This window comes from Variovorax sp. dw_954 (assembly GCF_018449755.1).
GTDB lineage: Bacteria > Pseudomonadota > Gammaproteobacteria > Burkholderiales > Burkholderiaceae_C > Variovorax.
On record NZ_JAAVVD010000014.1, the window covers coordinates 1 to 113458 of the forward strand.

At 68.0% G+C, this 113458-nt stretch carries 104 protein-coding genes and 2 pseudogenes (1 of these 106 cut by a window edge); 64 read left to right on the forward strand and 42 right to left on the reverse strand.

All coding sequences use genetic code 11. The features are described 5' to 3' along the window. Positions 1 to 604: sugar kinase (locus HB681_RS21020; RefSeq protein ID WP_213956816.1), on the forward strand; the 604-nt coding region annotated here is incomplete at its 5' end. Between the two features lie 59 nt (positions 605 to 663). Beyond that, on the forward strand, positions 664 to 1749 hold the full coding sequence (locus HB681_RS21025) for a substrate-binding domain-containing protein (RefSeq protein WP_213956817.1): 1086 nt from the start codon (positions 664 to 666) through the stop codon (positions 1747 to 1749). On the opposite strand, the gene HB681_RS21030 is transcribed toward HB681_RS21025, so the two are convergent. Then, positions 1746 to 2003 (reverse strand): hypothetical protein, encoded by a 258-nt coding sequence (locus tag HB681_RS21030; RefSeq protein ID WP_213956818.1) that lies wholly within the window; start codon positions 2001 to 2003, stop codon positions 1746 to 1748. The genes HB681_RS21025 and HB681_RS21030 overlap by 4 nt on opposite strands. 41 nt (positions 2004 to 2044) lie before the next feature. Between HB681_RS21030 and HB681_RS21035 the strand changes: the two genes are divergently transcribed. Further along, entirely contained in the window at positions 2045 to 2398 is a 354-nt protein-coding gene (locus HB681_RS21035; protein WP_213956819.1) for a hypothetical protein, read from the forward strand. A gap of 232 nt (positions 2399 to 2630) precedes the next feature. After that, positions 2631 to 4421, forward strand: coding sequence for a twin-arginine translocation pathway signal protein (locus HB681_RS21040; RefSeq protein WP_213956820.1), 1791 nt, complete (start codon positions 2631 to 2633; stop codon positions 4419 to 4421). Between the two features lie 134 nt (positions 4422 to 4555). Here HB681_RS21040 and HB681_RS21045 read toward each other — a convergent pair. From HB681_RS21045 to HB681_RS21060, 5 genes and pseudogenes are all read right to left on the reverse strand, one after another. After that, a pseudogene (locus tag HB681_RS21045) lies at positions 4556 to 5940 on the reverse strand (LLM class flavin-dependent oxidoreductase). Positions 5941 to 5977: 37 nt separating this feature from the next. Continuing rightward, positions 5978 to 6178 (reverse strand): annotated as a pseudogene (locus HB681_RS38215) (ABC transporter ATP-binding protein); the annotation flags it as partial. 183 nt (positions 6179 to 6361) lie between these two features. Beyond that, on the reverse strand, positions 6362 to 6943 hold the full coding sequence (locus HB681_RS21050) for a hypothetical protein (RefSeq protein WP_213956821.1): 582 nt from the start codon (positions 6941 to 6943) through the stop codon (positions 6362 to 6364). Continuing rightward, positions 6855 to 7883, reverse strand: coding sequence for a hypothetical protein (locus tag HB681_RS21055; protein WP_213956822.1), 1029 nt, complete (start codon positions 7881 to 7883; stop codon positions 6855 to 6857). Before HB681_RS21055 ends, HB681_RS21050 begins: the two co-directional genes overlap by 89 nt. Beyond that, positions 7880 to 8485, reverse strand: coding sequence for a hypothetical protein (locus tag HB681_RS21060; RefSeq protein WP_213956823.1), 606 nt, complete (start codon positions 8483 to 8485; stop codon positions 7880 to 7882). The genes HB681_RS21055 and HB681_RS21060 overlap by 4 nt, the downstream gene beginning before the upstream one ends. Between HB681_RS21060 and HB681_RS21065 the strand changes: the two genes are divergently transcribed. Then, positions 8484 to 8888 carry a hypothetical protein gene (locus HB681_RS21065; protein ID WP_213956824.1) on the forward strand — a complete coding sequence of 135 codons (405 nt, stop codon included), beginning with the start codon at positions 8484 to 8486 and terminating at the stop codon, positions 8886 to 8888. The genes HB681_RS21060 and HB681_RS21065 overlap by 2 nt on opposite strands. 18 nt (positions 8889 to 8906) lie before the next feature. Here the strand turns inward: HB681_RS21065 and HB681_RS21070 are convergent, their stop codons facing one another. The 5 genes from HB681_RS21070 to HB681_RS21090 are packed head-to-tail and all read right to left on the reverse strand — an operon-like array spanning position 8907 to position 14591. Then, positions 8907 to 9926 (reverse strand): hypothetical protein, encoded by a 1020-nt coding sequence (locus HB681_RS21070; RefSeq protein WP_213956825.1) that lies wholly within the window; start codon positions 9924 to 9926, stop codon positions 8907 to 8909. 25 nt (positions 9927 to 9951) lie between these two features. After that, positions 9952 to 10956 carry a TRAP transporter substrate-binding protein gene (locus tag HB681_RS21075; protein WP_213956826.1) on the reverse strand — a complete coding sequence of 335 codons (1005 nt, stop codon included), beginning with the start codon at positions 10954 to 10956 and terminating at the stop codon, positions 9952 to 9954. A 28-nt stretch (positions 10957 to 10984) separates the two neighbouring features. After that, positions 10985 to 12841: a TRAP transporter large permease subunit gene (locus HB681_RS21080; RefSeq protein WP_213956827.1), complete on the reverse strand. Its 1857-nt coding sequence runs from the start codon at positions 12839 to 12841 to the stop codon at positions 10985 to 10987. Further along, a complete protein-coding gene (locus tag HB681_RS21085) occupies positions 12838 to 13374 on the reverse strand; it encodes a hypothetical protein (protein WP_213956828.1) in 537 nt (178 codons plus the stop codon). Before HB681_RS21085 ends, HB681_RS21080 begins: the two co-directional genes overlap by 4 nt. Further along, positions 13374 to 14591, reverse strand: a complete 1218-nt coding sequence (locus tag HB681_RS21090) for a phosphotransferase family protein (protein ID WP_213956829.1) — start codon at positions 14589 to 14591, stop codon at positions 13374 to 13376. The genes HB681_RS21085 and HB681_RS21090 overlap by 1 nt, the downstream gene beginning before the upstream one ends. Positions 14592 to 14997: 406 nt before the next feature. Between HB681_RS21090 and HB681_RS38790 the strand changes: the two genes are divergently transcribed. The 11 genes from HB681_RS38790 (at position 14998) to HB681_RS21145 (ending at position 30613) form a co-directional block, all read left to right on the forward strand. Continuing rightward, on the forward strand, positions 14998 to 17682 hold the full coding sequence (locus tag HB681_RS38790; protein WP_213956830.1) for a LuxR C-terminal-related transcriptional regulator: 2685 nt from the start codon (positions 14998 to 15000) through the stop codon (positions 17680 to 17682). A gap of 63 nt (positions 17683 to 17745) precedes the next feature. Next, positions 17746 to 19356 (forward strand): AMP-binding protein, encoded by a 1611-nt coding sequence (locus HB681_RS21100; RefSeq protein ID WP_213956831.1) that lies wholly within the window; start codon positions 17746 to 17748, stop codon positions 19354 to 19356. Positions 19357 to 19488: 132 nt separating this feature from the next. Further along, positions 19489 to 21054, forward strand: a complete 1566-nt coding sequence (locus HB681_RS21105) for an acyl-CoA dehydrogenase family protein (RefSeq protein WP_256735041.1) — start codon at positions 19489 to 19491, stop codon at positions 21052 to 21054. 13 nt (positions 21055 to 21067) lie between these two features. Continuing rightward, the gene (locus HB681_RS21110) at positions 21068 to 22300 is read left to right on the forward strand and encodes an acyl-CoA dehydrogenase family protein (RefSeq protein ID WP_213956833.1); all 1233 of its coding nucleotides are present in this window, start codon (positions 21068 to 21070) and stop codon (positions 22298 to 22300) included. Further along, positions 22297 to 23082, forward strand: a complete 786-nt coding sequence (locus HB681_RS21115) for an SDR family NAD(P)-dependent oxidoreductase (protein WP_345944716.1) — start codon at positions 22297 to 22299, stop codon at positions 23080 to 23082. The genes HB681_RS21110 and HB681_RS21115 overlap by 4 nt, the downstream gene beginning before the upstream one ends. Before the next feature lie 29 nt (positions 23083 to 23111). Continuing rightward, the gene (locus tag HB681_RS21120) at positions 23112 to 25046 is read left to right on the forward strand and encodes an AMP-binding protein (protein ID WP_213956834.1); all 1935 of its coding nucleotides are present in this window, start codon (positions 23112 to 23114) and stop codon (positions 25044 to 25046) included. A gap of 35 nt (positions 25047 to 25081) precedes the next feature. Further along, positions 25082 to 26761: an MFS transporter gene (locus tag HB681_RS21125; RefSeq protein ID WP_213956835.1), complete on the forward strand. Its 1680-nt coding sequence runs from the start codon at positions 25082 to 25084 to the stop codon at positions 26759 to 26761. Positions 26762 to 26797: 36 nt separating this feature from the next. Next, positions 26798 to 27823, forward strand: a complete 1026-nt coding sequence (locus tag HB681_RS21130; protein WP_213956836.1) for a phosphotransferase family protein — start codon at positions 26798 to 26800, stop codon at positions 27821 to 27823. Then, a complete protein-coding gene (locus HB681_RS21135) occupies positions 27820 to 28320 on the forward strand; it encodes a hypothetical protein (protein ID WP_213956837.1) in 501 nt (166 codons plus the stop codon). The genes HB681_RS21130 and HB681_RS21135 overlap by 4 nt, the downstream gene beginning before the upstream one ends. Beyond that, positions 28317 to 29432: a hypothetical protein gene (locus HB681_RS21140; protein ID WP_213956838.1), complete on the forward strand. Its 1116-nt coding sequence runs from the start codon at positions 28317 to 28319 to the stop codon at positions 29430 to 29432. Before HB681_RS21135 ends, HB681_RS21140 begins: the two co-directional genes overlap by 4 nt. 14 nt (positions 29433 to 29446) lie before the next feature. Further along, a complete protein-coding gene (locus HB681_RS21145; RefSeq protein ID WP_213956839.1) occupies positions 29447 to 30613 on the forward strand; it encodes a CoA transferase in 1167 nt (388 codons plus the stop codon). Between the two features lie 15 nt (positions 30614 to 30628). Here HB681_RS21145 and HB681_RS21150 read toward each other — a convergent pair whose 3' ends face one another. Together HB681_RS21150 and HB681_RS21155 are read right to left on the reverse strand one after the other, a co-directional pair. Then, on the reverse strand, positions 30629 to 31837 hold the full coding sequence (locus HB681_RS21150; RefSeq protein WP_213956840.1) for a CoA transferase: 1209 nt from the start codon (positions 31835 to 31837) through the stop codon (positions 30629 to 30631). Positions 31838 to 31847: 10 nt separating this feature from the next. Then, positions 31848 to 32816, reverse strand: a complete 969-nt coding sequence (locus HB681_RS21155) for a tripartite tricarboxylate transporter substrate binding protein (RefSeq protein ID WP_213956841.1) — start codon at positions 32814 to 32816, stop codon at positions 31848 to 31850. A gap of 106 nt (positions 32817 to 32922) precedes the next feature. Between HB681_RS21155 and HB681_RS21160 the strand changes: the two genes are divergently transcribed. After that, a complete protein-coding gene (locus HB681_RS21160) occupies positions 32923 to 34089 on the forward strand; it encodes an acyl-CoA dehydrogenase family protein (protein WP_213956842.1) in 1167 nt (388 codons plus the stop codon). 4 nt (positions 34090 to 34093) lie between these two features. Continuing rightward, positions 34094 to 34609: a MarR family transcriptional regulator gene (locus HB681_RS21165; RefSeq protein ID WP_213956843.1), complete on the forward strand. Its 516-nt coding sequence runs from the start codon at positions 34094 to 34096 to the stop codon at positions 34607 to 34609. Here HB681_RS21165 and HB681_RS21170 read toward each other — a convergent pair. The 5 genes from HB681_RS21170 to HB681_RS21190 are packed head-to-tail and all read right to left on the reverse strand — an operon-like array spanning position 34600 to position 39713. Next, positions 34600 to 36156, reverse strand: a complete 1557-nt coding sequence (locus tag HB681_RS21170) for an AMP-binding protein (RefSeq protein WP_213956844.1) — start codon at positions 36154 to 36156, stop codon at positions 34600 to 34602. The genes HB681_RS21165 and HB681_RS21170 overlap by 10 nt on opposite strands. Positions 36157 to 36199: 43 nt before the next feature. Next, positions 36200 to 37111 carry an SDR family oxidoreductase gene (locus tag HB681_RS21175; protein ID WP_256735029.1) on the reverse strand — a complete coding sequence of 304 codons (912 nt, stop codon included), beginning with the start codon at positions 37109 to 37111 and terminating at the stop codon, positions 36200 to 36202. Between the two features lie 34 nt (positions 37112 to 37145). Continuing rightward, on the reverse strand, positions 37146 to 38342 hold the full coding sequence (locus HB681_RS21180; RefSeq protein ID WP_213956845.1) for an acyl-CoA dehydrogenase family protein: 1197 nt from the start codon (positions 38340 to 38342) through the stop codon (positions 37146 to 37148). 24 nt (positions 38343 to 38366) lie between these two features. Beyond that, positions 38367 to 39254, reverse strand: coding sequence for a CoA ester lyase (locus HB681_RS21185; RefSeq protein WP_213956846.1), 888 nt, complete (start codon positions 39252 to 39254; stop codon positions 38367 to 38369). Then, on the reverse strand, positions 39255 to 39713 hold the full coding sequence (locus HB681_RS21190; RefSeq protein WP_213956847.1) for a MaoC family dehydratase: 459 nt from the start codon (positions 39711 to 39713) through the stop codon (positions 39255 to 39257). It lies immediately after the preceding gene. A gap of 80 nt (positions 39714 to 39793) precedes the next feature. Here HB681_RS21190 and HB681_RS21195 point away from each other — a divergent pair, with 80 nt between their 5' ends. Continuing rightward, positions 39794 to 40804 (forward strand): NADP-dependent oxidoreductase, encoded by a 1011-nt coding sequence (locus tag HB681_RS21195; RefSeq protein ID WP_213956848.1) that lies wholly within the window; start codon positions 39794 to 39796, stop codon positions 40802 to 40804. A gap of 23 nt (positions 40805 to 40827) precedes the next feature. On the opposite strand, the gene HB681_RS21200 is transcribed toward HB681_RS21195, so the two are convergent. From HB681_RS21200 to HB681_RS21240, 9 genes are read right to left on the reverse strand one after another with little or no spacing between them, the layout of a single operon-like run. Beyond that, positions 40828 to 41322, reverse strand: coding sequence for a PaaI family thioesterase (locus HB681_RS21200; RefSeq protein ID WP_213956849.1), 495 nt, complete (start codon positions 41320 to 41322; stop codon positions 40828 to 40830). 22 nt (positions 41323 to 41344) lie between these two features. Continuing rightward, positions 41345 to 42589 carry an acetyl-CoA hydrolase/transferase C-terminal domain-containing protein gene (locus tag HB681_RS21205; RefSeq protein ID WP_213956850.1) on the reverse strand — a complete coding sequence of 415 codons (1245 nt, stop codon included), beginning with the start codon at positions 42587 to 42589 and terminating at the stop codon, positions 41345 to 41347. Next, the gene (locus HB681_RS21210; protein WP_213956851.1) at positions 42586 to 43002 is read right to left on the reverse strand and encodes a MaoC/PaaZ C-terminal domain-containing protein; all 417 of its coding nucleotides are present in this window, start codon (positions 43000 to 43002) and stop codon (positions 42586 to 42588) included. The genes HB681_RS21205 and HB681_RS21210 overlap by 4 nt, the downstream gene beginning before the upstream one ends. Next, positions 42999 to 43451: a MaoC family dehydratase N-terminal domain-containing protein gene (locus tag HB681_RS21215; protein ID WP_213956852.1), complete on the reverse strand. Its 453-nt coding sequence runs from the start codon at positions 43449 to 43451 to the stop codon at positions 42999 to 43001. The genes HB681_RS21210 and HB681_RS21215 overlap by 4 nt, the downstream gene beginning before the upstream one ends. Beyond that, the gene (locus HB681_RS21220; RefSeq protein WP_213956853.1) at positions 43448 to 45004 is read right to left on the reverse strand and encodes an enoyl-CoA hydratase-related protein; all 1557 of its coding nucleotides are present in this window, start codon (positions 45002 to 45004) and stop codon (positions 43448 to 43450) included. Before HB681_RS21220 ends, HB681_RS21215 begins: the two co-directional genes overlap by 4 nt. Before the next feature lie 26 nt (positions 45005 to 45030). Further along, on the reverse strand, positions 45031 to 45825 hold the full coding sequence (locus HB681_RS21225; RefSeq protein ID WP_213956854.1) for an enoyl-CoA hydratase-related protein: 795 nt from the start codon (positions 45823 to 45825) through the stop codon (positions 45031 to 45033). 29 nt (positions 45826 to 45854) lie between these two features. Next, positions 45855 to 46625, reverse strand: coding sequence for a glucose 1-dehydrogenase (locus tag HB681_RS21230; RefSeq protein WP_213956855.1), 771 nt, complete (start codon positions 46623 to 46625; stop codon positions 45855 to 45857). A gap of 48 nt (positions 46626 to 46673) precedes the next feature. Next, on the reverse strand, positions 46674 to 47879 hold the full coding sequence (locus tag HB681_RS21235; protein ID WP_213956856.1) for an acetyl-CoA acetyltransferase: 1206 nt from the start codon (positions 47877 to 47879) through the stop codon (positions 46674 to 46676). Further along, the gene (locus HB681_RS21240) at positions 47879 to 49351 is read right to left on the reverse strand and encodes a 3-oxoacyl-[acyl-carrier-protein] synthase III C-terminal domain-containing protein (protein WP_213956857.1); all 1473 of its coding nucleotides are present in this window, start codon (positions 49349 to 49351) and stop codon (positions 47879 to 47881) included. The genes HB681_RS21235 and HB681_RS21240 overlap by 1 nt, the downstream gene beginning before the upstream one ends. Positions 49352 to 49489: 138 nt before the next feature. On the opposite strand from HB681_RS21240, the gene HB681_RS21245 reads away from it, so the two are divergent. The 12 genes from HB681_RS21245 (at position 49490) to HB681_RS21295 (ending at position 62373) form a co-directional block, all read left to right on the forward strand. Further along, positions 49490 to 50404: an SDR family NAD(P)-dependent oxidoreductase gene (locus HB681_RS21245; protein WP_213956858.1), complete on the forward strand. Its 915-nt coding sequence runs from the start codon at positions 49490 to 49492 to the stop codon at positions 50402 to 50404. Between the two features lie 43 nt (positions 50405 to 50447). Continuing rightward, positions 50448 to 51380 carry a 3-keto-5-aminohexanoate cleavage protein gene (locus tag HB681_RS21250; RefSeq protein ID WP_213956859.1) on the forward strand — a complete coding sequence of 311 codons (933 nt, stop codon included), beginning with the start codon at positions 50448 to 50450 and terminating at the stop codon, positions 51378 to 51380. A gap of 93 nt (positions 51381 to 51473) precedes the next feature. Next, positions 51474 to 51947, forward strand: a complete 474-nt coding sequence (locus HB681_RS21255; protein WP_213956860.1) for a MarR family transcriptional regulator — start codon at positions 51474 to 51476, stop codon at positions 51945 to 51947. Between the two features lie 137 nt (positions 51948 to 52084). Further along, positions 52085 to 53728, forward strand: coding sequence for an AMP-binding protein (locus tag HB681_RS21260; protein WP_213956861.1), 1644 nt, complete (start codon positions 52085 to 52087; stop codon positions 53726 to 53728). A gap of 179 nt (positions 53729 to 53907) precedes the next feature. Continuing rightward, complete coding sequence (locus HB681_RS21265) at positions 53908 to 54729, forward strand: ABC transporter ATP-binding protein (RefSeq protein ID WP_256735030.1); 822 nt, start codon at positions 53908 to 53910, stop codon at positions 54727 to 54729. Next, positions 54729 to 55601 (forward strand): branched-chain amino acid ABC transporter permease, encoded by an 873-nt coding sequence (locus HB681_RS21270; protein WP_213956862.1) that lies wholly within the window; start codon positions 54729 to 54731, stop codon positions 55599 to 55601. The genes HB681_RS21265 and HB681_RS21270 overlap by 1 nt, the downstream gene beginning before the upstream one ends. Position 55602: 1 nt before the next feature. After that, positions 55603 to 56643 (forward strand): branched-chain amino acid ABC transporter permease, encoded by a 1041-nt coding sequence (locus HB681_RS21275; protein WP_345944717.1) that lies wholly within the window; start codon positions 55603 to 55605, stop codon positions 56641 to 56643. A 37-nt stretch (positions 56644 to 56680) separates the two neighbouring features. Then, entirely contained in the window at positions 56681 to 57886 is a 1206-nt protein-coding gene (locus HB681_RS21280; protein ID WP_213956863.1) for an ABC transporter substrate-binding protein, read from the forward strand. A gap of 151 nt (positions 57887 to 58037) precedes the next feature. Beyond that, on the forward strand, positions 58038 to 58844 hold the full coding sequence (locus tag HB681_RS21285) for an ABC transporter ATP-binding protein (protein ID WP_213956864.1): 807 nt from the start codon (positions 58038 to 58040) through the stop codon (positions 58842 to 58844). After that, entirely contained in the window at positions 58841 to 60676 is a 1836-nt protein-coding gene (locus HB681_RS21290) for an AMP-binding protein (RefSeq protein WP_213956865.1), read from the forward strand. Before HB681_RS21285 ends, HB681_RS21290 begins: the two co-directional genes overlap by 4 nt. Next, positions 60669 to 61478 (forward strand): enoyl-CoA hydratase-related protein, encoded by an 810-nt coding sequence (locus tag HB681_RS38225; protein WP_256735031.1) that lies wholly within the window; start codon positions 60669 to 60671, stop codon positions 61476 to 61478. Before HB681_RS21290 ends, HB681_RS38225 begins: the two co-directional genes overlap by 8 nt. Before the next feature lie 25 nt (positions 61479 to 61503). Then, complete coding sequence (locus tag HB681_RS21295) at positions 61504 to 62373, forward strand: SDR family oxidoreductase (RefSeq protein WP_256735032.1); 870 nt, start codon at positions 61504 to 61506, stop codon at positions 62371 to 62373. Positions 62374 to 62412: 39 nt separating this feature from the next. Here the strand turns inward: HB681_RS21295 and HB681_RS21300 are convergent, their stop codons facing one another. Genes HB681_RS21300 through HB681_RS21335 form a run of 8 tightly spaced genes read right to left on the reverse strand, consistent with a single transcriptional unit; the run spans position 62413 to position 71020 of the window. Continuing rightward, entirely contained in the window at positions 62413 to 63399 is a 987-nt protein-coding gene (locus HB681_RS21300) for a 2-dehydropantoate 2-reductase (RefSeq protein ID WP_213956867.1), read from the reverse strand. Positions 63400 to 63421: 22 nt separating this feature from the next. Further along, positions 63422 to 64225: an SDR family NAD(P)-dependent oxidoreductase gene (locus HB681_RS21305; RefSeq protein ID WP_213956868.1), complete on the reverse strand. Its 804-nt coding sequence runs from the start codon at positions 64223 to 64225 to the stop codon at positions 63422 to 63424. Beyond that, the gene (locus tag HB681_RS21310; RefSeq protein WP_213956869.1) at positions 64222 to 65046 is read right to left on the reverse strand and encodes an ABC transporter ATP-binding protein; all 825 of its coding nucleotides are present in this window, start codon (positions 65044 to 65046) and stop codon (positions 64222 to 64224) included. Before HB681_RS21310 ends, HB681_RS21305 begins: the two co-directional genes overlap by 4 nt. Next, positions 65043 to 66878 (reverse strand): branched-chain amino acid ABC transporter ATP-binding protein/permease, encoded by a 1836-nt coding sequence (locus HB681_RS21315; RefSeq protein WP_213956870.1) that lies wholly within the window; start codon positions 66876 to 66878, stop codon positions 65043 to 65045. Before HB681_RS21315 ends, HB681_RS21310 begins: the two co-directional genes overlap by 4 nt. 4 nt (positions 66879 to 66882) lie before the next feature. Further along, complete coding sequence (locus HB681_RS21320; RefSeq protein ID WP_213956871.1) at positions 66883 to 67761, reverse strand: branched-chain amino acid ABC transporter permease; 879 nt, start codon at positions 67759 to 67761, stop codon at positions 66883 to 66885. Positions 67762 to 67774: 13 nt separating this feature from the next. Further along, the gene (locus tag HB681_RS21325; protein ID WP_213956872.1) at positions 67775 to 68980 is read right to left on the reverse strand and encodes an ABC transporter substrate-binding protein; all 1206 of its coding nucleotides are present in this window, start codon (positions 68978 to 68980) and stop codon (positions 67775 to 67777) included. Positions 68981 to 69020: 40 nt separating this feature from the next. Beyond that, the gene (locus HB681_RS21330) at positions 69021 to 70235 is read right to left on the reverse strand and encodes an ABC transporter substrate-binding protein (RefSeq protein ID WP_213956873.1); all 1215 of its coding nucleotides are present in this window, start codon (positions 70233 to 70235) and stop codon (positions 69021 to 69023) included. Between the two features lie 23 nt (positions 70236 to 70258). Continuing rightward, entirely contained in the window at positions 70259 to 71020 is a 762-nt protein-coding gene (locus HB681_RS21335; RefSeq protein WP_213956874.1) for an SDR family NAD(P)-dependent oxidoreductase, read from the reverse strand. Between the two features lie 169 nt (positions 71021 to 71189). On the opposite strand from HB681_RS21335, the gene HB681_RS21340 reads away from it, so the two are divergent. The 9 genes from HB681_RS21340 (at position 71190) to HB681_RS21380 (ending at position 80587) form a co-directional block, all read left to right on the forward strand. Further along, positions 71190 to 72428 carry a 3-hydroxyacyl-CoA dehydrogenase family protein gene (locus HB681_RS21340; RefSeq protein ID WP_213956875.1) on the forward strand — a complete coding sequence of 413 codons (1239 nt, stop codon included), beginning with the start codon at positions 71190 to 71192 and terminating at the stop codon, positions 72426 to 72428. Next, complete coding sequence (locus HB681_RS21345; protein ID WP_213956876.1) at positions 72425 to 73429, forward strand: NADP-dependent oxidoreductase; 1005 nt, start codon at positions 72425 to 72427, stop codon at positions 73427 to 73429. The genes HB681_RS21340 and HB681_RS21345 overlap by 4 nt, the downstream gene beginning before the upstream one ends. An 82-nt stretch (positions 73430 to 73511) precedes the next feature. Then, positions 73512 to 75068: an AMP-binding protein gene (locus HB681_RS21350; RefSeq protein WP_213956877.1), complete on the forward strand. Its 1557-nt coding sequence runs from the start codon at positions 73512 to 73514 to the stop codon at positions 75066 to 75068. Between the two features lie 62 nt (positions 75069 to 75130). Further along, on the forward strand, positions 75131 to 76285 hold the full coding sequence (locus HB681_RS21355; RefSeq protein WP_213956878.1) for an acyl-CoA dehydrogenase family protein: 1155 nt from the start codon (positions 75131 to 75133) through the stop codon (positions 76283 to 76285). Positions 76286 to 76297: 12 nt separating this feature from the next. Continuing rightward, entirely contained in the window at positions 76298 to 76936 is a 639-nt protein-coding gene (locus tag HB681_RS21360; RefSeq protein ID WP_213956879.1) for a histidine phosphatase family protein, read from the forward strand. Continuing rightward, positions 76933 to 77964 carry a phosphotransferase family protein gene (locus tag HB681_RS21365; protein WP_213956880.1) on the forward strand — a complete coding sequence of 344 codons (1032 nt, stop codon included), beginning with the start codon at positions 76933 to 76935 and terminating at the stop codon, positions 77962 to 77964. Before HB681_RS21360 ends, HB681_RS21365 begins: the two co-directional genes overlap by 4 nt. Beyond that, positions 77964 to 78458 carry a hypothetical protein gene (locus tag HB681_RS21370; protein WP_213956881.1) on the forward strand — a complete coding sequence of 165 codons (495 nt, stop codon included), beginning with the start codon at positions 77964 to 77966 and terminating at the stop codon, positions 78456 to 78458. The genes HB681_RS21365 and HB681_RS21370 overlap by 1 nt, the downstream gene beginning before the upstream one ends. Before the next feature lie 109 nt (positions 78459 to 78567). After that, positions 78568 to 79779 (forward strand): ABC transporter substrate-binding protein, encoded by a 1212-nt coding sequence (locus HB681_RS21375; RefSeq protein WP_213956882.1) that lies wholly within the window; start codon positions 78568 to 78570, stop codon positions 79777 to 79779. A gap of 10 nt (positions 79780 to 79789) precedes the next feature. Next, entirely contained in the window at positions 79790 to 80587 is a 798-nt protein-coding gene (locus tag HB681_RS21380) for an enoyl-CoA hydratase (protein ID WP_213956883.1), read from the forward strand. A gap of 39 nt (positions 80588 to 80626) precedes the next feature. Here the strand turns inward: HB681_RS21380 and HB681_RS21385 are convergent, their stop codons facing one another. After that, positions 80627 to 81742 (reverse strand): hypothetical protein, encoded by a 1116-nt coding sequence (locus HB681_RS21385; RefSeq protein WP_213956884.1) that lies wholly within the window; start codon positions 81740 to 81742, stop codon positions 80627 to 80629. A 94-nt stretch (positions 81743 to 81836) separates the two neighbouring features. On the opposite strand from HB681_RS21385, the gene HB681_RS21390 reads away from it, so the two are divergent. From HB681_RS21390 to HB681_RS21460, 15 genes are all read left to right on the forward strand, one after another. Further along, entirely contained in the window at positions 81837 to 82628 is a 792-nt protein-coding gene (locus HB681_RS21390) for an enoyl-CoA hydratase-related protein (RefSeq protein WP_213956885.1), read from the forward strand. Positions 82629 to 82631: 3 nt separating this feature from the next. Continuing rightward, on the forward strand, positions 82632 to 83543 hold the full coding sequence (locus tag HB681_RS21395) for an acyl-CoA thioesterase domain-containing protein (protein ID WP_213956886.1): 912 nt from the start codon (positions 82632 to 82634) through the stop codon (positions 83541 to 83543). 108 nt (positions 83544 to 83651) lie between these two features. Then, positions 83652 to 85337 (forward strand): GMC family oxidoreductase N-terminal domain-containing protein, encoded by a 1686-nt coding sequence (locus HB681_RS21400; RefSeq protein WP_345944718.1) that lies wholly within the window; start codon positions 83652 to 83654, stop codon positions 85335 to 85337. A 37-nt stretch (positions 85338 to 85374) separates the two neighbouring features. After that, a complete protein-coding gene (locus HB681_RS21405) occupies positions 85375 to 86865 on the forward strand; it encodes an aldehyde dehydrogenase family protein (protein ID WP_213956888.1) in 1491 nt (496 codons plus the stop codon). A gap of 199 nt (positions 86866 to 87064) precedes the next feature. Then, entirely contained in the window at positions 87065 to 88312 is a 1248-nt protein-coding gene (locus HB681_RS21410) for an acyl-CoA dehydrogenase family protein (RefSeq protein WP_213956889.1), read from the forward strand. Further along, positions 88309 to 89370 (forward strand): phosphotransferase family protein, encoded by a 1062-nt coding sequence (locus HB681_RS21415; protein ID WP_213956890.1) that lies wholly within the window; start codon positions 88309 to 88311, stop codon positions 89368 to 89370. The genes HB681_RS21410 and HB681_RS21415 overlap by 4 nt, the downstream gene beginning before the upstream one ends. After that, on the forward strand, positions 89370 to 90053 hold the full coding sequence (locus HB681_RS21420) for a nitroreductase (RefSeq protein ID WP_213956891.1): 684 nt from the start codon (positions 89370 to 89372) through the stop codon (positions 90051 to 90053). The genes HB681_RS21415 and HB681_RS21420 overlap by 1 nt, the downstream gene beginning before the upstream one ends. A gap of 81 nt (positions 90054 to 90134) precedes the next feature. Continuing rightward, positions 90135 to 91004: a MaoC/PaaZ C-terminal domain-containing protein gene (locus HB681_RS21425; RefSeq protein ID WP_213956892.1), complete on the forward strand. Its 870-nt coding sequence runs from the start codon at positions 90135 to 90137 to the stop codon at positions 91002 to 91004. Positions 91005 to 91015: 11 nt separating this feature from the next. Then, positions 91016 to 91888 carry a branched-chain amino acid ABC transporter permease gene (locus HB681_RS21430; RefSeq protein WP_213956893.1) on the forward strand — a complete coding sequence of 291 codons (873 nt, stop codon included), beginning with the start codon at positions 91016 to 91018 and terminating at the stop codon, positions 91886 to 91888. After that, entirely contained in the window at positions 91888 to 92949 is a 1062-nt protein-coding gene (locus tag HB681_RS21435) for a branched-chain amino acid ABC transporter permease (RefSeq protein ID WP_213956894.1), read from the forward strand. The genes HB681_RS21430 and HB681_RS21435 overlap by 1 nt, the downstream gene beginning before the upstream one ends. Beyond that, positions 92936 to 93634 (forward strand): ATP-binding cassette domain-containing protein, encoded by a 699-nt coding sequence (locus HB681_RS21440; protein ID WP_213956895.1) that lies wholly within the window; start codon positions 92936 to 92938, stop codon positions 93632 to 93634. The genes HB681_RS21435 and HB681_RS21440 overlap by 14 nt, the downstream gene beginning before the upstream one ends. A gap of 61 nt (positions 93635 to 93695) precedes the next feature. Next, complete coding sequence (locus HB681_RS21445) at positions 93696 to 94391, forward strand: ABC transporter ATP-binding protein (protein ID WP_213956896.1); 696 nt, start codon at positions 93696 to 93698, stop codon at positions 94389 to 94391. 19 nt (positions 94392 to 94410) lie between these two features. Then, on the forward strand, positions 94411 to 95589 hold the full coding sequence (locus HB681_RS21450; protein ID WP_213956897.1) for an ABC transporter substrate-binding protein: 1179 nt from the start codon (positions 94411 to 94413) through the stop codon (positions 95587 to 95589). 21 nt (positions 95590 to 95610) lie between these two features. Then, a complete protein-coding gene (locus tag HB681_RS21455; protein WP_213956898.1) occupies positions 95611 to 97206 on the forward strand; it encodes a class I adenylate-forming enzyme family protein in 1596 nt (531 codons plus the stop codon). Beyond that, complete coding sequence (locus tag HB681_RS21460; RefSeq protein WP_213956899.1) at positions 97203 to 98357, forward strand: CaiB/BaiF CoA-transferase family protein; 1155 nt, start codon at positions 97203 to 97205, stop codon at positions 98355 to 98357. The genes HB681_RS21455 and HB681_RS21460 overlap by 4 nt, the downstream gene beginning before the upstream one ends. 41 nt (positions 98358 to 98398) lie before the next feature. Here HB681_RS21460 and HB681_RS21465 read toward each other — a convergent pair whose 3' ends face one another. Together HB681_RS21465 and HB681_RS21470 are read right to left on the reverse strand one after the other, a co-directional pair. Then, positions 98399 to 98986, reverse strand: a complete 588-nt coding sequence (locus HB681_RS21465; protein ID WP_213956900.1) for a histidine phosphatase family protein — start codon at positions 98984 to 98986, stop codon at positions 98399 to 98401. Positions 98987 to 99004: 18 nt separating this feature from the next. After that, entirely contained in the window at positions 99005 to 100030 is a 1026-nt protein-coding gene (locus HB681_RS21470; protein WP_213956901.1) for a zinc-binding dehydrogenase, read from the reverse strand. Positions 100031 to 100169: 139 nt separating this feature from the next. On the opposite strand from HB681_RS21470, the gene HB681_RS21475 reads away from it, so the two are divergent. The 5 genes from HB681_RS21475 to HB681_RS21495 are packed head-to-tail and all read left to right on the forward strand — an operon-like array spanning position 100170 to position 104896. After that, positions 100170 to 101345, forward strand: coding sequence for a CaiB/BaiF CoA-transferase family protein (locus tag HB681_RS21475; protein WP_218628273.1), 1176 nt, complete (start codon positions 100170 to 100172; stop codon positions 101343 to 101345). Beyond that, the gene (locus tag HB681_RS21480; RefSeq protein ID WP_213956902.1) at positions 101342 to 102127 is read left to right on the forward strand and encodes an SDR family NAD(P)-dependent oxidoreductase; all 786 of its coding nucleotides are present in this window, start codon (positions 101342 to 101344) and stop codon (positions 102125 to 102127) included. The genes HB681_RS21475 and HB681_RS21480 overlap by 4 nt, the downstream gene beginning before the upstream one ends. 31 nt (positions 102128 to 102158) lie before the next feature. Then, complete coding sequence (locus HB681_RS21485) at positions 102159 to 102947, forward strand: SDR family oxidoreductase (protein WP_213956903.1); 789 nt, start codon at positions 102159 to 102161, stop codon at positions 102945 to 102947. A gap of 42 nt (positions 102948 to 102989) precedes the next feature. Further along, positions 102990 to 103976 (forward strand): alpha/beta hydrolase, encoded by a 987-nt coding sequence (locus tag HB681_RS21490; RefSeq protein ID WP_213956904.1) that lies wholly within the window; start codon positions 102990 to 102992, stop codon positions 103974 to 103976. Positions 103977 to 103981: 5 nt separating this feature from the next. Next, positions 103982 to 104896 (forward strand): DMT family transporter, encoded by a 915-nt coding sequence (locus HB681_RS21495; protein ID WP_256735033.1) that lies wholly within the window; start codon positions 103982 to 103984, stop codon positions 104894 to 104896. Between the two features lie 15 nt (positions 104897 to 104911). Here the strand turns inward: HB681_RS21495 and HB681_RS21500 are convergent, their stop codons facing one another. Together HB681_RS21500 and HB681_RS21505 are read right to left on the reverse strand one after the other, a co-directional pair. Next, the gene (locus tag HB681_RS21500; RefSeq protein WP_213956905.1) at positions 104912 to 105799 is read right to left on the reverse strand and encodes a LysR family transcriptional regulator; all 888 of its coding nucleotides are present in this window, start codon (positions 105797 to 105799) and stop codon (positions 104912 to 104914) included. Positions 105800 to 105846: 47 nt separating this feature from the next. Next, on the reverse strand, positions 105847 to 107091 hold the full coding sequence (locus HB681_RS21505; protein WP_213956906.1) for an L-dopachrome tautomerase-related protein: 1245 nt from the start codon (positions 107089 to 107091) through the stop codon (positions 105847 to 105849). A 248-nt stretch (positions 107092 to 107339) separates the two neighbouring features. Here HB681_RS21505 and HB681_RS21510 point away from each other — a divergent pair, with 248 nt between their 5' ends. Beyond that, positions 107340 to 108551, forward strand: a complete 1212-nt coding sequence (locus HB681_RS21510; protein ID WP_213956907.1) for an ABC transporter substrate-binding protein — start codon at positions 107340 to 107342, stop codon at positions 108549 to 108551. Positions 108552 to 108611: 60 nt separating this feature from the next. Here the strand turns inward: HB681_RS21510 and HB681_RS21515 are convergent, their stop codons facing one another. Continuing rightward, the gene (locus HB681_RS21515; protein ID WP_213956908.1) at positions 108612 to 109598 is read right to left on the reverse strand and encodes a tripartite tricarboxylate transporter substrate binding protein; all 987 of its coding nucleotides are present in this window, start codon (positions 109596 to 109598) and stop codon (positions 108612 to 108614) included. Positions 109599 to 109766: 168 nt separating this feature from the next. Continuing rightward, a complete protein-coding gene (locus tag HB681_RS21520) occupies positions 109767 to 110573 on the reverse strand; it encodes an AraC family transcriptional regulator (RefSeq protein ID WP_256735044.1) in 807 nt (268 codons plus the stop codon). Positions 110574 to 110975: 402 nt separating this feature from the next. On the opposite strand from HB681_RS21520, the gene HB681_RS21525 reads away from it, so the two are divergent. The 3 genes in view from HB681_RS21525 to HB681_RS21535 are tightly spaced (at most 5 nt apart) and all read left to right on the forward strand, a layout consistent with a single transcriptional unit that may run on beyond the window. Beyond that, positions 110976 to 111719: an acetoacetate decarboxylase gene (locus tag HB681_RS21525; protein ID WP_213956910.1), complete on the forward strand. Its 744-nt coding sequence runs from the start codon at positions 110976 to 110978 to the stop codon at positions 111717 to 111719. Then, the gene (locus tag HB681_RS21530) at positions 111716 to 112705 is read left to right on the forward strand and encodes a 3-hydroxyacyl-CoA dehydrogenase NAD-binding domain-containing protein (RefSeq protein ID WP_213956911.1); all 990 of its coding nucleotides are present in this window, start codon (positions 111716 to 111718) and stop codon (positions 112703 to 112705) included. Before HB681_RS21525 ends, HB681_RS21530 begins: the two co-directional genes overlap by 4 nt. Before the next feature lie 5 nt (positions 112706 to 112710). After that, positions 112711 to 113458 carry the 5' portion of a CoA transferase gene (locus tag HB681_RS21535; RefSeq protein WP_213956912.1) on the forward strand. 755 nt of this gene lie beyond the right edge of the window, so only the first 748 of its 1503 coding nucleotides appear in the window; its start codon is at positions 112711 to 112713; its stop codon lies off the right edge, out of view.

The window sequence follows — 113458 nt, forward strand, 5'->3', positions numbered from 1 at the left end:
GAGCCAGATGGGGCCGGCGGATGTGGATGAAGCGTGGCTGCGTTCGGCGCGCCACTTGCATGCGACGGGCGTGTTCCCGGCGATCTCCGAGACCAGCCTTCAGGCTGCCATCAAGTCCATGGACGTGATGCGCGCGGCCGGCCGCACGATCTCCTTCGACACCAACCTGCGGCCCACGCTGTGGAAGTCGACCGAGGACATGCGCCACTGGATCAATCACCTGGCCTCGCTCGCCGACTGGGTGCTGCCCGGCATCGAGGAGGGCCTGCTGCTGACCGGCCACGACACGGCCGAGGGCATCGCGCGCTTCTACCGCGACCGGGGCGCAAAGCTCGTGGTGGTGAAGCTCGGTGCCGCAGGCGCCTACTACGACAGCATGGATGGCGGCAACGGCTATGTCGACGGCTTTCCGGTCGAGAAGGTGATCGACACCGTGGGAGCCGGCGACGGCTTTGCCGCAGGGGTCGTGAGCGCCTTGCTGGAAGGGCGCAGCGTGCCGGATGCGGTGCGCCGCGGCGCCTGGATCGGCGCACGCGCGGTTCAGGTCCTCGGCGACACCGAAGGCCTGCCGACGCGTGAAGAACTGGCACAGGGCGGCTTCTAGAATCGCGTGCTTCCCATGCCCGATCGGCTCTGTTCCATGAAATGCACCCTGAGCTACCGATGAACGACAGGCCGCAAGTTCGACGTCCCACCATCGCGGCCGTCGCGGCGTCCGCAGGTGTGTCCAAGGCCACGGTTTCGCGGTTCTTCAATCACGACAAGTTGCTCACGCCCGACATCGCGGCACGCGTCAAGAAGGCGATCACCGAACTCGACTACGCGCCCAGCCCGATGGCCCAGGCGCTGAGCCGTGGTCGCTCACGATTGATCGGCCTGGTCGTGGCGGACATCACCAATCCCTATTCCGTGGCAGTGCTGAGAGGCGCGGAAAAGGCATGCCAGGAGGCCGGCTACCTGGTCATGCTGTTCAACCTCGGGAATTCGGTCGGACGCGAGCGTGAAGCCATCGATGCGCTGGCTGGTTACCAGGTCGACGGCTTCATCCTTAATACGTTGGGCCGCGGGGCCGGCGTCGTGGAGGCTCTGGAGCGCAGCGGCAAGCCGGCTGTCCTGGTGGATCGGCGGCACAGCGGCATGACGCCCGATTTCGTGGCGCTGGACAGCGCCGACGCGATGGTGACCGCCTGCAACCATCTCATCGAGAACGGCTACCGTGAACTCATGTACGTCACTGAGCCGAAGAAGGGCGTGAGCAGTCGGCGCGAGCGTGCGACCGCGTTCACCAAATGCGTCGCATCGGAATCCAGGCGGGTCGCGGGGCAGGTGTTCGAGTATTCGGAGGACGACGGAAAGCTGCTCGAGGATGCGATGCGGGCGCTCCTTCTCCGCGCGAAAGGCGCAAAGGACGGTCGCCGCGCCGCCGTCATCTCCGGCAATGCAGTAGTCACGCTGCGCATTGCCGGCATCGCGGCGCAGTGCAACTGGAAGTTCGGCGCCGACCTGGGTTTCCTTGGGTTCGACGATCCCGAGTGGGCGCCACTCATCGGTCCCGGACTGAGCGCCATTGCCCAGCCTACCGACGCGATCGGGCGAACGGCGGCCACCTGCCTGATCGATCGATTGCATGGCGAGTCAGCGGCACCCCGACAGATCCTCTTGCCTGGGCAACTGGTCATGCGAGGATCGTCGGCCGCGCAGGGGGGACGCGCTTTCGGTAGGAAGCAGTCCCATGAATTCGATACCTAACTACACAGCACGCGCTCCGTCGGCAGGCGGTCTCCCTCGCGAAGGACGTTGGTCATGATCGTGAGGACCGGGTTCTTGGCGACGCGGATCGGGTTGATCCCGTCGATCCCGCCGTGCGCCTCGAACTCGATCAGGCAGCGTTGGCAAGGTTTCCGACGGGGTACCAGCATGTGGCATACATCCAGACGCTGATCGGATACACGGTCTAGCTGGATATGCCGCAACTGACAGGCCCCGAGGTCGAGCGCCTGCATGCGCGTGGAAAAACTTGGCTTGCTGGCGCATCACTGGAACGATGAAGGCCCCCAAGGCCCGACGATCTGTCCGGTGCCCCATTTCGGTCTCCTCGCTACAGCTAGCAGGCGATCAACGCCTGCGCCTCGCGCACCATGCGGTCAACAATCACGGCCGCCGGCAGGACATCGTGTATGAGGCCCACGGCCTCGCCAGTGAGAAGGCAGGCATTCTCGACGTCACCGGCTCCCAGCGCCTTCCAATTGCGAGCTTCCTCGCGCGCCAGATTGTCGGGCTGCGTCAACTCTTCCTCGCGTCCGTGCCAGTCGAGCGCAAAGCGCGTCTTGAACGTACGCGCCGTGAATGGCCGAGGCCAATCGATGCGCCGGGCAATGTCTGCGACCTGGAAACGTAGTCCGCATCGTCGTAGCTGTCCATCCCGTTCTGCTGAACTCCATGGAAGTCCAGAACTTCATCCGCTTCTTGTCGATGAGGAGCAACTCACGGTCGCATTCATAGGCACCTTCGTGGCGATGGTGGCCATTCGCAATGAGCATTCCGCGCTCGAGACTCGCCCGGCACACAGCAAATATGCAAGAACGAAATCGGTCCTTTGCCGCCGATGCACGGGGGCCTAAGTTCATGCCATGTCCAAACCAGACCACCCCATCGAGCCCTTCGGACAAGACGCTCCCGAAGGCCTTCCACACAGCACGCCACGCCGCCACTTCCTCGGCCTGGCCGGCCTCGCTGGCAGCGGACTGCTGACGGCGGGCACATCCGCAGCCGCGCAGTCCGCGGCCCCGGTGAGCGATGTCGCCTCTTCGGCCGACTACGACGAGAGCTTTCGCAGGCGCACGCTGCGCGTGCGCGTGGACCTCGCCAATGCCAACGCGGCGCTACCGCTCCCGCCTCATCCGACCAACGGCGACGAGCAACGCTATCCGAACAACATCGGCTCCGACAGCCGCGGCCTGCCGCACAACGAGCGCGGCGAGGTCGATCCGGCCGCCTGGAAGCTGGCCACCACCGCGTACATCACACGCGACCCGGTCGACTTCGAGAAGATTCCGCTCGGCGGGACACGCAAGCTGGTCAACCCCATCGGCACGCTCGCGGTCAACCTTGACGGCCTGGTGCCCGCCCAGTTCGCATTGCCGTCGGCGCCCGCGCTGGCCAGTGCGGCGCGTGCGAGCGAGGCCATTGAGATCTATTGGGTCTCGTTGCTGCGCGACGTGCCGTTCCACGAGTTCAGCGACTCGACGACGAACAAGGGCGTGATCGCGGCCGCCGAGGAGTTGAGCAAGGCGCCCGACTTCCATGGCCCCAAGCAGGGCGGCAAGGTCACGCCGCAGACACTGTTCCGCGGGGCGGCACTCTATGTCGACAGCAATGACCGCAGCGGCCGCACCGCGCGCTGGGTCACGCCGCCCGGTGTCACGGAAGGCCCGTACATCTCGCAGTTCCTCTACCGCGACGTGCCCTTCGGCCCGCGGACCTTGTCGGCGCGCATTCGCAGCTACGACCCCGGGAGCGAGTTCCTGACCAGCTACGACGAGTGGCTCAGCGTTCAGAACGGCAATGCGCCCAAGGGCCGGATCGCTTTCGACCCGACCCGCCGCTACATCGCCAACAGCCGCGACCTCGCGGCCTATGCGCATGCGGCAGCGGCGTTCAACTTCATCGGCAATCAGTTGCTGAGCACACCGTCGGCGTCGGACGCGGCGTTCGGCGGCATCTTTCCTGCGGCGCAGAACACCCTGGCCGCGAGCAACCCGTACCTGAAACTGAAGACCAGCGGTGGCGCCTCGGGCACCTTCGGCGCGGCCTATTTCCAGTCTATTCTGTCGCTCGCTTCGTCGCTGGGCATTCGCATCAACTACTACCAGAAGTGGTACCTGCAACGCGTGCTAAGGCCAGAGGCGTTCGGCGGGCTGGTCCATCACCGGCTGGCCAACAAGGTCAGCGAGTATCCGATCCACGAGGCGTTCCTCGGCTCGCAGGCGCTGGAGCGCAGCCGCGCGAAAAACGGTACACACCTGCTGTCGCACGTGTTCCCGGAAGGCGCGCCGATCCACTCTTCGTACCCCGGCGGGGCGGCCATCATTGCGTCCGTGACGGTCACGTTGCTGAAGGCCTTCTACGACGAGTCGCTGGTCATTCCGAACCCGGTGCAGCCTGATCCGGCCGACCCGACGCGGCTGGTTCCTTACCAAGGACCGCCGCTGACAGTGGGCGGCGAGTTGAACAAGCTGGCGCTGAACTATGGGTCCGGTCGCACGGCCGGTGGCATCCACTGGCGCTCCGATGCCGCGGCTTCCTACGCGCAAGGCGAGGCGCTGGTGATCAGCCTGCTGCGCGAGCAGAAGCAGACCTTTCGCGAGCCCTTCGAAGGCTTCTCGTTCACGCGCTTCGACGGCACCCGCGTGACCGTCTGAGGATCACGACGGGGCACTGGCAATGGGCGTCGGTGCCCCGCCCCGCGTGCGATTGCTCCGCGGACCCCGGACGTCTCAAGTTTGCGGAGCACGCGCGTCCGGATACCGAGGTTGGACACCGGGCCAAGACACGCTCAGTCCAGGAGGGCCACCCGTTCCTCAGCCTGTTGCACCTCGTCGGCCCGTACCTGCGATGCTCGATGCGCAGGCCGCTGCAACCCCAGGTGCTCACGCAGCGTTCGGCCCTCGTACTCGGTGCGGAACAGACCGCGGCGGCGCAGCTCGGGCAGCACCAGTTCGATGAAGTCATCCAGCCCGCCGGGAAACCAGGGCGACATGATGTTGAAGCCGTCCGCACCGCCTTCCTCGAACCATTGCTGCAACTGGTCGGCGATGCTGGCCGGCGTGCCGACCACCTGCTGGTGGCCGCGCGCGCCGGCGATTCGCAGGTAGAGGTCACGGATGCTGAGGTTTTCGCGCCGGGCCAGGTCCAGCAGCAGGCGCTGCCGGCTCTTGGGTCCATTGGTCTCGGGCAGCTCGGGCACAGGCCCGTCGACCGGTAAGCCGGAGAAATCGAAGCCACCGATCACGCTCGACAGCAACGACACGCCGACCACAGGATGCACCAGCGACTGCAACTGCTCGAACTTCTCTTCGGCCTCCGCCTGCGTGCGGCCGACCACCGGGAAGATGCCGGGCATGATCTTCACCTGGTCCGGATGCCGCCCATAGGTCGTCACCCGGTTCTTGATGTCGGTGTAGAAAGACTTGGCCTCGTCGAAGGTCTGGTGCGCCACAAAGATAACCTCGGCCGTGCGCGCCGCCAGGTCGCGGCCCGCTTCCGAAGCGCCGGCCTGCACCACCACCGGTCGGCCCTGCGGCGAGCGCGAGACGTTGAGCGGCCCGCGCACCGAGAAGTGCTTGCCCTTGTGATGCAGCACGTGCAGCTTGTCTTCGTCGAAATACTTGCCGCTTTCCTTGTCGCGCACGAAGCTGTCGTCTTCCCAGCTATCCCACAGGCCGGTCACGACGTCGTGGAACTCCGCCGCGCGCTCGTAGCGGAAGGCGTGATCGAAGTGGTCCTCGCGATTGAAGTTCTGCGCCTCGCCGGTGCCGCTCGAGGTGACGAGGTTCCAGCCCGAACGCCCGCCGCTGATCTGGTCGAGCGAGGCGAATTTGCGCGCTACGTTGAAGGGCTCGTTGAAGCTGGTCGACACGGTGGCGATGAGACCGACCCGCTCGGTCAATGCGGCGATGGCTGCGAGCAGCGTGAGGGGTTCGAAGTGATCGCTGCGCGCGGTGCGCGATATGGACGGCAGGTTGCTGCTGCGCACGCCGACCGAGTCGGCAAGGAAGATCGCATCGAACTTCGCGGCCTCGGCCTTCTGTGCGAGCGCAACGTAGTGCCGGAAGTTGCTTCCCGCATCGGCCTGTGCTCCTGGATGGCGCCATGCGGCGATGTGGTGGCCGGTCTGCATGAGAAGGCGCCGAGATTGAATTGGCGCGTGGATGAAGGCATGGGTTGGGTTCCTGAAAAGACAAGGGACGGGGCTGTGTCACCACGCGAGCTGAAGGCCCGGCGGCAAGCCGGTCACCGGCGTGCGATCTGGCACGGGTTGAGCAGTGGTTGCAACGGCGCCCGGCTCCACGTCAATGAAGTCGCTCAGCACGTCATCGCGCAGCCGGATGAAAGCCGGGTCGCTGCGGTTGCGCGGATGCGGCAGGTCGACCTCGACCGTGCGCCGGATTCGCCCCGGCGTAGAAGAAAATGAGTCCCTTCCAAACGTGAGGGTAAAAGTGTGACTCCGCGTCTGCCGGAGCCCGCCCTGCGGGGCCAAGCCCCGTCGCACAAGGGGATCGCCAGTTCGGAAAGCAAATGCGATACCGCTGCGCCGCGTCGTTCCGAAAGTCGCCGCGTCGTCTTCGCGGGCGATCGGATTTCAACCGATGGCCGCGCGCGTCACAGCCGCGCGCGCCTTTTGCCCGAGCTTCCTGTATCCCGTCGGCGGCGCGTAGCCGAGAGCGGAATAGCAACTGCGGCAGTGCTTGCAGCGGAAAGGCGCGTCCAGCAACTGTGCGTCGAGTTTGTATGCCGATCGGCGACCGCATCTTCGGCAGACATCGCGCAGGGCGTCACCGTGGATCGGACAACGCACATGTCGCTCGAGCTGGAATATTCGGCTGTGATAGGCAGTGCTGATGCAGCTCGGACAAAACCGGAGGAAGGGGCACGTGTCATTTGTCGGGCGAGAGATGCCCTCGCGCACGTTGCGCCGGGTGATGCCGAGCAACCGCGCAACCCGAGCGATGTCGACGTCGGCAGGCACGGTACCCTCATAGGGATCGATCGGATGGCCACACACCTGCGACATCACGAGATACCCTGGTAACCGGTTCATATGAGCGAATTTCCAGAGCATGCTGACCAACGACTCATAGGGCTGGAGCCAGGAGCGCTGAAACACGTATCCCAGGCGCGGGTCCAGCGCGTGTTCTTCGAGCGTCAGTATCAGCAGTGTCACGCGCCGTGCTTTCTTGCAGTACTGCAGGCAGCGTGAAATCGTGCGGGCGATGCGGTTCGAGGGCAGCCTCGATGGTGCGAATCACGTCGTAGCGAGAATATTCTCGGCTCAGACTGATGTGGAAGCCCAGTACCGCGCGGCTGTAGACGTCGATGATGACCAGCAACCACAGGCGCTCGATCTCGAACTGCTGCTCGAAACCCAGGGGGTCGCGCACCACGACCTTCAGTCGCACGTCAAGCCGGTGGCCGTCGAACTCCACGACATCGAATGCCTCCCGCGCGGCAGGAGCTGCGATGTCGCCGGGCATGCCCTTGAGGTGAGTCGCCCCAGCAAGCCGTGCGCCGCGGCCGAATGTACGCAGGCACTCGGTGCGTACCATCTTCGCCAGAGAACGGATGCCCATGCGCTGTGCGTTGAAGGGGTAGTCCGCAGCGGTGAGACCGGCCTGCCTGCACTGGAGCAGGAAGTCGATGTGCAGGTGCTTCAGGCCACGAAGCCGTATGCGCAGTCCCTCGGCGGTGGTGGTCTGCTCGACAGCGATGCGCTTGGCGCGGACTTGTTGGACGATCCAACCTGCGATGGCAGGATGGCGCTGCAACAGTTCGTCGAATGCTCCGGCGGCCCCGGAACCATCCGCTCGGAGTCGGACTTTAGCAATGCGCTGATAGGGCGCGACGCGCGCATACGGCACGAGTGCGCGCCACCCGAAAAGGCGACCGTCTTCGTGCGGCGCGAGACAGTGATCGAGGAGGCGATAGAGCTGCCCGCGCTTGACGCCAGTGCTGGCCTCTATTGCCTTGAGAGAAGTGCTCGCGAGGTAGAGTTCGATAGCCTGATGCCGAGCGAAGTAGATTGCCCGCTGCGGGCTGCGTAGAGCGGACGCGTCGAAGGCAGGCCATGACGACGGGTCGAGCTCAGGAGTTGGTCGGCGATTCATGGTGTCGGTCCGAAGATCGTTTGCGGTGTCAACGGCTGGCTGTACAACGAAGGCGCGCTCAGGCGGCCGCGGCGTAGGAGCTCGAACACGGCGCCACGCACGACGGGCGGATCGCCCGTCGCGAATGCCTGCTCAAGGCCGGACAGGGACACGGGGTCGTGAACGTACTGGTGTATTGAGGCGTCAGTTTGCTTAGCCAGGCTTGCGTGGAAACGATGGTCGGCAATCCGCTGCCAGTTGACGATCCACATCGCGGCCGCAGCAAGCTCAGCAGCTGCGACGCGTCTCAGCGGGATGTCGCTCGCGGTGGGGGACAGGGGTTCATCCTCATCGTCATTGACAAGCAGCAACTGTTCGCCGTCGTCACGCTGAACCCAGAAATCGACGAGACGAGCTCCTGGTGTAGGACTCAAGCGAAGAGGGCGTTCACAAAAGCACAGCACCGTCGGATCGCCTTCCAGGCGAATCCACTGATCGAATGTCGCACGATCGAACAGGCGAATCCGCCTGCTCAGCTTGGGACTGAAGCCCTCGAGCAGCCGGGCACCGCGTGGTCGAGGTGCGTCCAGCGGTGTCGAGAAGCGTGGAGCAAAACTCCTCATGATTCAACACCTTACGCGGCCTTCGAGCGACTGGATTCGCGAAGTATTGAATTTGCTTTGCGCGGTTGCGAAGTACCAGATTTACTTTCTTTCTGATGACGGTAAATCTGTGACTACGCAAGCAGGCGCCATAGGTAAACGGCGCGCACAGCCGGTACTAGATTTACTTTCTTCTACGAATGACCATTTCGCCCCCGGTGCGTATGGCCGCACCGTGGAGCGGCAATTTCGCGAGCTCATCCGCCGACGTGATGACAGGCGCGAGCGTTTCATTCGCGCCGTCTACCCGCTGTTTCGCGGACCGGCACGATTGAAGGGGGAACTGCGACTCGTCGCGCGAAACGCCGTTCTTGCCGGATTTCGGTTGCTCGGCATCAAGTTCCCCTATGACCTGAACGGATAGCGTGATCCTTGGCCGCCGTCAGGAAGCGGTGCGCCGCGACCTGCGCTCGGCCAGGTACTCCAGCCCGTAGATGTCGGCCATCTCGCTGTGGCCGATCCGATCGCCGCTGCGCCACTGCATCAGGGACTGGAAAGCCACGTGCGAGGGGTTGTAGTTGTACCAGGGGTGGATGGCGATGGCCGTGCCGGACACCTCGTGCTTCACGCCGCGCACGTCGGTCGCGACGATGCGGCAGTTCATCGGGCTGAGGTTCGCGTGGCGCCCCTCCATCTGCGCTGAGACCAGGCCGTAGACCTCGCCCTTGTCCATCACGTAGCCGTTGCGCAGGCTCTCGTAGATCGTCTTGCCGTCCTGCACGTCGATCAGCATGGCCATGTGGATTCCGTAGTCCTCGTCGAACACCGCGGAGATCCAGCTGACGGCCCGCTTGCTGGTCTCGGTGCGGCGGCTCCAGCTGTGGTCGACGCAGTCGTAGCAGTCGACCTCGTAGCGCACGCCACGCAGGTTCAGGTGGCCGGTGATGTGGCCCATGAGCTCGAAGTGCCCGCTCGGGTCGTCCGGGTCGGCCGAGGGGTTGCCCCATTGCGTGCCCAGGCGCTCGTCGAACTGGTGCCCGCCATCGGTCTTCAGCAACGGGTTCTGGTCCGGGTCGCCGGCGTCGAAGGGATCGTGCAGGCCACGGAACTTCAGGTCGAACGAGCAGCCGCCGCCCAGCTTGTACTCGTACTGGAAGTGCGATTCGCGCGGTGGCTTGGTGAAGTGGACCTTGAGGCCGCTTTCCAACTCGTAGTGGGTGAAGTTGTCGGGGCAGGGCAGGTGCATCTGGGCATCGCTGAAGTCCACCTCGTGCGGGTGGAACCGAAAGCCCTGGACGATGCCGACCGAAGAGAGCGCCACGCCGAGATTCGGCCGCGCCGCGATGTACAGGTTCCCCAAAATGCCGGCCTGCGGCACGGAAAAGCTGAGCGGCGTCGTCTCCGTCCAGCGCCAGTTGTCGCGCTTGACGGGGTGGAACTCGGAGTCCTTGCTGGTGATCATGCGTTTCCTCAGGCAGACAGTCAGATCAGGCGAGCGAGCCGGTGGACTTCTCGAGCGCAGCCCATGCCTCCTCGCCCATCTTGCCGCGCCATTCCTTGTAGTAGCCGGCCTGCTTGAGGCGCTCGCGGAAGGGAGCCGTGTCGATGTCGATGAACTTGACGCCGGCCGCCTCGAGCTTGGCCTTGACGTCCTCGTTGAGCTTGCGCATGTCCTCGCGCTCCTGCAGCGCGGCGGCGTTGAAGTTGCGCGAGATGATGTCCTGCACGTCCGCCGGCAGTGCCGTGAATTGAGTGCGATTGGAGACCACGAACATGCCTTCCCAGCAGTGGTTCGTGTTGGTGATGAACTTCTGGACCTCGTACAGCTTGGCCGTGTAGAGGTTGACAAGCGGGTTCTCCTGGCCTTCGACCAGCTTGGTCTGCAGCGAGGTGTAGAGCTCCGAGAAGTTCATGCTGACCGGCGCCGCGCCCAGCGCCTTGAACATGCCGAAGAACATCGGCAGCACCGGAACGCGGATCTTCATGCCCTGCATGTCGGCCAGGGAGTTGATGGGGCGACTGCTGCCGACCGTGCGGAAGCCGAGGTCCCAGTACTTCTCGAACACGTGGATGTCCACGCTGGCAGCCGCCTTGCGAGCGACCCGCCCGACCTCGCCGTCCACCGCGCTCCAGATGGCGGCATAGTCCTTGAACGCAAAGCCGAGCGCGCTGGCGCCGACGGCCGGGTTCAGGGTCGTCATGAAGGATGCCGACGTCGTATAGAAGTCGAGCGCACCCGAGCGCACCTGGGACAGCATGTCGGTGTCGCCGCCCAACTGGCTGGAGGGGAAGTACTTGATGACGACCCGGCCCTTGGACTCCGCGGCGATCTTTTCGGTTGCCTTGACCGCATTCACGCTCAGCGGGTGGTCCGGTGGCGCGAACGAGCCCCACTTCATGTCGAATTCGGCCGCGCGGGCCATTCGAGGAGCGATGGCGAGGAGCGGGGCCCCGACAGAGGCGGCCAGGAGGGAGCGGCGGGCGAAGGTCATGATGTCTCCAGGTTGAAGGGAACTGCTTCTAGAGGAAGCCGGTCGAGATCCAGGGAATGGCTGCCACGAGCAGCAGCCCGGCGGTCAGCGCGCCGAGGTAGGGCCACATGGCGCGCATGGCATCGTTGGGCGGCACCTTGCCGATGGCGCAGGCGATGAAGTAGCCGATGCCCAGGGGCGGCGCAAACACGCCGACGCCCATGGCGAGGATGACCACCATCGCGTATTGCACTTCGTGGATGCCGAAGCTGCGCGCGATGGGAAACACCAGCGGCGCGAAGACCACCAGGGCGGGGATGCCTTCCAGTGCCATGCCCAGCACCACGAAGGCCACGATGGTGATGCACAGGAAGCCGTACTTGCCCCCGGGCACGCCGGACATCATGAAGGAGAGCTGGGTCGAGAAGCCGGATTGGGTCAGGGCCCATCCCATGGCGCTGGCGGCGCCGATGATGAAGAGAATCGCGCCGGACATGGCGGCCGTGTCCACGAGCAGGCCGTACACGCGGCGCCATTCGAACTCGCGATAGACCAGTACACCGAGCAGCACGGTGTAGACGATGCCGATGGTCGACACCTCGGTCGCCGTCGCGACGCCTTCGGTCACCACGAAGCGGATCACGAAGGGCAGGGTCAACGCCGGCGCGGCAATCAGGAAGGCCTTCCAGACCTGGCTGCGCGATGCCCTGGCCACGCCGCTCATGTCGTCGCCGCGCGACCGGAAGAACGCCAGCAGGCCCAGCGCCAGGGCCAGTACCAGCGCGGGCAGCAGGCCGCCCGTGAACAGCGCCGAGATCGAGACGCTGGTCACCGACCCGATCGTGATCAGCACCAGGCTCGGCGGGATGGTCTCGGCCATCGCTCCGGAGGTGGCCAGCAGCGCCACCATCTCGCCCGGCTTCTGGCCGCGCTTCTTCATTTCGGGGAACAGCACTGGCGCCACGGCAGCCATGTCGGCGACCTTGGAGCCCGAGATGCCCGACACCAGGTACATGCCGCCCAGCAGCACGTAGTTCAGGCCGCCCCGCACATGCCCGAGCAGCGACGCGAGGAAGCCCACCATCGCGCGCGCCAGGCCCGCAACCTCCATCAGCGCACCGAGCAGAACGAAGAGGGGGACGGCCAGGAGGATCAGGTGCGAGGACCCTTCCTCGATCCGTCCGATGATCACGCTCGATGGCGCGCGGGTGGCGAAGAGCACGTAGGCCAGGGTCGCGATGCCGAACGCGAAGCCGATGGGCACGCCCAGCAGCAGGCACACCGTCACCGTGAGGGCGAAGAAGACCAGGAGGTTCCAGTTGCCGATCGCCTTCAGCGACGGGCCCAGGACATAGAAGGCGAGCGCGGCGCAGGCCACCGCCAGCAGCGACATCGCGAAGTCCCGCCAACCCGCCGTGCGCCACAGCCGCGTCAGGGCGATCACGATCATCAGCGCGAAGCCCACGGGCAGCGCGGCCACTCGCATGCTGTTGGGAATGCCCAGGGCGGGCGTGGTGATCATGTGTTCGTGCATGGCGAACTTCGCTGCCGGGCCGACCAGCGCACCCAGGAAAGTCAGTGCGACCACCAGCCCGAAGGCTTCCGCCAGTGCACGCGTCCTGGCGTTCAACCGGTCCAGCAGGAAGGTCAGGCGCATGTGCTCGCCGCGGTGGAAGGCAATCGCCGCGCCCAGCATCCCGATCCAGAGGAACAGCACCCCGGCGAGTTCATCGGTCCAGCCGATCGGACTGTGGAAGACATAGCGGGACACGACGCCCGTCAGCAGGATCACGACTTCCGCCAGGATCAGCGCCACTGCCGGGGCCTCCAGCACATGACGCAGCACGCGCCCCGGCGCCGCAGGAACGGCGGCGCCGAGCGGCATATCGGGCGCGCTGGCGTTCATCGCTGCTCGAAATGGAAGAACGATTCCAGCGGCGGCAACTCGCCCGGCCGGAGTTCGAAGCCTTGCGGCGCGAACCACGTGCGCTGCATGTCCACCCATCGCCTGGAGCCCGCCAGGATCGTGTGCTCGACGCGCTTGCGAAGCGGCGCGTCGGCGGTGGCGACCGCACGCGCGAGTGCGCTGATGGGCGCGCTGAGGGCAGCGGTGGCCGCGCGGATGTCGGCCAGCGGCGCAGCATCCTGGCGCTGGACGACGTGGGCCTGCTCGATGGCCGATGCCAGCTGCAGGAAGATGCCGTCCGAAGCCGATCGCGCGTCCGCGGCCAATTGCTCGGCCAGCGCCAGGTAGTGGTTCAGCTCGAACACCTGTCGCAGTTGCCAATGCGGCAACCGCGTGCGCAGGAACTTCAGGAAGCCGGCGACGAGCCGCAATTGCTCGCCCGCCAGCGGGTCGGCTGGATCGACGGCAGGGAGAATGACCTTCTCGAGCGCCTTGATGGACGCCAGCAGGGCGTTGTCGGTGTAGTCGGCCATCAGAGGTCTCCTTCCAGTTCGCGGCGGAGTTCTTCCATGGCGCCGAAGGCGGCCGCCTCGATCCATGCGATCAGCACGTCCTGGTGGGTCTTGCCCAGGCGCACCACGCGATAGGAGGACGCGAGCGCGGTGACGACGATCTGGTAGCAGTTGAAGATGCGGTAGTAGCGCAGGCGCACGGGGTCGACCCGCAGGCCGGAAGCTTCCTCATAGCGCTCGAGCAGTTCGTCGATCGGCGCGATGCCGGAGGCGAGGAAGGTCTTGCCGTCCTCGCTCCAGTGCCCGTACTGTTCCGCGGTGGTCCAGGCCAGGTCGCGATGGCGGTCGCCCAGGTAGCCACGCTCCCAGTCGAGCACGGCGGTGATGCGCGCCGTTTCCTCGTCGAACAGGAAGTTGCCGCTGCGGTAGTCGCCGTGCACGACGCTGACATTGTCCAGCGTCGGCAGGTTGCGTTCCAGCCAGTTGGACGCCACTTCCATCAGCGGCAGGTCCTCGCCCCGGTCTTCTTCCCAGATGCGGCGTGCGCGATTGAGCTGCCACAGCGCGCTTTGGGTGGTGCCGACCGAAGGGCGGTCGAACGCGGTGAAAGCGTGCTGGGAGGCGTCGAAGTTGTGGATCTTCGCGAGGCAGGCCACGAAATCGGGGACCAGCCGCTTGCGCAGTTCCGGCCCGTAGTTGGTGCCGATGCCGGCCACCTTTCCCTGTTGCGCCCTGGGCTTGGTGCTGCCCTCGGCAAAGGCGTAGACCAGGGCCGGCTCGGGGAACCAGCGGCCATCCGGATCGACCCAGTAGGTGCGCGGCACGGGAATCACGCCGGCAAATGCAGTGAGCAACTCGAACTCGCGCTGCCGGCTCGTCGAGTTCAGGGACTCCGCCGGCTCCATGCGCGCGACCAGGCGAATCGCGGTCGGACCCACCCCCGGCTCGTTCCAGTGCAGCGTGAACCCCATCTGGATCTTCGAGGCGCCGCCGGAGAACCAGCGCTGGTCCGCGAGCCGGAAAGCCCCGTCGATCTTGTCGCGCAGCAGTGCGCCGATGTAGCCATTCATCGCATCGAAGCTCGCACCGTCGAACGACGGGCCTGCCCGGTGCTGCATCTTGCGGGTCAGCATCAGGTCGTTCTCGCGCTCGGTGGGATATTGCGCGCGCATGCGTTCGATGAAGGCGCTCGACGGGTTGTCGCGATCGGCGTCGGTGATCGGAGGATGCTCGCTCATCGGATGTCTCTGTCAGATTCCATGCATATAGTGCTCTAGCGCAATAATAGGCAGCGAACCTTTCGCCGCCGGCTAGGGAATTCCCGCGGGCGGGCCGCGCTTTCGGGCTGCTGCCTCAGATGCCCCTTTGTGCGGACGCGGCGCGTTTTGACCGATTGCCGGCGCGCAAGCCCTGCGGGTCGGCACGATTGACCGGGTGTCGCAAAGCCGCCCACAATCCACGTCGTACGGTAGCGCACCATCGCCCTGGCGCTCGTGGCCGCCGCAGTTCGCGAACGACAGGCGCCAGGCTCGCGGGTCAAGGACACGACCCGGTGCGACTACGGTCCGGTTGCATACCCGTCAACCTTCCAGTGGGGCTTCAGGAATGCGCGATCAGTCTCCGCCCAGCTTCAGTTTTCAACCGGTGCGTACCCGCGCGTATGCCGAACTGCTGACACAAGCCAGGCGCCCGAAGGTGATCAACGTGGTCGCGCCCATCGGCTACGGCAAGACCGTGCTGATGGCTCAGCTCTATTCGCACCTGGCCGAGTCCGGCCACGACGCCCATTGGATCGGCCTCGACGAGCGGGATGCCAGCGCAGACCGTGTGCTTGCGGCGCTGCTGGATCAGCTGGCGACGCGGCGCAGCGTCGTCGATCCGACGCAAGCGCTGATGCGCGGCGACGAGCCACTCGAGCGCCGCATCGATGCCCTCGTCACTGTGCTGTCCGACCTGCCGGGCGAAGCCACGGTCTTCATCGACAACCTGAACAGCTGCACGGACGAAGCCCTGGGCCCCATGCTCAACGCGTTGGTGTTTCGCACGCCTGCAACGGTGACTTTCATCTGGTCCAGCACGAACGAAATTCCATTCGATGCCGCGCGCGCGAAGCTCGAAGAGCGCCTTCGCCAGATCGGGTATGGCGACTTGAGCCTGGATGCCAGGGAGACCGGCGATCTGCTGGGCGTGGACCTCGGGCGCGACCTTGGAAGTGCAGGCGTCAGCGCGGTGCAGGCTCGCACCGAGGGTTGGCCGGCGGCGGTCCGCATGGCCCAGATCGTGCTGTCGGCGTCGGAGCGGCCATTGGCGGCACTGGACGCCTTCTCGGGTTCCGACGAAGACATCTCGGCCTTGCTCCATCGGCAGGTGCTGGTGCGCATTTCGCCCGAGCTGCGCGACTTCCTGATGTGCCTGTCGTTGTTGCGCACCTTCGGGATTGCCATGTGCCGCTACGTCATGGGCACCGACGATGCGCGGGATCGCCTCGACTTCCTGCTCAAGCGGAACGTTTTCATCGTTCCCCTGGATCGCAACCGCAAGCGCTATCGCCTGCACTCCCTCTTTCGCGAGTATCTGGGTGGCGAAGCGGCCCTGCAGCTGAATGCCGGGCGTCGCAAGCAGGTGCTGGTGCGGGCCAGCGAGTGGTGCGAACAGGCGGCCGAGTGGCACGACGCCATCTCCTACGCCCTGGCCGCCGACGAACTCGCGACAGCGGCTCGCCTGATGGAGCGCAGCGCCCACGTCTTCGTGCGCGAGAACGGCGATATCCAGCAATTCATCGCGTGGGTGGATCGCCTGCGCGGGACCCGGACGCCGATCGGCTGGGAATCCCGATACTGGTATGTATGGGCCCTTGTCTTCCAGCGGCGATTCGAGAGCAGCCTGCAGCACCACCGCTTGCTCGTCGAGCAATTCGTCCGTCGCGGGCCGGAGGTGGTGGTCCCGGCCGACCTGGGCCAGCGCATCCAGCACCTGCGCATCTGCATCGACTACTTTGCCGACCGTCTGGACGACGCGCAGCGCGGTGTCGATGCATGGCTGGTCGAGCACGTGTCCAGCAGCGCCTATGGCGTGGGCTCCATTGGTTGCATCCTCAGCCTGTGCCAGGCCTTCTACTTCCGGTTCGAGCAGGCATGGAAGACGATGCGTGCAGCCCAGCCCGTGCTGCTCGGGATCGATGGCGCTGACATGGTGGGCTGGATCAGCCTCATCCACGCGGCGATCATGACCTACGAAGGCGACTACCAGCATGCCCTGGACGAGCTCGGCAGCGGCCTGGCCGAGGCGCGCAAACGCCTCGGCGACGACGCAGTCCTGTGCGGCACCATGGCCCTGGTCGCCTCGCATTGCGCCACCGAGATGGGCGAGATCGCGCAGGCGCGAGAACTGCTGGTCTTCGGCATGCGCACGGCGCGCAATACCGCGACGCTGGACCTGCTGGCCTGTGGCTTCGACGCTGCGTTGCAGCTATGGACGGGTCGCGACGATGAACTGGTGTCGGTGGCGCGGCTGCGCGAGCTTGCTGCCGCCTATCCGCCGCGCCTCGCGCTGATGTTGTCATGCCAGCTCATCCAGCGCCTTGGCCGCACTGGCGACGCGCTGGCCGAAGCCGAGCGCATCGGCCTGCTGGCCGACTGCGACGATGCGGCCGAGGTCCATCGCGACGAGCTCGTGGTGCCGCGCGCACGGGACCTGTGGTGGGCCACGGCCATCGACCTGCTGATCGCCGTGCGCAGGATGGTGCGTGCCGATGTCCTGATCACCCGCGAGTACCGCATCGCCAAGGAAGAAGGCCGCGCCAGCCGGTTGGTCGAGCTCGGCCTGGCACGCGCCAGGATCGCCTTGCATGCGGGTGACGAAACGGGCGCCAGCCGGGCGCTGGCCGGCTCGCTCCGGCGCGCGGCGCGTCGTCGCATCGTGCGTCCCTTCAAGGACCATTCGGAGCTGGTCGCAGCACTGACGCATGCAGGCAAGATTTCCACCTGGACCTTCGCGCTGGCGGAGGAACGCGCCTTTTTCGAGGAGATCGCGCGCGGGCCGGCGCCCGGCTCACCCGACAGCGGCAACCCGTCGAAGGAGCCCGATGCGTTCGTGGCGGTTTCGGCGCCCACTGCGCGCGAGGCAGAACTCCTGGTGCTGCTGGACCTGGGCCTGTCCAACCAGGAGATTGCAGACCGGACCCAGGTATCCATCACGACCATCAAGTGGCACCTGAAGAACCTGTATCGCAAGCTCGGCGTGTCGACGCGCACGGCAGCCCTGGCGCGCGCGCGTTCGTTGACGCCGGCGCTCGAAGCATCGCCGCCCGGTCCAGGGATTTCACGATGAGGTCAAACCCGCCCTTCCAAAGGAGGGGTTCGCAAGCCTCGGGCCGCTTCCTAGCATCGTTGCATGCTGCCTGCCATCACCCGCGATTCCTGCGTTCTGCGCAACATCCTCGACCGTTGGAGCGAGGAGACCCCGGACAGGCCGTGCGCGCGATTCGAAGACGGCCAGGAATACAGCTACAGCCAGTTCACCCGAATCGTGCGCCACACGGCGCGGGCATTGCAGGACCTGGGTGTGTCGCAGGGCGACCACGTATTCGTCTGGATGCCGAATGGCTTCGACATGATGCGGTTGTGGTTTGCCATCAACTACATCGGCGCCGTGTATGTGCCTGCCAACGTTGCCTACAAGGGCGCACTGCTGGAACACGTCTTGCACAACGCCGGCGCCAAACTGGCGGTGGTGCACTCGCAGCTGCTCGAGCGCCTGGCATCGGTCCAACGCGCCGGCCTCGAGACCGTGGTGGTCATCGGCGCAGCGCACCACGCACTGGACGGCGTGCGCGTGCTGCCGTCGGCGGCGCTCGTGTCCGATGGCGATCCATTGCCCCTGGCCCGGCCCATCGAGCCGTGGAGCACGCAAAGCATCATCTACACCTCGGGCACCACGGGTCCATCCAAGGGCGTGCTCTCGTCGTACGCCCACCTGTACTTCATGGGCCTGGGTGTCGTCTCCGACCGCGAGAACCAGCCCTTCCTGAACCGTGACGACCGATTCCTGATCACCTCGCCCCTGTTCCATGTGGGCGGTACGTCATGCGTCTACGGCACGTTGATCGTGGGCGGGGCCATCATCATGCTCGAGTCCTTCGATACGGCGAGCTTCTGGAAGAAGGTCGATGAGACCCGCGCCACGAATGTGGTGCTGCTGGGCGTGATGGCCAGCTTCCTGGTCAACCAGCCGCCCGCGTCGACCGATCGCGGGCACACGCTGCGCAACGCGACCATCGTGCCCATGTCCACCGAAGGCGTGGCTTTCGGCCCGCGCTTTGGCGTGACGACGCACACCATCTTCAGCATGACCGAGATCGCGGTCCCGCTGGTCGCCCCGCCCGATCCCACGGTGGCCGGCAGCTGCGGCATGGTGCGCGAAGGCGTCGAGGTACGCCTCGTCGATGCCAACGACCAGCAGGTGGCCGTCGGCGCCATTGGTGAATTCGTCATGCGGCCTTCGCTGGCATGGACGACCTCGCATGGCTACAACGGTGACAGCGCCGCCACCGCGGACGCCTGGCGCAATGGCTGGTTTCATTCCGGCGACGCCTTTCGCATGGACGAGAGCGGCTGCTTCTTCTTCGTCGATCGCTTCAAGGACTCGATCCGCCGCCGCGGCGAGAACATCTCCTCCTTCGAGGTGGAGCTGGAGATCACCCGCTACCCCGGCGTCACCGAGGTGGCTGCGGTCGCCGTGCCGAGCGAGCACACCGAAGACGAGATCCTGATCGCGGTGGCGATGGCCGAAGGACGGGCGCTCGACTGCATCGCGCTGATCGAGCACCTGCGCCCGCGCATGGCGCACTTCATGATCCCGCGCTACATCCGCGTGCTGCCCGAGCTGCCGAAGACTCCCACGCGCAAGGTCGAGAAATACCGCATTCGCAACGAAGGCATCACGCCCGACACCTGGGACCGCGAGGCTGCCGGCATCGTCGTGCGGCGCGACCGCCTGAGCTGATCCCGCCCCTTCATTCAAATCACCAACAGCGAACCACCATGAGCGACTTCGGGCCACAAACCATTCTGCGCACCCACACGGTCGAGAACCAGCCGCCGCCGCTGGAGGGCGTGAACGCCTTCACCGGCGACACTGCGCGAGGCGCTGGTGCGCGAAGGCGGTGCATGGGCAGCGGAGCGCCTGACCGCCCTGGGTGACGTGGTCAACGATCCCGTACACGTGGAGAACGCCTTCCTCGCCAACAAGCACACGCCGGAGTTGCGTCGGTTCGACCGCCACGGCCGCCGGGTGGACGTGATCGAATTCCATCCCTCCTATCACCACGTGATGCGGCTGGCCTATCAGCATGATCTGGGCGGCCTGGCCTGGAACAACCCGCGCCCCGGCGCGCACGTGGCGAAGGCTGCCGCTTCGATTCTGTTCAACCAGCTGGAAGGCGGGGTGATGTGTCCGTATGCGATCAGCTATGGCTCCATTCCGCTGATCCGGCAGCAGCCCGAACTGGCCGCGATCTGGGAAACCGGCCTGCGCTCGCGCGAGTACGACCCGCGAAACCGCCTGCCCGGCGAGAAGACCGGCCTGACCGCCGCCTTCTCCTCCACCGAGAAACAGGGCGGGTCGGACGTTCGCAGCAACAAGACCTTTGCCACGGCGGTGGGTCGGCGCGGCCCCGGCGAGGAATACCTGATCAATGGCCACAAGTGGTTCTGCTCGGCCGCCGCCGGCGATGTCTTCTTCATCGTGGCGCAGACCGAGAAGGGACCCAGTTGCTTCCTTGCGCCGAAGTGGTTTCCCGACGGAACGCGCAACCCCATTTCACTGGAGCGACTGAAGGACAAGCTCGGCAACAAGTCCAACGTGTCGTGCGAGATCGAGCTGGAGAACGCGCGCGGCTGGCTGATCGGCGAGGAGGGCCGGGGCATTCCCGTGATGATGGCCTTCATCCATTGCACACGGTTCGAAACCGTGCTGGCGCCAGCCGGCTTCATGCGCAAGGGACTCAGCGAGGCGATGCACTACGCCACCCACCGGGCGGCCTTCGGCAAGCAATTGATCGACCAGCCGGTGATGCGCAGCGTGCTGGCCGACCTTGCACTGGAGTCCGAGGCATCCACCGCATTCGCCATGCGCATCGGTCGCTCCTTCGATCTCAAGGACGAGAACGACGCCGAGCGGGCCTATGCCCGCACCGCGATCGCGATTGGCAAGTATTGGTTGAACAAGCGCTCCGTGCCCTTCCTGCACGAGGCGATGGAAGTCTTCGGCGGCCCCGGCTACATCGAGGAATGCGTGATGCCGCGCCTGTATCGCGAAGCCCCGGTCCACGGCCTGTGGGAAGGTCCCGGCAATGTGCAGGCACTGGATGTGCTGCGCACGCTGGGCAAGGAAGCGGATGCGTCCGAAGCCCTGTTCGCCGAGCTGGCACTCGCACGCGGCGGCAACCGCCTGCTCGATGCGCTGGTGGCCGAACTGCAGGACATGGCCGGCAACGGCCAGGTGGCGCCGGAGTTGGCGAGGTACTTCACCGAGAAGGTCGCCATCGCGCTGCAAGCCGCGCTCCTGTTGCAGCATTCGCCCGACTTCGTGGCCGATGCCTTCTGTGCCACCCGCATCGGCGGGGGCTCAGGCACCACGTACGGCGCGCTGCGCCACAAGATCGACTGCGGCGCGATCCTCGCGCGCGCAGCTGTTCATTGACAGGGCCGCACAGATGACAGCATTGCAGCGGCCAACCCCGGCGCCTGCCGCAGCGTCGGATGCGGCCTTGATCGCCGCCGTGCGCGACTTCGTCGAGCGCGAGATGCTCCCGGTGGCCCGGCTGGGCGATGCGTCGGCGCGCTTTCCGCACGAGATCGTCGACGGCATGCGCCGCCTGGGCCTGTTCGGCACCATCATTCCGAAGGAATACGGCGGCCTGGGCCTGGACATGGTGACGCACGTGGCCATCATGGAAGAAGTGGCACGCGGGTGGGTGTCGATGGCGGGCGTGCTCAATCCGCATGTGCTGTGCTGCGACCTGGTGCTGCGCTCGGGCAGCCCGGCGCAGCGAGCGCACTACCTGCCGCGCATGGCCGCGGGCCAGTTGCGTGCCGCCTTCTCGCTGTCGGAACCGCATGCGGGCTCCGATGCGCAGGCCATCACCACTTCCGCCCGGCGTGCCGCGGACGGCGACTGGCATCTGCATGGCCACAAGCGCTGGATCACCAACGGGCTCGGGGCCGGGGTGGTGTTCGTGCTGGCGCGCAGCGACCCCGATGCCGTGCCGCCCCACACCGGAATGACCTGCTTCCTGGTGGAGAAGACGCCTTGGGAGGACGTCGGCGAGGGTCAGCATGCCGGCGTTTCCGTCACCGAAAACATCGACAAGATGGGCGACAGGGGTGTGGAGACGACCGACCTGGTCCTCGACGGCTATTCGTGCCCAGGCTCGCGCATCCTTGGCGAGGAGAAGGCAGGCCTGGGTCGCGGCTTCGTGCAGATGATGGCATCGCTGGAATCGGGCCGCATCAGCGCGTCGGCCCTGTGCGTCGGCGTGGGCGTGCGCTGCTACGAGGTGGCCATGAAGTACGCGACGGAACGCCGCACCTTCGGCAAGCCCATCGCCGAACACCAGGCGATCCAGTTCAAGCTCGCCGACATGGCGACCCAGCTCCAGGCGGCGCGCCTGCTGACGCGCCATGCGGCGCAGGTGAAGGACCTCGGCCAGCGCGCGGACCTGGAGGCCGGCATGGCCAAGCTGTTCGCTTCCGAGGCCTCGCTGAAGATCGCCGAGGATGCCTTCCGCATCCACGGCTCGAACGGCTACTCCAAGTCCTGGGAGATCGAGCGGCTGTACCGCGACGCGTTGTCGCTGGTGTCGGCAGAAGGGCCGTCGGAGATCCAGCGCATGGTGATCGGCCGCACCCTCGTGCGCGAATTCGGGCAGCAGCGGGTGCGCACGTGAGCGACGCCGCAATGCGATTGCCGGGCAAGCTCGCCCTCATCACCGCCGCCGCATCCGGCATGGGGCAGGCCGGCTGCGAACTGTTCGCGCGCGAAGGCGCGAGCGTCGTCGCCGTCGACATCGACGCCGCGCGGCTCGACGAGGTCGTGCGCTCGGTGTTGCAGGCCGGCGGCCAGGCCCATGGCATCGTGGCCGACATGCTCGATGCCGAGGCATGCCAGCGGATCGTCGAGGAGGCGGCTGCACATCTGGGTGGGCTGGACATCGTATGGAACCACGCCGGGATGCCGAGCATGCGTGGTATCGAAGGGCTCGCGCTGTCCGACTACGCGCGCTGCATGGACCTCAATGTTCGCAGCGGGCTGCTCGTGACCGCTGCGGCGCTGCCGCACCTGCGGCGCCGGGGCGGCGGCTCGGTGGTGTTCACGGCGTCGATGGCCGGGCTGGTGGGCCTCGCGACGAGCCCGGTCTATACCGCGGCGAAGTCGGCGGTGGTCGGGCTCGTGAAGTCGCTGGCCGTGCGCCATGCGCGCGACAACATCCGCGTCAACGCGGTGTGCCCAGGGCCCATCGACACGCCGATGTACCGCCAGTTCCTCGACCCCGGGCCAGACCCTGCCGCCGCGGCCGATCTGCTCGCGCGTTCGCTGGCACCAGTGCCGATGCGGCGGCTCGGGCAGCCGATGGAGGTGGCGCACGCCGCACTCTGGCTGGCCTCGGACGATGCGTCGTTCGTGACCGGCGCGGCATTGCCGGTTGACGGCGGCTTCACGGCGCACTAGGACGAACGGCGTCCGCACAAGGAGACATGATGAACGAACAAGCGAACTCGAGGACTTGGCTGGCAGGCGGTCCCCCGGGCCACGGGCTGGCGCGTGCCTTCGTGCGCACGGATGCCGACCGCGCAGAGGTGGAGAAGCACCGGCCGCTGGATCTGCTGCCGGCGCACACGGTGCACGGCTGCATCGCCGCTGCGATGCGCGAGGACCCGGACAAGACCGCGGTCGTGCAACCGGCCACGGCCGATCCCTTGTCCACGCCGCGGACCTTGACCTATGCGCAGTTCCTGCGTGGCATCGAGCAGGCGGCCTGCCTTTTCGTGGAAGCTGCCGGCGCCGAGACGCCGGTGGTCTCGGTGATCTGTCCGCTGTTGCCCGAGGGCCTGATGGCGATCTGGGGCGCGGAGACCGTGGGCATCGCCAACCCGATCAACCCGTTCCTCGACCTCGCCTCGATCATCACGATCCTGAACCGGATCGGGACCCACGTGCTGGTGGCCGGCTCGTCCGAGTTCGGCCCCGGAGCCTGGGACAAGCTGCAGGAGATCGCCGCCGCAGTGCCGACCCTGAAGCGCGTCTATGTCGTCGGCGGGCAGGCGAGCGACGAGCAGAGCTTTGAGCGTGCGCTCGAGCGCGTCGACGTGTCGCGCTTCGCCTCGGTGCCGCGGCGCGATGGTGCGGACGACGCGGTCTACATGCCCACCGGCGGCACCACGGGTGCGCCCAAGCTCGTGCGCCAGACGCAGGAGCGACAGCTCATCGACGCCTGGCTGATGGGGGCGCTCAACGGTTCCGCGCCCGACGAGGTGGTCGCGCTGGGCATGCCGACCTTCCACGTCGGTGGGCTCGTTGCGATCGCGCTGCGCGCGATGCTGTTCGGCCAGACCCTGGTGATATTGACGGCCGACGGTTTCCGCAACCCCGCAGTGCTGCGCGATTTCTGGCGCATCGCCGAAGTGCATGGCGTCACCAACGTGATCGCGACGCCGACGACTGCCGCGGCGCTGCAGGCGGCACCGGCCGCGATGGTGGTGCAGCATCGCATCAGGAACTTCGGCTGCGGCGGCAGCACCATCCCGGTGGAGTTGCTGCATGCGTTCCACAAGCGCTTCGGGCTGTATCTGCGCGAGGTGTGGGGAATGACCGAGTTCCACGGCGTCACCACCGGCCATCCGAACGACGGAAACATGCCGGCGATCGGTTCAGTGGGCCGCGCATTCGCGTTCCACGAGGTGCGCGCCGCCGTGCTCGAGGGACGGCGCTTCGTGCGAGACGCCGCGCCCGGCGAGCGCGGCATCCTGATCGTGCGCGGCATCTGCGTCGGCGACGGCTACGTCGACGCGCGCCAGAACGACGACCTGTTCGTGGTCGATGGCCCCGATGGCGAAGCGTGGGCCAATACCGGAGACATCGGCGCCGTCGACGACGTGGGGCACGTGTGGGTCTACGGCCGCGACAAGGACCTGATCGTGCGCGGCGGAAACAAGATCGATCCACGTGTGATCGAGGAGGCATTGCAACAGCATCCCGCGGTACAGGTCTCCGCCGCGATCGGACAGCCCGATGCGCGCCGCGGCGAGATGCCGGTCGCATACATCCAGCTCAAGGCCGGCGCCGTCGCCAGCGAGGCCGAACTGCTCGCGTTCTGCGCCGAACGCATTGCCGAAAAGGCGGCGGTCCCGGTCGGGCTGACGCTGCTGCGCACGATGCCGATGACGGCCGTCGGCAAGATCGCCAAGCCCGCCCTGCGCGTCGACGCACTGAAGAAGGTCGCGACGGCGGTGGCGGCCGAAGTGGCAGGGCCCGATTCGGTCCTCGGCATCGATGTCGACGCGACAGCGGGCCGACCCACAGCGGTGCTGCGGATGCACGCGCCCCGAGCGCAGCACGACGAGCTTGCGGCGAGTCTGCGCGCGGCCTTCCTGTCTTTCGAGTTCAAGACGCAGTTCGACCTGGTCGATCGTTGAGCGTCGAACCAACACACCCCAAGAGAAGAGTCAACATGTCCAACACAACCATTTCCCAGCCGGTGGCCTACCGCGGCGTCTCGATGACGCCGGAGCAACGCAAGGTCGTCTTCGCGGCATCGCTCGGCACCGCGTTCGAGTGGTACGACTTCCTGCTGTTCGCGTCGCTGTCGCCGATCATCGCGGCCAAGTTCTTCGCGGCGCTGCCGTCGGACCTGGCATTCATCTTCGCGCTGCTGGCCTACTCCGCCGCGTACGCGCTGCGGCCCCTGGGCGCGATCGTGCTCGGTCGGCTGGGCGACATCGTCGGGCGGAAGTTCACCTTCCTGATCTCGGTCTCGCTCATGGGCGCCGCGACCTTCCTCGTCGGCATCCTGCCCGACTACAACACCTGGGGGCTTGCGGCACCGATCGCGCTGCTGACGCTGCGAATGGTTCAGGGGCTCTCGCTCGGCGGCGAGTTCGGCGGCGCGGCCACCTACGTGGCGGAACACGCCCCGGAAGGCCGGCGTGCCTACTTCACGTCGTGGATCAACTGCACCGCGGCCATCGGCTTCGTGCTCTCGCTGATCGCGGTCATCGGGGTGCGGTCGATCATGGGCGAGGCCGCGTTCGGCGACTGGGGCTGGCGGCTGCCGTTCATCTTCTCGCTGGCGCTTCTGGTCGTGTCGGTGTGGATCCGGCTCAGCCTTTCCGAGTCGCCGGTGTTCCTCGAACTCAAGCGGCAGGGCAAGACGAGCAAATCGCCGCTGATCGAATCGTTTGGCAACCTGCGCAACATCAGGCTGGCGCTTGCCGGGATGTTCGGCGTGATCGCCGGCTCGGCCGTCCTCTCGACGATGGGGCTCATCTATCCGCTGCTGTTCCTGTCGCAGACGCTGAAGGTCGCGCCGCTCACGACCAACGTCCTCGCCGGCCTGGCGATCCTGGTCTCGCTGCCGCTGTTCCCGTTCTCGGGCTGGCTGGCCGACCGCTTCGGGCGCAAGCCGGTCATCATCGTGAGTTGCCTGATCGGCGCCGTGAGCTACTTCCCGGTCGTGAAGGCGCTGACGCATTTCGCCAATCCGGCGTACGAGCAGGCGCTGGCGAGCGCGCCGGTGACGGTCGTGGCCGACCCGGCGCAGTGCTCGTTCATGTTCAATCCGACCGGCACCGCGAAGTACCTGTCGTCGTGCGACATCGCGCACGGAGCACTCGCTCGCGCGGGCGTCAACTACACCAACGTCGACGCTCCGGCCGGCACCGAGGCCTATGTCAAGGTGAACGAGGTGCGTGTCGACGGGTTCTCCGGTTTCGAGCTCGCCCCGGCCCAGCTCAAGGCCCGGACCGACGAGTTCAACAAGCGCCTGATCGGCGCGGTGCGTGGCGCGGGCTATCCCGAGAAGGCCGACCCGGCGCAAACCAACCTGGCGATGACCTGGCTGCTGATGCTCTACATGGCGGCGCTGGCGGCGATGTCCTATGCGCCGGTGAGCGCGGTCATGGTGGAACTGTTCCCCGCGCGCATTCGCTACACCGCGATGTCGGTGCCCTATCACCTGGCCAACGGCTGGGTCGCGGGCTTCCTGATCCCGGCGGTGTTCGCGCTGGTCGCGGCGAGCGGCAACATCTACTTCGGGCTGTGGTACCCCGTCGCCTGGGCGATCCTGGGTGCGGTGGTGACGCTGTTCTTCGTGCCCGAGACGAAGAACACCGATTTCCGCAACTGGCACTGACGCATCGCCACCGGCCGATCTTCGCGAATGAGTGGCATGAAGGACGACGCATTGTGCAAACGCATAGAGGCCTACCTGAGCGCACAGGTGCGTGCGCCGGTGCGCGCGAGCGGACTCAAGCGCTTCCCCGTGGGCTTCTCCTGGGCCACCTACGCGGTGGAGGTGGAGGCTGACCCGGTTGCGGCACTGCCCGCTGCCAGCATGATCCTGCGCATGGGGCCGGACGATGCGCTGTATTCGCCGTACAGCGCGGTCCCGCAACATCAGCTGCTCACCGCGCTTGCACGCAGCAGCGTGCCGACGCCGCGTGTCTACTGGCACAGCGACGACCGACGCATCCTGGGCGCGCCGTTCTTCTTCTGCGAGCGAGTCGGCGGTCGCGCGCCCTTGCCCTCGGTGGGCGCGCCGGACGACCCTGTGCCCGGCCACCGGGAGACGATGGCTGCGCAGTTCGTCGGCGCTCTCGCCGACCTGCATGGCTTCGGCTGGCAGTCGGCGCCGGAACTCGGCGAGTGGGGGCGTGGCCTGACACCGGAGAACACGGCGCTGCGGCAGGTCGAGGTTTGCGAGCAGGACTACGAGCGATGGGCCACGCGCCCGCAGCCGGCGATGCTGTGGGCCATGCACTGGTTGCGCCGCACTGCTCCGCGCGCGCAGCGCCTGGCGATCGTGCATGCCGACTACCGCATCGGCAACTTCCTGTTCGATGGCGGCCGCATCACCGCGGTGCTGGACTGGGAGTCTGCGCATCTCGGCGATCCGCATGAGGACCTGGCGTGGGCCACTCTGCCGCAGTTCGGTGGCGGCACGGGGCTGGTGTGCCGGCTCATGGACCTGAAATCATTTCTGGCGCTGTACGAGCGGCTGAGCGGCCACTGCGTGGACCTCGCCGCATTGCGGTACTACACGGTCATGTCGCTGCTGAAGCTGGCGCAGGTGTACCTGGCCTCGGCCCATACCTTCGAGCGTCCCGGCGCCAGCGACGTACGCATGGGTGCCATGGCGACGCAGGCTGCGCAGACGCTTCGCCAGATGCAGAAGAACATCGAGGCGACCGCATGAACAACTCCCTTGGACGCCTGTACGAAGGCATGGCCGCGACGATGTCCGAACGCATCCTGCCGCATATCGAGGATGACTTTGCCCGCGGGCAGGCCTACGGCGTGATCTACCTGCTGCAATGCCTGAAGCTGCGCACCGACTGGTCCGACGCTTACCTGTGGCCGCAATGGAATGCGCTGCAGCTCGCTGTCGAGCGCCTGGGCCCGCTCCTGCGTGGCGTGGACGGGGCCCCGGCCCTCGATGCCCCGCCGGCGAATGGCGCGTCGCTGCACCAGCGATGCGAGGCCGCGCGGGCCACCCTGTGCGCCGCCTACGACTGGGCCGAACGCCATTCGGCAGAGTTGCCGATCGATGTCGCGCAGGGCATTCGCGCCGCGTGGCAAGGCTTCATCGAGGCCGATCTCAAGCACGAACTGAACCAACGCGTCGCCTTGCCGTACTCGGAGATGTCGACGGGCCGGGCGACTGCGACCGCTGCGGCGAAGGGAACCCCATGATCAGCGCTCAGGACGACCTCATGGGCCACCAGCTGCCCACCACCTTCGACCACGTGGCCAGCAGTGATCCGGCCTGGGTGGAGCGCTACTGGTACAGCGGACACCGTGTGCCCGAGGGGGACATCGTGCTCGACCTGGGCATGGGCTACTACCCGAATCGCAACGTGATGGACTGCTTTGCCGGTGTCAGCTGCGAAGGCGTGCAGACCAATTTCCGTGCCTCGCGCCGGCTGCGCGGCAGCCCCCTGGCGACCGAAGTAGGGCCCATGAGGGTGGAAGTTCTCGAAGCCCTGCGCCGTCACCGCCTGGTGCTGGCGCAAAACGCATCCGGCCTGGCGTTCGACATACGCTTCGAGGCCACGACCCAGGTGCACGAGGAAGAGCCGCACTTTCGCCGCCGCGACGGGCGCGTCGTGGAGGACATGGTGCGAATGGGCCAGTTCGGACGCTACGCGGGCTGGCTGGAATTCCAGGGCCGCCGCGTCGACCTGACGCCCGACCGGTGGTGGGCCCAGCGCGATCACTCCTGGGGCATACGCGCCGGCATGCACACCGACGAGACGCGACCGCCCACGCTGGCGTACCCGCCGTTCTTCTATGTCTGGGGCCAGATCCAGTTCGAGGAAATCGGCGTGCACCTGTACGCCCAGGAGCGCGCGCCGGGCAGGATGTTCTATCTCTCCGGCGAGCTTGTCGGCCGCCTCGGCGAGGCGCCGCTGCGGCGAGCGCGAATGACCGGGTTTGCCCAACGCATCACTTGGGCCGACGATCCGCTGGGGCAGACGATCAGGAGCGGCACCTTCGAGTTCACGCTCCAGGATGGCGGTGTGCGCACGATGGAGATCACTGCCATGCCGGCGCGCTACTTCCTCAAGGGGGGGCTGTACGGCGGCATGGCGGGGTGGTCGCATGGCGACGACCGCGGGCCGCTGCACGTCGAGCACGACACATGGCGTCATGACGACCCCGAGGTGCGCCGCGTCGCCCGCACGCTCGGCGATCACGTCGTGCAGGCGCGCATGGACGGCAAGACCGGTTGGGGAATCCTCGAGTACGGCGTGGGCAAGGGCTATCCGCTGTACCAGGACATCCAGCATTTCCCCGCCATCTGAAGGACACCAGAACCGTGACGACCCCTCACGCCACCGGGCCGCTGCGCGGCGTACGTGTCATCGAACTGGGCGCGCTCGGCCCCGCGCCGTATTGCGGCGCCTTGTTGTCCGACCTGGGCGCCGACGTGGTACGCGTCGATCGCCTCGTCCTCGACGACGTGGGCGTGGACACGCCCGCGCGCTTCGACTTCTACAACCGCAACAAGCGATCCGTGGCGCTGGACCTCAAGCATCCCGAGGGCCTGGCCGCGGCACTCGATCTGGCGGCCAAGGCTGATGTGCTGATCGAGGGCTTCCGCCCTGGGGTGGCCGAGAAGCTGGGCATCGGGCCGCTGGACTGCCGCGCGCGCAATCCGCGCATGGTGTTCGGGCGCATGACCGGCTGGGGCCAGACCGGCCCCCTGGCGCAATACGCCGGGCACGACATCAACTACATCGCGCTGACCGGCGCGCTTCATGCGATGGGGCCTGGCGATGGCCGCCCCGCGGTCCCGCTCAACCTGGTAGGCGACCTTGGCGGCGGCGCCATGTACCTCGCAGTAGGCGTGCTGGCTGCCTACGTGGACGCGCAGCGCTCGGGGCAGGGGCAGGTCGTGGACGCGGCCATGATCGATGGCGTCTCCAACATGCTGTCTCTGATGTATGGCTTCATGCAGGGCGGCATGTGGAAGGACGCGCGCGAGAGCAATCTCACCGATGGCGGCGCGCATTTCTACGGCACCTACCTGACCCAGGACGACAAGTTCGTGGCGGTGGGCGCGATCGAGGCGCGCTTCTACGCGCAACTGCTGGCTGGCATGGGATTGAACGCAGGCGATCTGCCGCCCCAGAACGACCAGGCTGCCTGGCCGCGGATGCGCGTGCTGTTCTCCGAGGTGTTTGCACGACGCACGCGCGATGAATGGGTGCAGGCCATGCAGGGCCACGACGCCTGCTTCACGCCGGTGTTGAACCTGCAAGAGGCGCCGCAGCATCCGCAGCTGCGCGATCGCAGCAGCTTCATTCAGTTCGACGGCGTCCTGCACCCTGCACCCGCCCCGCGTTTCGAGCACACGCCGGTCAACTTGCGCCGACCTGCACCGCGCCCGGGGCAACATACCCTGGAAGTGCTGGGGGAGTGGGGCTTGCCGGTGGCGCAGGCGCAGAAGTTGGTCGCGCAGGGGGCTGCACGGCAGGATTGACGCCATGTGCTTGCGTTACAGCTTGACGGCGCCCGAAGTCGTCAGAGACGCGATCTCGGCCGCCTCATAGCCCGCGTCCCGCAGCACCTCCAGCCCATGCTGCCCATGCGTCGGAGGCGGCGAGCGCAACACGGGGCGCTGGCCATCGAAGCGCACCGGCTGTGCCACCGTCCTGAGCGCACCCAGATGAGGATGCTCGTAGTGCAAGACCATCTCGCTCGCGGCCGTATGCGCGTGCGCCGACAGTTCGCCCAGCGAATGCAGCGGCGAGCAGGGGATGCCGGCGCCGCCCAGCAGCTTCGTCCACTCGTCCCGCGTGCGCGTGGCCATCACCCGGCGCACCATCGCGACGGTCTCTTCGCGGTGCGCCACGCGATCGGCGTTGGTCCTGAAGCGCGGATCGTCGACGATGGCCTCCAGGCCCACGAGCGCGCAGAAAGAGCGCCAAAGCGAATCGTTGGCTACGCCGAGGATCAGCGGTCGGTCGGCGGTCTCGAAAGCCTCGTAGGGGCACAGCGATTCGTGCCCCGAGCCGGGCCTCTCGGGCTCGGTGCCACGCTCCCAGAACGCCTGCAGGAAATAGCCCAGGAAGCCGGTGGCCGTGTCGAACAGCGAGGCCTCGACCAGCGCGCCCTTGCCGGTGCGCGAGCGCTCGAACAAGGCGGCCAGCACGCCGATCAGCGCATGCAGGCCGGTGGCCTGGTCGACCGGCGAGAACGGGCTGCGCACCGGCGGCCCGTCGCGCTCGCCGGTGATCGCCAGCATGCCGCAGAAGGCCTGCAGGATCACGTCGTAGCCCTTGTCGTTGCGCAGCGGCCCGACCGAGCCGAAGCCCGAGATGTTGCAGTAGACCAGGCGCGGGTTGCGCTGGCGCAGCGCTTCCGCGCCGACGCCCAGGCGCTCCGCCACGCCGGGCCCGAAACTGCTGATGACCACGTCGGCGTCGTCCGCGAGGCGGTGCACCACGGCCAGTCCGTCGGGATGGCGCAGGTCGACGGCGATGCTGCGCTTGTTGCGATTGGCGCTGAGGAACACGGTGCCCGTGGGGTCGGAGCCATCGGCCGCGCTGCGGAACGGGGGCCAGCCGCGCGTCTCGTCGCCCTCGTGCGTTTCCACCTTGATGACATCGGCGCCCATGTCGCCCAGGTACTGCGCGCAGAGCGGTCCGGCCAGCACCTTCGACAGGTCGAGCACCTTGAGGCCCGCGACCGGGGTTGCACTCATCGTCGCGCTCCTATTCGGGCTGGATGCCCGCGTCCTGGACCTTGCGGCCCCACACTGCCAGTTGCTGCTTCATGTAGGCATCGAAGGCCGCGCCATCGGCCGGCGCGACCTCCGCGCCCATCGCGGTGAACTTGTCGACGACATCCTTGCGCGCCAGCATGGCGCCGATCTGCGCGCTGAGCCTGGCGCGGATGTCCTCGCTCAGGCCCGCCGGCGCCAGCACGCCGACCCACGCGGCCAGGTCGAAGCCCTTCAGGCCTGCCGCAGCCGCGACCGTGGGGAGTTCCGGTGCCAGTGCGCTGCGTTGCTCGGTCGACACCGCCAGCGCGCGGATGCGACCGGCCTTCAGCTGTGCCTGGCTCGATGCGAGGTCGCCGAAGGTGAAGCTGATCTGGCCGCCGATCAGGTCGGTCAGCACCTGCGGCGAGCTCTTGTAGGGCACGGCGGCGGCGTCCAGCTTCATCAACGAATTGAAGGCGGCGCTGGCGACCTGGCCGGTGCTGTTGCCATAGCCGTAGCTCACCTTGCCGGGATTGGCCCTGGCATAGCTCGCGAGCTCGGCCACCGACTTCACGGGCAAGGCGCCATTGACTTCGAGCACGAAGGGGAAGTAGCAGACGCGCGCGATGGCGGTGAAGTCCTTGATCGGGTCGTACGGCAACTTCTTGAACAGGTGCGGATTGCCCGAATGCACGGTGTTCGTCGTCAGGAACAGCGTGTAGCCGTCGGGTGGAGATTTGGCGACCGCTTCGGCGGCGATGATGCCCGACGCGCCCGGCTTGTTGTCGACCAGCACGGGCTGGCCGAAGGCGGCGCGAAGGTCCTCCGCGATCATGCGCGCGACGATGTCGCTCGCGCTGCCGGCACCGAAGGCGGTGACCAGGTGGATCGGCCTGGACGGCCAGGCCTGCGCCATGGCGCCATGGCATGCGGCGAGCAGCAGCAGGGCCGCAGCCCGTCTCAAGATCGATCTGCGCATGGTTGTCTCCTTGAGGTCGTGGCAAACCCGCCTTGACCCGATCTGTATTAATGCATATCGTAAGCTGGCATACGATACAGCAGATTTCGACAAACGAGGAAATTCCATGGACTTTGCCTTCACTGACGACCAGCTCGCGATCCGCTCGGCGGTGGAAGAGGTCTGCTCGCCCTTCGACGACGAGTACTGGCTGCGCAAGGACCGGGAAGGCGGCTTTCCGGAGGATTTCTACACCGCGATGGCCGCGGCCGGCTGGCTCGGCATCGCGATGCCGACCGAGTACGGCGGCGCGGGCCTGGGCATCAGCGAGGCGGCGCTCATGATGGAGACGGTGTCGGCCACCGGCGCCGGCATGGCGGGCGCGTCCAGCATCCACATGAACGTGTTCGGCCTGCACCCGGTGGTCGTGCACGCCAGCGATGCGCAGAAGCAGCGCTGGCTGCCGCCGATCATCGACGGCCGGAACAAGGCCTGCTTCGGCGTGACCGAGCCCAACACCGGCCTCAACACGCTCAAGCTGAAGACCATGGCGGTGCGCCAGGGCGACCGCTATGTCGTCAACGGCCAGAAGGTCTGGATCTCGACCGCGCAGGTCGCGCACAAGATCATGCTGCTGGCGCGCACCACGCCGATCGACCAGGTCAAGTCGCCGGCGCAGGGGCTAAGCCTTTTCTACACCGACCTCGACCGCAGCAAGATCGAAGTGCGCGAGATCGAGAAGATGGGCCGCAAGGCGGTCGACTCCAACCAGTTGTTCATCGATGGCCTGGAGATCCCGGTGGAGGACCGCATCGGCGAGGAAGGCCGCGGCTTCGAGTACATCCTGCATGGCCTGAACCCCGAGCGCGTGCTGCTGGCCGCCGAGGCCACCGGGCTCGGCCGCGCAGCACTGCGGCGCGCGGCCAGGTATGCCGGCGAGCGCATCGTCTTCGACCGGCCGATCGGCAAGAACCAGGGCATCCAGCATCCACTCGCGGAGCGCTGGGTCGACCTCGAGGCGGGCACGCTGCTCTACCAACGCGCCGGCTGGCTCTACGACCAGGGCAAGCCGTGCGGCGCGGAGGCCAATGCGGCCAAGTTCTTCTGCGCCGAGGCCGGCTTCCGGGCCTGCGAAACCGCGGTGCTCACGCACGGCGGTTTCGGCTATGCGAAGGAATACCACGTCGAGCGCTACCTGCGCGAGGCGATGCTGCCGCGCATCGCGCCGATCTCGCCGCAACTGATTCTCTGCTTCATCGCGGAGAAGGTGCTCGGCCTGCCCAAGTCCTACTGACGCGATGCCAGCCAGGTCACCCGCCCGTCCCGCGCCGCAGATCGACGACCAGGACAACTGGGACCAGCGGCTCGGCTTCCTGATGCACGACGTCTCGCGCCTGCGGCGCAGCGTGTTCAACGAGTTCATGAAGCCGCTGGGCGTGACGCGTTCCCAATGGTGGGTGCTGGCCCACCTGTCGCGCCACGACGGCATGATCCAGACCGACCTGGCCAACGTGCTCGAACTGGGCAAGGCCCCGCTCGGCGGCTTGCTCGACCGGCTGGAGCTGTCGGGGCTGGTCGAGCGCCGCTCCGACCCGGCCGACCGGCGGGCCAAGCGCATCTTCCTGTCGGCCAGGGGGCTCGAACTCATCGCCCACATGAGCCGCCAGAGCCATGCCATGAGCGAGCGGATGCTCGAGGGCCTCGGCCCCGCAGCGCGTGTCGCACTCGCCGACCTGCTGATGAAGGTGAAGCGCAACCTGGTTGCGCTGAAGGCCGAGGAAAGCCCCGGCGCCGCCGACGCCGCTCAGTCCTGAGGCACGGCGAGCGCACGCAGTTCGCGCCGAAGCAGCTTGCCCGTTGCCGAGCGCGGAAGGCTGTCGATGGCCCGGATACCGGCGGGCTGCTTGATGCGGCCGAGGCGCTCTTCGCAGCACGCACGCACGCGGGCGACCAGGTCTTCGGCATCCACGTCCATGGCCGCGTCGCGCGCCGGCACGACGAAGGCAAAGGGCCGCTCGCCGAAGCGCTCGTCGGCCACGCCGACCACCGCGCAGTCCCACACGCCGGCCACATCGCGGATCGCCGCTTCGATTTCCTGCGGGTAGACGTTGACGCCGCCCGAGATGATCATGTCGTCCTGCCGGTCGGTGAGGTAGAGCCAGCCCCCGGCGTCCACATGGCCCATGTCGCCGAAGGTCTGCCAGCCTTGCGGACTGGTTCTTGCAGCCGTCTTGTCGGGCGCCTTGTGGTACGCAAAGGGCTTGACGCCCGAGAAGTACACGATTCCCGTCTCGCCGGCCGGCAGCTCGCGGCCCTCGCTGTCGACGACATGCACCACGCCCTTGCGTGCGCGGCCGACCGAGCCGGGGTGTTGCAGCGCCTCGGCCGAATCGATCAGCGTGAGGCCGATGCCTTCGCTGCCCGAGTAGTACTCCAGCAGGATCGGTCCCCACCAGTCGATCATGGCGCGCTTGAGTTCGGCGGTGCAGGGCGCTGCGCCGTGCACCGCGACGCGATGGTGCGGCGCGCTGAAGGCGCTGCGTCGCGCGGCCGGCAGGCTCAGCAGGCGCTGGAACATGGTCGGCACCCACTGGCTGTGCGTGACCGCCTCGCGTTCGAGCAATTCCAGGGCGGCCTCGGCGTCGAAGCGGTCCATCACGTGCACCGTGCCGCCGCCCGAGGTCACCGCCAGCGCAAAGCGCAGCGGCGCCGCGTGGTAGAGCGGCGCTGTCGACAGGTATACGACGTCGGGCTCGCCGAGCCCGAACAGCGCATGCAGGTCGGCTGCGAAAGCGGGCGTGCCCGTGAAGCCGGCCGGCGGCAGGTCGCGCACGACGCCTTTCGGCGCGCCGGTGGTGCCCGAGGTGTAGACCATCAGCGCGCCGGGCGGCTCGACAGGATGCGGACCGTCATCGGCACCGGCCAGCAGCGCCTCGATCGGCTCGAAGCCCGGCACCGCGCCGAACGCCAGCCGATGCACGCCGCGCAGCGCCGCGGGCGGCAGCGATTGCGCCAGCCGCCCGAGCGCCGCTTCCGTGACGATGAGGCGCGCGTCGGCGTTCTCGACCAGGTAGGCCAGTTCGGGCGGTGCCAGCGTCGTCGCCACGGGCGTGAGGTAGAGCCCGCAACGGTAGGCGCCCCATGCCAGGGCCAGCGCCTCGGGACGGTTGCCGAGCAGCGACACGATGTGCTCGCCACGGGCCAACCCGAGCCCGCGCAGCACGTTGGCGATGCGGTTGGCCAGGGCTTCGAGCTCGGCATAGCTCAGCCGCGCACCCTGGCACACGATGGCCGGATGCGAGGGCCGCAGCGTTGCCTGCAGCCGCAGATCGCGGCGCGCCGTCGCTGGCTGCATGTTCATGCGGGCAGGGCAGCGTGCATGGCCGATCGGTTCGCAGGTTGTTTCAGACGGCGGTGCGCTGCGCCTTCTCCTGCTCGGCGCGGCCGCGCACGATGCGCTTGGCCTCGGCCCAGTCTTCCGGCGTCATGGCGCTCATCTCCGCGAAGGTGCTCGGCGCGGCAAGGTGATGGCCGCCGTCGATCGCGATGTTCTGCCCGGTCAGGTAGTCGCAGCCGTCGGACTGCAGGAACATCAGCAGGTTGCACAGCTCGTCCGTCTTGCCGAAGCGGCCCATCGGCACCTTCTCCGACGAGGCCGCGCCGACGTTGGCCTTCGGGATCGGCGCGAGCTTTTCCCAGGCGCTCTCGGTCGGGAACGGCCCGGGCGCGACCGCGTTCACGCGGATGTTGTGGCGGCCCCATTCGACCGCGAGCGACATCGTCATCGCATGCACCGCGGTCTTGGCCATCACCGACGGCAGTACATAGGGAGAGCCAGTCCAGACCCAGGTGACCAGCATGCTCACCACCGAGCCCGGCAGACCTTGCGCGATCCAGCGCCGGCCGCAGGCGAGGGTGGCATACAGCGCGCCGTCCATGACCGTGGAGCGCACCGCCTCGAAACCGCGCGGGCTGATCTCGACCGAAGGCGCGATGAAATTGGCCGCCGCGTTGTTGACCAGGCCGGTGAGCGGACCACCCCGCCAGATCTTCTCGACCATGGCTTCCATCATCTCGGCGTTGCGCACGTCGCAGACGTGGTGCTCGATGCTGCCGCCGTGTGCCGCCGCCGCGCGCAGCTCGTCGACCGTTCCCTGGAGCACCGCCTCGCGCCGCCCGCAGATGTGCACCGCGGCCCCATGCAACACGAAGCTGCGCGCCAGCTCCTTGCCCAGCCCGGTGCCGCCGCCGGTGATGAGGATGCGTTTGCCCTTCAGGGCGTCGTCGCGGATCGGGCCGCTGGCCATCGTCGTCATCGATATTTCCTTTGCTCGTGGAACCCCGGCGCGCTCAGGCCGGGTTGATGCCGGCGACACCGCTGTAGCGGTCGCCGCCCTTCTGGTACTGCGAGAACATCTGCCGGCCGATGATGTGCTTCATGACCTCGATCGAGCCGCCCGCGATCTTCACGATGCGCGCGTCGGCGTAGGCACGCGCGATCGGGTATTCCCACATGTAGCCCCAGCCGCCGAACAGCTGCAGGCACTCGTCGACGATCTTGCAATGCGTGTTCGACAGCCACATCTTGGCCATCGCCGCGTCGACCGGGTCGAGTTCGCCAGCGATGAAACTCTCGATGCACTTGTCGGTGAACTGGCGCCCGACCACCGCCTCGGTCTTGAGCTCGGCGAGCTTGAACTGCGTGTTCTGGAAGTCGCCGATGGTCTTGCCGAAGGCCTTGCGATTCGCAACGTAGTCGACCGTCCACTCCACCACCGTCTCGGCCACCGTGGCCGAGCGGATCGCCTGCGCCAGCCGTTCCTGCGCCAGCTTGGTCATCATCAGCTCGAAACCGCGGCCTTCCTCGCCGAGCATCGCGGAGGCCGGCACCCGCACCTCGTCGAAGAACAGCTCGGAGGTGTCCTGCCCCTTCATGCCCAGCTTCTCGAGGTTCTTGCCGCGCCGGAAGCCCGGCAGGCTGGTGTCGACCAGGAACAGCGTGACGCCCTTGGCACCTGCCGACGAATCGGTCTTGGTCGCGAGCACGATGACATCGCACAGCTGGCCGTTCGAGATGAACACCTTCTGGCCCGAGATCAGGAAGTCGTCGCCGTCGCGCACGGCCTTGGTACGGATCGCCTTGAGATCGGAGCCGGCGTGCGGCTCGGTCATGCCGAGCGAGCCGATCGCCTCGCCGCGCACCATCTTCGGCAGCCAGTGCTGCTTCTGCGCTTCCGAGCCGAACGACTTGACGTAGGTGGCGACCAGGTCGCAATGGATCATGAAGCCCGGGCCGGTGAAGCCCGAGCGCGCCATTTCCTCGAACACCACGACGTCGAACAGGTAGTCGGCCTCGGCGCCTCCGTATTGCTCCGGGATCGTGCAGCAGAGCATGCCGGCGGCACCGGCCTTGAGCCAGAGTTCGCGTGGCACGATGCCGTCGTGTTCCCACGACGCGTGGTGCGGCGCGATCTCGTTCTCGATGAACTTGCGCACCATGTCCCGGAAGGCGTCGTGGTCCTCGTTGAAGAGCCCGCGTTTGATCACATCGTTTCCTTCACAAACTGACTGTCAGGTCGCCAGGGGCGCGTCCGCCTCGATGCCGAGGGTGCGGCGCGCCTGCTTGAGATGCGGCATGTCGAGCATCGCGCCGTCCAGGCCCACCGTGCCCGCGCCCGGCTGCGCCGCGAAGGCCTCGACCACGCGCCGGGCGTGTGCGAGTTCGGCCTCGCTCGGCGAGAAGGCTTCGTTGATGATGGCCACCTGGTCCGGGTGGATGGCGATGCGGCCGCGAAAGCCGCGGCGCCGCGCGACGGCACACGATGCGGCGAGCCCGGTCGGATCTCGGAAGTCGCCATACAGCGTGTCGATCGCCGGCACGCTGGCGGCCGCCGCGATGCACAGGCACATCGAGTTGGCCAGCGTGTACAGCGGCGAAAGGCTGCCGTCTGCCTCGCGATTGGAGATGGCGCCGATGGCCGCCGACAGGTCTTCGGCGCCCCAGGTGATGCCCGCCAGCCGTGGCACGTCGGCGGTGTAGCTGGCCATGGTGAGCATCGATTGCGCCGTTTCGGTGGCCACCGGCACGATGCGCACGGTGCCCGGCGCGATGCCAGCCCGCGCTTCGAGTGCATCGAGGCAGAACGCGATGCGGCGGATGTCGTCGGCGCCGAGGGTCTTCGGCAGCATGATGCCGGCCAGGCCCGGCACCACGACGGCCGCCAGGTCGTCCATTGCCATGCCGGAGTCGAGCGGGTTGATGCGCACATAGAGCCGGGTCGCCAGGCGCGATGCGTGCGCGCCGATGAACTCGACCGCCATGCCGCGCGCCGTGACCTTGCGGGGCGGCGCCACGGCGTCTTCGAGGTCGAGGATCAGCGCATCGGCCGGGCTGTCGAGCCCTTTCGCCAGCTTGCGTTCGCTGTCGGCCGGCACGAAGAGCATGGAGCGCAAGGGCATCTAGCGGGCCTCCGGCTTGCGCAGCATCAGGGCCTGGCGCTTCAGCGTGGCGACTTCCTCGTCGCGCTGGTTGAAGCCCTGATGCAGGAAGGTGACGATGCCGGCATTGGGCCGCGACTTGCTGGCACGCACTTCGAGCACCGTCGTGCGCGAGCGCAGCGTGTCGCCGGCAAACACCGGGAACGGAAAGCGCACGTCGGTCATGCCGAGGTTCGCCACCGTCGTGCCGAGCGTCGTCTCCTGCACCGACAGGCCGATCACCAGGCCGAGCGTGAAGATGCTGTTCATCAGCGGCTTGCCGAACTCGGTACTTTTGCAGTACTCCGCATCGATGTGGATGGCTGCCGGATTGCAGGTGGCGTTGCTGAACCACATGTTGTCGGAGTCCAGCACGGTGCGCCGGATCTCGTGGTCGAACTGCTGGTCGACCACGAACTCTTCAAACCACTTTCCAGCCATCGGTAGATCTCCTGTTGCACCCAGCGTATAGATGTACATGATACGCATGTGTACGATAACAGAACCCCGGAGAAACCCACATGCCCGCACTCGTCAATCGCCAGATCCGCCTGAAGTCGCGTCCGCCCGGCATTCCCCAGGCCGAGCACTTCAAGCTGGCCAGCGTGCCGGTGCCCCCACTGCAGCCTGGACAGGTGCTGGTGCGCAATCTGTTCCTGTCGGTCGAGCCGGCCATGCGCGGCTGGGTCGCGGCGGTCGCCAACTATTCGCAGCCGGTGGCGATCGGCGCAGTGATGCGCTCGTTCGCGGCAGGTCGGGTCGAAGAATCGCACGACCCTGCGTTCCCGGTTGGCGCGCAGGTGACAGGCCTGTTCGGCTGGCAGGACTACGCCGTGGTCGATGCCACCGGCATCGAGCGCCGCGTCGAGGAAGACGACCTGCCGCTGTCCACTGCCCTGGGCGTGATGGGCATCAACGGCGTCACGGCGCACTACGGCTTGCTCGAACTGGGGCGGCCCAAGGCCGGGGAGACCGTGGTCGTGTCCACGGCCGCGGGCTCGGTCGGCTCCTGTGTCGGCCAGATCGCGAAGCTGCACGGGTGCCGCACGGTCGGCATCGCGGGCGGCGAGGCCAAGCGCGCGCTGTGCACCGACCGCTTCGGCTACGACGCCGCGGTGGACTACAAGGCCGGCGACTTCGAGGCGCAGCTGGCGCAGGCCTGCAGCGCGGGCGTCGATGTGTACTACGACAACACCGCCGGCCCCATCAGCGATGCGGTGATGTCGCACCTGAACGTCGGTGCGCGCGTCGTGATCTGCGGCACCGCGTCGGTCGCGAGCTGGAACCCTGCCCCGCAGGGCCCGCGCGTCGAGCGGCACCTGCTGGTCAAGCGGGCGCGCATGCAGGGCTTTGTGATCTTCGACCACGCGGACCACTACGCCGCCGCGCGCCATGACCTGGCGCAGTGGCTGCGCGAAGGCAGGCTCGTCTACCTCGAGGATGTGCTGGACGGCATCGAGCAGGCGCCCGATGCCATCGCCGGCCTGTACCGCGGCGAGAACCTGGGCAAGCGGCTGATCCGCCTCGCGTAGCCGCGCTGCGAGCCAAGCGTGCTTCAGGGCCCGGCACGTGGGCGAACCGGCATGCCTGGCAATTGCAGCAGCTGGTCGCCGCTCGAATCGGGCAGCAGGGGGCCGCGCCGGAACACGCCGCTCGCGCGCATCGCGAGCACCCCGTCGGCATGCACCAGCGCCTGCGAGAACACCAGGTTGCGCGTGACGCGAAGAATGTCGGCCTGACCCTGGACCCAGCTGCCGAGCGGTGCGCCGGCGATGAAGTCCATCTGCAGGCTGATGGTCGGCAGGAACACGCGCGGGATGTCGGTCTGGTACTGGGCCGCGGTCGACAGCAGGATGTCGACGAAGGTCGAGAGCATGCCGCCATGGCATTGCTGCCCCGGGTTGACCTGTTGCGGCCCGACGCGAAAGCCCAGTTGCAGGTGCTCGTCGTGCCAGCGGGCGTAGAGCGGGCCGTTGTGCGTGGCGAAGATGCCGCCGATGTCCGCGGCTTCGAATCCTGCCGCCGGGCCAGCCATGTGCGTGTCCGTCATGCGTGGTGAAGGCCTCGAGGTTTCAAAGGGTTCGCTGCATGCCGCGCCATTGAGTGGCCAGCGCGTCGCGGTGTTCCGGCGCCGCCACGCCGATCAGGGCTTGCGCGCGTGCATCGAGCGACAGGCCGCGCAGTTGCGCCGCGCCGTGTTCGGTGACGACGCAGTCGGCCAGTGCGCGCGGCAGCGTGCACAGCGCCTGATCGTTGAAGGCCGGCACGATGCGCGACAGCGTGCCGCCACGCGCCGTCGATGCGAGGCAGATCAGCAGCCGGCCGCCTTCGGACGCAAGCGCTCCTTGCGCGAAAGCGGGCAGGCCGCCGGCGCCTGCCTGGATGACACCGCCCGCGCGTTCCGAATTGACCTGCCCGAACAGGTCGACTTCCACGGCTGAATTGATGGCGATGAAGCGCGGGATCGCGCCGATCACTGCCGGGTCGTGTGTGAAGCGCACGTCGCGCAGTCGAAGCGGCTCGAGCCGCGCGACGAAGTCGTGCAGCGAGGCATCGCTCAGCACCACGCCGGTGTGCATCGGCGCATCGCGGTCGATCGCGCCGGCCTCCCACAGCGTGCGCAGGCCGGACGGCATCATGCCCCCGTGAAAGCGCAGGCGCCGATGCGAGGCCAGGGCGTCGGCCAGCGCCAGTGGCACCGCGCCGATGCCGAACTGAAGCGTGTCGCCGTCACGCACCAGGTTCGCGGCGTGGGTGCCGATGCGCTTCTCGGTCTCGCCGGCCGGTGCATCGGGAAAGGCCAGCAGCGGCGCATCGGCTTCGACGAAGCCGTCGAGTTCGGACAGGTGCACGCGAAAGCTTCCGCGCGTGCGCGGCATGCGCGGGTTCAGGTGCGCGACCCGCCGCTTCGCGCGCGACCACACCAGCGGCATGAAGTCGGCCACGAGTCCCGCGCTGCAGTAGCCGTCGGCATCGGGCATCGCGAGGTGGGCGATGGCGAGGTCGGGCGGCGGCAGCTCGCGCAGGTGGCGCGCGATGCCGAGGTAGTCGAGGCTGAACAGTTCCGCGCGGCCTTCGCGCATGCCGGCCCGCACCGGCCGGCTCATGAAGTAGGCAGCCTGCCGCGCTTGCGGATGCAGGCCGAGGTAGTCGGCGCGGTCGATGCCCGGGAACTGGACGCCGGTGAACGTCACGTCGCGCGCGCGCTCCGGGTCGGCGCGCAACTCGTCCATGAGCACGGTCGATTCGTTGCTCAGCGTCGGCACGAACACGCGCTGGCCTGGCTGCATCGTGTCGGTCAGGCATGTCGCCGTCATGTCAGGTGCTGTGCCTTCGCGAGCGTCTTGCGGGCGAGGCGTGCCGTGCCGGTCATGAGGCCGGTGCCGTCCTGCGTCCGTGCGGCCAGGTCGTAGACCGCGAGTGGCCCGTCGACCCGCGCCAGCGTGCCGTGCAGGACGATCGCGTCGCCGAGCTTCGCGATGCCGGTGAAGCGCGTCTGCAGGTGCGCGACGCAACCGGCCCCGAAGTGCGAAGTGCAAAGCCGAGCGGCGTAGGCCATGCTGAGCATGCCATGCACCACCGGCCTGTCGAAGCCTGCGGCCCGTGCGGTGGCGAGGTCCAGGTGCAGCAGGTTGTGATCGCCGGACGCAGCGGCGAAGAGCGCCAGGTCGAGCGCGGTGACGGGCTCGCATGGCAACTCGATGCGCGCGGGCCAGGCCGGCTCGGTCATGCGGGCTGCACCGCGTTGCGCACCAGGATCGTCTGCCGGCTGGTCGCAGCCGCCTGCGCGCCGAGCCGGTAGTGCGTGTCGACCACGATGAAGGTGAAAGCACCTTCCTTCTTGTCGTGGATGTCGGCCACCGTGCGGCTGATCTCGATCTCGTCGCCGACATGCATCGGCGCGTGGATGTCGAACGATTGTTCCGCATGCAGCACGCCGCGCAGCGGCACCTCGATCAGCGTCATCAACTGCGCGCTGCTGAAATGCTCCCCCTCGATGGCCTTGAGGAAGGTCGGCGGCACCGGGCAGGCGCGGTGGCCTGCCGCGCGGGCGAGCGCTTCATCCCAGTACACCGGATCGGTCTCGCGCGTCGCCTGGCAGAACAGCCTGACGCGCCAGCCATCGATGCGGACCCGCGTCGGCGTGGTCGTGAAGCCGACGCGGCTGCGGTCGGTCATGCGCAGGCTTGCTCGAGAGTCGGGCGCAGCCTGGACCAGGCCGCCAGCGTCTCGGGATCGGATGCCGCGGCCACGGCCTCGCGCTCTGACCATGCCCACATCAGCGGGCCGCCGGTCCACGCTGGCGTGACGCCCGCCAGGCAGGCCGCGACGTCGAAGAAGGCCAGCGTGCCGGTCTCGCGCCCGGCTGCGGCACGCATGACCGTGCGCGCCTGTTCATGCAGGTCGCCGCCCGCCTGCTGAAGGCGCTGCAACAGGCTGTCCGCCTCGTAGGTGCGCCATGGCAGGCACCAGAGCTTCGCCGCGAGCGCGGCCAAGAGTTCGGCGGCGGCGTCGTCCGCGCCCACGATCTCCAGCACGCGTCCATAGGGGCCGGGCGGCGCCAGCACCGCCGCCGGCAGCGTCGCGTCGCCGCTGGGCGCGGCGACTTGCACGCCATCGCCGAGCACGCGCAGCGCGACACGTTGCCGCTCGCCCTGCGCGTCGACCAGTTCGAGGGTGTCGGCCGGCAGGCTGGCATCGGCGGCCTGCGGCAGCTTGCTTCGGCCCAGCGCTTCCGCCCAGGCGCCGCGCGCCGGGCTGATTGCGCCGATGCCGATGCGCTCGATGTGCACGTCCTTCGGCGCCGCCAGCTCGCGTTCGGCACGCAGCCGTTCGAGGAACAGGGTGCGCACCATGTTGCCCGCCACCGGGTTGAACATGAGCCGCAGGAACTGGGTCATCTCGACATCGGTCGCCTCGGCAAGCGGAAGGTGGGCGCCCTTGAGCACGCTGTCGACGATGGCGCTGTAGGCTGGGTACAGGTCGAAGCTTTCCGGCGTCACGCCATGCCGCAGGGCGACCGCGCGCGCCGTGTCCTCGCTCCATGCGGGCACATCGTCCTGCGCGAGCCGGCCGAACTTGCGACTTGCATCGTAGGGCTGGCCGTGCAGGGAGCGCGCGACGGTCTTGGCCGCTTCCAGCAGCTGCGCCGCGGGAACGGTGCGCTCGAAGATGCCGAGGCGCACCGCCTCGGCGGGGTCGATCGAGCGGCCGGTCAGCAGCATGTCCATCGCGTCCTCGAATGGCGCCAGCCTGGGCACGCGCTGCGTGCCGCCGGCGCCAGGCAACAGGCCCCAGCGCACTTCCGGCACGCCGATCTGCGTGCGCGGCGCGTCGGTGACCAGGCGCACGCGGCAGGCCAGCGCGAGTTCGAGCCCACCGCCCAGCGCGATGCCGTTGACGGCGGCGACCCACGGCTTGCCGGACGCCTCCATGCGCACGAACTGGCGCCCCAGCCGCCCGCACATCGCGAACATCTCGTCGTGCGTCCCGCTCCTGGCGCGATCGGTGTAGCCGCGCACCATGGCCAGGTCGGCACCGGCCAGAAAGGTCGCCTTGCCCGAGGTGACGACCACGCTGTGGACGGCGGCGTCGCCGTCCACGCGGTCCATCAGTGCATCGATGGCGTTCATCAGGTCGGCCGAGAACACGTTCATCGTGCGGCCCGGCATGTCGATGGTCGCGACCAGCACGCCGTCGGCGTCCAGCGTGGTGTGGATCAGGGTTTCCAAGGCATCTCCTGCGGGCGTGGCGGCGTTCAGGCGTACTTCTTGAAGTCGGGCTTGCGGCGCTCGTTGAAGGCCTTGACGCCTTCCTTCGATTCGTCCGACTGGTAGTAGTGCTTGACGGTCTGGATGCCGAGGAAGCCGATGCCGCGGATGTTCTCGGTGTCGGCGTTGAACGAGCGCTTGGCGATGGTGAGCGCGGTCGGGCTCATCTCGTTGATCTCCTTGCACCACTGGGCGACCTCGGCGTCGAGCTGGTCGTGCGGGACCACCTTGTTCACCAGGCCCATCTTCTCGGCCTCGGCGGCGCTGTACTTGCGGCACAGGAACCAGATCTCGCGCGCCTTCTTCTCGCCGACGATGCGCGCCAGGTAGGCGGTGCCCCAGCCCGGATCGACCGAGCCGACCTTCGGGCCGACCTGGCCGAAGGTGGCCTTCTCGCTCGCGATGGTCAGGTCGCAGAGCGTGGCGAACACGTTGCCACCGCCGATGGCGAAGCCCTGCACCTTGGCGATCGACACCTTGCGCAGGTCGCGCAGCGCGGTCTGCATTTCCTCGATCGGCATGCCGACCGTGCCGCGCGGGCCGTACAGGCCGTCCTCCGACAGGTGAACCTTCTGGTCACCGCCGGTGCAGAAGGCCTTGTCGCCCGCGCCAGAGAGCACCATCACGTTGGCACTCTTCTCCTCGTCGGCGCGGCGCAGGCCGTCGATCAGCTCTTCCAGCGTCTGGTTGCGGAAGGCGTTGTAGACCTCCGGGCGGTTGATCGTGATGTGCACGGTGCCGTCGCGCACTTCGTACAGGATGTCCTTGTATGCCTTGCTCATGTCGTCGCTCCTATGGCTTGTTCGTGGGTTCAACCGTGCATGCTGAGGCCGCCCGAGACGCTGATGGTCTGGCCGGTGATGAAGGCGGCGTCGTCGCTGGCCAGGAAGGCCACGAGCCCGGGATAGTCGTCGGGCACGCCGATGCGCCCGAGCGGCACGCCGCGCACCATCGCGTCGCGAATCTTCTGGCCCTGCTCGCCGGTGCCGACGAAGGCGTCCATCGCGGGCGTGTCGGTCGGGCCGGGGCACACGGTGTTGACGGTGACGTTGCTGCGTGCCACTTCGCGCGCCAGTGCCTTCGCGAAGGCGATCGTCGCGCCCTTGCAGCCGGAGTAGACGACCTCGCCGGTCGAGCCGACGCGGCCCGCATCCGAGGCGATGTTGACGACCCGGCCGCTCTTGCGCGCGGCCATGCCCTTGGCGACCGCGTGCGTCATGTGCAGCGGGCCGAACCAGTTGATGGCGGTGACCTTCTTCCAGAACGCCTCCTCGGTCTTGAGGAAGGGCATGGGCGTGTCCCAGCCGGCGTTGTTGACCAGGATGTCGGTGCCGGCGCCGGTCTTCTCCTCGAAGCCCGCGACCGCGGCCGTGACCTGCGCATAGTCGGTGATGTCGCACGCCACCGCGATGGCCTTGCCGCCGGCGGCCTCGATCGCCGTGACGGTGTCGCCCGCGCCCGCCGGGTTGATGTCGAACACGCCGATGGTCGTGCCCTCGGCGGCCAGCCGCAGCGCGATGGCACGGCCGATGCCGCTGCCGGCACCGGTCACGATCGCGGTCTTGCCTTTCAGTCCTCGCATGAAGTCTCCTGTTGTCGAAAAAAAGAATGAGTGGGGATGGATCCGGGCTCAGGCGCCGTGGCGCCCGACGATCGAGACCGCACTGACGTTCTGGTGCGGATGGCCGCCGAGGTTCTGCGTCAGGCCGATGTCGACCTTCTTCAACTGGCGCTCGCCCGCGCGGCCGTGGATCTGCTGGTACACCTCGTACACCATGCGCAGCCCCGAGGCGCCGATCGGATGGCCGAAGCACTTGAGGCCGCCGTCGGGCACCACGGGCAGGGCGCCGTCGCGGTCGAACACGCCGTCGAGCACGTCGTGGATGGCGCGGCCGGGCGCGCTGAAGCGAAGGTCTTCCATCAGCACCGCTTCGGTCACCGAGAAGCAGTCGTGCACCTCGGCCATGTGCACCTGCGTGCGGGGGTCGGTGATGCCGGCGGCGGCATAGGCACGCTCGCCGGCGGTGCGGGCCGTGGCGATGTGCGCGCCGTCCCAGTTGTTGAAGCCGGCTTCCTCGCCATTGCTGACCGACACTTCGAGCGCCTTGATCGTGACGAGCTCGGCATCGGGGCGCAGGGCACGCGCGATCTCGGGCGTGGTGAGGATGGCGCAGGCCGCGCCGTCGCTCACGCCGCTGCAGTCGTACAGGCCGAGCGGCGCGGCAATCATCATGGCCTTGAGTACGTCTTCCTCGGTGATCTTGTTGCGCAGATGCGCCTTGGGATTGAGCGACGCGTTGTCGTGGCTCTTGACCGAGATGTGCGCCATCGCGCGCCGCAGGTCCGCGATCGACACGCCATGCTTCGCCGCATAGGCGGAGGCCAACTGCGCGAAGGCGCCGGGCGCGGTCGAGTTGGGCAGCCACAGGTCGTTGGTGATGCCGCGCGTGCGCACCGGCAGGCCGCCGTAGCCGGTGTCCTTGAGCTTCTCGACGCCGAGCGCGAGCACGATGTCGTAGGCGCCCGCCGCCACCGCGTAGGCGGCACCGCGCAGGGCTTCGGTGCCGGTGGCGCAGGCGTTCTCGACCCGCGTCGCGGCGATGCGCGGGAGGCGCAGCGCCTGCGCCAGCGGGCCGGCCGTCTTGCCCACGTTGTTCTCCTCGAGGCACACGCCGAACCAGGCGGCCTCGATCTGCCGGAAGTCGATGCCGGCGTCGGCGACCGCTTCGTTGAAGGCCTCGAGCATGAGGTCTTCCGGGCCACTGTCCCAGCGCTCGCCGAAGCGCGAGCAGCCCATGCCGAGGATGGCGACCTTGTCGCGAATGCCGGTGGCCATTACTTGATCTCCGTCGTTGCGCCGGCGCTCTCGGCACGGGTCGGCGTGGCTTTCCAGAAGTAGCGCCGGAAGCCGCGCTTTCGGTCGAATTCCTTCACGCGGTAGACCATGCGCAGGGGCAGGCCGACCGACAGCTCGCCGACGTCGGTGTCGGTGAACTCCATCAGCACGCGGCCGCCGCCCTCGAAGTCGATGTGGCCGAACTGGAACGGTGGGTCGGGCGTGTAGCCGAGGAAGTCGGTGGTGTGCGACATGACGCGCGCCGGCACGTCGGCAAGGGAGGTCGGTTCCTGCGTGTCCTGCGCGCGGCATTGTGGGTTCACGCACAGCCGCGAGCGCGGGAACTGCACGGTGCCGCAGGCGCTGCAACGCCCGCCCTCGAAGCGTGATGCAAGGGCGTGGTCGCGCCAGGCGGCGGTCAGCGCGGTCTTGTTGTCCATCTCGGCGCGCATGCCCCAGGCCAGCTCGATCTGCTGGGTGAACGACAGGTACTTCATGTAGCTGGTCTCCGGGCGGCCCGCGTCCGGTACCGGGCCGGGGCAGGGCACGGCGGTGCGGCGCAACAGCAGCGCATCGCAGCCACTGCCGAATGCGGCGACCAGGACCAGTTCGCCCGGCCTGGCGGCACGCAGCGCGATGTCGAGCATCGCCAGCGGTTGCGCACTGCCGAGGTCGCCGACGTTCTCGTGCTCCGCCGACACCAGCGCCGTCGCGGCGATGCCGACCTTCTTCGCGACCGCGTCGTTGATCCGGGCCATCGGCGCCGGCATCGCGAAGCGGGCCACGTCGGCGGCTGCCACGCCACCGTCCTTCAGGCATTGGCGGATGGTGGCGACGGCGATCTTCATGTAGCCCTCGTCGCGCACCCAGCGCTCTTCCCAGGCGTATTCATGCTCTTCGCCGGTCTGGCGAAAGTGGTCGACAAGGTCGGCGTGGGTGCTGGCGCTGGCGACCCACGTCGCGATGGCATCGCCCGTGCCGACCAGCGCGCCGGCGGCGCCGTCGCCGAAGATCATTTCCTGGGCGCTCGCCGGCCGCGCGACGCGGCGTTCGGCGGCGAGCAGCATCCGCGGGGCGCCGTCCTCGGGCCGCCGCAGCGTGGCCGAGAGTTCCGTGAGCGCAGCGCGTGCGCTGGAGGTCGCATCGCGCAGCGTCGCGCCGGAGTCGATGCCCAGCGCCGAGGCGACGATGCCGGCGTTCAGGCGCTCGGCAAAGGGCAGGGTGGTGGACACCAGCGTCAGCTCGACTGCAGCGGACGCGGGGAGCGCCTGCTGCAGCAGACGGCCGACCTCGACGGCCATCGTCACGCTGTCCTCGTCCCAGTTGGCGACGGCGCGCCGGCCCCTGGCCAGCGACTTGAGTCCCGGTGCCATCCAGCGATGTTGTGCGAGCATGTCGATGCGCTCCAGGCGCAGGCGCGGCACGTAACGCGTGGTGGCCAGCAGGCCGAAGCTTGTCTCTGTCTCGTCCATGGATTCAGGCGCCGTGCGGCCGCTGTCTGTACATCATCATGTTGCACATGGTACGCTAGCGCACGATAATTTCGCAAGCCGCAATGACGAGCGTGGACAGGGGTTTACCCTCGACGGCTGCACCGAAGGAGACAGAACTTGAGCAAGCTTCTCGAAGGAAAAGTGGCCCTGGTCACCGGTGGCGGACGCGGTCTTGGCCGCGGCATCGCGCTGGCGATGGCGGCGGCCGGCGCCCGCGTGGTGGTGAACGACCTGGGCGCGTCGCTCGACGGCCAGATCGGCGGCGAGCAACCCGCCGACGAAGTGGTCGCCGCGATCAGGGCGTCGGGCGGCGAGGCGATCGTCGACGGCGGTTCGGTCTCCGACTGGAACGCTGCAGCCAGGATGGTGGAGGCGGCGGTGGACACCTTCGGGCGCATCGACATCGTGGTCAACAACGCCGGCATCCTGCGCGACGTGATGTTCCACCGCATGAGCGAGGCGGAGTTCGACCAGGTGGTGGCGGTGCATCTCAAGGGCAGCTTCAACGTCAGCCGCGCCGCGGCGCCGCACTTCAAGGCACAGGCGAGCGGGAGCTATGTGCACATGACCTCCACCTCGGGGCTGATCGGCAACTTCGGCCAGGCCAACTACAGTGCGGCCAAGCTCGGCATCGCGGGGCTGTCGAAGTCGATCGCGCTCGACATGCAGAAGTTCGGCGTGCGCTCCAACGCGGTGGCGCCGTTCGCCTGGACCCGCATGATCGACTCGATCCCGAGCGAGACGCCCGAGCAGAAGAAGCGCGTCGAAGGCCTGAAGAAGCTGGTGCCCGAGCGCGTGGCACCTTTCGTGGTCGGCCTGTGCGCCGACGCGGCCAGCGACGTGAGCGGCCAGATCTTCGGCGTGCGCAACAACGAAATCTACCTGTTCAGCCAGCCGCGGCCGATCCGCAGTGCGCACAGCGGCGAGGGTTGGACGCCTGAAAGCGTGGTCGAGACCGCGCTGCCGATGCTGCGCGCCAGCTTCTTCGCGCTCGACCGGTCCGGTGATGTCTTCACCTGGGACCCGGTCTGAAGCCTCGCCCTTTCATTTCCAGCCGTTCACCCGAGGAGACCTCATGCCAGCCCAGAAGAAAGTCATCATCACCTGCGCCGTGACCGGCGCCATCCACACGCCCTCGATGTCGCCGCACCTCCCCGTGACGGCACAGGAGATCGCCGATGCCGCGGTCGGCGCGGTGGAGGCCGGCGCGGCCATCATCCACCTGCATGCGCGCGACCCGGTCACCGGCAAGCCGGACCAGCGCCCCGAGGCCTTCGTGCCCTTCCTGAAGGACATCAAGGCGCGCTCGGATGCGGTCATCAACCTCACCACCGGCGGCTCGCCCTACATGACGGTGCACGAGCGCATGCAGCCGGCCAAGGTGTTGAAGCCCGAGGTCGCCTCGATGAACATGGGCACGATGAACTTCGGCCTGTTTCCGATGCTGCAGCGCTTCAAGGAGTTCAAGTTCGACTGGGAAAGGCCATACCTCGAAGGCAGCAAGGACCTGATCTTCCGCAACACCTACGGCGACCTGGAAACCGTGCTCACGGAGCTGTCGGCCAACCAGACGCGCTACGAGTTCGAGTGCTACGACACCTCGCACCTCTACAACCTGGCGCATTTCGTCGACCGCGGGATGGTGCAGGCGCCGTTCTTCGTGCAGACGGTGTTCGGCATCCTGGGCGGCATCGGCAGCCATCCCGACGACGTGATGCACATGAAGCGCACGGCCGATCGCCTGTTCGGCAGCGACTACCGCTGGTCGGTGCTGGGCGCGGGCAAGAGCCAGATGCCGATCGCGGCGATGTCGGCCTCGATGGGCGGCAACGTGCGCGTCGGCCTGGAAGACAGCCTCTGGATCGGCGCCGGCCAGCTGGCCGAATCGAACGCGCAGCAGGTGCGAAAGGTGCGCGAGATCATCGAGGGGCTGGGCCTCGCGGTGGCAACGCCGGCGGAGGCGCGCGAGATCCTGGCGCTCAAGGGCAAGGACAACGTCGCCTTCTAGCCCTGGGTCGTCTGGCCGTGTGTAAGGTGCGCCGCTAGAATGTACGCATCATTACAGTAAAAGGTCGCTTGCCCCGGCGGCCGGAGAATCGACATGGCAACTGCAGCAACCGACCCGCATTCGACCGACTGGGAGCTTCGGCTCGGCTTTCTGATCCATGACGTGTCGCGATTGCGCCGCAGCGCCTTCGACCGCTGCCTGAAGCCCCTGAACGTGACGCGCTCGCAGTGGTGGGTGCTGGCCTACCTGTCGCGCGAAGACGGCATGACGCAGTCGCAACTGGCCGAGGAACTCGACCTCGGCAAGGTGGCGATCGGCGGGCTCATCGACCGGCTGGAGAAGTCCGGCCTGGTCCGGCGCGACGCCGACCCCGCCGACCGGCGCGTCAATCGCGTCTTCCTCGAGCCCAAGAGCAAGCAGCTGATCGCGAAGATGCGCAAGGTGAGCCACCAGCTCAACGAGCAGATCCTCGACGGGCTGGCCGACCCGAAGCTGGAAGTCGCCGCCACCACGCTCGATGCGATGAAGCGCAACCTGCTGACCTACCTGCAGACCAACGAGGCCTGAAGTTCGGCCGGGGGCCGGACAGGGCCGCCGCCGCGCCGGCGGGGTACCGGGTTTCCCGGGGGTCTGCACCCTTGCGACACGTCGTTGGTTTAGCGTATCGTACGGTAGTGAACTAAATCCACTATCGGAGACACAGGATGACGGTCAAGGCTTTCGATCCCGCGGCCCATGGGCTGGCGATGCGCAACGCTGGTTTCTGGCTCGACAAGACCATCGATGAATTTCTGGTCGAGGCGATCCGCCGAGCGCCCGACAAGGCGGCGCTGGTCGCCTACCGCAGCGACCGCGCCGAACCCACCCGCATGAGCTACCGCGAACTTGGCGACAAGGTCGCGCTCGCGGCAGGTGCGCTGCGCGGCCTTGGCGTCGGCCGCGGCGACGTCGTCGCGGTGCAGGTGCCGAACTGGTGGGAATTCGTCGTGACCTCGCTCGCGTGCGGGCGCATCGGCGCCGTCGTCAACCCGCTGATGCCGATCTTTCGCGAACGCGAACTCGAGTTCATGCTGGAATTTGCCGAAGCCAAGGTGTTCGTCGTGCCCGCGATGTTCCGCGGCTTCGATCACGCTGCGATGGCCGAGAGCCTGAAGCGCCGGCTGCCCAGCCTGCAGCAGATCCTGGTGGTCGACGGGCAGGGCGACAACGCATTCGATCGGATGCTGCTGCAGGGCAGTGCGCGCGTCGAGGCGCCTGCCGCAGCCGAGGCGCAGGGCCTGGATCCGGCGGGACTCGCGGTGATGATGTTCACGTCCGGCACGACCGGCTCGCCCAAGGGCGTCATGCACTCGTGCAACACGCTGCTGGCCTGCAACAAGGCGCTGTCGGGCCGCTTCGGGCTCGACACCGACGACGTGCTGCTCGCCTGTTCACCAGTGGGTCACATGACCGGCTATGCCGCGGTCATGGTGCTGGGCGTGTACCTCGGCTCGACCGTGGTGCTGCAGGACGTGTGGGAGGGCAAGCGCGGCGTCGCGATCATGGCCGCCGAGGGCGTGACCTACACGGCGGCATCGTCGCCATTCCTGGCCGACATCTGCAACGCGGTCGCCGAGGGCGGCCCGCGGCCGACCCGGCTGCGCTCCTTCCTGTGCGGTGGCGCGCAGATTCCCCCGGTGCTGATCGAGCGCGCGGCCACGGAACTCGACCTCAAGGTGTGCTCGCTCTGGGGCATGACCGAATCGCTGTCGAGCACGCTCACCGAGCCTTCGCGCGCCGCCGACAAGTCCTCCAGCACCGATGGCCGCGCGCTCGACGGCGTCGGCATCAAGGTGGTCGATTTCGACGGAAAGGAACTGCCGAGCGGCGAGACCGGCCGGCTCATGGTGCGCGGCGCGCAGATGTCGCTGGGCTACTACAAGCGGCCGGACATCCCGACCTACGACGCGGAAGGCTGGTTCGACACCGGCGACCTGGCCTACATGGACAGCGAAGGCTACATCCGCATCAACGGGCGAACCAAGGACGTGCTGATCCGCGGCGGCGAGAACGTGCCGGTGGTGGAGATCGAGGCGCTGCTCTACAAGCATCCCGCCGTGATGCTGGCCGCGATCGTCGGCTACCCGGACGAGCGGCTCGGCGAACGTGCCTGTGCCTTCGTCGAACTGCGGCCCGGCGCCTCGCTCGACCTGGCGGGCGTGCAGGCCTACATGGAGGCCTGCAAGGTCGCCAAGCAGTACTGGCCCGAGCGCGTGGAAGTGCTGGCGGCCGTGCCGCGCACGCCGGCCGGCAAGATCCAGAAGTTCCGCCTGCGGGAGCTGCTGAAGGAACCGGCGCAGTCGGCCTGACAGGGGTCGGGCGGCCGGCCAGCTGCTTGCTGCCTGTGCGCGCCGTGCCGCGCCGCGCCGCGGGAAAACACCAAGCTTCGTTGCCAGATGATGCGGTAGTGTACGGTATGGAACCGCACCGGTCATGGCACCGGCCGGCTCCGGCGCCCGTGTCCATCCACCTCCAGCAGGCAACGACCTTGAGCACTCCCGAGAATCCTGTCTCCGAAGGCGCCACAGCGGGCGGTCTCGAGCTTGCGGTCGAGGGCGTCGACCTGCGCTTCGGCGGCATCCACGCGCTGCGCGGCGTGTCGTTCAATGCGGCGCCGGGCCAGATCACGGCGGTGATCGGTCCCAACGGCGCCGGCAAGACCAGCGTCTTCAACACCATCTCGGGCTTCTATCGCCCCGCCGCGGGCCGCGTCCTGCTGGGCGGGCAGGACATCACGCGCACCCCGGTGCATGCACGCGCCGCACTCGGGCTGGCCCGCACTTTCCAGAACATCGCGCTGTTCCGCGGGCTGACGGTGCTGGAGAACGTCAAGCTCGGCGGCCACCACACGATGAAGGCGGGCGTGTTCTCGGCGCTGGCCTACAGCCGTGCCGCGCGCGAGGAAGAACTGGCGCTGCGTGCCGAGGTCGAGCGCAAGGTCATCGACTTCCTGGAGATCGACCACATCCGCCACCTGTCGGTCGACGCGCTGCCCTACGGCCTGCAGAAGCGCGTGGAGCTGGCGCGCGCGCTGGCGATGCGTCCGCGCGTGCTGCTGCTAGACGAACCGGTCGCCGGCATGAACCGCGAAGAGACCGAGGACATGGCCCGCTACATCCTCGACGTGCAGGAGGAGTGGGGCGTCACGGTGCTGCTGGTGGAGCACGACATGGGCATGGTCATGGACATCTCGTCGCACGTCGTCGTGCTCAATTTCGGCCAGGTGATCGCCAGCGGCTCTCCGGCCGAGGTGCGCAGCCACCCGCAGGTGGTCGAGGCCTACCTCGGTGCCGAGGCAGAGGCGGCGTGATGAGCGAGTTCCTGGAATACAGCCTGCTGGGCCTGCTGTCGGGCGGCGTGATGGCGCTGATCGCGCTGAGCTTCGTGCTGATCTACAAGGGCACGGGCGTGGTCAACTTCGCGGTCGGCGAGGTGATGATGCTGGGCGCCTACCTCTACTACGCCGCGTCGGTCACCTTCGGCCTGGCGCCGTGGCTGGCATTCGGGCTCGCCCTGGTCGCCATCGGTGCGCTGGCGATTGCGATCGAGCGCGTGGTGCTTCGGCCGCTGTCGGGGCAGCCGGCCGTCGCGGTGCTGATGGCCACCATCGGCATGGCCAGCATTGTGCACGGCGGTGTCGAGGCCATCTGGGGCGGCGACACCTTCTCGCCGCCGACCTTGCTGCCGCGCACGCCGCTGCTGCTCGGCGAAATCCTGATTCCCGGCACCGTGCTCGGCAACTTCGCCGTGGCGGCGGTGCTGATCGCGGGGTTCCTCGCGTTCTTCCGCTACTCGAAAACCGGCATCGCGCTGCGCGCCACCGCGAGCGACCCGGTCACGGCCGCGACGCTGGGCATCAACATCAACTATTCGCAGCGGCTCACCTGGATGCTCTCGGGCGTGGTCGGCACCATCGCGGGCGTGCTGATCGCGAGTTCGGCCGGCCTGTCGCCGCTGCTCGCGTCGGCCGCGCTCAGCGTGTTCGCCGCGATCATCCTCGGCGGCCTCGACAGCATTCTGGGCGCCATCGTGGCCAGCCTTCTGATCGGCTGGGTCGAGTCGATGTCGGCCGGCTATCTGGGCGGCAAGACGCGCGATGTCGTGCCGTATGTGGTGGTGCTGGCGATCCTGGTCGTCAAGCCCCACGGCATGTTCGGCACCCGCACGATCGAGAGGCTCTGAGGTGAGAACCGGCGTCTTCCACGAGAGCTTCGCGTCGGAGCAGCGCCTGTGGGATTCGCCCACGTCGCGCAGCTGGATGGGCGTGTTCGCGCTGGCGGTGTTCTCACTGCCGTTGTGGGGCAGCGACTACGTGCTGGCGATGGCTTGCATCGTCGGCATCCACGTCATCGCCGCGCTCGGGCTGAACCTCACGACCGGCAACGCGGGCCTGATCTCGCTGAGCCACGGCGCCTTCATCGGTGTCGGCTGCTACACGGTTGCCTGGCTGGCCCGGCATGGCGTGCCCTTCTATGTCGCGCTGCCCGCGGCCGGCTTCATGGCAGCCTTCCTGGGGATCATCGTCGGGCTGCCGAGCCTGCGGGTGAAGGGCCTGTACCTGGCTATCGCCACGCTGGCCGCCCACTTCATCCTCACCTTCATCTTCAGGGAATGGGACTCGGTGACGGGCGGCGTGTCGGGCGTGTCCATACCGCGCGCCAACCTGTTCGGCTTCGAACTGGTCGGCGATCGGCGCAACTACTACCTCATCTTCATCTGCGCCTTCCTGATGGCGGTGGCGGCGCGCAACCTGGCGCGCACGCACATCGGCCGTGCCTTCGTGGCCGTGCGCGATCGCGACATCTCCGCCGAGATCCTCGGCGTGCAGCTGCTGCGCACCAAGCTCACGGCGTTTGCGATCGGCGCGTTCTACGCCGGCGTGGCGGGCGGGCTGCTCGGATACTTCTATGGCTCGATCACGCCCGACTACTTCGTGCTCACGCTGTCGGTGTTCTACCTGGCCGCGGTGATCGTCGGCGGGCTCGGCACGGTGCTGGGCAGCGTGCTCGGCGCGGTCTTCATGACCTTCGTGCCCGAGGGCCTGCGCCTGCTCGCACAGGCCAGCTCGCATGCCTTCCCGGGCGTGGCCGGGCTGCTGCTGCCGATGGGGCAGGTGGTGTTCGGCCTGCTCATCATCGTCTTCCTCATCTTCGAGCCGCACGGGCTGGCGGCGATCTGGTCGCGCGTGCGTCGCAGCTTCCACCTGTGGCCGTTCCGGACCTGAGTTCCTTTTCTTCCATGCCAAACAGGAGACCGCAAACATGACCGATTCCATTCGACGCAAGCTCGTGCAGGGCATCGGCGCCGCCGCCGCCATCGGGCCGTTCGCGGCCGGTTCCGCGTTGGCGCAGGTGCACACGGGGGACGTGGTCATCGGCGCGGCTCAACCGATCACGGGCGTGTTCGCCTTCGCCGGGCTGGCCATGAACAACGGGCTGGCCGACTTCGTCGACTGGAAGAACGCCAACGGCGGTGTGGCCGGCCGCAAGCTGCGCTATGTCGCGGAAGACAGCGGCTTCAAGGTCGACCAGTCGGCCGCCATCTTCAAGAAGATCATGGCGAGCGAGAAGCCGTCCTTCTTCTATTGCGACGGCACGCCGTCGGTGAAGGCAGTGGCGCAGGACGCGATCGCCTCCGGCCACGTGATGACCTCCTCGACCTCGCTGGCCGTCGCGGTCGCCGACCCGGTCAAGATGCCGCAGCACTTCGTGCCGGGCCCGACCTATCCGCGCCTGCACGAGATCCTCATGGAACACATCGCCCGCACGTCGCAGGGCGCTGCCGCCAAGCCGCGCATCGCCTACGTCTATGCCGATACCGAGTTCGGCCGCGACGGCATTCCCGGCGGCAAGGCGCGCGCCGAGAAGCTGGGACTGCCGATCGTCGCGGAGATCGTGACCAAGCAGTCGGGCGTCGACGTGACGACCGAAGTCGCCCAGCTGCGCCGCGCCAAGCCCGACATCGTGATCTTCCAGGGCTACATCCTGGCGCCGATGCCCGAGTTCGTGCGCCAGATGCGCGAGGCCGGCCTCAACCCGCAGATCATGGGCACGGCGTGGGGCCTGGAGAAGCCGGCCTACGACGCGCTAGCCGCGCTCGGCGTGCGCCTGACCGGCGTCAGCATGTACCGCTACGGCCACGAGACCGACGCGCCGATGATCAAGGCGATGAACGTGTTCGCGGCCAAGAACCGGCCCGACATGAAGTCGATCTCGCCGTTCTACGTGTCGAGCTGGCTGTCGGGCATGATCTTCGCAGAGGTCGCCGAGCGCTGCCTGAAGGCGAACAAGCCGCTGACGCTGGCCAACATGAAGGCGGCCCTCGAATCGATGAAGGACTGGGACAGCGGCGGCGTGTCCGGCCTGCTGGTCGACGTCAGCACGCACCAGATCCCGGCCGGGCGCATGTACGCCTACGACCCCGACAAGAAGACGATGGAGCCCGCCGGTTCCTGGATCAAGGTCTGAAGGTGGCCCACCCCCGAAGCGCCTGCGGCGCCTCCCCCTCGAGGGGGCGATACCAGCGGCCCGGCGGAGCCGGTTCCGCGGTATCCCTGGCCTCTGGCCGCGCCGGTTCCAGGCGTCGCGGATGGCGTGACAGCTCGGTGGAAAAATTGAAATGACGGCAGCGCTGGGTATCGAGAACATCGAGGTCGTCTACAACCACAGCGTGCAGGCGCTGCGGGGCCTGTCGATCGATGTTCCCGACGGCAAGATCGTCGCGCTGCTCGGCTCCAACGGCGCGGGCAAGACGACGACGCTGAAGGCCGCATCGGGCATCCTGCCGTACGAGAAGGGGCGGCTCGCGGCCGGCCGCATCACCTTCTTCGGCGAGGACATCCGCGGTCGCGCGGCCTACCAGCTGGCGCGGCAGGGCATGGCGCACGTGCGCGAGGGGCGGCACATCTTCGGCGACCTCACGGTCGAGGAAAACCTGGTCGCCGCGGCCAACGCCCTGACCGGCCGCCAGCGCGGCGACGTCGACCCCGAACTGATCTTCGGCTACTTCCCGCGACTGCGCGAGCGCCGCAAGCAGGTGGCCGGCTATCTCTCGGGCGGCGAGCAGCAGATGCTGGCGATCGGGCGCGCCATCGTCGGCAAGCCGCGCCTGATCCTGCTCGACGAACCCTCGCTCGGCCTGGCGCCGCTGGTGGTGCAGGACATCTTCGGCATCATCGCGCGCATCAACCGCGAGCAGGGCGTCGCCATGCTGCTGGTCGAGCAGAACGCGCATGTCGCGCTGCGCGTGGCGCATGCGGGCTACATCATGGAAAGCGGGCGCATCGTCATCAGTGGCGAGACCGGCAAGCTGCTGAACGACCCCGATGTGCAGCGCTTCTACCTCGGCAGCGGCGATGCCGGCGAAGGCCATGTGAGCTTCCGCGAGGTCAAGCACTACAAGCGCCGCAAGCGCTGGCTCTCATGACGCACGCTGCCGGCTCGCTCGATGCGCTGAAAGACTTGCCGCTGCCGCAGCAACTGCTGCACTGGGCCGCACAGCGGCCCGGGCATGTCGCGCTGCGCCAGAAGGAGCACGGCGTATGGAAGCCGATCACCTGGGCGGCCTATGCGCAGCAGGCGCGCTGGTTGGGGCTGGGGCTGCTGCAGCTCGGGCTGAAGCCGGGCCAGGCGCTCGCCATCCTCAGCGAGAACCGCAAGGAATGGGTGTTCGCGCAGCTGGGTGCAGCCCTCGTGCGCGGGGTCACGGCCGGGGTCTATTCCACCTCGCCGGCCGACGAGATCGAGCATCTGCTGAAGCTGTCGGACGCGCCGATCATCGTGTGCGAGGACCAGGAGCAGCTCGACAAGGTGCTGTCGATCCGCGATCGCCTCCCGCATCTGCGCCGCATCGTCCTGATCGACTCGCGCGGGCTGCGCCGCTACGACCGCACGGGCATGGTCGACTTCGCCGACGTGGTCGCGCTCGGCCAGCGCTTCGAAGCAGACGACGCCGCGGCGGCTGCAGCCGCGACCGTCGGGCCGGCGCTCGACGACATCGGCCTGATCGTGTTCACCTCCGGGTCCACCGGCCGGCCGAAGGCCGCCATGATGAGCTGGCGCGGCCTCGGCACCGCGGCGCGCGGGCTCAACTCGATGCTGGAATGCGGCGAGGGCGACTCGCTGGTGTCCTACCTGCCGCTGTGCCACATGGGCGAGCAGATGTTCTCGGTGCACATTCCGGTGGCCTTCGGTGCCGTCGTCAACTTCGCCGAGAGCCTGCGCACGGTGCAGGAAGACCTGCGCGAGCTGTCGCCGCGCATCTTCTTCGGCGTGCCGCGGATCTGGGAGAAGTTCCACGCCTCGATCCAGAACAAGCTGCGCGAGGCCGGCGGCCTGCGCCTGTGGCTCTACCGGCGCGCGATGCATTCGCTCGCGCACAACGCGCAGGCGCCGCGTTCGCAGCGGAGCCTGGCCCAGCGCGCGCGCTGGGCCGTCTGGTACGTGCTGGTGCTGCGTTCGCTGCTCAACTTCCTGGGGCTGCGGCGCTGTCGCGTGGCGGTGTCCGCGGCGGCGCCGATCGCGCCGGAGGTGCTGCAGTTCTTCCGCGTGCTGGGCGTGCCGATCCGCGAGGCCTATGGCATGACCGAGGCATCGGGCGCGACCACCATGCAGCCGGGCGACCATTCGCCGATCGGCACGGTGGGCGTCCCCTACCAGGGCGTCGAGTTGCGGCTGGCGCACGACGGCGAGATCCTGATCCGCGGGGACGTCGTGTTCCGCGGCTATCTGAAGAACGACGAAGCCACGCGCGAGGCGATCGACGCCGAAGGCTGGCTGCACACGGGCGACGTCGGACGCTGGGACGACAGCCCGGGCGGCCGCGAGCTGCGCATTGTCGATCGCAAGAAGGACATCATGATCACGGCCGGCGGCAAGAACATCACGCCGTCGGAGATCGAGAACGCGATGCGCTTCTCGCCCTTCATCAAGGAGGCGGTGGCGATCGCCGACCGCAGGCACTTCGTGTCGGCCCTGATCCAGATCGACTTCGAGTCGGTCAGCAACTGGTCGGAGGAAAAGGGTCTGGTCTACACCACCTTTCGCAGCCTGGTCGAGCTGGCGCAGGTGCGCGAGCTGATCCAGCGCGAGGTCGACACGGCCAACGCGCGCATGCCGCAGGTTCAGCAGGTGCGCAAGTTCCACCTGCTGGTGAAGGAACTGGACCACGACGACGGCGAGGTCACCGCGACGATGAAGGTCCGGCGCAAGGCGGTGTTCGAGAAATACGCGGACGTGATCGAGGCGCTCTATGCCTGAGGCCGGCGTGCGGCTCGAGCAGCCGGAACCGGGCATCGCGTTGCTGCGCCTGTCGCGGCCGGAAAACCTGAACGCGCTGACCGACGCCACCGTGGCCGAGTTCGGGGCGCTGCTCGATCGCGTCAATGCCGACCCGGCGCTGCGCGTGCTGATCCTCACCGGCGAGGGCAAGGGCTTCTGCGCCGGCTTCGACCTGGCCGAGGCGGGCGATGCGCCGGGCAGTGCCGAGCTGGGCGAGACCACCGCGTGGATGCTGCGCCAGGAAGCGTTCGCGTCGCTGGTGACCCGCCTGCGCGCATTGCGCCAGCCGGTGATCGCGGCGGTCAACGGCCCGGCCAACGGCGCCGGACTGGGCCTGGCGCTGGCGTCCGAGATCCGCATCGCCGGGCGGTCGGCGAAGTTCAACGCGGCCTTCGTGCGCGTCGGCATGTCGAGCTGCGACATCGGCGTGAGCTGGCTGCTGCCGCGCTGCATCGGGCTGTCGCGTGCCTTCGAGATCATGCTGACCGGGCGCATGGTCGATGCGCTGGAGGCCGAGCGCATCGGCATCGTCTCTGAGACCGTGGACGACGCAGCGCTGTTGCCGCGTGCACTCGAGATCGCGCGTGCGATCCGTGCCAACAGCGCCTTCGGCGTCTGGATGACCAAGCGCGGCACCTGGGCCAATGCCGAGGCGGGCAGCCTGCAGGCTGCGATCGAGCTGGAGAACCGCACGCAGATCCTCACGCGCACCACGGGCGAGCTGGCACGTGCCGCACAAGACCTGCTGGCACGCCGCAAGCGTCGCGGCAAGGCCGGATGAATCACTGAAACGAGAAGGAGCCGCGTTGTCCTATCAATCCATCTATCGCGCCGGCCTGTTCGACGGCCAGACCATCATCGTGACTGGCGGCGGCAGCGGCATCGGCCGATGCACCGCCCACGAGCTGGCGTCGCTGGGCGCGCATGTCGTGCTGGTCGGCCGCTCGATCGCGAAGGTCGAGTCCGTCCAGGCCGAGATCGCGCAGGACGGCGGCAGCGCCAGCGCGCTGGCCTGCGACATCCGTGACGAGGCGGCGGTCGGCGCCACCGTCGATGCCGTGCTGCAGTCGCGCGGGCGCATCGACGGGCTCGTCAACAACGCCGGCGGCCAGTACCGTTCGCCGATGAAGTCGATCAGCACAAAGGGCTTCGAAGCCGTCGTGCGCAACAACCTGACCGGCGGCTTCATCTTCATGCGCGAGGTCTACAACCGCTGGATGGAAGGCCACGGCGGCGCCATCGTGAACATGATTGCCGACGTCTGGGGCGGCTGGCCCGACATGGCGCATTCCGGCGCGGCGCGCGGCGGCATGCTGACGCTGAGCGAGACGGCGGCCTGCGAATGGGCGGGCTCGGGCGTGCGCGTGAACACCGTGGCGCCGGGCGGCATCGCCTCCAGCGGCTTCGACACCTACACGCCCGAGGCCAAGGCCAAGATCCTCGAGTTCACCGACGTGGTGCCGCTGCGGCGCTTCGGCACGGAGTCGGAAGTGTCGGGCGCCATCGTCTACCTGCTGTCGCCGGCCGCCGCCTACATCACCGGCACCTGCATCCGCATCGACGGCGGCACGCCGAACTTGCGCAACAACTGGAAGCTGGAACCGACGAGCCGCAACCAGCCGTTCATGGGCTTCCACCGCGCGGTGGTGCCCGAGTTGCTGAAGAACAAGGCCTGAGCGACAGGGAAGGACCGACGCGGGCGGCTCCTGCTTTTGTCAAGCCGCCTGCAGGTGTTTGGTCGCCCGCAGGCGCAGCAATGCGTAGACGGTGTCGATGGTCGGCGTCGGCGTCTGCGCGATCTCGCGCATGGCCTCGATCGAATCGACCAGCACGTCGAGTTCCAGCGGCCGGCCGCGTTCCAGATCCTGCAGCATCGACATCTTGTGGTCGCCGGCATTGCGCGCGGCGGCGATGCGCTGGTCGATCGTGATCGGCGTCTTCTCGACGCCCAGGCGCTGGGCCAGCGCATCGGCCTCGACCATCATGGCGCGCACGATCGCGACCACCTCGGGGCGCGCGTTCATTTCGGACAAGGTGCCGAGCGTGAGCGTGGCCACCGGGTTCCAGCACAGGCTGCTGATCATCTTGGCCCAGATCCAGGCGCGGATGTCGGGCACCACGGGTGCCTCCAGGCCGGCGTCGCGCAATGCGCCGGCCAGTTTCAGCACGCGTTCGCTGCGGGTGCCGTCGGGTTCGCCGATCGGAAAGCGCGACAGCGCGCCGTCATGGTGGATCACGCCGGGCGCCACGACCTCGGAGGCGACCCAGTAGACGCAGCCGATGACGCGCTCGGGCGCCAGAGCCTCCCACTGCCGGCCTTGCGGATCGAGCCGCTCGATGCGGCGGTTGGCAAATGGGCCCGGCAGGTCGTGGAAGTACCAGTAGGGGATGCCGGTGGTGGGCGGCACGACGGCGGTGTGCGGCCCGAGCAGCGCCTTCACGCCGTCCAGTGCGGCCGTGACCTGGTGCGACTTCAGCGCCAGGATCACCACGTCCTGCACGCCGAGATCGGCGGGGTTGTCGGTGGCCTGCACGCGCGCGCGCAAGGTGCCACGCGGCGATTCGACGGCCAGCCCGTTCGCGCGGATGGCGGCCAGGTGTTCGCCGCGTGCGATCACGCTGACCGTGACGCCGTCGACCTGCGCGAGGTGCGTGGCAAGGTAGCCGCCGATGGCGCCGGCACCGAAGATGCAGATCTTCATCGTCGCTGCTCCAGCGCTTCGGTCAATTGGGTGTGAGCACGGCGCCGCCGCACACCGATACCACCTGTCCGGTCACGTATTGCGAGAGGTCGGTCGCCAGGAACTCGAGCACGCCGGCGCAGTCCTCGACCTGGCCCAGCCGGCGCAGTGGCACCTTGGCCGCCTCGGCATCGGTGCCGATGCCGCGCGCCTTGGCCTGCGCCGCGACCCGCGCGGTCAGCATGATGCCGGGCGCCAGGCAGTTGGCCCGGATGTTGTCGGGGCCGAGTTCCGCGGCCAGGTAGCGCGTGTAGTGCGTCACCGCGGCCTTGGACGCGGCATACACGGCGAGCAGGCCCTGGTTGTAGGTGGTGATGCCCGACTGCGACGAGATGTTCACGATCACGCCGCCGCCCTGCCTCTTCATGATCGGTGCGACCGCCTGGCAGCAGTGCACGGTGCTCATGAAGTTGACGTCCATCAGCGTGCGCGTGTCTTCCTCGGGCGTGAGCGAGGCGTAGCTGCGATCGGCTGGCGTGATGGCGCCGCCGGCGTTGTTGACCAGGATGTCGATGCGGCCCAGGGCCTGGAGCGCAGACTCGATCGCGCCGAACGCCTGCATGCGCTGGGTCAGGTCGGCCTGGATGCCGACGCCGCGGCAGCCCATCTGGTCGATTTCCGCGGCGACGCTGGGCGCGCCCAGCTGCTCGCCGAATTCGGCGGCACCGTCGAGATGCAGGTCGATGATTGCGACGTCGGCGCCGAGCGACGCCAGCCGCAGCGCATAGGCGCGGCCGAGCCCGCGCGCGCCGCCGGTGACGATGGCGGTCTTTCCCTTGAGCTTCATGCGGAGACTTTCGTGGAAGGGGTTGAAGGGGAGGGCGCGCGCGTCGCGCCGGCGCCCAGGTACGCCTGCCGGACGAGCTCGCTGTCGTGCAGCTCGCGCGCCGGGCCGTGCCCGATCACACGGCCGTTCTGCAGCACGTAGGCGGTGTCGGCGATCTGCAGCGCGCGCTCGACCATCTGCTCGACGAGCAGGATGGTCGTGCCTTCGGTGCGCAGCTGGACGACGGCATCGAGCAACTGGTCGATCACCGCGGGCGCCAGGCCGAGCGAGGGCTCGTCGAGCATCAGCAGGCGCGGTGCATGCATCAGCGCCTGCGCCACCGCCAGCATCTGTTGCTGCCCGCCGGAGAGGATGCCGGCACGCACACCCTGGCGTTCGTGCAGGACCGGGAACAGCGTGAACACGCGGTCGAAGCGTGCCGCGGCATCGGCCTTGCCCAGCTTCGCGCCCCAGAGCCCGAGCTGCAGGTTGTCGCGCACCGTCTGCGATCGAAACAGGCGCCGGCCTTCGGCCACGTGCAGCAAGCCCTGCGCGACGATCGCGCCCGGCGCCGCGCCGACCAGCGACTGCCCGCCGAACACGATCTCGCCGCTGCTGCTGCGCACCAGGCCCGACAGCGCACGCAGCAGCGTCGACTTGCCCGCGCCGTTGCTGCCGACGATGGCGACCAGGCCGCGCTCGGGCACTTCGATCGACACGCCTTCGAGCACGCTCACGCGGCCGTAGCCACCGTGCAGGTCGCGCACCTGGAGAAGCGGCGCGGCGGCGGGAACCGCGGCTGGATCGGCGACTGAATCGGCGACTGGAATGGCGGCGCTCATCGCGAGCCTCCGGTGCCTTCGCGGCCCATGTAGGCGCGCGCCACCTCGAGATGGCTGAAGACCTCTGCCGGCGTGCCGGCCGCGAGCACTTTGCCGCGATCGAGCACGGTGACCGAGCGGCTGATGCGCGCGATCAGCTCCAGGTGATGCTCGACGATCAGCACCGTGGTGCCCAGCGCTGCGATGGCCTCGATCAGCGCGCCGAGGCGGTCGAGCTCGTCCATCGAGAGTCCGGCGGCGGGCTCGTCCAGCAGCAGCAGGGAAGGGCGGCCGGCCAGGGCGCGCGCGATCTCGACCAGCCGCTGCTGGCCGTGCGGCAGGTCGCCGGCGAGGTCGTCGGCGCGCTCGGCCAGCCCGACGAACTGCAGCAGCGTCATCGCGGCCATCGAGCCTTCATGCCGATCGCGGCGTGCGCGCTGCAGGCCGAATGCGATCTCGACGGCGGTGGCGCGCTCGCTGACGAAGCCGCCCAGCCGCACGTTGTCGAGCACGCTCATGTCGTGCAGCAGCTTGGGTGTCTGGAAGGTGCGGCCGACGCCCAGCCGGGCGATCCGGTGCGGCGCGCGGCCGGACACGTCGACATCGCCGATCAGCACGCTGCCCTTGTCGCTGCGGATGAAGCCGCTGATGACGTTCAGCGTGGTCGTCTTGCCCGATCCGTTGGGCCCGACCAGCGCGTGCGTGCTGCCGGCTTCGGCGCTGAGAGCGCAGCCCTGCAGCGCGGCCACGCCGCCGAACTGCTTGTGCAGGTCGCGGATGACGATCCCGAGCCGGGCCACCGGCCGGCCGGTCGAAGCCGCCGCGCCCGCCAACCCCGCCGCTGCCGCACGCGCGCGCCAACGGCCCCAGAAGGCCATGCCCATGATCCCGTGCGGCGCAAAGACCATCAGCACCAGCAGCATCACGCCGTAGATCAGCAGCCGCCAGCTTTGCAGCGGGCCCAGCAACTCCGGCAGCAGGAAGAAGATCAGCGTGCCGATCATCGGCCCCCAGAGCTTGCCGAGGCCGCCCGTCACGATCATCAGGAGGAAGAAGATCGAGAAGTCGGCAGTGAAATCCTCCGGCGTGATCACCGTCTTTTGCACCGCGTAGAAGGCGCCGGCCAGCCCCGCGAGCGCCGCGCTGACTGCGAACGCGAACAGCTTGATGCGCAGCAGCGACACACCCGACGCAGTCGCGGCCAGCGGGTTGTCGCGCGCCGCCACCATGCCGCGGCCGTAGCGCGACAGCGTGAGGTTGCGGATCACGAGGAACGCCGCCACCACGCACGCGGCCACCACGAGGTACACGTGCACCGGGCCGAGCGCGTGGCCTGCGATGGCAGGCGCCGGAATGCCGACGATGCCCGAGAAGCCGCGCGTCAGGCTGCGCCATTCCACCAGCAGGTCGGTGACAACCTGCGCGAAGGTCAGGGTGACCAGCGCGAAATACCAGGTCGACAGGCGCAGCGCGGGCAGGGCCATGACCAGGCCGCCGGCCGTGGCGATCACCATGCCGGCCAGCGCCGCGGTCCAGAACGACCAGTGCGCATCGACCATCAGCAGCGATGTCGCGTAACTGCCCACCGCCACCAGCGCGCCGTGGCCGAGCGAGACCTGCCCGGCGTAGCCCGTGAGGAAGTTCAGGCCGATCGCCACCAGCATCATCACGCCGGCCTGCGTGGCGAGGAACAGGATGAACTGCCCGCGGAACCACAGCGGCACCGACAGCGCGGCGATGACCAGCACGGCGATGACGAGGCGGTTGCGCAAGGTACGCGCTGACATGGCGGCGCCGGTCGAAGGCGTCGTCGGCACTGCGCGAAGAACGGCCGAGGTGGATGCTGCTTCCATGCGTTCAGACCGTGCGCGCTTCGAGCGAGCTCAAGAGGCCGCCCGGGCGAACCAGCAGGATCGCCAGCACCAGCACCAGCATCACGGTGTTGTGATAGCCGGGCGAGAGCAGCAGCGCGCTCGCCGCCTCCGACAGCCCGATCGCATAGCCCGCGACCAGCGCGCCGCGGTTGCTGCCGAGCCCGCCGATGGCGGCCGCCGCGAAGCCTTTCAGCAGCAGCATGCCGCCGAGCGCGGTCGACGCGCTGAGCACCGGCGAGGCGAGCGCGCCGGTGAGGCCGGCGAAGGCGCCGCCGAGGGCGAAGGACCAGCGGCTGATCGAGACCGGATCGAAGCCGCGCAGCAGCGCCGCGTCGCGGTCCTCGGCCACCGCCATCGCGGCCTTGCCCCACAGGCTGCCATACAGGAGCTCCACCACCACGACCAGCAGGATCGTCAGCACGATCAATGCGATCTGGTAGCTGGAGATGTTGATGCCCTGCCACGACAGCAAGTCGTTCGACAGCGGCGCCGGCGCGTTCACGACGATCGGATCCGCGCCCCAGATCTTGCCGACGATGTTGCTCATGATCATCGCCACGGCCAGCGTGGTGATGATCCAGGCCGTGCCGTTGCTGCTGCGCCGGAGCACCGGCGCGACCGCGACGCGCTCCACCAGCAGCGACAGCGCCGCGACGGCGGCCATCGCTGCGGCGAAGGCCGGCAGCCATGACCACTTCAACTGCGTGATCAGCAGCGCGCTCGCCATCGAGCCGACCATCACGAAGTCGCCCTGCGCAAAGTTGAAGACCTTGGTCGGCCGGTACAGGATGTTGAAGCCGACCGCGACCAGGCAGTACAGGCTGCCGGAGGTGAGGCCGGCGACGATGACATCGAACCACATGGCGCGCCGGAGCTCAGGCCCGTTCGCGGAACACGCCCATCGAGCGCGGGTCCTTGCCTGACAGCAGCGTTGCCATCACCATCTGGTCGCCGGTCAGCGCGCAATGGTTCTCGGGGGTGAAGCTGATGCTGCCGATCATGCCGGGATAGTTGCGGGTGGCGTCGAAGGCCTTCTTGATGCGCTCGGTGTCGAAGCGCTTCTCGCTCTCGACCACCGCCTTCAGCAGGTGCAGGTAATCGTAGAACGGGCTGATCGCGGCGTTGATCTCCCAGAATTTCGACTCCGGGAAGGTGACCACGCGCCTGGCATAGGCGACCTGGCGCGCGCCGGGCGCCTCGGTGGCGCTGTAGGTCATGGTCTTGATCAGCGTGCCGTAGGCGTTCTTCAGCACTTCGGGGTCGGTGTTCTCGAGCACCGTGTTCGAGAACAGCGAGTTGCCGCCCAGCAGCGCCGGATACCACTTCATCGCCTGCAGCCCCGAGGCCGTAAGCAGCATGCCCTGGACCGGCGAGTTCCACAGCACGATGGCTTCGGTGCCCGCGGCACGCAGCTTGTTGAGGTAGACCTTGAGGTCGGTCGCGTTCGGCGGATAGACCTCGACCGCCACCGGGTCGAGCCCGCGCTTCTTCAGCGAACGCACCGTCGCGGCGCCCCCCGACTCGCCGAGCCCGCTGTTCTCCTGCAGGATGCCGACCTTCTTCAGCTTGAGCTTCTCGACGATGTGGCGCGCGATGGCCTCGCCCTGGTGCCCGGTGTTGTAGGTGAACTGGTAGTGGTAGGGATACTTGGTGCCGTCGGCCAGTTCCTCCGCCCAACCGCCGCCCGCGTGGATCATCTTCGCCGCCGTCGAGGTGGTCGCCGCGGCGATGGTGTGGGAGCTGCCCACGGGCCCGAGCAGCGCCTGCGCGCCCTCGTCGATCAGCTTGCGGATCACGGCCGGCTCCTTGGCCGGCGAGCTCTCGTCGTCGACCTCGATGATCTCGACCTTGCGGCCCAGGATGCCGCCCGCGCCATTGATCTCCTCGACCGCGATCTTCACCGACACGTAGAGCGGTGCGAAGGACGAGGCCACCAGCCCGGTCATCGCGCGTGCCGAGCCGATCTTCAGCGTGTCGCCGGTCTGCGCGAAGATGCTCTGGGCGCCGGAGAGCAGCGAGCCGCCGAGCAGCGCCGAACCGGCGGCAAGCATGGAGCGGCGCGAGGGATGCCTGGGTGTCATGGGAGTGCTCCTGTCGAAGTTCTGGAATGTGGCCGGCATGTCAGGCGCGCTCGCGGAACACGCGCATCGCCTGCGGGTCCTTGCCCGAAACCAGCGTCACCATCACGACCTGGCTGGCGTCGAGGGCGCAATGGTTCTCGGGCGTGAAGCTCATGCGGCCGTTCATGCCGTCGTAGTTCTTCGTCGCATCGAAGGCCTTCTTGATGCGCTCGCCGTCGAACTTCTTCTCGGTGTCGACCACCTGCCGCAGCAGATGCAGGAAGTCGTAGAACGGGCTGGTCGCCGCGTTGATCTCCCAGGTCCTGGCCTCGGGATAGGTCAGCACCTTCTTCGCATAGGCGACCTGGCGCGCGGCCGGCGGCTCGGTCGCGCTGTAGGTGAGGTTGCGCAGCAGCGTCGCGTAGGCGTTCTTGAGCACTTCCGGGTCGGCGCCGTCGAGCACCGCGTTCGAATACAGGCCGTTGCCGCCCAGCAGCGCCGGATACCACTTCATGGACTGCAGCGCCGCGGCGGTCATCACCATGCCTTGTGCGGCGGCGTTCCACAGCACCAGTGCATCGGCGCCGGCATTGCGCAGCTTGCCGACGTACACCTTCATGTCGGTGGCATTGAGCGGGTAGGTCTCGATCGCAACCGGATCGATGCCGCGCTTCTTCAGCGCGCGCACCGTGGCCGCGGAGGCCGACTCGCCGAATCCGGTGTTCTCCAGCAGGATGCCGACCTTCTTCAGCTTGAGGCTGTCGACGATATGGCGCGCCACGGCTTCGCCCTGCAGCCCGGTGTTGTAGGTGAACTGGTACTGGTAGGGGTACTTGTTGCCGTCGGCGAGTTCCTCGGCCCAGCCGCCACTGCCATGGATCACCTTGGCCGCCCCGGTGGTGGGTACAGCGGCCAGGCTGTGCGAGCTGCCGACCGGGCCCAGCACGGCCTGCGCGCCGCTGTCGAGCAGCTTGCGCATCACGATCGGCTCCTTGGCCGGCGAGCTTTCGTCGTCGACCTCGATGATCTCGACCTGCCGCCCCAGAATGCCGCCGGAGGCATTGATCTCGTCGACCGCGATCTTCATCGCCACGTAGAGCGGTGCGAAGGAGGCGGCCACCACGCCGGTCATGGCGCGCGCCGCGCCGATCCTGATGGTGTCGCTGCCTTGCGCGAACACGCTGCGCGCGCCGGCCAGCAACGAACCGCCGACCAGCACGGCTCCGGTTCCGAGTACGGTGCGGCGCGAGAGCGCGCTCGGGTGCGGGATGTTCATGGGCGCGTGTCCTCGGTGGTGGGTCAGTAGGTGGCGCGGCCGCCGGAGAGATCGAAGGTGAAGCCGGTGGTGAAGGAGCAGTCGTCCGAGGCCAGCCATGCCGCCATCGCCGCGGCCTCTTCGGCGCGGCCGATGCGGCGCATGGGGATCTTGTCGATCACGGCCTGCATGGCCGCGGGCGCATTGGCCATCGTCGCCATGGCCAGCGGCGTCTCGAACAGCGTTGGCGCCAGCGCGTTGACGGTCACGCCGCTGGTGGCCAGTTCCTTGCCGAGGCTCTTGGTGAAGGCAATCACGCCACCCTTGGCGGCGGAATAGGCGCTTTGCATCGCATTGCCATCCTTGCCCGCCATCGACGAGACGTTGATGATCCGGCCCCAGCCGCGCGCGATCATCTCGGGGGCCAGCGCGCTGCAGCAATAGAAGACGCCGTGCAGGTTGATGGCGATGTTCTGGTGCCAGGCCTCGAGCGACATGTCGATCATCGGGCACACCTCGAGCGCCACGCCGGCATTGTTGAAGAGGATGTCGACCCGGCCCATCGACGCCCGGGCGCCGGCCGACGCCTGCTGCACTGCCGTGTGGTCGGACACATCGACCGCGCGCCACGACACGGCACCGAACCCGGCCAGCGATTTCGCGGCGGCCTCGAGCTTGGCTGCATCGCGGCCCCACAGGTCGACCGCGGCGCCCGATTCGAGGAAGCGCTTCGCCGTGGCCAGGCCGATGCCGCTGCCGCCGCCGGTCACCACGGCGGTTCGCCCGCGCAGGTCGATCGAGTTCATCCGTTCTTGTCTCCATGTCGCCGCTTGCCGAAGTACCGAATTGACGCATCTGGTATGTGTGCGTATCGTACGCATGCGCACTAGAAATGCGAGCGCTTCGCTGTACGGGGTTTCCCTTGGTCCACCGGTCGCCGCTGGCGCAACCCTCCACCTGACCCGATCCAACGACATGTCATCTGCTGCCCCGCTTCGAATCGGCGTCGTCGGCCCCGGCCTGATGGGCCTCGGCCTGTGCCATGCCGCGGCCGCGGCCGGCGTGCATGTGGTGCTCGCCGGCCGCGACGAGGCTGCGGCACGCTGCGGGCTGGCACGGCTGGCTGGCGATCTCGACAGGCGCGTGCAGCGCGGCCGCCTCGATCCGACGGCGCGCGATGCCATCCTCGCCCGCGTATCTGTCGCGACTGGCGACGAGGCACTGGCAGGGTGCGTTCTCGTTGCGGAGGCGGTGGCCGAGGACCGCGCCGTCAAGGCCGGTGTGCTGCGGCGCATCGAGGCGGTGGTGGCAGGGGATGCAGTGATCGCGACCAACACGTCCGGGCTGCCCGTCTCTGGGCTGGCAGCTGCGTTGACGCATCCGGCGCGGTTCATCGGCTTGCACTTCTTTTCGCCGGTCGACCGCATGGCGCTGGTCGAAGTGGTGGTCGGGGCGCAGACCGATGCCGCGACCACGCGCGCCGCGCTCGCCTGGGCCGGGCGGCTCGGCAAGACGCCGATCGTGGTGCGCGACGGCCCCGGCTTCTTCACCTCGCGCGTCTTCGCGGCCTACCTCGACGAGGCGGCGGCGATGGTGGCGGAAGGCATTGCGCCTGCGGCGGTCGAGGCCGCTGCCATCTCGGCCGGCATGCCGATGGGCCCACTGGCCATGCTCGACGAAACCGGCATCGCATTGAACTGGCAGCAGGCACGCCAGGCGCGCGCGGACAGCCTGCCCGATCGCTTCTGCCGGCCGCTGTCCTGGCCGGTGCTCGACCGGCTGGTGACGCTGGGGCGCCGCGGCCGTCGCGATGGCGGCGGCTTCTACGACTATCCGGAGGCCGGGGTCAGGCGCCTGTGGCCCGGGCTGGCCGCGTTGTTTCCCGCCGCCGCAACCGGGCCTGAAATCGACGCCGTGCAGCGGCGCCTGATGAACGCGCAGGCACTGGAAGCCGCGCGCTGCCTGGAAGAAGGAACCGTCGCCGATGCGCGCGATGCCGACATCGGCTCGGTGCTGGGGCTGGGATTTCCGCCATCGGAGGGTGGCGTTCTCGCGCAGGTCGAGCGGCGCGGGTGGGCCGTGTTCGCAGCGGAATGCGATGCGCTCGCCGATCTGCATGGCGAGCGCTTTCGTCCGTCGGCCTGGCTCCGGGCCAAGGCGCGGGCAGCGCAGGGAGCACAGGCAGCATCGACACGAGGCATTGCATCGCCATGAACCGTCAGTGGATCTACCGCGAACGCCCGACCGACAAGGTCGCGCTCACGCACTTCGAATGGCGCGAGGCAGCGCTGCCGGTGGCCGGCCCGGGGGAAGTCCTGGTGCGTGTGCAGATGCTGTCGGTCGACCCTTCGCAGCGCATCTGGATGGCCGGCCCGAGCTACCGGCCGATGCTGGTCCCCGGCACGGTCATGGCGTGCTACGGCGTCGGCGAGGTGGTGGCTTCGAAGGCGCCGGGCTTCGCGCCGGGCGACCGTGTCGAAGGCGACCTCGGCTGGCAGGACTACGCGGCATTGCCGGCCCAGGCGCTGCGCAAGCGTGATCCGGCGCGCAGCATCGAGCAGCTCGTCGGCGCGCTCGGCATCACCGGCACGACCGCTTGGATCGGCCTGTTCGAGGTCGGCCGGCCGTCCCCCGGCGAGACGGTGCTGGTATCAGGCGCCGCCGGCGCGGTCGGCAGCATCGCGCTGCAGGCCGCCGTGCTCGCCGGCTGCCGCGTGGTGGGCGTGGCGGGCGGCGCGGCCAAGTGCGGCCGGCTGATCGCGATGGGCGCGCATGCCGCCGTCGACTACAAGGCCGGCGCGCTGCGGGCCGACCTCAGGGCCGCGTGCCCGGACGGCATCGACCTCTTCTTCGACAACACGGCCGGCGATGTGCTCGAAGCGGCACTGCCCTCGATGAACGTGGGCGGGCGCATCGTCTGCTGCGGCGCGGTGTCGGTCTACGACCAGGCCCGCGCGCCGGCCGGGCCGCGCGGCGTGCCGGCCTTGCTGATCGCGCGCCGCCTGCGCATGGAAGGCTTCGTCGTGCTCGACCATGCGCAGCGGCTGCCGGCGGCCGAGTCGGCCCTGGCACGTTGGCTCGACGAGGGCCGCATCGTCGCGCCCACGCACGTGGTGCAAGGCCTGGCGCAGGCGCCCCAGGCGCTGCTGGACCTGCTGGCCGGCCTGAACGTCGGAAAGATGATGGTCCGGGTCGAACAGCCGCCTGGCGCTTAGGTGGAATCCCGGGTTGGCGTAGGTCGTACGGTAGCGTACCGTATGGACGCTTATCTAAACCCAGGCAACCAAAGGATCGATCATGCAGGGAACCCAACTGCTCAAGCGGGCAGTTCAGTGCAGCCCGCAGCGCGTCGCCACGATCAGCGGAGAGCGGCGCCGCAGCTGGGCCGAGGTGGGCACGCGCGTGCCGCGGATGGCCGCCGCGCTGCGCTCCCTCGGGGTGGAAGACGGCGCCTTCGTGGCGATCCTGGCGATGAACTCCGATCGGTACCTGGAGCTCTTCTTCGCGGTGCCTTGGGCCGGTGGCGCGCTGGCGCCGCTCAACGTGCGCTGGTCGGTGGCCGAGAACATCTATGCACTCACCGATTCGAAGGCGGCCGTGCTTTTCATCGACGACGCATTCCTGGAACAGGCCCGGGAGATCCGCCCGCAGATGCCGGGCATCGCCACATTCGTCTACATGGGCGACGGCCCCACGCCCGAGGGCATGTTGTCGTACGAGGCGCTGGTCGAAGCCCACGCGCCGATGGCCGATGCGAACCGGCGCGACGACGACCTCTACATCATCTTCTACACGGGCGGCACCACCGCGCACCCGAAGGGCGTCGCCATGTCGCACAAGGGCGTGTACCTCGCGACCTGCTGCTACCTGGCCCTGTTGCCGAGCGTGGAAGACCTGACTTTCCTGTACGTGGCCGGCTACTTCCACTTCGCCGGTGCCAGCGCGCTCTGGTACATCACGCTGGCCGGCGGCACGCACGCGATCCTGCCGAAGTTCGAGGCGCTGCCCGTGATGAAGGCGATCGGCGAGTACAAGGTGACCAACGCGGTGCTGGTGCCGACGATGGTCAACATGCTGCTGAGCCATCCGGACTTCCCGCAGTACGACCTCACCAGTCTGAAGACCTGCATCTATGGCGGCTCGCCGATGCCCGAGGGCCTGATGCTGCGCGCCATGGAAATGGTGCCGACCTGGGGCTTCTACCAGATCTACGGCATGACCGAGACCGGCGGCTTCGCGACGATGCTGCGCTGGCGCGACCACATCGTGTCGGGCGAGAAGTCGTCGCGGCTTCGCTCCGCGGGCCAGGCCGGCTTCGGCAACGAGATCCGCATCGTCCTGCCCGACGGCAGCGATGCGGAACTGGGCCAGATCGGCGAGATCATCATCCGCAGCGACTTCCTGATGATCGGCTACCTCAACAACCCCGAGGCCAGCGCCGCGTCACTGCGCGACGGCTGGATGTACACCGGCGACGCCGGCTACATGGACGAGGACGGGTTCCTGTACGTGGCCGACCGCGTCAAGGACATGATCGTGAGCGGCGGCGAGAACGTCTATTCGATCGAGCCCGAGCGCGCGCTGTTCCTGCACCCCAAGGTGCGCGAGGCCGCGGTCATCGGCATCCCGAGCGAGCAGTGGGGCGAGGCCGTGCATGCGGTGGTGGTGCTGAAGGACGGCGCCAGCGCGACAGTCGAGGAACTCATCGCGCATTGCCGCACGCTCATCGGCGGCTACAAGTGCCCGCGCAGCATCGAGTTCCGCGCCGAGCCGCTGCCGGTCACGCCGGTGGGCAAGGTGCGCAAGAACGTGCTGCGCGATCCTTACTGGGTAGGGCATGCGCGCAAGATCTGAGCGCTATCGAAGACCATACACTAGCGTATGATGTGCCAACGAATATCCAGGAGACACTTCCGATGGTTCTGACCGACGACCAGAGGGCGCTGCAGGAAACTGCGCGCCGCTTCGCCCGCGAACGGCTGTTGCCCGACTACCAGAAGCGCGAGAAGCTCGGCGTGCTCGACCGCGAACTGATCTCCGAGATGGGCAGCCTCGGCCTCCTGGGCGTCGACCTCCCAGAGGAACTCGGCGGACTGGGCGTCGATGCCGTCACCACCGGCCTGATCGCCGAGGAACTGGCCTACGGCGACTTCAACATCAGCGCGGTGCCGGTCGGCATCTCGCTGAACGCCGCCATCCTGATCCGGCATGCCCGGCCCGAGGTCGTCCAGGAATGGGTGCCACGGATGACCCGCGGCGATGCCATCGTGGCCATCTGCCTGACCGAGCCCCGCGGCGGCTCGGACGCCAGCAACCTGCAGCTGAAGGCGCGGCGCGACGGCGAGCACTTCGTCATCAACGGCGAGAAGACCTCGATCACCTTCGCCGACCGTGCCGACGCCTACCTGATCTTCGCGCGCACCGGCCGTGCCGACGAAGGCGCCAAGGGCGTCACGGCCTTCTTCATCCCGGGCGACACGCCCGGCATCTCGCGCACCCATTTCGACGACGTCGGCAGCGCCATCATCGGTCGCGGGTCGGTGTTCTTCGACGACGTGCGGGTGCCGCTCAGCCACATGCTGGGCGACGAGGGCAAGGGCTTCACGCAGGTGATGCAGGGCTTTGACTACAGCCGCGCGCTGATCGGATTGCAATGCTGCGGCGCCGCGCAGGCCTCGCTCGACGAAGCCTGGGCCTACTCGAAGGAGCGCGAGGCCTTCGGCCGGCCGATCGGCCAGTTCCAGGGCGTGAGCTTTCCGTTGGCCGAAGGCGAATCGCAGATCGCGGCGGTGCGGCAGCTCTGCTATCACGCGCTGGCGCTGCGCGATGCCGGCCAGCCGCACACCTCCGAGGCGGCCATGTGCAAGTGGATGGGCCCGCGCAACGCATTCGACGTGATCCACCAGTGCCTGCTGACCTTCGGCCACTACGGCTGGAGCAAGGACCTGCCGCACCAGCAGCGCATGCGCGACGTGATGGGGCTGGAGATCGGCGACGGCACCGCGCAAGTGATGAAGCTGATCATCGCGCGCCAGCGCATCGGCCGCGCCGCGGTGCAGTACCTGTCGTAGCGGCGACCCGCGATGAAGCTCGTGCTTGTGCGCCATGGGCGTCCCGACGAGGACGAACGCGAGCGCCCGCACGACCCGCCCTTGCGCGCCGATGGCCGTGCGCAGGCCGAGGCCGTGGCGGCCCGGCTGAGGCAGGAGGGCATCACGCGCATCGTCAGCAGCCCGATGGCACGCGCGGCGCAGACGGCACAGCCGCTGGCCGCGGCGCTCGGCCTCGCGGTGGAGTCGATCGACGGCTGGGCCGAGGCCGATCGCCATGTCGAGCGCTATCGCTCGACCGAGACATTGCGTGCGCTCGGCACCGCCGAGTGGGGCCGCTTCCTGGACGACCCGATCGCCTACTTCGGCGGCGACGCGGCGAGCTTTCGCGGCGGCGTGCTGGCCGCGTTGGCGGAGACCATCGACAGCAGCCACAAGGACGCGCACGTGGCCGTCTTCACGCACGGGCTGCCGATTAACGTCGTCCTGTCGCATGCGCTCAGCCTGGAGCGCATCATTCATTTCGCGCCTGGCTATGCCTCGATGACGCGCCTGCGCGTGCTCGGCGCCGGCGCCATCGGCGTGGCCAGCGTGAACGAGCGTGGGCACCTGCCCGTGACCCGCGCAGTTTCCAGGGCGCCGATTTCCTCATCCGACGGACAGGCTGCATGACCACGCTCATAGACGATGCCACGCTGGCACCGAAGATCGCCGACTACCTGGCTGCGGAGCTGGGCCATCCGGTGCAGGTCGGCACGGTGCGGCGCTTTCCGGTCGGCTTCTCCTGGCTGACCTACGCCGTGCCGGTGACCGGCATCGACGGCAACGATGCCACGCAGGAACTGATCCTTCGCCTCGGTCCCGACTACGGCCTGTTCGCGCCCTACAGCGCCGGACCGCAGGTGCTGTCGATGCAGTCGCTGGAAGGCAGCGCGGTGCCGGTGCCGCGCGCCTACTGGAGCAGCGATGATGCGTCGATCCTCGGCGCACCGTTCATGTTCTGCGAGAAAGTCGCCGGCGACGCGGTCGTGCCTTGGGTCTCCGCCAACGAGCCCGGGCTGGAGGAGGGCTATCGCAGGCGGCTGGCCGAGCAGTTCATCGATGCGCTGGCCGCGCTGCACTGCGTGGCGTGGCAAGGCAAGCCGATCGCGCAGATGGCGCACTGCATCACCATCGACAACGCGGCGCTGCTCAATGTCGAGCACTGGGAGGCGCAGATCGCCCGCTGGGCCATGCGTCCGTATCCGCAGGCCGAATGGGGCCTGCGCTGGCTGAAGGCGCATTGCCCGGTCGCGCCGCGCGTGGCGATCGTGCATGGCGACTACCGCACCGGAAACTTCCTGGAGCAGGGCGGACGCATCACCTCGATCCTCGACTGGGAGCTGGTGCATCTGGGCGATCCGCACGAGGACCTGGGGTGGGCGAGCCTGCCGATGTACATGGGCGGCAGCAAGCTGATCTGCCGCCTTGCCGAACCCGACTGGTTCTACCAGCGCTACAGCGAGAAGGCCGGCTTCGCGGTGTCGATGGCATCGGTTCGCTACTACCAGGCGCTGTCGCTGCTCAAGCTGGCGGCCACGCACATGGCCGCGGCGCGCTGCTTCGAGGAAGGCCGCTTCAACGACATGCGCATGCCGGCGATGGGCAGCCAGATCGCGACCTGCCTGCGCCAGATGGAAAAGACGATCGAAAGCGCCTGATGAACAACTCTTTCGCCCGCCTGATCGACGGCATGAACGCCACCCTGCGCAAGGAGGTGCTGAGCCGCCTCGACGACGAGTTCGCGCGCGGGCAGGTGTTCGGTGTCATCAACCTGCTGAACACCTTCAAGGTGCGGGCCGACTGGTCGGCCGGCTTCCTGCTGCAGCAGATCGCGGCACAGCGTGAGGCACTCGATGGTGTCGCGGCGCTGATGCAGGGGCGTGGCGAAGCCGCCTCGTTGCCGGCGCTGCTGGGCGGCGCTGCGCCGGTATCGGTGCCGATCGCCGAGCTGCTGGCATTGCGAGACAGCCAGAACAGCGTCATCGCGGAGCTGCTCGGCTGGCTCGACGCGCAGCGCGACCGGCTGGCGCCGGACATCGCCGACGGCGTGGCGCAGTTGCTGCGCACGGCGATGCGGGCGGAGCTCGCGATCGAGCTGAAGAACGCCCCGCGTCCGCTGTTCGCGGAGATGTCGAGCGGTTCGGAAGACTGAAGAAGCTGCACGGCGCGCGCACGCGCATTCCCGATTGACAGGCCGCGTCCATCCGATGGATTGGAAGCACACCGTAAGCTAGCGCACCAACGAAGTGGAGACAAGACAAATGACTTTCCTATCTCGCCGAACGATCGTGCAGGCCGCCTCGGCCGCTTGGCTCGCATCCCACCTGCCCGGCGTCGCATTCGCCCAGGACACGGGGCCCATCAAGGTCGGTGTCCTCATCATCGACAGCGGCCCCTTTGCTACCTACGCCAGCCTGGTCGAGGACTCGGCGCGCGCGGCGGTCGACCTGCTGAATTCCGAGGGCGGCGCGCTGGGCCGCAAGTTCGAGGTGGTGGTGCAGGCGCACGCGGGCACGCCGGCCAGCGCCATCGCCGCGGCCAGCAAGCTGGTGCAGCAGGGCGGCGTGAGCTTCCTCACCGGTCAGACGCCGACCTCGCATTCGCTTGCCATCGCACCCAAGCTGGCGGAATGGAATGCCCTGATGATCGATGTCTATTCGCAGGGCGACGACCTGATGACCAAGGCGTGCCAGCCGAACTTCTTCCGGGTGACGACGCCCGACGTCGTCTACACCGCGATGCTGCGGGAGTTCGTCAAGAAGTCGGGCGCCAAGACCTGGAACATGATCTCGCCCGACTACGCCGTCGGCCACACCTTCACCGCGAAATTCACCGACATGGTGAAGGAGCAGGGCGGCACGGTGCAGCAGACCCTGTTCGCGCCGCAGGGCACCACCGATTTCGGCAGCTACATCTCGCAGTTGGCCAAGCCCGCCGACGCCTTGATGGTCACGCTCTACATGTCCGACGGCAATTCCTTTGCCAAGCAGCAGAAGCAGTTCGGCCTGTTCGACAAGTACAAGACCGTGCTCGGCAACGGCTTCGCGACCGAGTTCCAGTTGTCGGCGCAGGGCGATTCGGTGCTCGGCGTGCTGAACGGCCTGAGCTATCACAACACAATGCCTGGCGAGCGCAACGCGGTGTTCGTCAAGGCCTACGAGGCACGCAACAAGCGCAAGCCCATCTACACCGACGCCGACATGATGGTCGCGATGGAACTGCTGCGGGCCGCCATCGTGAAGGCCAAATCGACCGAGGTACCGGCCGTGCGCGCCGCGCTTGCCGGGCTGAAGACGCCGACCATCTACGGCGAGGTCGAGATGCGTGCCGCCGACCACACCCTGATCCGACAGCACGGCGTGGCCGAGGTGGTGAAGACGCCGGACGGCAAGGCGACCACCTTCGTCATGCGCTCGATCGTGCCCGGGACGCAGCTGTTCCCGCCGCCGAGCCCGGAGTGCAAGGTGCAGTGACGGGCCTGCGATGACCACTGCCCGCTACGACACACTCCGGGTCATTCGCAATGAGGCCGGCTTTGCCACCCTCATCCTGAACCGCCCCGACAGGAACAACACACTGTCGAACGAGCTGCGCGGCGAAATGGTCGCGGCCTGCGCCGAGCTCGAAGCCGACCCCGACGTGCGGGTGCTGATCCTCACCGGTGCGGGCCGCGCGTTCACGGCCGGCATGGACCTGGACGAATGGCGCACCTCGGACAAGCTCGCGGCCGGCGCCTACGAGAACGATCCGGTCGCTGCGCTGCAATCGTTTTCCGGCCCGGTCATCGGCGCGATCAACGGCATCGCCGTGACCGGGGGCCTGGAGATCGCGCTGGCGTGCGACCTGCTGGTCGCGTCGACGCAGGCGCGTTTTGCCGACACGCATGCGCAGGTCGGCCTGCTGCCGGGCTGGGGCGGCTCGGTGCGCATGGCGCGGCTCATCGGTCTGAACCGCGCGAAGGAGCTGGCATTGACGGGTCGCTTCCTCGGTGCGGAGGAGGCGCTGGCCTGGGGGCTGGTCAACCATCTGGTGCCGCCTGAGCAGCTGATGGCCAAGGCCGAATCGATCGCGCAGCAGATGGCGGCGGCGGTGCCCGAGACGCTGAAGGCCTACAAGCGTCTGCTCGATGACGAGTCGGCCCTGCCGCTCGTGGATGCGCTGGCACTCGAGCGCCGCGCCTCGCTCGACAACAATTCGAGCGTGAGCGGCGAGGCCATCGACGCCCGTGTCGCGGCAATGGTGGCGGCGCGCAAGCGGGTGAAGGAACAGGCAGGCCGATAGGAAAAAGGCGCCGTGGCGCCAGGCCCGGATCGCCTCGCCTCAGATCGCCGGGTGCGCCTGCACCGACTCGTACAGCGCGTAGCCCTTGCCGATGCCGTACTCGATGATCCCGTAGCCGACCTCCTCGCCGTCGCGCACCTCGATGACCTGATCGGCCAGCGTGCGCACGCGCTTGCGCGTGGCCGGGTCCGACAGGTCCCAGACCTCGTGCTCGAAGTAGAGCTTGCCCTTGTCGTCGCCGTGGAACCAGCCGTCCAGGCCACCGTACAGGCCGCCCTTGAGGAAGTACTTGGTCGGCAGCACACGCACCGAGATCGGCCGTTCGCTGCCGTCGGCGAAGCGCAGGCGGAGTGTCGCCGACGCCATCGACTGCCCGTGCGGGTCGTCGTGCCACTGCGCGTCGTGCTGCACGTCGACCAGCTGGTTGCGGCCCGAGACCTTGCTGCCGACCGTGAACACCTCTTCGCCCGACAGGTAGATCTTCTCGCCCGGCGCGCGCTCCTTGAAGAAGATGTGCAGCCCGCGGTTGGCGAACTGCGCCGTGGTCCAGCAATAGAAGAAGGGCGGGTAGAAGGTGAGCGGCGGCGTGGTCTCGTCGCTGCGCATCTCGGCGCGCACGCCCCACGAGTGATCGCGCTGGCCCACCCAGCTCGTGCTGTCGATCTCGACGCGCCTGCCGTCGAACTCGAGCCAGCCGCTGTAGCGCCCGAGTTGCTGCGCGCGGGCCATATTCTCGGTGACGCGGCCATCGCGGCGGCGCAGATGCGCCTTTTCCTCGTGGGCATTCATGCTGGCGATGAACTCGATGTCGAAGCGGATGCCCGATTCGTTCTCGCCGAGCGTCAGGTGGTGGCGCCGCAGTCCCTCGACGACCTTGATCGACAGCGGCCCGACCGTGGTGCCCAGCGGGTCCGGGCGCAGCCGCCGCGAGGCGCGGAAGTTCCATTGCCGGCCCGCCACGGCGACACCGGCAAAGGCGTCCATCACGTTGCGGTTGGGGTGGTAGCCGAGGCCGATGTCGAAGATGAGGTCGCCCGCGGGGGTTGGATGGCCGGTGTACCAGAGCCGTTCCATCCAGGCCGGATCGCTGTTGTCGATCTGATCGAAGGTCGTCGGGAGTTGATGTCCGATGAGGTCGTCTTGTGGGGTCAGCATGGTTGCAGAATTCTAATACGCAAGCGTATAGTCTGCTACAGAACAGTAGGGCGGGCCAGCCGGGTTTGCCCTCGAAACCATGAGACAGCCATTCATGAAATCCACTGAATCCATCCGCGTTGAACTCGACGACGGCCTGGCCATTCTCTCGCTGGCCCAACCGGCGCGGGGCAATCCCATCGATGGTCCATTCGGCCGCGACTTCAAGCAGGTGGCCTCCGACCTGCTGGACGCGCCCGGCCTGCGCGCGGTGCTGCTGCGCGCCGACGGCCCCAACTTCAGCTTCGGCGGCGATCTCAAGACCTTCTATCCGGCGCGCGATCGCCTGGCGCCGCTGGTGCGCGAATGGACGGCCGAATTGCACATGGGCCTGCAGCGCTTCTGGCGCCTGCCGGTGCCGGTGGTGACGGCCGTGCAGGGCTTCGCGATGGGAGGCGGCGTGGCCATGCTGGCCGGCTGCGACGTGGTCATGGCGGGCGCCTCGGCGCGGCTGGGCTCCGCCTTCGCGCAATTGGGCTTCAGTTGCGACTCGGGCTCCACCGTCACGCTGACCTACCGCATGGGCGTCGCACGCGCACGGCGCTTCGTGCTGCTGGCCGAGATGCTGGACAGCCAGGGTGCACAGGCTGCCGGCCTGGTCGACCTTGTCGTGCCCGATGCACAGTTGCAGGACGACGCGCTCGCGCTGGCCCGCAGGTTCGCGGCCGGTCCGACCGTCGCGTATGGCGAAACCAAGCGCCTCTTCATGAAGGCCGGCGCCGCGCAGCTCGAAGCCCAGCTCGAGGACGAGGCGCTGACGCTGGCGCGTGTCTCGGCCACGCTGGATGCGCAAGAGGGCATTGCCGCGCATGTCGAGAAGCGCAAGCCGGTCTTCCAGGGCCGCTGACAGATGCGCGCCGCCGATGCACTGCCTGCGTGGAACCCGCTCGACCTCCAGGCGCTGCTCAGGCTGGAGCCGGTCGGGCCCTCGACCTTTCGCAGCCGCCAGGCTTGCGCCAACGCCCGTGGCACCGTGTTCGGCGGCCAGCTGCTGGCGCATGCGTTGATAGCGGCGTCGATGACGGTGGCGCCCGATCGCGATGCCACCGCGCTCCAGTTCATGTTCCTGCAAAGCGCCGACCCGGCGCGTCCGATCGAACTCGAAGTGACTCCGCTGCAGGACGGCAAGCGCTTCGCGTCGCGGCATGTGCGCGGCACGCAGCCCGCCAGCGGCGGCTCGGCCGCACGGCTGGTGCTCGATGCACAGCTCACCTTCGCGCTGGAACTCCCCGGCCCCGCGCATGCCACGCCGTCGCGCGCGGCAGGCGTCGACCCCGCCCGCCTGCCGCGCATGGAAGACCTGCCGGCCGAGACCTCGGATGCGGTGTGGCGCACGCTGGGCTACCCGCTCGATTCGCCCGCGCTCGACCTTCGCGTGGGCGATGCCGCGCAGGGCCTGGGCCTCGATGCGCCCACCGCGTCGCTCGGCTTCTGGCTCAGGACGCGCGAGCCGCTGGCCGACGATCGCATGCTGCAGGCCGCAGCCTTCGCCTTCCTGTCGGACTGGTGGATCAACTTCGCGAGCGTCGGCGTCCACGTGCGGCAACTCGAGCGGGACGGCGAACGGCTGCATGTCGCGAGCCTGAACCATGCGATCTGGTTTCACCGCCCCCTGCGTGCCGACCAGTGGCTCTACTTCGACGTGCAAAGCCCATGCGCGGGCCGCGGCCGTGGCCTGTCGATCGGCGCCGTCCACGACATCGACGGCGTGCTGGTGGCAAGCGTTTCGCAGGAGAACCTGATGACGCCGGGAAGCATCTGAATGACCTGCGTCGAAGCTGTGCCGAACGCGCACAGGTGATGTGCCAGGGTGCGCCTTGCCGGCCGGCCGGCCGGCGCGCGACGATCCTGCCCAAGAAAAGGAGACATGGTGACGCAGACTTCCACGGCATTCGACTACATCGTCATCGGTGCCGGCGCTGCCGGTTGCGTCCTTGCCAACCGGCTGTCGACGGATCCGTCGGTGCGCGTGGCGCTGGTCGAGGCGGGGCCGTCGGACCGCACCTTTCCGTTGAACGTGAAGACGCACCTGCCGATCGGCAACATCTTCCTGCTGCCGCATGCGCGCTACAACTGGCAGCACACCTTCACGGGCGGCGCGGGCGTGGGCCACCGGGTGATCGGGTGTCCGCGCGGCAAGCTCTTCGGTGGTTGCACCTCGGTCAACGGCTCGGTCTACATCCGCGGGCATGCCAGCGACTATGACGAATGGGCCGCGCTCGGCAACGACGGCTGGGGCTACGACGCCGTGCTCGAGGCGTTCAAGCGCCACGAGAACCGGCGCCTCGGGGCCAGTGCCTGGCACGGCATCGGCGGCGAACTCGACGTCCAGCTGCCGGCGTCGCTGAACCCGCTGTCGCGCGCCTTCGTCGACGCGGCGGTCGAGTGCGGCCACACGCGCAACGATGATTTCAACGGCAGCGTGCAGGACGGCTACGGTGCCTACGAATTGAACCAGCGCGACGGCATGCGGCTGTCGAATTCGCGGGCGTTCCTGCATCCGGTGCTGGCACGGCCCAATCTGCAGGTGTTCGCCGATACGCTGGTGGAGCGCATCGACCTGCGCGGCGCGCGCGCCGTCGGCATCACGGTTGTCCATGGCGGCCAGCGCCGCGCGCTCACGGCCTCGGCCGAGGTGATCGTGTCCGGCGGCGCGGTCAATTCACCCCAGTTGCTGATGCTGTCGGGCATCGGCCCCGAGGACCAGTTGCAGCGCCACGGCATTCGCGTGCACTGCGAGCTGCCGGGCGTCGGGCGCAACCTGCAGGACCATCCCACCGTCTACGTGTCGACGCGCAATCCGGGTGCCGAGTCGTACGCGATGTCGATGCGCACGCTGCCCCGGATCGCTGCCAGCCCGCTGCGCTACCTGTTCGGGCGGCGCGGCATGCTCGCTTCCAACGCGGCCGAGGCCGGCGGCTTCCTTCGCACCTTGCCGGGGCTGGCGCGGCCCGACGTGCAGATGACCTTCCTGGTCGGCCTCAAGGGCACCGCACGCACCATTCCACGCGAGCACGGCTTTCTAGTGCTGGTGCAGTTGCTGCGCCCGGCGACGCGCGGGCACATCGAGCTGGCGTCGGCCGATCCGCAGGACCGGCCGGTCATGCATCCCTCGTTCCTGGACGACCCGGCGGACGTGGCCACGCTGGTGCGCGGCTTGCGCGAGGCGCGCCGGATCTTCTCTTCGCCGGCCCTCGCGCGCTACGCCAGCGGCGAGCTCGAACCGGGGCGCGGCGTCGAGAGCGATGCGGCGCTCGAAGCCGCGATCCGCGCGCAGGTCACCACGGCCTACCACCCGGTGGGGACCTGCAGGATGGGCCCGGCATCGGACGCGATGGCGGTGGTCGATGCACGGCTGCGCGTCCACGGGATCGACGGCCTGCGCGTGGCCGACGCGTCGATCATGCCCAACATCGTCGGCGGCAACACGAGCGCGCCCTCGACCATGATCGGCGAGCGGGCCGCCGACTTCATCCTCGGTCGCGACCTGCCCGCGGCGCTCGCCCCGAATGGCGCCGCCGCCGACGCGCTGCGACCCGCTCCCATGTCGGCGTGAGCGCCGGCAACCACTTCACCGATTCAAAGGAACGACCATGACCACCCACCCGCCGATCGTCCGTCCGGCATTTCTCGATGGCGGCGCCAAGGGGCTGTTCATCGACGGCCGAAGTGCACCGGCAGCGTCCGGCAAGACCTTCAGAAGCCTGAACCCGTCGACCGGCGAGCTGCTCGCCGAGGTGGCGGACGGCGATGCGCACGACATCGACCGGGCCGTCGCCGCCGCGCGCCGCGCGTTCCAGGAAGGGCCCTGGAGCCGCTTCAAGCCGTTCGAGCGGCAGCAGGTGATGCTGCGCATCGCCGACGTGGTCGAGCGTCACTACGACGAGCTCGCGATGCTCGATTCGCTCGACATGGGCGGGCCGATCTCGCGCACCGTGCTGGGCCGGCGCCGGGCCGTCGGCCTGCTGCGCTTCTATGCGGGCCTGGCGACCTCCAGCCACGGCGAGACCATCGACAACTCGGTGGCGGGCGAGGTGTTCTCTTACACGCTGAAGGAGCCGGTCGGTGTGGTCGGCGCGATCAACCCGTGGAACGGCCCGATCGGGCTGGCCATCTGGAAGCTGTGCCCGGTGCTGGCCTCGGGTTGCACGCTGGTGCTGAAGCCGGCGGAACAGGCGCCGCTGTCGCCGCTGCGCCTGGCCGAACTGTGCATCGAGGCCGGGCTGCCGCCGGGCGTCTTCAACGTCGTCACCGGGCAGGGGGAAGCCGGCGCCGCGCTGGCCGAACACCCGGGCGTCGACAAGATCGCCTTCACCGGCTCGACCGAGGTCGGGCAGAAGATCATCCGCGCCTCGGCCGGCAACGTGAAGAGGGTCTCGCTGGAGCTTGGCGGCAAGTCGCCGAACATCGTCTTCGCCGATGCCGATCTCGACGCCGCGGTGCCCGGCGCGGCGATGGCGGTGTTCGCGAACTCGGGCCAGATCTGCAGTGCGGGCACGCGGCTCTACGTGCAGCGATCGATCTACGACGAGTTCGTCGAGCGCGTGGCGGCCTTTGCCGGGACCTTGCGCGTCGGCAATGCGACCGACCCCGAATCGCAGCTCGGCCCGCTGGTCTCCGCCGCCCAGCTCGAGCGCGTGACCGGCTACATGGCGCTCGGCAAGGAGCAGGGCGCACGCGCCGCGGCGGGTGGCGCGCGGCTGACCGAGGGCGCCCTGGCCAAGGGCTACTTCGTGCCGCCCACCGTCTTTGCCGGCGTGCACGAGGACATGCGCATCGCGCGCGAGGAGATCTTCGGGCCGGTGATCTCGGCGCTGCCCTTCGACGACGTCGACGATGCCATCCGCCGTGGCAACGACACGGCCTACGGCCTTGGCAGCGGCGTGTGGACGCGCAACGTGAACACCGCGCACCGCGTCGCCAAAGGGCTGCGCACCGGCACCGTGTGGGTCAACTGCTACCAGCTGATGGACCCGGCCGTGCCTTTCGGCGGCTACAAGATGAGCGGCTACGGGCGCGAATCCGGCACCGAGCACATGCAGGAATACCTGCAGACCAAGGCTGTCTGGATCAAGACCGATTGAGCGCGAGCCCGACGCAGCGCCTGCGGTGAACGACCACGTGCCGGGCGAGCGCGGCGAACGGCGGCCGGTGGCGTGTCGGGCCGCCTTGCCGCTCCGGAGCAACCCGCATTGACGCATGTCGTACGCATGTGTAAGGTTGTCGACGCATATCAAATACAACCCACGGCGACCGGATCGCCGACCGCAGGAGCCAGCGCACATGGACTACCAGTTCCCCCCCGAGATCGTTGCCAAGCTGGCCGAGCTCGACGCCTTCATCGAGACCGAGATCAAGCCGCTCGAGCGCGAGAACATGCAGTTCTTCGACCACCGCCGCGAGCACGCGCGTACCGACTGGGAGAACGACGGCTTCCCGCGCAAGGAGTGGCACGACCTGATCGCCGAGATGGAGCGCCGCGCCGACAAGGCGGGGCACCTGCGCTACGGCCTGCCCAAGTCCTGCGGCGGCCAGGCCGCATCGAACCTGGCGATCGCGGCCATTCGCGAGCACCTCGCTGCCAAGGGCCTCGGCCTGCATAACGACCTGCAGGACGAGTCCTCGATCGTCGGCAATTTCCCGATCGTGCCGGTGATCAATGCGTACGGCACGCCCGAGCAGAAGCGCTACATCGACGGCATCATCCAGCGCGACCGCCACCTGTCCTTCGGCCTGACCGAGCCGAACCATGGCAGCGACGCCACCTGGCTGGAAACCACCGCGGTGCGCGACGGCGACGGCTGGGTCATCAACGGCATGAAGCGCTTCAACAGCCAGGTGCAGCGCGCGCATGCCAACCTGGTCTTCGCGCGCACCTCCGGCAAGCCTGGCGATGCGCTCGGCATCACCGCGTTCATCGTGCCGACCGACACGCCCGGCCACCGCATCGCCTACAACCACTGGACCTTCAACATGCCGAGCGACCATGCCGAGGTCGAGCTGAAGGACGTGCGCGTGCCCGACAGCGCCATCCTGCACCAGGAGGGGCAGGGCCTGGTGCTGGCGCAGCGCTTCATCCACGAGAACCGCATCCGGCAGGCGGCGGCGAGCGCCGGCGCGGCACGCTACTGCATCGCCGAATCGGCAAAGTATGCGGTCAACCGCATCGCCTTCGGCGAGCCGCTGTCGCGCAAGCAGGCGATCCAGTTCCCGCTGGTCGAACTGTATGCGGAATGCGAGATGGTGCGCAACTTCATCTTCCAGGTGGCCAGCCGCATGGACACGCAGGACCCGCTCGAGATCAGCGACCTGGTGTCGATCTGCAACTTCCGCGCGAACCGCCTGTGCTGCGACGCCGCCGACCGCGCGATCCAGGTGCACGGCGGCATCGGCTACACGCGCGCGCTGCCCTTCGAGCACATCTACCGTCACCATCGCCGCTACCGCATCACCGAGGGTTCCGAAGAGATGCAGATGCGCCGGGTGGCGCAGTACCTGTTCGGCTTCGGCGGCAAGCGCGCGACGGCATGAGCGAGGGCGCGGTGACCAGCGATACGGCCGCCAACGCGCGCGCCATCGATTTCGAGCCGGCGCGCCTCGACGCCTACCTGCGCGAGGCATTGCCGCAGGTGCGCGGCGGCCTGGCGATCGAGCGCACGGTCGGCGGCATGTCGAACCCGACCTACTTCCTGCGCCGGGGCGACTGGCAGGCGGTGCTGCGCAAGCAGCCGAATGCGGTGCTGATGCCGTCGGCGCACGCGATCGACCGCGAGTTCCGCGTGCTGACCGCGCTGGCCGGCAGCACGGTGCCGGTGCCCGCGCCGCTGCTCTACTGCGCCGACCGCGAGGTCATCGGCACGCCCTTCTACCTGATGCAGCGCATCGACGGCCGCGTCTTCGACGGTTTCGAGATGGCAGGCGTGCCGCCCGATGACCGCCGCGCCATGTATGCCTCGATGGGCGCGACCATGGCGGCCCTGCACAGCCTGGACTTCCGCGCGCTCGGCCTGGCCGACTATGGCCGTCCCGGCAACTACTTCGCGCGGCAGCTCAGCCGCTGGTCGCAGCAGTGGGCGCAGTTCCGGCGCGGCGACGCCGACAACCCCGACCTCGACCGCATCGTCGCCTGGCTCGGCGATCGGGTGCCCGACAGCGACACCATCGCCCTGTGCCACGGCGACTTCCGCATCACCAACATGATGTTCCATCCGACCGAGCCGCGCGTCGTCGGCGTGCTCGACTGGGAGCTGTCGACGCTCGGGCATCCGCTGGTCGACGTCGCATTCAACAGCCAGGCATGGCGCATGGCGACCGACGAGAACGGCGGGCTGCTCGGCCTGCCGCTGGCGCAGATGGGCATTCCGTCGGAAGACGAATACCTCGAGCGCTACTACCGGCTTGCCGGATCGAGCGAGCGCATGACCACCTTCCACCAGGTCTTTGCCATGTTCCGCGGTGCGGTCGGCAGCGCAGGCGTGGCCATGCGCGGGGAGGCCGGCAACGGCTTCCTGCCCGACGCGGCGCGCGTCGGCCGCAAGCTGGCGCGCGCCTATGCGAAGCGCGGTGCCGCATTGATCGACGGCGCCTGATGCGAGGCGCCACGCAGATGCTCTCGGTCGACGAGGCCATCCTGCAGCGGCGCTCGGTGCGCGGCTTCCTGCCCGACGAGGTGCCGCAGCCCACGCTCGACGACATCTTCGAGATCGCGCAGCGCGCACCGTCCAACTGCAACGTGCAGCCGTGGGAGCCTCACGTGGTCTCGGGCGATGCGCTGGCGCGCCTGCGCGCGGCGCTGGTCGAGGCCGGCCGGCAGGCCATGCCGATCCAGCCCGACTGGCCCGCCGACAGCAAGTTCGCCGGCGTGCACCGCGCGCGCCAGGTCGATGCCGCGGTCCAGCTCTACGGCGCGATGGGGGTGGCGCGCGACGACCTGGTCGGCCGGCGCGCCGCCTACGTCCGCAACCTCGACTTCTTCGGGGCGCCGCATGCGGTGTTCATCTTCATGCAGCACCCGTTCGACACGCGCGAGGCGACCGACATCGGCATGTATGCGCAGACCCTGATGCTGGCGATGACCGCGCGGGGCATCGCCTCGTGCGCGCAGGGTGCGCTCGGGCTCTACCCGCCGATCGTGCGGGAGCACCTGGGCCTGGCGGATTCGCAGCGCCTGCTGTTCGGCGTGTCCTTCGGCTACGAGGACCCGGGCGACAAGGCGAACCTGGCGCGGGTCGGGCGGGCACCTGCGAAGGACGCGGTGCGCTTTCATCGCTGACTCGGTACTAACGATATGTAGTACGCATGCATATTATCTAGTATGCTGATTGTCTGGAACACACCGGGCCTATGAGACAACATGAACCTGCAGAACGTCGTCGAGCGTCGCTTCGATGTCTCCGAACAGCGATACGACTGGCGTGACTGCGCGCTGTACGCGCTGGGCCTGGGCATCGGTTCCGATCCGCTCGACGAGGACGAGCTTCCCTACGTCTACGAGGAGCGCGCGCAGGCGCCGGTGCCAAGCCAATGCGTGGTGCTCGGCTGGCCCGAGCTGTGGCATGCCGACCCGGCCACGGGCATCGACTGGGTCAGGATCCTGCACGGGGAAATGGGCTTCGAGCTGCATCGGCCATTGCCGCTGAACGCCTCGATCCGCGCCACGCACGGCATCCGTGCGGTCGTCGACAAGGGTGTCGGCCGCGGCGCATTGATCCACTTCGACACCGACATCGCGGACGCGCACACCGGCGACGCATTGGCCAGCCTGCGTTCGACGCAGTTCCTGCGTGGCGATGGCGGCTGCGGCAGCTTCGGCACCGCGCCGCCAACGCCGGCGGCGCTGCGCGATGACGCCGTTCCCGGCGTGCACGTCGAGTACCGCACCATGCCGCAAGCCGCCTTGTTGTACCGACTGGTGAGCCGTGACTACATGCCGATCCATGCCGACCCGGCCGTGGCGCGCAGCGCCGGCTTCGAGCGGCCGATCTCGCACGGCCTCAACACGATGGGCCTGGCCTGCCGGGCCGCGCTCAAGCATTTCAGCCCCGGCCGGCCCGAGCGTCTGCGCGCGATGTTCGTGCGATTCGCGCAACCCGCGTTTCCGGGCGAGACGATCCGCATCGAGCTGTTCGACGAGGGCGATGGACTCGTGCGGTTTCGCGGCATGGCCGTGGAGCGCAAGGTGGTCGTGCTCGATCGCGGCGAATGCCGCTTTGCCGATCGCTGAACGGAGGCACGATGGATTTCTCGCAGGTCTTCAACATCGCCCAGCTTGCCAACGCACTGGCGCTGGCCTCGCTGCTCACCATCCTGGCCAGCGGCCTGGCGCTGATCTTCGGGCTGCGCGACGTCATGAACTTCGGCCACGGCGCGCTGTTCATGCTGGGGGCGTACCTCGGCTACACCTTCTCCGGGCTCTTCAACTTCTGGGCGGCGCTGGTCATCGTGCCGCTGCTGCTCGCCGCGCTCGGCGTGGCCTTCGAGTACCTCGCGATCCGCCCGCTGCAGCATCGCTCGCACATGGACGTGGCACTCGTCACCTTCGGCCTGGCGCTGGTGCTGAGCCAGGTGGTGATCAAGATCTGGGGCACCGCGCCGCTGCAGATGGAGGCGCCGGCCTCGCTGGCGGGTTCGATCGACCTGTTCGGCCAGCGCTACCCGGCCTATCGCATCTTCCTGATCGCCGTCGGCTTCGGCACCTGCGTGGCGCTGGCGGTGTGGCTGAAATACACCCGCTCGGGCATGCACGTGCGTGCGGTGAGCCAGCAGCCGATGGTGGCCCGGATGATGGGCGTCAACACCGACCGGCTGAGCCTGCTGGTGGTGTGCATGGGCACCGGGTTCGCCGGGTTGGCCGGCGTGCTGGCAGGCCCCTATCTCTCGGTCGACCCGGCCATGGGCGGCAGCATCCTGATCAGCTGCCTGATCGTGGTGGTGATCGGCGGCCTGGGCAGCATCGGCGGCGCGATCGCGGCGGCCGTGATCTACGGGCTGATCCAGGTGATCGGGACGCTGGTCTCGCCGACCGTGGCGGTGATGGCGCCCTACCTGCTGCTGTTCTTCGTCCTGCTGTGGCGGCCCCAGGGGCTCGGCCGCGGAAGGGTGGCCTGATGGCCGCGCTGCCGATGGTCCACGACGCCATGCCGCACCATGCCACGGGCGCCCGCTCCGGCGCGCGCGCCTTGCTGAAGCCGGCGCTGATCGTCGCCGCGCTGGTGGTGCTGGGGCTGTTCGTCCCGATGGTGCTCAAGAGCACGTTCTATCTCGGGCTGCTCATCAATGCCATCGTGCTGGGCATCGCCGCGGTGGCGATCGGCTTCCTCGCGCACCAGAGTGGGCTCATGATGTTCGGCGCCGCGGCCTTCACCGGCAGCGCGACCTACCTGTTCGCGATCGCGGTCACGCAGTTCCGCTGGAACGCGATGACGGCGGCAGTGCTGACGCTGGTCGCGGCGACGGCGCTGTCGGCGCTGATCGGCGCACTGGTCGTGCGCGCACGGCCCTTGCCGTTCGCGATGCTCACGCTGGCACTGGCGCAGATGCTGCGCTCGATGGTGATGATCACCGACTTCCGGCCCGTCACCGGCGGCGATGATGGCTTGGCGCTGACCTTCTCGGGCACCTTCTTCGGCCTGACGCAGGCGCAGCTCGCCAAGCCCGGGCTGTTCTGGCCGGTCGCCTGGCTTGCCTTGTGCGCCGTCATGCTGCTGGCGTGGGGCGTGGGCCAGTCGCGCACCGGACGCGTGCTTCGCGCGATCCGCGCCAACGAGGAGCGCATGCGCTTCTCCGGCTTCAACACCTACCTGCCGCGTGTGTTCGCGTTCACGCTGGCCGGCTTCATTGCCGCGGTGTCGGGCCTGCTGACGGCGCTGCACACCGCCTTCGCATCGCCCGAGCTGCTCGACTTCGTGACCGGGGGGCACGCGCTGGTGTCGACGCTGGTCGGCGGCGTCGCGACGGTCAGCGGCCCCGTGCTTGGCGCGCTGCTCTATGTCATCGGGCAGGACCAGTTCGGCGCCACCGGCCATCTCGAACTGCTGACAGGCCTGGCCGTGGTGCTGGTCATCGTCGCGTTCCCGGAAGGCACCATGGGATTCGCCCGCAACATGATCGCGCGCCTGGGCAAGCCGGCTGCCGCCAAGGCGCAAGGAGGCAACGATGCTGCGCGTTGAAGACCTCAGCGTTTCCTACGGCAGCGTCAAGGCGCTGGACGGCGTCAGCCTCGAGGTGGCGCAGCGCGGCGTGCTGCACGGCGTGATCGGCCCCAACGGTGCCGGCAAGTCGACCCTCATGGACGCCATCACCGGGCGCCGCAAGCCGACGCGCGGCCGGGTCTTCGTCAACGGGCAGGACATCACGCACCTGTCGGTGGTGCAGCGGCGGCGGCTGGGCATGTCGCGCTCGTTCCAGCGCACCAGCATCTTTCCCGGCATCCGGGTCGGCGAGCAACTGGAGCTGGTGGCGTCGCAGCTCGGCGAGCAAGACCTGGCCGGCATCGTCGACACGCTGCAACTCGGCAGCGTCTACGACGAGATCGCCGACAGCATCGCCTATGGCGACCAGCGGCGCGTCGACATCGCGCTGGCGCTGGTCGGCCAACCGACACTGATGCTGCTGGACGAACCGGCCGCGGGCCTGTCGACCACCGAAACCGTTGCGCTGTTCGAGCACCTGGCAATGGTCGTGCGCTCGCGCAACGTGACGGCGCTGGTGGTAGAGCACGATGTCGATGCCGTCTTCCGCTTCTGCGACACCATCACCGCGCTCGACCTGGGCCGCCTGCTGGCGAGCGGATCGCCGGCGCAGGTGCGGGCCGATCCGAAAGTGATCGCGGCATACCTGGGGACTGCGGCATGAACCCCCGCCCGGCCGCTCCGAAGGGGGCTCGCACCGCAGCGCGAAGCGCGGAGGTCATTCAATGAGCTTCATCGATGTCAAGGGTTTGCATGCCGGCTATGGCAAGTCGGTCGTGCTGCGCGATGTCAACCTGCAGGTGGAGGAGGGCGAGGCGGTCGCCGTGGTCGGCAAGAACGGCGCGGGCAAGTCGACCTTGCTGATGTCCTTCTTCGGCGGCACCACGGTCAGCGGCGGCAGCATCGAGGTCGGCGGCGTGGCATTGCAGAAGTTGCCCGCCTATCGCGCGGCGATGCAGGGCGTCACGATGTCGCCGCAGGGCCGCATGATCCTGCCGCACCTGACGGTCGGCGACAACCTGCTGCTCGGCGCAGCCTCCAGGCGCAAGGGCCACTGGAGCATGGAATCGGTCTACAAGCTGTTCCCGGTGCTGCGCGAGCGGCGCGACCGCATGGGCACCGAGCTCAGCGGCGGGCAGCAGCAGATGCTGGCGGTGGGGCGGGCGCTGCTGGGCAACCCGCGCGTGCTGCTGCTGGACGAACCTTCCGAGGGCCTGTCGCCGGTGCTGGTCGACGAACTCGCCAACGTGTTCAACCAGATCCGCGCGGCCGGCACCGGCGTGCTGATGGTCGAGCAGCACCTGAACCTGGTGCGCCGCGTCAGCCAGCGCTTCGTCGTGATGGCCAAGGGCGAAATCATCGACCGCGGCCGCACCGAAGACATCGACACCGAGCAGCACCGTGCTGCGCTGGCCTTCTAACCCCGGAGATCCTTCAGACATGATCAAGAGACTTTTGACAGTGGCGGCCGCCGCCATCGCCTTGCACGGCATCGCGGTGGCGCAGACCATCAAGCTCGGTGTGGTGAACATCGACACCGGGCCGTTCGCGGTCAGCGGCGCCTTCGTCAACGACGGCGCCGCCTTCGCGGTGGAACGGCTCAACGCGCAGGGCGGCGCGCTCGGGCGCAAGTACGAGCTCATCACGCAGAACCATGCCGGCACGCCGGCCTCGGCGATCGCGGCGGCCAACCGGCTGGTTGAGCAGCAGGGGGTCTCGTTCTTCACCGGCCTGAACCCTTCGGGCACCTCGCTGGCGATCGCATCGAAGATGTCGGGGCTCAACGCGCTGTTCATCGATGCCACCGCGGCATCCGACGATCTCACCGGCAAGAACTGCGGCGAGAACTACTTCCGCGTCGGCATCACCGACGGCATGATGGTCAACAGCTTCCGCGAGCAGACCCTGAAGAGCGGGATCAAGAACTGGGACCTGCTGATGGCCGACATCGCGGTCGGCCACGACACCGCCAAGCGCTTCACCGCCGCCATGCAGGAAAGCGGCGGCAAGGTCAACAAGACGCTGTTCGCCCCCATCACCGCGTCCGACCTGGGCAGCTACATCGCGCAGCTGCTCGACAAGCCGGCCGACGGCCTCCTGATGTACTACCCGTCGTCGGGCGGCATCGCGCTGGTCAAGCAGCAGCAGGCATTCAAGCTGTTCGAAAAGTACAAGGTGGTGCTGTCGGCATCGATGGTCAACGAGATCCTGATCGGTGCGCACGGCGATGCGAGCGTCGGCCTGTGGTCGGCGCAGAGCTACTTCTGGACCATGCCGGGCGAGCGCAATGCCGAATTCGTCAAGGCGTTCGAGGCGCGCTACAAGCGCAAGCCGACCTACATCGACGCAGATGCCTACATGTCCTTCGAGCTGGTGCACCAGGCCATCCTGAAGGCCAAGTCGGCCGAGGTGCCGGCGGTGCGCGCGGCGCTGGCCGGGCTGAAGGCGCAGACCGTGGTGGGCGAGGTCGAGATGCGCGCCGCCGACCATCAGCTGCTGCGTCCGCTGGTCGTCGTGCAGGCCGCCAAGGCAGGCGAGGGCAAGGGCGAGATCGTGATGAAGTCGATCGAGCCAACGGCGCAGATCGCGCCGCCGGTGAGCCCCGAGTGCAAGATGTGATGGCCGTGGCCTGAAGCAGACATGGCGATCGCCGACCTGCTGGCCCGGGATTTCGGCACCAATGCCGAGCTGATCCGCGCGCATGCCCGCGAACGGCCGGCGCATGCCGCGCTGTGGCTGGACGGGCGCAGCCTCGACTATGCGGCGCTGGACGCGCTGATGGACCGCGTCGCCGCATCGCTGCAGCGCGACGGCCTGAAGCCGGGCGACGTGATCGCCATCTGCGCGGCCACCTCCTTCGAGTACGCCGTGACCTTTCTCGGCAGCGTGCGGGCCGGTGTCACAGTGGCACCGCTGGCGCCGGACACCGCCGCCGCGGGCCTGGCGGCGATGGTGGCCGATGCCGGCGCCAGGCGACTGTTCGTGAGTGCCGCGGTGGCCGCTGCACTGCAGCCGGTGCGCGAGCGGATCGCGGTGCCCCTCATCGCGCTCGACGATTCGGCCGAGGGCCTGGCCTTCACGCAGTGGCTGGCCCCCGTCGGCGCGGCGCCGCAAGCCATTGCGATCGAGCCGCAGTGGCCCTTCAACATCATCTATTCGTCGGGCACCACCGGCACGCCCAAGGGCATCGTCATGCCCTATGCGTTCCGCTGGGCGCAGGTGCAGCTCTTCACCTCGCTGGGCTACGGGCCCGACACCGTGACGATGGTGTCGATCCCGCTGTACTCGAACATGACGCTGTCGAGCTTCCTGCCCGCGCTGTCGCTGGGCAGCACGGTCGTGCTGATGGCCAAATTCGACGCAGGTCGCTATCTCGAACTGGCGCAGGAACACCGCGTGACCCACGCGATGATGGTACCGGTGCAGTTCCAGCGGATCATGGCGCGCCCTGATTTCGAGCGCTACGACCTGGGCGCGTTCCGCGTGAAGTCCTGCGGCAGCGCGCCGTTTCCGGCGGCGCTCAAGGCCGACGTGGTCGCGCGCTGGCCGGGCGCGCTGGTCGAGTACTACGGCATGACCGAAGGCGGTGGCGTCTGCGTGCTGCCGGCCGACCAACGCCCGGACAAGCTGCACACGGTGGGCCATCCGGCGCCGGGTCACGACATGCGCGTGATCGATGAAGACGGCCGCGAACTGCCGCGCGGCGAGATCGGCGAGATCGTCGGCCGCTCGGGCACGATGATGGTCGGCTACCACAACCTTCCGGCGAAGACGGCCGAGGCCGAGTGGTTCGACACGCAAGGCCGCCGCTTCATCCGCAGCGGCGATACCGGGCGCTTCGACGAGGACGGCTTCCTCATCCTGCTCGACCGCAAGAAGGACATGGTGATCTCGGGCGGCTTCAACGTCTACCCGATCGACCTCGAGAACGTGATGCGCACGCACCCCGACATCGCCGAGGTCGCGGTGTTCGGCGTGCCCTCGGAACGCTGGGGCGAGACGCCGGTCGCTTGCGTGGTGCTGCGCGACGGCGCGCAGGCCGATGCCGATGCCTTGCTGCAATGGACCAATGCGCAGCTCGGCAAGGCTCAGCGGCTGAGTGCGATCCAACCCGTCGCGAGCCTGCCGCGCAGCGACATCGGCAAGGTGCTCAAGCGCCAGTTGCGCGACCTGTATTCAGGCGCCGGGCAAGCAGTCGACCTGACTCGAAACGGAGACGGCTCGCGCCGGCCATGATGGGACCGCTCAAGGGCATCCGGATCATCGAGATGGCGGGGCTCGCGCCCGGCCCGTTCGCCGCGATGATGCTGGCCGACATGGGCGCGCAGATCCTGCGTATCGAGCGGCCGGGCCAGCTGGCGCCGCCCGGGCATCCGAACATCGAACTGCTCAACCGCAGCCGCGACGTGGTGGCGCTCGACCTGAAGTCTGCCGCCGGCATCGCCACCTTGCAGCGCCTGCTGGTGAAGGCCGACGCCTTCATCGAGGGCTTCCGCCCCGGCGTGATGGAGCGCCTCGGGCTGGGCCCGGACATCTGCCTCGCGGCCAACCCCAGGCTGGTCTACGGACGCATGACCGGATGGGGCCAGAACGGACCGCTGGCCAGCGCGGCCGGCCACGATCTCAACTACATCGCCCTCACCGGCGCGCTTCACTCCATCGGCCGCAAGGGCGAGCCGCCGTCGGTGCCGCTGAACCTGGTCGGCGACTTCGGCGGTGGCGGCATGTACCTGGCCTTCGGCATCGTCTGCGCGCTGCTGGAGGCCCGGCAATCGGGGCAGGGCCAGGTGGTCGACGCCGCGATGGTCGACGGCGCCGCATCGCTCATGACCTACATGTTCGCCTCGCACGCGAGCGGTGCCTGGAGCGACACGCGCGGCGAGAACGTCCTCGACGGCGAGACCGCGCCCTGGTACGGCGTCTACGAAACCTCGGATGGCGGCTACGTGACCATCGCATCGGCCGAGCCGCAGTTCTACGCCGAGCTGCTGCGCCTGACAGGCCTGGCCGGGCAAGCCGATCTGCCCGACCAGCTCGATCGCGCCAGCTGGCCGGCCTTCCGCGCTCGCCTGGCGGAGGTGTTCCGCGGCCGGACGCGCGCCGAGTGGTGCGACATCATGGAAGGCAGCAACGTCTGCTTCGCGCCGGTGCTGAACCTGGCCGAGTCAATCGCCCATCCGCACAACCGTGCGCGCGGCACCTTCGTCGAGGTGGATGGCGTCGCGCAGCCGGCGCCGGCGCCGCGCTTCAGTCGCACCTCCCCCGACCGGCCGACGCTGCCCAAATCCTTGGCCGGCACCGACACCACCGGCGTGCTGGCCGCGTGGGGCTTCGAGCTGCAGGAGGTGCAGGCCTTGCGCGAGGCGGGCGCGTTCGGCCCGGCCTGACAGGAGCGTTCACGCGCCGACGCGCGGGACGCATTCGGCGCTCAAGGCGTCGATTCGTTCAGGCTGCGTGCGCGCAGGTCCTGCAGCGAGCTGCCGACCAGGCGCGTGAGCGAGCAGTGGTCGAGCGAGAAGGCGTCGGTGCGCGCAAGGCCGAGGCAATGCGCGACCATGGTCTTGATCGGCATGCCGTGCGAGAACACCGCGATGGTCCGGCCATGCGCGTCGGCCAGCAGCGCGGCGAAGGCATCGAGCACGGTCTGGCGGAACACGTCCGGGTCGACGCCGAGGAAGCGCGGCGGCGACTTCAGGAACTCGGCCCAGCGGTGCGGCTCCTCGCGCCGGATGGTGTCGGGCGAGCGATAGCGCGCAGTGTGCCGGTCGCATTCGGCCAGGCCTTCGATCACCTCGATCTCGATGCCGAGCAGGCGCGCCAGGGGGGCCGCGGTGTCGATGGCGCGCTGCTGCGGACTGCACACGATGCGGTCGATGGGCTCGAATGCCAGCCGGCGCAGTGCCAGTGCACGCGCCTGCACATGCCCGTGCGGATGCAACGGCGGGTCGCCCGGCTGGAGCGCATGGCCTTCGTCGGGCTGGGCGTGGCGCACGAGAAGAAGCTGCTTGAGGGCCATGCCGTGGTGGCTCGCGCTTCAGGTCATCGTCAGGACGAGCTTGCCGAACTGGTCGCCGCGTTCGAGCCGGTCATAGGCGGCGGCGAAGTCTTCCAGCGCAAAGCGCTGGTCGATCACCGGCTTGAACGCGCCACGCCCGAACAGCGCGATGAGCTGGCGGCATTCCTCGATGCTGGCGCCCGTCGAGCCGTACACCTCGAGCTGGCGGATGAAGATGCGCTGCAGGTCCGCGCCCGGGTTGGAGCCGGTGGTCGCGCCGCAGGTGACGAGCCGGCCGCCGCGGCGCAGCGATCGCAGCGAGTCGTCCCAGCTCGCGGCACCGGAGCTGTCGAGCACCATGTCGACGCCTTCGCCATTCGTCATTTCCAGCACACGCTTCGCGACCTTCTCGCTGCGGTAGTTGATGCCGCCGCTGGCGCCGAGCGCCTTGGCGCGCGCCAGCTTGTCGTCGCTGGACGAGGTCACCAGCACGCGCGCGCCGGCCTGCACCGCGAGCTGCAGGCAGGCGACCGCGACGCCGCCGCCCACGCCCACCACCAGCGCCGTTTCGCCGGGGCGCAGCGCGCGCTTGCCGAACAGCATCCGCCACGCGGTCGCATGGGCCGTGAGCACCACGCCGGCCTCGACCAGGTCGACGTGGTCGGGCAATGGCAGTGCGCAGCGCGCCGGCATGGCCACGTATTCCGCAAAGCCGCCGTCGCGATGCTCTCCCATGATGTGCGCACGCACGCACAGCGGCTGGTCGCCTGCCAGGCAGTAGCGACACTTGCCGCAGAAGGCATTGGCAAAGATGGCGACCTTCTGCCCCGCCACCAGGCCGCTGTCGGCATCGGCCTCGGCGATGACGCCGGCGGCCTCGACGCCTGCTGTCTGCGGCAGCGTGTGCGTGATGCCGACGCCGTTGTCGCGCATGTACAGGTCGACCCGGTTCAGGCCGCCCGCGTGCACGCGCACCAGCACCTCGCCGGGCTGGCGCACCGGGACCGGAATATCGCGAAGGACCAGCCCGGCGCGTCCGCGCGCTTCGATGACAGCAGCTTTCATGGACATCAGCATATAGAAGGTGCACCAGTGTACGAACTATGGAAAACACCGACGCTTCGCCCGGGAAGGGCGATTGACCCCGCAGTCGATTGCTCCTGATAATCTACTCGTACGGTAGTGAACTAAATGAAGGATCGCGATGCCCGGCCCCTTGAGTGGTGTGCGTGTTCTCGAGTTGCCGGCCATCGGTCCGGCACCTTTCTGCGGTGCCTTGCTGGCCGACATGGGCGCCGACGTCGTGCGCATCGACCGGGCGGCATCGATCGACCTGGGCACGCCCGTGCCGCCGCATTTCGATTTCTACAACCGCAACAAGCGCTCGGTGGCGCTCGACCTGAAGGCGCGGCCCGCCGTCGATGCCGCGTTGCAGCTGGCACGGCATGCCGACATCCTGATCGAAGGCTTCCGCCCCGGCGTGGCTGAGCGGCTGGGGCTCGGACCGGTCGAGTGCCTGCAGGTGAATCCGCGGCTGGTCTATGGGCGCATGACCGGCTGGGGGCAGGACGGGCCGCTCGCGCAGGCGGTGGGGCACGACATCAACTACCTCGCCCTCAGCGGCGCGCTGCATTGCATCGGCGAGAAGGGGCGGCCGCCGGTGCCGCCGCTCAACCTCGCTGCCGACTTGGGCGCCGGCGCGATGTACCTTGCCGTCGGCGTGCTGGCGGCGCTGGCAGAGGCGCGGGCCTCCGGCCGCGGGCAGGTGGTCGATGCAGCGATGGTCGATGGCCTGGCCAACCTGATGTCTGCGTTCTCGGCCTTTCGCCAGATGGGCGAATGGACGGCCGATCGCGGCGAGAACATCGTCGACGGCGGCGCGCATTTCTACGGCACCTATGAAACCAGCGACGGCAAGTACATCGCGGTCGGTGCGATCGAGGCGCGCTTCTACCGCGCCCTGACCGACGCCATGGGACTCGACGCCGAAGCGCTGCCGCCGCAGAACGACCGCAGCACCTGGGCGTCGATGCGCGAGATCTTCGAAGCCATCTTCAGGACGCGCACGCGTGACGAATGGGTCGACGTGATGGCCGGGCGGGATGCCTGCTTCTCGCCGGTGCTGACGCTCGACGAGGCCCCGGCGCATCCGCATATGCAGGCTCGCGCCGTCTTCAGCCGCTTCGACGGCGTGCTGCACCCGAGTCCCGCGCCGCGCTTCGATCGCACGCCTGGCGGACTGCGGCGTGGCGCGCCCGCCGCCGGCGAACAGAGTGCAGAGGTGCTGGAGGAATGGGGCGTCGAAGCCTCCGCGATCGACGCGCTGCGCGCCAGTGGCGCGATGGTGCAGGCCGTGAATGCCGAGAGGGCCGCGCGATGAGCGGCGCTGTCGCATTCGCCGTCGCGCAGCGCCTGGCCGGCACGGTCTGCGTCGTCACCGGTGCGGCACGCGGCATCGGCCTGGCGATCGCCGAGCGCTTCGCCGCCGAAGGCGGGCGCATCGCCTGCTTCGACGTTGGCGCCGCGCGCCTCGATGCCGCCGTGACCGGACTCGTCGAGCGCGGCATCGATGCGCGCGCCTACGTCGCGGACGTGGGACGGCGCGAGGCCGTGGCATCGGCATTCGAGGCGGTGGAACGCGACTTCGGCGCGCCGGTCGGCGTGCTCGTCAACAACGCCGTGTGGGCGCGTTTCCAGCCGCTGGCCGAGGTCGACGAAGAGAGCGTCGGCCGCATGTTCGACGTCGGGCTCAAGGGCCTGATCTGGACCCTGCAGGCCGCGGCACCGCAGATGCAGCGCCGCGGTGGCGGCTCGATCGTCAATCTGAGTTCGACTTCGGCCCTGCAGGCGCTGACGCATTCCACCGGCTATGCCGCGATGAAGGCCGGCGTGCTCGGCCTGACCCGTGCCGCGGCCGTCGAGCTGAGCCCGATGGGCATCCGGGTCAACGCCATCGTGCCGGGCATGATCGGCACGCCGGCCTCGATTGCCAAGTTCGACGAGGCCACGGTCAAGGCGCGCCTGGCATCGATGCCGCTGGCACGCTTCGGCGAGCCGCAGGAGATCGCCTCTGTGGCGGCTTTCCTGGCCAGCGAGGACAGCCGCTACGTGCAGGGCGCCGAGATCGTCGCCGACGGCGGCTGGACCATCGCGACCCGCTGACCATGCCATTCCCTTGCAGGAGACAAGCGACATGAACCGACTCGAAGGCAAGCGCGCCATCATCACCGGCGCGGGCAGCGGCATCGGCCGCGCCAGCGCGCTGCGCTTCGCGCAGGAGGGCGCTGCCGTGCTGGTGGTCGGGCGCAGCCAGGACAACACCGAGGAAACCGTGGCGATGGTGCGCGCGGCGGGCGGCCGCGCGGCGGCTTGCGTGGCCGACGCGGCGGCCGAGGCCGAGGTCCAGGCGATGGTGTCGAGCTGTGTCGCCGAACTCGGCGGCCTCGACGTCTTCTTCGCCAACGCCGGCACGCCCGGCACCAACACCCCGCTGCTCGAGCAGACCGTCGACGAGTGGAACGAGGTCTGGCACGTCAACGTGATCAGCGCCTTCCTGGCCGTGAAGTACGCGGGCCGCCACATGACCGCGCAGCGCAGCGGATCGATCATCCTCACCTCGTCGGCGGCGTCGTTGCGCGCCAATGCAGGCTCGATCCAGTACAGCGCCAGCAAGGCCGCGGTCAACAGCCTCGCGCAAACCGCCGCCAATGCCTTCACGGGCACCGGCGTGCGGGTCAACGCGATCCTGCCGGGGCTGGTCGAGACCAAGATGACGCGCAAGGTGTTCGAGCAGGCCCGTGAACGCGGCAAGGAAGGGCGCATCGGCCACATGACGCCGATGCAGCGGGCAGGGCGCCCCGAAGAGATCGCAGCGATGGCTGCGTTCCTCGCCTGCGACGACAGCTCGTTCGTCACCGGGCAGTCGTACGCGGTCGATGGCGGGGTCAGCAGCACCCATCCGCATGGGCGGATCGCGCTCTAGCGGGGCCCGGCGCATCCAGCCCTTGCCCGCTAAGCTTTGCCGATGCATCCCGATCCGACGATTGCCAGATTGCCCGCCGCCAATGCCGGCGAACGGCTGCCCGGAACGCCCCTGCCCATGCACTACTGGGAGGGCGCACGGGGCGTCCGCCTGGCCGGCGATTCGTGGGGCGATGCCTCGGCCGTGTCGGTGGTGCTTCAACATGGCGGCGGACAGACACGGCATGCCTGGAAGCGGACGGGCGAAGTGCTGGGCGCAGCGGGTTACCGCGCCATCGCGTTCGACGCGCGCGGACACGGCGACTCCGACTGGGCCGCCGATGGCGACTACAGCCAGGACCTGATGGTGCAGGACCTTCAATGCGTGCTGGCGCAGGAGGGCGCCGTCCGCCCGGTGCTGGTGGGTGCCTCCATGGGCGGCGGCACCAGCCTGGTGGCGGCAGGCGAGCGCAGGGTCGATGCGGCGGCGCTGGTACTGGTCGACATCGCGCCACGCGCCGAGGCGGGAGGTGTGCAGAACATCATGGCCTTCATGCGGCGAAACCCGGATGGCTTTGCCTCGCTGGAGGAAGTGGCGGATGCCATCGCCAGCTACCAGCCGCACCGGGAGCGGCCCCGGCATCTGCAAGGCCTCGCGAAGAACGTCCGCCTCGCAGCGGATGGCAGATACCGGTGGCATTGGGACCCTCGCTTCCTGGAAGGCGATCACGACATGGCACGGCGGCAGGCCCGGCTGGAAGCGTGCGCAAGTGCGCTCTCGATGCCTTCGCTGCTGGTTCGCGGGGGCATGTCGGACGTGCTCACCGAAGAAGGGGTCCGGGAGTTCCTGGCGCTGGCGCCGGCGAGCGAGTACGTCGCGATCGGCGCGGCAAGTCACATGGTGGCTGGCGACCGCAACGACTCCTTCGGGGCTGCCGTCGTCGAGTTCCTGATGCGCGTGGTGCCGGCCGCCGGCCCGCCGCTGGCCGATGCCGAGCGCGAGGCGCTCGTGCATCGGCTCGATCGGAGCAACTTGCGCGACCTGCCTTGAATGCGATGAGTTCGCCAGCGCCGAGCTCCGCACCCGAGACCCGCGGCCTGTCGGCGCTGCTGTTGCTGGTGACGGCCCTGTGGGGCCTCAACATGACGGCGATGAAGACCATCGCCTCCTATTTCGATCCCGCGGTGATGGCCACGGAGCGTGCCGCGCTCGCGGCCGCGTTCATGGGCGCGATGCTTTGGTGGCAACGCGGCCGTCGGCGAGCGCGCATGAACCGGCGCCAGATCGCGACGGTGCTGGCCTGCGCGGCGCTGATGGTTTATGTCAACCAGATCCTGTTGTCTGCAGGACTGGTGCGCACCAGCGCCACCAACGCCTCGGTCGCCATCGCGCTCAGTCCGCTGGTGTCGTCCCTGATGGCCACGTTGATCCTCAAGGAGCGGCTGGGCATGCTGCGCATCCTGGGCGTGGCACTCGGCCTCGGCGGCGTGCTGATCGTGGTGCTGCAGTCACCGGGCGCACGCCTTGCCGAAACCGGCATCGGCGACGCCATGGTGGTCGGCTCCGTCGTGACCTTCGCGATCGGCGGCGTGCTGATCCAGCGCCTGGCACGCGAGACCGACGCCCTGCATGCGAGCGCCGCGATCTACCTGTGCGGCACGGCGATGCTGGCGTTGCATGCGGCGCTGACGGGCGTCTCGCCCGGCATCGACGCGTGGTACCCCGGCTTCTGGCCGCTGATGCTGGTGCTGTTCTCGTCGCTGATCGCGACCACCTTCGGCAACCTCGCGTGGAACCACGCCATCGTCAGGATCGGCGTCGCGCGGGTGTCGCTGTGGTTCTACTGGGTGCCGGTGTTCGGCGTGGGCTTCGCCGCGGCGCTGCTTGGCGAGTCGCTTTCGGTGTGGCACGGCGTCGGCCTGGCGGCCGTGGTCGCGGGGACGGCGATCGGCACCCAGCGGCGCGCCTGATTCGCTCCTGATTCTCTAGAGCCCTGCGAACCGCTTGGCCAGATAGTCCACCATCGCGCGAACCCGGGTGGGCACGTGGCGTCCACTCGGCATGACCGCATTGATCGGCACCGCCTCGCCTTCGTATTTCGCGAGCAGACGCACCAGCCTTCCCTCTCGAAGATCGGCGGCGACGTCGACGTCTGCCTTGTACGCGACGCCTTCGCCCCCCACGGCCCACTGGCGAACAAGGAGAGAGTCTGCGCACAAGGCTGGCGTGACGACGGCTGTCCCGCAAGCTCCGTCCGACGATACAAAGCTCCATTGAACCTTGGGTTGATCGCGGGTCAGCCATGCGAGGCATCGATGGTTGGCGAGATCGGCCGGGCACAGGAGCGGTCCTGATCGAGCAAGATATTCTGGCGAGGCGACCAGAACCCGGTGCGCGCGAACCAGCACCCGGCTGACCATCGACGAGTCGCTCAGCTCACCGTATCTCACAGCGATGTCCACCGCTTCGCGCGGCAGATCGTGCATTCGGTCGCCGACTCGCAGGGTCACCACCAGGCGCGAATGCATCCTTGTGTATTCGCCGATCCACTCCGCAAGGAACTGGACGCTCGTATCTGTCGGGGCGGCAATATGGATGCGACCTTCGACGGCACGGGCATCCTGGCGAAGCAAGCCTTGACCACGCGTCCACGCAACCGTCATCGTCTCGCAGGTTTGCAGAAATCGCTCTCCCTCGGGTGTCAGGCGCAATGCTCTGGTCGTGCGTTCGACGAGGCGCACGTCGAGTTCCTCCTCGATGCGCTTCAGCCTCGCACTGACAGAGGAGGGGGTCTGATCCAGCTGCCGGGCAGCCTCGCTCAGCGATTGTGCGTGTGCGACACGAACGAAAAGGCTGAGATCATCGAGGTGCATGATCCATTATGCGAGCACCCATCGCGGGTGCTTCCTTCCTCGGACGGTCAGGAGCCTGGCGTTCCTGGTGCCTCCGGGCGAAACCGATAGACCCGGTAGGGGGGGCCGTTGCTCGCCTTGCCGGAAGGGGTGGCATTGCTCTGGAACGCTCCGGTCTGAATCAGTTGTGCCGCACCGGAGTACATGAATCCATTGGAGGCATACGTCACGCCATCCGGCCAGATCATCTTCGGGTCTGAAACGTATCTGCGGTATTCCCGCGTATCTGGCGGAATGATGCCGATCGTGTGCTTGCCGACCTCGGTCAGATACAGGTTGTTCCTGGCGTCGATGGTCAGGCCGCCGTTGTAGGGCTTGTGGGCGTAGAACTCGACCTTCGCGGACAGTTGCGCATCACTCAGCGCCGTGTCCAGAAGATCGGACATGCGCACCCTGTACATCTCGTAGCCGCTCAGCGGCGCGAAGTACAGCCACTCCTGTTTGTGGTCGAGGGCAATGCCATCCACACCGACCCCCAACCCCCAGGACGCTGCGGGCACGCCGGCCTGGGTTGTCCATCGAATGGGGTCCGCGTTCGGCGTCACGTGCCGATCGCCTTGGAGTACTCGGCGGCTCTTGCCCGTCGCGATGTCGCTGACGACCAGCGCCGCCTTGTTGCCCACGCCGTTCGAGTCTTCGCCGATCGCCTCGTCTGCATCGATCAGGACGCCGTGCTTCAGATCGATCGCGAAGTCATTGTGTTGCGACTGCGGAACGGTCACCGCGTCGAGATCGATCACCTTGTGCAGCTTGTTGGACTTCGTATCCCAGCCGACGTACTTCGCATGCAACGCACTCGGCCTCGGATGCGCCGGATCCGAACGGTCGGTCGACTTGGCCGAATCGAGGATCCACAGGATGCCGTTCGCGTCCGCGTGGAAGCCGAGCACCCAGTCAATGCAGAAGTCGTATCGGCCATTGACCGGTGGAAGGAAGCTGCCATCGGGATTCCTGCAGCTTTGCAACAGCCCCGACCCCTCGGGTGGATAGGGTGTGCTCGACTTGCGATCGCTGTTCAGTGTCGCGACTTGCACCGACGTCGGTGTCAGGTAGAAGGGGTGGTATCCGATGATCAGTTGGCCGCTCTGCATCTGGCTGATCGCAGCGATCCCTGACTGGGTCAACTCCGCGTAGACCTCCAGGCTGCCCTGGCCCGCTGGACTGTCATCGACGCCGTACGCCATGAATGGCGCGGTCATGGCGAGGGTGAACCCAATGGCGGCCGCGAATCGGAAAGGCTTTCTCGTAGGCATCGTCTTGTCTCCGTCGTTGTCCTGCCGACGCATGCGGGTTGCATGAACCGGTCAGGTGCGATGGATGTTGGCCTGCGACGCCCGGCGCCACAACGGGGACCCAGAGAAAACACTTGTTGAAGATCGTTGAAGCTGGCTTCAAAGAATCCTTGAAGGTGTTATTGCATCTACGTCCTTGTTCGACCAACGGACGCCGCGCACGATCGGCATTCCTGATTTCCAACCATCCAAGAACGACGGAGAGACAAATGACGACCAGGTTTTCCAGGTTGAGCGCCGGCGCGGCATTGCTGGCGGTTCTCGTTGGAACTGCGAGTGCGCTGGCGGCCGAGCCGATCAAGATCGCGGTGTCCGGTCCCTTCACGGGGGGCTCCTCGGCCATGGGTTTGAGCATGCGCGATGGCGCGCGGCTCGCGCTCGATGAAATCAACAGGAGCGGCGGCGTGCTCGGCCGCCAGATCGTTGCGATCGAACGCGATGACGAGGCCAAGAACGAACGCGGCGTGCAGATCGCGCAGGAGATGATCAACAAGGAGAAGGTCGTCGCCGTGGTTGGCTATGTCAATACCGGCGTTGCACTCGCGTCGCAGCGCTTCTACCAGGAGGCGAGGATCCCGGTGATGAACAACGTGGCGACCGGCTCGACGATCACGCACCAGTTCGACAAGGAGCCCGAGAACTATGTCTTTCGCAACGCGGCGCACGACAGCATCCAGGCACCCATGATCGTCGAGGAGGCGATCGCGCGCCGAGGCTTCAAGAAGGTTGCCATCCTCGCGGACTCGACCAACTACGGCCAGCTGGGCCGCGAGGACCTGGAAAAGGCGCTCAACGCCAAGGGCATCGCACCGGTGGCCGTCGAGAAGTTCAACATCAAGGACGTGGACATGACGCCCCAACTCCTCAGGTCCAGGGAAGCCGGCGCTGAAGCGGTGCTGACCTATGGGATTGGTCCGGAACTGGCACAGATCGCCAACGGGATGACGAAGCTCGGCTGGAAGGTGCCGATGATCGGCAGCTGGAGTCTCTCGATGGCCAACTTCATCGACAACGCCGGGGTCAACGGAGAAGGGGCGCGCATGCCGCAGACCTTCATCCAGGAGCCAACGAACCCGAAGCGGCAATCCTTCATCATCAGCTACCTGAAGGCTTTCAGCCCGAAGAACGGGCGCATCGATTCGCCGGTGTCGGCGGCGCAGGGCTACGACTCGGTCTACTTGCTGGCTGCCGCGATCAAGCAGGCCGGCAGCACCGATGGACCGAGGATCAAGGACGCGCTGGAAGACCTGAGGGCGACCGTCGAGGGAGTGGTCACGACCTACAACCGGCCATTCTCCAAGACCGACCACGACGCCATCACGACAAGCATCCCCGTGTTCGGCGAAGTCAGGGGTGGGCGCGTCGTCTATGCCTATCCGGACGACCTGAAGAAAGCCACGGTCGGTCAGGCGAAGAAGTAGCCTTGCCTGTCCTCACCCGAGGCCAGGCCAATCTGCATCATGCACGGCAGCAGGTCCAGCTCAATCCAGCGTGATGCCACCCATGTCTTTCACCGCCTTGCCCCAGCGGTCGGTATCGGTCCGCACCAGCTCTTCGAATTTGGCTCCCGAGAGCCCCGTGGCGGTGTAGCCCAGTTCGGCCATGCTGGCTTTCAGCTCGGCCGTCTGCAACACCTTGCTGATGGTGCCGGCCAGCTTGTCGGTGATGTCCTTCGGCGTCCTGGCGGGCACGAACACACCCAGCCAGCCGGTCATCGCCGCCAGGCTGGGTTGGCCAGCTTCCGCAAATGTGGGCACATTTGGCAGCGCCGGATCGCGCATGGCGCCGGTCTGCGCCAGGGGGCGCACCTTGCCGCCCTGAATGAGACCGCGCGCCGAACCGAGGTCCGCCACCACCGAGGTCACGTTGCCGCCGATCAGGTCGGTGAGCGCTGGTGCAGCCCCCTTGAAGGGCACGTGCAGCAGGTCGATACCCGCTGACTTGCCGAAAGCGGCACCGAGCAAGTGGCCGGTGGTGCCGTTGCCATACGAGCCAAAGCTGGCCGTGCCGGGCTTGGCCTTGGCCGCTGCCACGAACTCGGCCAGCGTCTTGGACGGATTGGTGGCGCTCACCAACAGCAGCAGGGGCGTGTTGCCAGTCTGCGCCACCGGCTGGAGATCCTTGGCCGGGTCGTAGGGCAGTTTCTTGTAGACGTGCGGGTTGAGGTTGATCGACGAACCCGCGGTGAACAGCACCGTGTACCCGTCCGGCGCTGCCTTGGCCACCGCGTCCAGCCCGATGATGGCGCCGGCGCCCGGGCGGTTGTCGACCGTGACCGCCTGGCCCAGCGCCTCACCCATCTTCTTGCCAAGCTGGCGTGCAATGGCGTCGACGCCACCGCCGGCCGGGTAGGGCACGACCATGCGGATGGGCTTGCTGGGGTATGCCGCGGCAGTTTGCGCGTTCGCAGTGGCCGCGAGCGCAGCGCAGGCAAGCAGAGCCGCAGCAACGAAGGAAGGCTTCTTCATCAAGATCTGTCTCCTGGAATCGGCAGCGGTCGTGGTCGCGGCTGCATGGGTGATGCGAGGGATTGTTGAGCGCCCCGCAAGCTGCACCAAGGTCGCACGCGGTCAGAAACCGGTGGCGGGCGGCCAAACCATGCGCGGCGCGGGGGCCCTGGGGTTGAGGGATCGAGGTCAGCGGCGGAAGTCGCTCGGGCTCTTGTGTGTCCAGCGGCGGAAGGCGTGGCGAAAGTTCGCGGCATCGCTGAAGCCCAGCGTGCTGGCGATGTCGTCGACGCCCATGCGCGTGCTGCGCAAGTATTCCTTGGCCAGGCGGCAGCGCACGTCGTCCAGGATCTCCTTGTACGACGTGCCCTGCGTCGTCAGGTGGCGGCGCAGTGTGCGCGAGCTGGTGTTGAGCTTGCGCGCCAGTGCCTCCATGTCGTCGAACTGGCCGGGGCGCTCCATCAACAGGTTGAAGACGCGGCGGGTCAGGCCGCTGGCTGTCTTGGCCTCCACCAGCATGCGTTCGCAGACCTCGGCCGCCATCGCCACCGTGATGGAGTTGCGGTATGCGGCGGGCTTGTCCAGCAGCGCCGCGCGATAGCGCAGCTCGTTGTCCGGTTGGTCGAATTCGATGGGGCAGCCGAAGTACGCCCCATACAGGGCGGCGTGCTCCGGTCGCGGGTAGCGCGCGCGCAGCCGGCTCAGCTTGAAGTCGGGCCCGACCATGTCGCGCGCCAGCGTCTGGTGAATGCCGAACTGGAACTCGACAAGAAAGCGGTGCAGCGCATCGTCCGGGCCCAGGTCCAGCACATCGTCAAAGGTCCAGACAGCCTCGCCGTCCTCTTCGCGAAAACTCAGCGACACGGTGGGCGTGGCCAGACGATGGAACTTCACCGCCATCTGCGTGACCTCGCGCAGGGTCTCGCAGCACAGCAGCGCGTAGCCGTACATGCCGTAGCTGGACACATGTATGCGCGTGCCGGCACGAAAGGGCAGGCGGGTCGCCGGTGGCCGCCATGCCGTTGCGGCAGACGGTCATGAACTGGCGGATGGAAGTCTTCAGCACGGTGCTGCGCAGGTCGCTTGCCTGCAGGCCTGTACGTTCCAGCGTCCGTGCGGCATCGACACCCGCTTCGGCCAGCGCCTCCACCAGGGTCGCGATCTTGTAGGGAAGGTAGAGGCGCTCGTCGGCCAGCGGCAAATGCGCCAAGGGACGGGTGTAGGGGTGGATCACTGCGGTGAGTCTCCCTTAAGGGTCAACCCGGGTACGTCAATCGCTGGGCGTGTCCGGAACTCACCCCATGTTAGCCGTTGTGCACCTGTCGTCGCAAAGGGGCGGCTCGCACAATGCCACGGCCCGCAAGGAGACAACGTGAGCGCGCCACGCATCGAAAGACCATGAAGATCGATGAACTGTTCAAGCAGGTCAGCACGCCCTTGGGCGCGCCGGCCTTTCCGCGCGGGCCCTACCGCTTTCACAACCGCGAATACCTCAACATCACCTATCGCACCGACATCGAGGCGCTGCGCAAGGTGGTGCCCGAACCCATCGAGATCGACGAGCCGCTGGTGCGCTTCGAGGTGATGCGCATGCCCGACACCACGGGCCTGGGCAACTACACCGAATGCGGCCAGGCCATCGTGGTGCGCCTGGGGCAGGAGCGTGGCGAATACCTGCATGCGATGTACGTGGACAACCACCCGGCCATCGCCAGCGGCCGCGAGGTCAGCGCCTTCCCCAAGAAGCTGGGCGCGCCCAGGCTGTATGTGGATTCCGATACGCTGGTCGGCACGCTCGACTACGGCACGCTGCGCATCGCGGTCGCGACCATGGGCTACAAGCACCAGCCGCTGCCGCTGGAAGAGGCCAGGGCCGAGATCTGCGTGCCGACCTTCATGCTCAAGCTCATGCGCGGGTACGACCGGCAGTTGCGCATCTGCGAGCTGGTACGCAGTCAGATCCAGGACATCGAGATCAAGTCCGCCTTCCGTGGGCCGGCGCGACTGCAATTGTTCGAGCACGTGCTCGCGCCGATGGCCGACTTCCCGGTGCGCGAAGTGGTGGCTGCCAGCCACATCGTGGCCGACCTGTCGCTCACGCCGCCCAGCGTGGTGCATGACTACCTGGCAAAGGCATCATGAACAGCCCCACCGATTCGAGCCGCGAGCAGGTGCTGCAACGCTTCCAACGGGTCACGGTGGTGGGCGCCGGCGTCATCGGCGCATCCTGGGTCGCACTGTTCCTGGCGCACGGCCTGAAGGTCTGCGTGAGCGATCCGCGCGAAGGTGTGGATGCGGAGGTGCGCGACTACGTGGCGCGCGCCTTGCCCACGCTGGCGCAGCTTGGCGCGCCACAGGCGAATGACGAGATCGGCGAGCGCCTGCGCTTCGAGCCCGACCTGGAGCGCGCCGTGGCGCAGGCCGGCCTGGTTCAGGAAAACGGCCCCGAGCGGCTGGATTTCAAGCGCCAGCTCTGGCGCCGCATCGAGCAGGCGGCGCCGGCCGGGGCGTTGTTTCTCTCGTCCAGTTCGGCGTTGCCGGCCACCGACCAGGCCGCCGAGATGGCGACACCGCAGCGTCTGCTGGTGGGCCATCCATTCAACCCGCCGCACATCATTCCGCTGGTGGAGGTGGTGCCGGGCAAGCTCACTGCGCCCGAGTCGGTGCAAGCCGCCGTGGACTTCTATCGCGCGGTTGGCAAGGTGCCGCAGGTGCTGCGCAAGGAGGTGGGCGGCTTTGTCGCTAACCGGCTGCAGTCGGCCATCTTCCGCGAGTGCGTGGCGCTGGTGGTGGGCGGCGTGGTCACCGTCGACGAGTTGGACGAGATCGTCACGAACTCCGTGGGGCTGCGCTGGGCCGCCGGCGGTCCCTTCGCATCTTTCCACCTGGGTGGGGGCGATGGCGGGTTGCGCAGTTTCGTGGAGCAGTTCGGCCCCGGCATGGAAATGCGCTGGGCTTCGATGCAGCGCGAGGTGCGCTTCGACGAGGCCACGAGGAAGTTGCTGTTCGAGCAGGTCGATGCCTCCTACGGCCAGCACACGCGCGCCTTGCTGGAGGCTGCGCGCGATGCCCGCCAGATCGCGATCCTGCAGGCGTTGACTGGCGTCGCAGACGGCAGCCACGGTTGAGCGCGATGAGTGACGGCACCACCGAAGCCATTCGCCGCGCGCTGGCTGCCCCGGCGGTGCATGCCAACGGCTTCGATCCGCACGCGCACCTGCGCGGCGTGCTGCAGGGCGTCGGCTTGGTGCCCGAAGACAGTCGCGGTGCCATCCATTTCACCGGCCAGGATCCGGTCATCGCCAGCGTGTTCCGCATCGCGTCCGCGGCGGGCATCGGGCTGGTGGCGAAGTCGGTGGCCATGGCGGCCCTGTGGCGCCATCGCGGCGGCGCGGGCCAGGACATTGCGATGGACCTGCGACGAGCGCCGCACCGCCTGTGCCCGTTCTACGACCGCAAGTGGGAACTGATCAACGGCTACCCGCCGCGCAACACGGCCGACCCGGATTCACCGTTCACGCTCAAGTTCTACGAAACGGCCGATGCCCGCTGGGTGATGCCGCTCAACCTGTACCCGCGCATCAAGTCGTCGGCGCTGCGCCTGCTGAACTGCAGCGACAGCGAGGCAGCCGTGGCGCAGGCCATCCGTGGCTGGAAGGGGCATGAGTTGGAGGAGGCGAGTGCCCAGGCCGGCATCGTGATGCCGATGCTGCGCTCGGTCGAGGAATTCATGGAAGAGCCGCAGTACCTGGATGTGCTGCGCAGCCTTCCGCTGATCGAGATCGAGCGCATCGGCGACTCGGCGCCCGAGCCTTTCTCGCCCCATCCCCAGCAGCCGCTCGACGGTGTGCGTGCGTTGGGCCTGGCGCGCGTGATCGCGG

Excerpts from the sequence above, each read along its gene's own strand:
- HB681_RS21025 (WP_213956817.1), top strand. The coding sequence starts at position 664 with ATGAACGACAGGCCGCAAGTTCGACGTCCCACCATCGCGGCCGTCGCG.
- HB681_RS21030 (WP_213956818.1), bottom strand. The coding sequence starts at position 2,003 with ATGCAGGCGCTCGACCTCGGGGCCTGTCAGTTGCGGCATATCCAGCTA.
- HB681_RS21035 (WP_213956819.1), top strand. The coding sequence starts at position 2,045 with ATGAAGGCCCCCAAGGCCCGACGATCTGTCCGGTGCCCCATTTCGGTC.
- HB681_RS21040 (WP_213956820.1), top strand. The coding sequence starts at position 2,631 with ATGTCCAAACCAGACCACCCCATCGAGCCCTTCGGACAAGACGCTCCC.
- HB681_RS21055 (WP_213956822.1), bottom strand. The coding sequence starts at position 7,883 with ATGAATCGCCGACCAACTCCTGAGCTCGACCCGTCGTCATGGCCTGCC.
- HB681_RS21065 (WP_213956824.1), top strand. The coding sequence starts at position 8,484 with ATGATTCAACACCTTACGCGGCCTTCGAGCGACTGGATTCGCGAAGTA.
- HB681_RS21060 (WP_213956823.1), bottom strand. The coding sequence starts at position 8,485 with ATGAGGAGTTTTGCTCCACGCTTCTCGACACCGCTGGACGCACCTCGA.
- HB681_RS21070 (WP_213956825.1), bottom strand. The coding sequence starts at position 9,926 with ATGATCACCAGCAAGGACTCCGAGTTCCACCCCGTCAAGCGCGACAAC.
- HB681_RS21075 (WP_213956826.1), bottom strand. The coding sequence starts at position 10,956 with ATGACCTTCGCCCGCCGCTCCCTCCTGGCCGCCTCTGTCGGGGCCCCG.
- HB681_RS21080 (WP_213956827.1), bottom strand. The coding sequence starts at position 12,841 with ATGAACGCCAGCGCGCCCGATATGCCGCTCGGCGCCGCCGTTCCTGCG.
- HB681_RS21085 (WP_213956828.1), bottom strand. The coding sequence starts at position 13,374 with ATGGCCGACTACACCGACAACGCCCTGCTGGCGTCCATCAAGGCGCTC.
- HB681_RS21090 (WP_213956829.1), bottom strand. The coding sequence starts at position 14,591 with ATGAGCGAGCATCCTCCGATCACCGACGCCGATCGCGACAACCCGTCG.
- HB681_RS21100 (WP_213956831.1), top strand. The coding sequence starts at position 17,746 with ATGCTGCCTGCCATCACCCGCGATTCCTGCGTTCTGCGCAACATCCTC.
- HB681_RS21110 (WP_213956833.1), top strand. The coding sequence starts at position 21,068 with ATGACAGCATTGCAGCGGCCAACCCCGGCGCCTGCCGCAGCGTCGGAT.
- HB681_RS21120 (WP_213956834.1), top strand. The coding sequence starts at position 23,112 with ATGAACGAACAAGCGAACTCGAGGACTTGGCTGGCAGGCGGTCCCCCG.
- HB681_RS21125 (WP_213956835.1), top strand. The coding sequence starts at position 25,082 with ATGTCCAACACAACCATTTCCCAGCCGGTGGCCTACCGCGGCGTCTCG.
- HB681_RS21130 (WP_213956836.1), top strand. The coding sequence starts at position 26,798 with ATGAAGGACGACGCATTGTGCAAACGCATAGAGGCCTACCTGAGCGCA.
- HB681_RS21135 (WP_213956837.1), top strand. The coding sequence starts at position 27,820 with ATGAACAACTCCCTTGGACGCCTGTACGAAGGCATGGCCGCGACGATG.
- HB681_RS21140 (WP_213956838.1), top strand. The coding sequence starts at position 28,317 with ATGATCAGCGCTCAGGACGACCTCATGGGCCACCAGCTGCCCACCACC.
- HB681_RS21150 (WP_213956840.1), bottom strand. The coding sequence starts at position 31,837 with ATGAGTGCAACCCCGGTCGCGGGCCTCAAGGTGCTCGACCTGTCGAAG.
- HB681_RS21155 (WP_213956841.1), bottom strand. The coding sequence starts at position 32,816 with ATGCGCAGATCGATCTTGAGACGGGCTGCGGCCCTGCTGCTGCTCGCC.
- HB681_RS21160 (WP_213956842.1), top strand. The coding sequence starts at position 32,923 with ATGGACTTTGCCTTCACTGACGACCAGCTCGCGATCCGCTCGGCGGTG.
- HB681_RS21165 (WP_213956843.1), top strand. The coding sequence starts at position 34,094 with ATGCCAGCCAGGTCACCCGCCCGTCCCGCGCCGCAGATCGACGACCAG.
- HB681_RS21170 (WP_213956844.1), bottom strand. The coding sequence starts at position 36,156 with ATGAACATGCAGCCAGCGACGGCGCGCCGCGATCTGCGGCTGCAGGCA.
- HB681_RS21175 (WP_256735029.1), bottom strand. The coding sequence starts at position 37,111 with ATGACGACGATGGCCAGCGGCCCGATCCGCGACGACGCCCTGAAGGGC.
- HB681_RS21185 (WP_213956846.1), bottom strand. The coding sequence starts at position 39,254 with ATGCCCTTGCGCTCCATGCTCTTCGTGCCGGCCGACAGCGAACGCAAG.
- HB681_RS21190 (WP_213956847.1), bottom strand. The coding sequence starts at position 39,713 with ATGGCTGGAAAGTGGTTTGAAGAGTTCGTGGTCGACCAGCAGTTCGAC.
- HB681_RS21195 (WP_213956848.1), top strand. The coding sequence starts at position 39,794 with ATGCCCGCACTCGTCAATCGCCAGATCCGCCTGAAGTCGCGTCCGCCC.
- HB681_RS21200 (WP_213956849.1), bottom strand. The coding sequence starts at position 41,322 with ATGACGGACACGCACATGGCTGGCCCGGCGGCAGGATTCGAAGCCGCG.
- HB681_RS21205 (WP_213956850.1), bottom strand. The coding sequence starts at position 42,589 with ATGACGGCGACATGCCTGACCGACACGATGCAGCCAGGCCAGCGCGTG.
- HB681_RS21210 (WP_213956851.1), bottom strand. The coding sequence starts at position 43,002 with ATGACCGAGCCGGCCTGGCCCGCGCGCATCGAGTTGCCATGCGAGCCC.
- HB681_RS21215 (WP_213956852.1), bottom strand. The coding sequence starts at position 43,451 with ATGACCGACCGCAGCCGCGTCGGCTTCACGACCACGCCGACGCGGGTC.
- HB681_RS21225 (WP_213956854.1), bottom strand. The coding sequence starts at position 45,825 with ATGAGCAAGGCATACAAGGACATCCTGTACGAAGTGCGCGACGGCACC.
- HB681_RS21230 (WP_213956855.1), bottom strand. The coding sequence starts at position 46,625 with ATGCGAGGACTGAAAGGCAAGACCGCGATCGTGACCGGTGCCGGCAGC.
- HB681_RS21235 (WP_213956856.1), bottom strand. The coding sequence starts at position 47,879 with ATGGCCACCGGCATTCGCGACAAGGTCGCCATCCTCGGCATGGGCTGC.
- HB681_RS21240 (WP_213956857.1), bottom strand. The coding sequence starts at position 49,351 with ATGGACGAGACAGAGACAAGCTTCGGCCTGCTGGCCACCACGCGTTAC.
- HB681_RS21250 (WP_213956859.1), top strand. The coding sequence starts at position 50,448 with ATGCCAGCCCAGAAGAAAGTCATCATCACCTGCGCCGTGACCGGCGCC.
- HB681_RS21255 (WP_213956860.1), top strand. The coding sequence starts at position 51,474 with ATGGCAACTGCAGCAACCGACCCGCATTCGACCGACTGGGAGCTTCGG.
- HB681_RS21260 (WP_213956861.1), top strand. The coding sequence starts at position 52,085 with ATGACGGTCAAGGCTTTCGATCCCGCGGCCCATGGGCTGGCGATGCGC.
- HB681_RS21270 (WP_213956862.1), top strand. The coding sequence starts at position 54,729 with ATGAGCGAGTTCCTGGAATACAGCCTGCTGGGCCTGCTGTCGGGCGGC.
- HB681_RS21280 (WP_213956863.1), top strand. The coding sequence starts at position 56,681 with ATGACCGATTCCATTCGACGCAAGCTCGTGCAGGGCATCGGCGCCGCC.
- HB681_RS21285 (WP_213956864.1), top strand. The coding sequence starts at position 58,038 with ATGACGGCAGCGCTGGGTATCGAGAACATCGAGGTCGTCTACAACCAC.
- HB681_RS21290 (WP_213956865.1), top strand. The coding sequence starts at position 58,841 with ATGACGCACGCTGCCGGCTCGCTCGATGCGCTGAAAGACTTGCCGCTG.
- HB681_RS38225 (WP_256735031.1), top strand. The coding sequence starts at position 60,669 with ATGCCTGAGGCCGGCGTGCGGCTCGAGCAGCCGGAACCGGGCATCGCG.
- HB681_RS21300 (WP_213956867.1), bottom strand. The coding sequence starts at position 63,399 with ATGAAGATCTGCATCTTCGGTGCCGGCGCCATCGGCGGCTACCTTGCC.
- HB681_RS21305 (WP_213956868.1), bottom strand. The coding sequence starts at position 64,225 with ATGAAGCTCAAGGGAAAGACCGCCATCGTCACCGGCGGCGCGCGCGGG.
- HB681_RS21310 (WP_213956869.1), bottom strand. The coding sequence starts at position 65,046 with ATGAGCGCCGCCATTCCAGTCGCCGATTCAGTCGCCGATCCAGCCGCG.
- HB681_RS21315 (WP_213956870.1), bottom strand. The coding sequence starts at position 66,878 with ATGGAAGCAGCATCCACCTCGGCCGTTCTTCGCGCAGTGCCGACGACG.
- HB681_RS21320 (WP_213956871.1), bottom strand. The coding sequence starts at position 67,761 with ATGTGGTTCGATGTCATCGTCGCCGGCCTCACCTCCGGCAGCCTGTAC.
- HB681_RS21325 (WP_213956872.1), bottom strand. The coding sequence starts at position 68,980 with ATGACACCCAGGCATCCCTCGCGCCGCTCCATGCTTGCCGCCGGTTCG.
- HB681_RS21330 (WP_213956873.1), bottom strand. The coding sequence starts at position 70,235 with ATGAACATCCCGCACCCGAGCGCGCTCTCGCGCCGCACCGTACTCGGA.
- HB681_RS21335 (WP_213956874.1), bottom strand. The coding sequence starts at position 71,020 with ATGAACTCGATCGACCTGCGCGGGCGAACCGCCGTGGTGACCGGCGGC.
- HB681_RS21340 (WP_213956875.1), top strand. The coding sequence starts at position 71,190 with ATGTCATCTGCTGCCCCGCTTCGAATCGGCGTCGTCGGCCCCGGCCTG.
- HB681_RS21345 (WP_213956876.1), top strand. The coding sequence starts at position 72,425 with ATGAACCGTCAGTGGATCTACCGCGAACGCCCGACCGACAAGGTCGCG.
- HB681_RS21350 (WP_213956877.1), top strand. The coding sequence starts at position 73,512 with ATGCAGGGAACCCAACTGCTCAAGCGGGCAGTTCAGTGCAGCCCGCAG.
- HB681_RS21355 (WP_213956878.1), top strand. The coding sequence starts at position 75,131 with ATGGTTCTGACCGACGACCAGAGGGCGCTGCAGGAAACTGCGCGCCGC.
- HB681_RS21360 (WP_213956879.1), top strand. The coding sequence starts at position 76,298 with ATGAAGCTCGTGCTTGTGCGCCATGGGCGTCCCGACGAGGACGAACGC.
- HB681_RS21365 (WP_213956880.1), top strand. The coding sequence starts at position 76,933 with ATGACCACGCTCATAGACGATGCCACGCTGGCACCGAAGATCGCCGAC.
- HB681_RS21370 (WP_213956881.1), top strand. The coding sequence starts at position 77,964 with ATGAACAACTCTTTCGCCCGCCTGATCGACGGCATGAACGCCACCCTG.
- HB681_RS21375 (WP_213956882.1), top strand. The coding sequence starts at position 78,568 with ATGACTTTCCTATCTCGCCGAACGATCGTGCAGGCCGCCTCGGCCGCT.
- HB681_RS21380 (WP_213956883.1), top strand. The coding sequence starts at position 79,790 with ATGACCACTGCCCGCTACGACACACTCCGGGTCATTCGCAATGAGGCC.
- HB681_RS21385 (WP_213956884.1), bottom strand. The coding sequence starts at position 81,742 with ATGCTGACCCCACAAGACGACCTCATCGGACATCAACTCCCGACGACC.
- HB681_RS21390 (WP_213956885.1), top strand. The coding sequence starts at position 81,837 with ATGAAATCCACTGAATCCATCCGCGTTGAACTCGACGACGGCCTGGCC.
- HB681_RS21395 (WP_213956886.1), top strand. The coding sequence starts at position 82,632 with ATGCGCGCCGCCGATGCACTGCCTGCGTGGAACCCGCTCGACCTCCAG.
- HB681_RS21405 (WP_213956888.1), top strand. The coding sequence starts at position 85,375 with ATGACCACCCACCCGCCGATCGTCCGTCCGGCATTTCTCGATGGCGGC.
- HB681_RS21410 (WP_213956889.1), top strand. The coding sequence starts at position 87,065 with ATGGACTACCAGTTCCCCCCCGAGATCGTTGCCAAGCTGGCCGAGCTC.
- HB681_RS21415 (WP_213956890.1), top strand. The coding sequence starts at position 88,309 with ATGAGCGAGGGCGCGGTGACCAGCGATACGGCCGCCAACGCGCGCGCC.
- HB681_RS21420 (WP_213956891.1), top strand. The coding sequence starts at position 89,370 with ATGCGAGGCGCCACGCAGATGCTCTCGGTCGACGAGGCCATCCTGCAG.
- HB681_RS21425 (WP_213956892.1), top strand. The coding sequence starts at position 90,135 with ATGAACCTGCAGAACGTCGTCGAGCGTCGCTTCGATGTCTCCGAACAG.
- HB681_RS21430 (WP_213956893.1), top strand. The coding sequence starts at position 91,016 with ATGGATTTCTCGCAGGTCTTCAACATCGCCCAGCTTGCCAACGCACTG.
- HB681_RS21435 (WP_213956894.1), top strand. The coding sequence starts at position 91,888 with ATGGCCGCGCTGCCGATGGTCCACGACGCCATGCCGCACCATGCCACG.
- HB681_RS21440 (WP_213956895.1), top strand. The coding sequence starts at position 92,936 with ATGCTGCGCGTTGAAGACCTCAGCGTTTCCTACGGCAGCGTCAAGGCG.
- HB681_RS21445 (WP_213956896.1), top strand. The coding sequence starts at position 93,696 with ATGAGCTTCATCGATGTCAAGGGTTTGCATGCCGGCTATGGCAAGTCG.
- HB681_RS21450 (WP_213956897.1), top strand. The coding sequence starts at position 94,411 with ATGATCAAGAGACTTTTGACAGTGGCGGCCGCCGCCATCGCCTTGCAC.
- HB681_RS21455 (WP_213956898.1), top strand. The coding sequence starts at position 95,611 with ATGGCGATCGCCGACCTGCTGGCCCGGGATTTCGGCACCAATGCCGAG.
- HB681_RS21460 (WP_213956899.1), top strand. The coding sequence starts at position 97,203 with ATGATGGGACCGCTCAAGGGCATCCGGATCATCGAGATGGCGGGGCTC.
- HB681_RS21465 (WP_213956900.1), bottom strand. The coding sequence starts at position 98,986 with ATGGCCCTCAAGCAGCTTCTTCTCGTGCGCCACGCCCAGCCCGACGAA.
- HB681_RS21470 (WP_213956901.1), bottom strand. The coding sequence starts at position 100,030 with ATGAAAGCTGCTGTCATCGAAGCGCGCGGACGCGCCGGGCTGGTCCTT.
- HB681_RS21475 (WP_218628273.1), top strand. The coding sequence starts at position 100,170 with ATGCCCGGCCCCTTGAGTGGTGTGCGTGTTCTCGAGTTGCCGGCCATC.
- HB681_RS21480 (WP_213956902.1), top strand. The coding sequence starts at position 101,342 with ATGAGCGGCGCTGTCGCATTCGCCGTCGCGCAGCGCCTGGCCGGCACG.
- HB681_RS21485 (WP_213956903.1), top strand. The coding sequence starts at position 102,159 with ATGAACCGACTCGAAGGCAAGCGCGCCATCATCACCGGCGCGGGCAGC.
- HB681_RS21490 (WP_213956904.1), top strand. The coding sequence starts at position 102,990 with ATGCATCCCGATCCGACGATTGCCAGATTGCCCGCCGCCAATGCCGGC.
- HB681_RS21495 (WP_256735033.1), top strand. The coding sequence starts at position 103,982 with ATGAGTTCGCCAGCGCCGAGCTCCGCACCCGAGACCCGCGGCCTGTCG.
- HB681_RS21500 (WP_213956905.1), bottom strand. The coding sequence starts at position 105,799 with ATGCACCTCGATGATCTCAGCCTTTTCGTTCGTGTCGCACACGCACAA.
- HB681_RS21505 (WP_213956906.1), bottom strand. The coding sequence starts at position 107,091 with ATGCCTACGAGAAAGCCTTTCCGATTCGCGGCCGCCATTGGGTTCACC.
- HB681_RS21510 (WP_213956907.1), top strand. The coding sequence starts at position 107,340 with ATGACGACCAGGTTTTCCAGGTTGAGCGCCGGCGCGGCATTGCTGGCG.
- HB681_RS21515 (WP_213956908.1), bottom strand. The coding sequence starts at position 109,598 with ATGAAGAAGCCTTCCTTCGTTGCTGCGGCTCTGCTTGCCTGCGCTGCG.
- HB681_RS21525 (WP_213956910.1), top strand. The coding sequence starts at position 110,976 with ATGAAGATCGATGAACTGTTCAAGCAGGTCAGCACGCCCTTGGGCGCG.
- HB681_RS21530 (WP_213956911.1), top strand. The coding sequence starts at position 111,716 with ATGAACAGCCCCACCGATTCGAGCCGCGAGCAGGTGCTGCAACGCTTC.